This window comes from Vagococcus sp. AM17-17 (genome assembly GCF_003471765.1).
Classification (GTDB): Bacteria; Bacillota; Bacilli; order Lactobacillales; family Vagococcaceae; genus Vagococcus; species Vagococcus teuberi.
The window spans coordinates 461,372-576,714 of record NZ_QRJY01000001.1 but is presented as its reverse complement, the minus strand read 5'-3'; the positions used below and the strand labels follow the sequence as shown (position 1 = coordinate 576,714).

Genomic DNA, 115,343 nt, shown 5'->3' with positions numbered 1-115,343 from the left:
AATTAAAAAAGGATCACAACCAGTTTAGGAAGGGGAAATAAATATGTTATTTTTGAAAAAAGAAGATATTGAAAAATGTTTTGATATGAGAGCGGCAATGGATGCGTCTTTAGAAGCGTTGAAAATTTATTCAGAAGGTCGCGCTACTATTCCATTAAGAACGAATATTCCAGTACCAAAATCGGAAGGTCAAAGTCTTTATATGCCAGGATATGTTGAATGTGATAATGGCAAAGACGCTTTGGGAGTCAAAATTGTATCTGTTTACCCAAAAAATATTGAGAAAAATATTCCAAGTGTTCCAGCCACAATGGTAGTGTTGGATGCAGAAACAGGTATTGTGAATGCCATGATTGATGGCACCTACTTAACCCAATTAAGAACAGGCGCTGTCCAAGGAGCCGCCACAGAACTTTTAGCAAGAAAAGACGCTAAAATTGGCGCATTGATTGGAACGGGTGGTCAAGCAGAAGGTCAACTATGGGCTATGCTAACTGCTAGAGATTTAACAGAAGTTCGCATCTTTGATATTGATTTTGAGAGAGCTTCAGCGTTTGCTAAAGAGATGTCAGATAAATATGATGTCAATATGATTCCTACAAAAACAGCGCAAGACTGTGTTGAAGGAGCAGATATCATTACAAGTGTGACAACATCTAAACAACCAACATTTTCTAGTGAATGGGTGAAAAAAGGAGCTCATATAAATGGTGTAGGGGCTTATACACATGATATGTGTGAAATTCCAAGAGAAATCATTAAAGAAGCAGATGTGGTTATTTTTGACACGATGGATGGGGTCTTACAAGAAGCCGGAGATTTCATGCAACCATTAGAAGATGGTTATGTATCAAAAGAAAAATATAAAGGTGAGCTTGGTGAACTTGGTTTAGGTAAATTAACTGGTAGAAAACATGATGAAGATATTACGATTTTCAAAACAGTTGGCTCAGCAGTGTTAGATGTTTATGTCGCTCAAAAAATGGTGGAACAAGCCAAAGAAAAAAATATTGGTTTAACTGTTTAATAATAAAAAATCAATCGCTTATGTGGTTGATTTTTTTATTGGACAAAAATAGTTATAAAACTATCATATTTACTTATTAATTTAATGATTCAATTAGTATGGCTAGCTAGAAGAAAGGAGACAATATGAAAAAATTAATCAAGGTCTTTTTTGTTATTGGAATTATCTTGTTGCTCCTTGTTATATGGTATGCATACAACCATCAATTGTGCCAAAATCCACCACAATTAAAACAGTTTATTCATCGCTTTGGGTGGTATGCACCGGTAGTTTTTACCATGATTCAAATCATACAGCCTATTTTACCTATTATCCCTGGGGGAATGAGTGATGTGGTTGGAGTTGTCGTTTTTGGCAAAATAATTGGAGTGTTGTACGCGTCTGTTGGCCTGATAATAGGGGAAGTCATACTATTTATACTAGTTCGTCATTATGGTCGTTCATTTGTTTTATCGATTTTGTCGGAAAAAAATTTACCTCGTTTAGATAAATTGATTCAACTAGGGAATAAACATACCATCTGGATGTTAATTATTGTCTTTTTGATGCCTTTTGGTCCCGATGATTTAGCTTGTTTAGCAGCAGGATTTACGAATATATCATTTAAAGATTATCTAAGAACCATTATTTTGTTTAAACCATTGTCTGTTGCGATTCATTGTTATTTATTATTAGATGTTTTTAAAATGGTGAAAATTAATTAATTAATTATGCTAGTAATTTAAGTAAAACATGTTACACTAATTAAGCTAAAATAAACAAATAGGCAAAAGCTTATTTGATGAAGGATGTTTACATGACAAAAAATAAATTTAATCTTTTCGGAATCGATGAGTCAATTATTAATGCACTTGACGTTTTAGGCTATACCTCACCAACTGAGGTGCAAAAAGAAGTGGTTCCTTTGTTACTTGAAAAAAAAGATATCGTGGTTCAATCTCAGACTGGTAGTGGAAAAACAGCGGCATTTGGTATTCCTGTATGTGATACTGTGGAATGGGAAGAACGCTACCCACAAGTATTGATACTGACACCAACTAGAGAACTTGCGACACAAATCCAAGATGAATTATTCAATATTGGTCGATATAAACGTTTAAAAGTAGTGAGTTTATTTGGTAAAAGTTCTTATCAAATGCAAGTCAAACAACTTAAGCAACGAACTCATATTGTTGTAGCAACGCCTGGTAGGTTGTATGATCATATCATGCAAAAAACGATCAACCTAAGTAAAATCAATCAAGTGATAATTGACGAGGCAGATGAGATGTTTGCGATGGGATTTATCGAGCAACTTGATCAGATTATGCCGAGATTACCAAAGAAAAGAACGACCGCACTGTTTTCAGCAACCATGCCTGATGCGGTGAAACGATTATCTAAAAAGTACCTACATAATCCAGTGTATGTTGAAATTAAAAAAACTGATGACCAGAAGAAACGTATTTCACAATACTATCAATGGACAGCTGATGATGAAAAAATCGCACAGTTTAAAGATACATTGATTGTTGAAAATCCTGAGACAAGTATTATTTTTTGTAATACAAAGATTATGGTTGAAGAGTTAACGAAGCAACTAAAAAATCTAGGTGTTAATTGTGAAATGTTACATGGTGGGATGGAACAACGAGATAGAACACGAGTGATTAAAGATTACAAACGTGGATACATTCATTGTTTAGTTGCAACAGATGTCGCAGCTAGAGGGATTGACGTATCAGACATTAAGCTAGTTGTGAATTATGATATTCCTGATAAAGTTGAAACCTATACGCACCGAATCGGTCGTACAGCTCGTTTTGAAAAAAGTGGGAAAGCTATATCATTTGTCAATTCGAAAGATAAATCTTCTTTTAAAGCTATTATGGCAAAAGAAGGCGATAGTCTTGAAGAAATGCGTCGTCCAAATCAAGAGTTAGTAAAAGAGATGAAACGTCCATTTTTAGATAGACAATTAGAATCTCCAAAATTACGCAAAGAAAAAGGACTATCATTTAAAGAAGACATCATGAAAATCCATATTAATGCTGGAAAAAAACAAAAAATGCGCGCTGGTGATATTGTAGGAGCTTTGTGCCAAATTGATGGTATGACTGCTGATGATATTGGCGTGATTGATCTATTAGATATTTCAACTTTTGTTGACATATTAAATGGTAAAGGTGATCTAGTTTTAAAAACGTTACAAACAAAACCTATTAAAGGTCGTTTACGAAAAGTTAATCAATCAAATATCACAAAATATGAGCAAGATTTACAAAAATATCAACGTTAAAAGAGTCTTTTTAAGGCTCTTTTTCCTTTTTTACGAATATAGTATTAAAGGAAGGTGTGACTTATATGTTGAATGGTTATATTTTATTATTTTTCCTTGGAGGCAGTTTGGCTTCTTTTTTTGTTTTAGTTGGTCAACGCACAAGAAATGGTCAGTCAATTGTACTACCAAAATCACATTGCAGTATTTGCAAGCATGAACTGTCATGGTATGAACTGGTTCCTGTTTTTTCTTTTTTATTTTTAAGAGGAAAATGTTTGTTTTGTTTTTCAACAATTCCAAGGCAAAGTATGTATTTGGAAGTTGTTTCAGGATTATTATTTATTTTATTATATTGTTTGTTGGAAAGTTTGAGTCTATTTATTGGTTTAAATGTGTTATGGTTTATAAGTGTCATAGTGATTAATTACAAAATATAAAACGGAGCCCTTAATATAATCTTAGTGAAAAAATCCAATAATAATAGTAAAAAAACAGTCGATTTGATGATTTTTTTCGAAAATTACAGTATACTATCATAGGATAAACTAAGGAGAGTATGATGAAATGGCTCAATTATTTTTTAAATACGGTGCAATGAATAGTGGGAAAACGATTGAAATTTTAAAAGTCGCTCACAATTATGAAGAACAAAATAAACCAGTCGTGTTGATGACAAGTGGACTAGATACAAGAGATGAAATAGGTATCGTTTCAAGTCGTATAGGATTACGTCGTGAGGCTATCCCCATTTTTCATGATACAAATATTTATGACACAGTGAGTGAGATGGCTAACAAACCATACTGTATATTGGTTGATGAATCACAATTTCTTGAACAAGCTCATGTGGTACAATTTGCTAGAATTGTGGATGAACTTGATATTCCTGTGATGGCATTTGGCTTAAAAAATGATTTTAAAAATGAGTTATTCGAAGGCTCTAAATATTTATTATTATATGCAGATAAAATTGAGGAATTAAAAACGATTTGTTGGTTTTGTCATAAAAAAGCTACAATGAATCTAAGAATGGATAATAATAAACCTGTTTATACAGGTGAACAAATTCAAATAGGTGGCAATGAAGCTTACTACCCAGTTTGTCGTAAGCATTATGTGAATCCACCACTGTCAAATCGAAAGGATGAAGAAAATGTTTGATCAATTACAAGCGATAGAAGACCGTTATGAAGAATTAGCGGAATTACTAAGTGACCCAGATGTCGTAAGTGACACGAAGCGTTTTATGGAGCTATCAAAAGAAGAAGCAGGAACACGTGAAACAGTTGACGTGTACCGTCGATACAAAGAAGTCACTCAAGGCATTTCAGATACGGAAGAGTTATTAGGTGAAAAACTTGATGATGAGATGCAAGAGATGGCTAAAGAAGAGTTATCTGAATTAAAAACTGAAAAAGAAGAATTAGAAGAACGTATTAAAATTCTTTTATTACCTAAAGACCCGAATGATGATAAAAATATTATCTTGGAGATCCGTGGTGCAGCAGGTGGAGACGAAGCCGCATTATTTGCTGGCGATTTATTTGAGATGTATCAAAGTTATTCACAAAATCAAGGTTGGACGTTTGAAGTCATGGATGCCAACATCACTGATATTGGTGGATATAAAGAAGTCACTGTGATGATTACAGGAGACAGTGTCTTTTCAAAACTAAAATATGAAAGTGGCGCGCATCGTGTGCAACGTGTTCCATCAACTGAATCTCAAGGTCGTGTTCACACTTCAACAGCAACAGTCGTTGTCTTACCTGAAGCAGAAGAAGTTGAGTTAGAATTAGAAGACAAAGACATTCGTGTGGATATTTATCATGCAAGTGGAGCCGGTGGACAGCACGTCAATAAAACTGCCTCTGCCGTTCGTTTGACACATATTCCAACAGGGATTGTTGTAGCCATGCAGGATGAGCGTTCTCAGTTGAAAAATAGAGAAAAAGCGATGAAAGTGTTGCGTGCTAGAGTATATGATCAATTGCAACAAGAAAGCCGTAATGAATACGATGCTAACCGTAAGTCAGCTGTTGGTACGGGAGATCGTTCTGAGCGTATTCGTACATATAACTTCCCACAAAATCGTGTGACGGATCATAGAATTGGTTTGACCATTCAAAAATTAGACCAAATCTTAGCCGGAAAATTAGATGAAATTGTGGATGCATTGATTATTTATGATCAAACAGCTCAATTGGAGAAATTAAATGGATAAACCTGTTACATATTTTGAAGTCCTGAAATGGGCTTCTTCTTTTTTAGAAGAGCATAATAAAGAAACGGCGATTGCTGAATACCTATTGTTAGAATATAATAACTGGAATAAGACAAACCTCTTACTGCATTTTAATAAAGAAGTACCTAGAGAGATAGTTAATCGATTAAAAACTGATTTAGTTAAGGTGAGTGAAAATTATCCGCCACAATACTTAATTGGCTCTTGTGAATTCTATGGTGAACGTTTTGTTGTGTCAGAAGATACGTTGATTCCAAGACCTGAAACAGAAGAACTTGTTGAACTGTGTTTAACAGAAAATGATTTAACTAAAAAATCAGTTGTTGATATTGGTACTGGTACAGGTGTTATTGCGGTTTCTCTGAAAAAAAATCGTCCTAATTGGGATGTATCAGCCGTTGATTTATCATCAAGTGCTTTAGAAATTGCAAAGGAAAACGCGTTACAACTAGATACATCAATTGATTTTTATTTAGGGGATGCTTTAGAACCAGTCATGGATGAAACGTTTGATATTATCATCTCAAATCCACCTTATATAGGAGAAGAAGAGTGGCCAGAGATGGACGAATCTGTTAGAATCCATGAACCTAAAATGGCCTTATTTGCTGATAATAAAGGATTAGCGATTTATGAAAAAATAGCTAAGGAAGCAACAAAGGTATTAAATGAAAAGGGCAAGATTTATTTAGAAATTGGCTACACACAAGGAATGAATGTTGTACGTATTTTCGAAGAATACTTTCCACAAAAAGTCGTAGAAGTAGTAAAAGATATGTCTGGTCATGATCGAATGATTAAAGTTTATTAAAAGGAAGTGTAGGGATGAAGACAAAAATCTATCATCAAGAAGACATTAAACAAGCAGCACGCGTCATAAAACAAGGTGGTTTAGTGTCGTTTCCAACAGAAACAGTATATGGTTTGGGGGCAGATGCGACAAATAGTGAAGCGGTAAAAAAAGTCTATGAAGCAAAGGGCCGTCCTAGCGATAACCCATTAATCGTCCATGTTGCTTCAAAAGAAATGGTTACACAATTTGTGAGTGGCATTTCTGAGAAGGCAAATCAATTGATGGAAACTTTTTGGCCAGGACCTTTAACACTTATCCTACCGTTAGCTGAGGAAGCAAATCTGTCGATTAGTATGACAGACCAATTGGAAACAGCAGCATTTAGAATGCCAAATAATTCTTTAACATTATCATTAATTCGTGAATCTAATCTGCCACTTGTTGGTCCAAGTGCTAATACATCAGGCAAACCATCCCCTACAACAGCTACACATGTGTTCAATGATTTAAATGGAAAAATTGAAGCCATATTAGATGACGGAGAATGTGAAGTAGGGATTGAATCAACAGTTATAGACATGAGTCAGCCAGATAAACCAACGATATTAAGACCTGGAGCTATCACAAAAGAAGAGATTGAAAAAATAATCGGAGCAGTATTTATTGATACGCATCTTGTAGATGATAAACAAGCACCAAAATCTCCCGGAATGAAGTATAAGCACTATTCACCTGACGCTGAGGTAATTATTCTTGATGGATCAATTAATGACTGGAGACACGCGATTAACTACTATAAAACGCAACAAAAAAAAGTGGCGATTTTGTCAAGTCAAGCTATCTATGATGAATTAGATGATTATTCGGTATTTGCTCATTATATTTTATCTGAAAATAAAGACGTGAAATCAGCTATGCATCATTTGTTTAGCGGGTTAAGACAGTTAGATACTGATTTGTTGGGACATAATGGTGTTATTCTAGCTGAAGGATATGATGAAACAAGCGAAAATATGGGATACATGAATCGGTTAAAAAAAGCAGCAAATCAAACATTTTTTAGAAAATAAATAGTAATTATAAAGAAATATGGTACAATGGTATAAAAAATCGGGAGTGTGTTTGCATATGGATTATAAAAAAGAAGATGCTGTTTTATGGGATGCAATTGCTAATGAAAAACAAAGACAACAAGAAACAATTGAATTAATTGCTTCAGAGAATTTTGTATCAGAAGCTGTTATGGCAGCTCAAGGAAGTGTGTTAACAAACAAATATGCTGAAGGGTATCCTGGACGCAGATATTATGGTGGCTGTGAGTTTGTTGATGTAGTAGAAAATTTAGCAATTGATCGTGCGAAAGATTTATTCCAAGCAGATTTTGCTAACGTTCAAGCTCATTCAGGCTCACAAGCTAATACGGCAGCTTATTTATCATTAGTTGAAGAAGGCGACACAGTGATGGGGATGGACCTAACAGCAGGTGGCCATTTAACTCATGGGTCTCCAGTAAACTTTAGTGGTAAAACATATAACTTTGTGTCATATGGCGTAGACCCAGTGACAGAAGTCATTGATTACGAAGTTGTAAATATACTTGCAAGAAAACATCAGCCAAAATTAATAGTGGCCGGAGCGAGTGCTTATTCACGTGATATTGATTTCAAGAAATTTAGAGAAATCGCTGATGGTGTTGGAGCAAAATTAATGGTCGATATGGCTCATATAGCAGGTCTTGTGGCAACAGGTTTACACCAAAATCCAGTTCCGTATGCAGATGTTGTAACATCGACAACACACAAAACATTACGTGGGCCAAGAGGTGGTCTTATTTTAACAAACTCACCTGAATTGGCTAAAAAAATCAATAGTGCTATTTTCCCTGGTATTCAAGGGGGACCTTTAGAGCATGTGATTGCAGCCAAAGCTGTGGCTTTTAGAGAAGCATTATTACCTGAATTTAAAGACTATAGTAAACAAGTACTAGCAAACGCTAAAGCAATGGCTAGAGTAATCAATCGAACACCAGGATCTCGATTAATTAGTGGTGATACAGATAATCATTTATTATTAATTGATGTAACTGGTTTTGGATTGACTGGTAAAGAAGCAGAAGCTATTTTAGATAGTGTTCACATCACTGTCAATAAAAATACGATTCCATTTGAAAGCCAAAGTCCATTTGTGACAAGTGGTATTCGTATTGGAACACCAGCGATTACAACACGTGGATTTAAAGAAGATGATGCAACAAAAGTCGCTGAATTAATTGTTGAAGCACTAACATATCACGAAGAAGAAAGTGTTTTAGAAAAAGTCAGAAAAGAAGTAGTAGAGCTATTAAAGAGCCATCCACTTTATAAATAAAATTTTTAGGTAATTGACTAGTCAATTACCTTTTTTTCGGCTACAATAGATAAGAATAAAATTTAAAGGAGAATCGTATTATGGGAAAATTTCAAGTGATAGATCATCCGTTAATTCAACACAAATTAACAATTATCAGAGAGAAAAATTGTGGAACAAAGGTTTTTAGAGAAGTTGTTGATGAGATTGCTATGCTAATGGCTTACGAGGTATCTCGCGATATGCCTTTAGAAGATATTGAAATTGAAACACCAATGGGAACGTCAGTACAAAAAACGTTAACAGGTAAGAAAGTAGCGATTATCCCAATATTAAGAGCAGGAATTGGTATGGTTGATGGTATGTTAGAATTAATACCTGCAGCAAAAGTTGGACACGTTGGTTTGTATCGTGACCATGATACACTAGAACCAGTTGAATATTTTGTAAAATTACCAGCAGATATTGCTGATAGACAATTATTTGTAGTTGATCCAATGTTAGCAACAGGTGGGTCAGCAATTATGGCAATAGACTTATTAAAACGTCGCGGCGCAACAAACATTAAATTTGTATGTTTAGTAGCTGCTCCTGAAGGGGTAAAAGCTTTACAAGAAGCTCATCCTGATGTAGATATCTACACAGCAGGTTTAGATGAAAAATTAAATGACGAAGGTTATATCGTACCTGGGTTAGGTGACGCTGGTGACCGTTTATTTGGAACAAAATAATAAGATTCAAAAGAGATCAGACTACATATTCTGGTCTCTTTCTTTGTGAAAAAATCTCTTTTTTCGATTGTCAATAGGAAAAACCTATTAAAATAACTATTAGATTCCATAATATTCTATAACTTTTAATCGGTTGGTAGCGTCAAGAATTTTGTGTAAACGGAAAATCCATTCTATTATTTTAAATTAAAATATTAATTCTAACGTATCTTGAATTTCCTTAAATTTTTTACGGACTCTACCTGAAAATTTTTGGGTATATTCAATGAACTGAGAAACTAGGAATCTTTTCAGAGATTCCTTATTAGGGACTTGTTCTTTTCTCTTTGTATATTTTTAATTGCTTATTAAATTCCTCAATTAAACTAGTTGAGTAGATGGTCTTTCTGAATTTATAAAAAGTTAATAATAGAAGGATTTATGAATAATTTAGTGACTTGTAGATACTGTTTTTTTCATTTTTAGCTCTTTATCAAGATTTGGCGAAACAATTGGATTAAGTTTATTATTCCTTTTTGGTGCAGTTGCTTGTTTCTTTTTTATCTATGCTGGAAATGTCCAAAGTAGTTATAATTTTTTATTAGATAATGTTTTAGAAGTACATGTGCCATATGAAGAGTACAAACGTTATCAATTTTTCCAAAAATTTGAGTCTTTCTATTGGATGATTATTCTATTAATCTTTTTTGGATGGGGAATTTTCTTCGATGGATGGGATATCTGTTGGAAAGTGTTTCTAATTGGTGGAGTTTTGCAAGACACATTAAGTAAACGATCATAAAAAAGGTAGGATCACAATGTAGTGATTCTACCTTTTTTTTAAAATTGTTTTGCTAATTCTTTTGTTTCTTCCATAATTCCTTGAAGAATCTCATCTGCTTTTTCTGGTTGATAATCAAGACCTTCAATAATAATCGTATCTGTTTCTTCAACCCCTATAAAGTTGAAAATTTCTTTAACAAATTTTGATGAAGTATCTTCACCAGCATGAATGCCACCACTAGCTTGGATGTGTAACATTTTTTTACCTGGAGCTAAAGGCATTTTACCATTTTCGGTGTATTTAAATGTTTTTCCAGCGACAACAATCGTATCAATCCATGCTTTTAGTCTTGTTGGGATATTTAGATTCCATAAAGGATTAGCAATGATAATTTTATCAGAGTTCAGAAATTGTTCAGTCAGTTCAGAAAATCGTTCGATTTTTTTTGCTTGAACCTTATTAATTTCTTTACCATCTTTTAAATTAGCCCAACCTGTTAAAATATCTTTATCGATTTCAGGAATATGATTTTCATACACATCTAATACTTCGACTGTGTCATTTGGATGACTTTCTTCATAAGATGTTAAGAAGGCATCAAGTACAGTAAGAGTACGTGATTCATTTTTTGTTAGTGGATGAGCTTTAATAACTAATACGTTTGACATAATTTTTCCTCTATTCATTTATATTTTACTTATTATTTATCAGTAATTATTAATATAAAGGATTTTGTGAAAAATATCAAAGTTTTTTAAAAGAAGTATAAGTAAATGTCACACACCTATTATTTAAAGTTATAGGAGACTTAAGAAAAAGTTGTTTGAAATCGTTATCAATAACGAGTACTATTAATTTAAGTAAAAGACTCACAAACTATTTGAGTAGAAAGAGGATAGATATGACATTAATTAATGAGTTATTAGGAATAAAGTATCCACTGATTCAGGGTGCTATGGCAAAAATATCGACATCAGAGCTAGTTAGTGCGGTTTCAGAAGCTGGTGGTTTAGGTGTTATAGCTTCAGGTGGTATGACAACAGATCAAGTAAGAGATGAGATTCGCAAAACAAAACAATTCACAGATAAACCTTTTGCGGTGAATGTGATGTTGATGATGGAAAATCGTGATGAGATTATTGATGTTGTTATTGAAGAAGGTGTTAAAATTATTACGTCAGGAGCAGGAACGCCAAAACCTTATATGAAACGTCTAAAAGAAAATGATGTGATTGTAATGCCGGTTGTTCCTAATGTCAAAATAGCATTAAAAATGCAAGATTTAGGAGCAGATGCAGTGATTGTTGAAGGGATGGAAGCAGGAGGACATATTGGTGAAGTTTGTACGATGCCATTAGTAGCCGCTGCAACTAAGGCTTTAAGTATTCCAGTCATTGCTGCAGGTGGATTATCAGATGGTCGTTCATTAGCCGCAGCATTAGCTTTAGGCGCAAAAGGGGTACAGATGGGGACAGTGTACCTGTCTACTGAAGAATGTCCAGTGTCGGCTCCTTATAAACAAGAAATTATTAATGGAAATGAAACATCAACTGTTGTAACAGGACGTAATAATGGGGCACCTGTTAGAAATATTAGAAACGTAATGACAACTAAGTATTTGGAATTAGAGCGACAAGATGTCTCAAGAGAAGAACTTGAAGAGCTGACGATTGGCTCATTATGTCGAGCGGTAAAAGAGGGAGACATGGTTAATGGTTCAGTTATGGCTGGTCAAATCATTGGAACAATCAATGAGATAAAAACAGTTCAACAGCTTCATGATGAAATTATCCAACAATACAGAGTGTTGACATTGCCCAAAATTTAAAAAAGACAGCGTGCTATCGTTGTCTTTTTTTCTTGATTTGAAGTATACGTTTATTTAGTATGAGATGCTTTAAATAATGAATGCATATATTTGTAAGTTTAATCACTTCTATATAGCTTGCAAGAATCGTTTTAGATATGAGCCAGTGTTCTGTTTTTTTATTTATATTTTGTTATACTTTATAAGAAGGGGTGAGAAAATGATACCACTAAATATTTATTTGCAAAATGGCACAACATCAGTATCTAATTTACTATTTAGATACTATAAAAAGATTGGAATGACAGATACTGAATTAGTTTTTTACTTACAATTATTACAGTATCAAGATTCAGGAGATTATTTTCCAGATATGGATATGATTACTAAACGTATGGATATGTCTTTAGATGGTGGATACCATATTATTCAAGAACTTATGACAAAAGGTATTTTATCCATTGAAACAAAACGAAATAAGTTTGGTAAAACAGAAGATAAATATGATCTAACACGTGTTTACCAGAAAATTGAATTGGTACTTGAACAAGAACAAGAGATAAAAATGGAACAATTAGAAGAAAATAAACGAGTTGAGTTATTTAATAAATTTGAACAAGAGTTTGGCCGTTCTTTATCACCAATTGAATTTGAAACGGTTCAACAGTGGTTAGATAATGATAACTATTCAATAGACTTAATTGAACTAGCTTTACGTGAAGCTATTTTAAACCAAGCTTATAGTTTAAAATATATGGATAGAATATTGCTTAATTGGGAGAGAAAGAATTTAACATCCAAGCAAGCTATTCAAAGTGACCAAAAGCAACGTCTTAAAGAAATAGATGATAAAAATATAATTGACACGGAAGAAACATTACCAAAAGTACCAATGTATAATTGGCTAAATCCTGGTGATAAATAGGAGAGCTTATGTTATCAAAAAAACGGACGATAGAAGCAATTGATCTAATGAAAGAACTGTATCCTAATGCTAGAGGTGAGTTGAATTATGATACTCCATTTCAATATTTAATTGCGGTTATATTGAGTGCACAAGCGACAGATATCTCGGTTAATAAGGCAACACCATTATTATTTGAAGCTTATCCAACTGCTGAAAAATTAGCCCAAGCTTCTTTAGAAGACGTGATGATGCGGATTAAGACGATAGGATTGTATAAAACAAAAGCAAAGAACATTATTAAAGCGTCTCAAATGCTAGTTGAAACCTTTAATGGCGAAGTGCCAAAAACAAAAAAAGAACTAGAAAGCTTACCAGGTGTGGGAAGAAAAACGGCGAATGTTGTAGCAGGAGATTTGTTTAATGTTCCATCAATTGCTGTAGACACACATGTAGAGCGAGTGAGCAAAAGGCTTAGAATATGTAAACAATCAGCTACTGTCACTGAAGTAGAAGATACGCTTATGAAGAAAATACCAGAAGAACGATGGGTCGATACGCATCACACGATGATATTATTTGGAAGGTATCAATGTACGGCTCGCAACCCCAAATGTGAGGGATGCTTATTACTTGATCTGTGTGCTGAAGGTCAAAAAAATATCAATATAAAAAAGAAAAACAAGGAATGACGAAATGTCTTTCCTTGTTTCTTTAATTTAATCTTTTTTTGTATCATTATTGCGAGGTTTGTTCTCTTGTGTTGGAGAGTTATTATTTCCTTGATTTGTTTGGTTATTACTGTTATTCCCAAGGTTTGTTTGCTCGTTATTATTACTACTTTGATTTGTTTGACTATTATTTGTGTCAGGTTTTTTTTCTTCAACCGATGTTTCTTTTGAAGTTTCTGTATGAGTGTCTTCTTTTGTTTCTTCTTTGCTTTCAGAATGAGGAGTAACTGTTTGTTTTTCTGTTTCATAATAATACGTTGTGTTATCCGATTTAGGGCTATTGTATAAAGATTGTGTTTGCTTAGTATGCCCTTTTATGTAGACTTCATTTCCAACACGAACGACATTAGATGGTTGTTTCCAATCAGTGGGCTCAATATTTTGGTAGAGATACATCATAAACGACCGATAAATATCCATGGCGAGTTGCTGATTGTACAATGTAATTGGTTGGAAATAGTCATCGTAACCTGTCCAAACAGCTAAAGAATACTTAGGAGTATACCCAACAAATGTAATATCCGGGCTTCCTTCTCCTTTAACTTTACCTAAAACATCATCGTCATAATTACTAGTACCAGTTTTACCAGCTTGAACAATACCATCAATTTGAGCCTGATTTCCAGTTCCTCGATTAATTACATCTTTTAGCATATCTGTTACAATAAATGCGGTTGATTCTTTCATCGCTCGTTTTCCTTGTGATTCAAAGCTTTCCTCTGTCCCGTCAGAATAAACGACTTTATTAACATAACTTGGTTCATAATAGATTCCACCATTAGCGAACGCTGCATATGCTGCAGCTAATTTTTCAGAAGAAGATTCAAATCCGATTGCAGTTCCCTCATAGACATTATTATCTAAACCAAGTTTTGAAATAAACTCTTTTGATTTATCATCTCCGATTTCTTTTAGAGCTTTTAATGCAGGAATATTTCTAGAGTCAACTAACGACTCACGCATTGTCAAGTTCCCACGATAAGATCGATCATAGTCGTAAACGGGAGTTCCATCTTCATACTTATATGGCATGTCTGCGTATATTTGTCCGGAACCATAGTTTAAGTCTTCTATGGTTGGAGCATATGCAACTAATGGCTTGGCAGTTGATCCAATATTTCGTTTAGCTGTCACGGCTTTATTATCATTCATTGCACCGTCACCAACATTACGACCACCTATCTGAGCACGGACATCGCCATTTTTTACATCAATTAATGTTGCAGTTGCTTGGAATTTTTCATCTGGAAAAGCAATAGAAGAGTTTTCGCTATTAATAAGATTATATAAGTATGTTTGTGCTGCCAAATCCATGTTAGTATAGATATCTAAACCATCTGTATAAACATTTTTCTTCGTTTTCTTTTGTACTTCATCAATAACTTGCTTCACATAATTATCTGTTACAACTTGTGTGGTTGAGTCTTCTTTTAATGAAATTAAGCCATCTTCAATTTTTGTATTTTTCGCTTCATCGTAATCTTTTTTTGAAATCACTTTGTCTTTATACATCTCACTAAGAACAAGATTTCTTCTTGTAGTGGCTAAATCAGGGTGAGTATATGGATCATAATCAATTGGAGCTTGTGGCATACCAGCTAATAGCGCATATTGAGCTAAAGAGAGATCACCTAGATTTTTACCAAAGTAAGTTTCGGCAGCTGTTTGCATACCATATATACCGTTTGCCATGTAAACACGATTTATATAATATGTAAGGATTTCGTCTTTTGATTTTTTACGCTCCAGTTCAACTGATAACCAAGCTTCTTGAGCTTTACGCTTAATGGTTTGATCTTCTTTTTTAGTCGAGAAAAATGATAATTTTATTAACTGCTGAGTTAAGGTACTACCACCTTGTCTACTCGTTCCTTTAATATTTGAAATAGCTGCTCCAACAATACGTATCGGATCAATACCAGCATGCTTTTCAAATCGTTTATCTTCAATTGAGATGATTGCTTGTTTTAGCGTTGGTGGAATTTGATTAGGTTCAATGGTTTCACGCTTCTTTTCCCCAATTTCTAAAATCATTTCCCCATTTGAGGCATAAATTTTCGACGAGCGAGTATCCTCTAATTTTTTATAATCAAGTGTTGGAGCATCTTTTGCGTAATAAAAGAAAAGACCAGCTCCACCAATTAAAGGTATTATGATTAGTGAGAGAATGACAGTTAGGGTAATTAACACCACTTTTTTTGTATTATGTTTTTTTTGTTTTGATGATTTATTAGGGTGTTTTGTCCCAATCGAACTATTTTTCATAAACAGAATCTCCTTTTAATATATAATGATCAATAACTGTCAGGTATGGAATAATAGGAGCGATTCCTAATTCTAATTCATACCCAACCTTTTCTATCACTTTCAATGGAATAGATTTTCGTTTGTTCTCTTTGCTTTCCCAGTATTCAATGACATGTTTAGCTGGGAGAAAAAAACACCTTTGTAAAGTGGAAAACCATATTAGTACAAAGACAACTCCCTGCTGGTTAAGACATTGTTTCATATGTTTTATTTGATGATCATGAAAATTATGAAGTGGAAAAGACGTTTTATTCTTTGTTTCTTTCGCTTCAAAGTCGATGTAGTGACCCTTATAAAGGCCATTATAATCAGTTGTAGAAGCTTCTCTAAAGTAAGCTTCAGTTATAACAGCAGCACTCCTTTTTGGATAATTAACATGAACAATTTGAACAGGGGTTGGTTTCTTATGAACAATGGCCATTTCTTTAGATAGGTAATACTCGTTACTTTGATTGATGTAATCTTCAAAAGACATCCCACGATTTGAAAAAGATGGTTGTTTTGTTTTAGTAACGAATTCTTTTTTTAAATGTTTAGACATACCATTAGGGTAATTAATAGTCAAAATACCACACTCCTTCTTTTATTATATCAAACCTTGAAATACAATGAAAAGAAAAAAAGAATAAACTTAAGCTAATGTATAGGAAATTACTAAAAATTTTAATTTTTTCATTAAAAGTGTTGTGTTATAGTAGAAAACTGATTATAGTATAATATGCAGTGTAGCGTATTTTCTAAGAAGTTTATCAGATTGATGTTACATATAGTACTTAAAAGATAACATGTTTAAAAATAATGAAATTTATAATGAGGTGTAATAATTGACTAAATTAAATTTATCAGCAAGAGATATTTTACAAAAAGAATTTAAATCAAAAGTACGTGGCTATGATCCAGTGGAAGTAGATGAGTTTTTAGATACCATTATTAAAGATTATGAAACATATAATCAAGAATTATTAGCTTTAAGAGAAGAAAATCATCGATTAGTTAATAAAGTGGATCAATTAACTCAAAGTCAAGCGACTCTTTCTCGTATGAAACAAGAAGTACCTAATCCAACTTCTGTGACTAACTTTGATATATTAAAACGTTTATCAAACTTAGAAAAAGAAGTCTTTGGTAAAAAATTAGAGGAATCATCGGGTTCTGTAAAAATTGATGTAAGTGAAAAAGCTCGTGCATCATTGTCTTCAGCAGCTGAAAAAGTATTAAATAATGATGATTTGGGAGCGACTCGTCGTTTTTAATTAAATATTTAATTTGTAATTTTCGGATAATCGCAGTTTACGTTAAGTAAGGTGAGGAAAGTCCATGCTCGCACAAACTGAGATGTTTGTAGTGTTCGTGCTTAATGAAACCATAAATTAAGGTACTTCTTTTTTAGAGGTAACGGCAGGAAAAATAGCTAAGGCTTTTGCTATGTTAGAGTATCCTTGAAAGTGCCACAGTGACGAAGTGATTTTAGAAATAAAATCAGTGGAACGGGTAAACCCCTCGAGCGAGCAACCCAAACAATGGTAGGGGCACCTGTCCCAAGGAAATGAACTTAGGGATGGGACAGAAAAATTTCTGTAGACAGATGATTATCGTTGATTAGTGTTACCTGGCAGTAATCAATACAGAACATGGCTTATAGAAGATTACAACATCAGGTTGCCTTCCAGTTTGATGGAAGGCTTTTTTTCTAAAATAAAGTTAATTGGGGTTACAAACATGACAGAATATAAATTAATAGCAACAGCAGCTAGTGGTATTGAAGCACTTGTTGGACGAGAACTAAGAGATATGGGAATTGAATGTGAAGTAGAAAATGGTAAAGCTATTTTTTATGGAGATATTGAAACCATTGGACGAGCTAACTTATGGCTTAGAACAGCAGATAGAATCAAAATAGTTGTTGGTGAATTTGAAGCAAAAACGTTTGAATCGTTATTTGATAAAGTTAAAGCATTGCCTTGGGAAGATTTTTTACCAATGGATGCTAACTTTCCAGTATCAGGAAAATCAATTAAATCAACGTTATTTAGTGTGTCTGATTGCCAAGCTTTGACAAAAAAAGCAATTGTTAATCGTTTGAGTGAATACTATTCAAGATATGGTCGCTTACCAGAAACAGGCGCACAATTTCCAATTGAAGTGGCATTGTTAAAAGATAAAGTAACGTTAACAATTGATACAACAGGACCAAGTTTATTTAAGAGAGGGTACCGTTTGGAAAAAGGTGGCGCACCTTTAAAAGAAAATATGGCAGCAGCTATTATTTCTTTAACAACGTGGCGTAAAGATAGACCTTTCTATGATCCAGTTTGTGGGTCTGGAACCTTTTGTATTGAAGCTGCGTTGATTGGTCGAAACATGGCACCAGGATTTAATCGTGAGTTTTTATTTGAATCATGGCCTTGGGTTAATGATTCAGTGATGGAAACATTACGAGCTGAAGCTGACGCTCAAGTTGATTATGAAACAGAGTTAGATATTTTGGGAACAGATATTGACCCTAAGATGATTGAAATTGCAAAGAAAAATGCAGAAGAAATTGGTTTAGGAGAAGATATTACATTTAAACAAATGCAATTAAGTGACTTTACGACGGATAAAGAGTACGGTGTGATTGTCGCTAATCCACCATATGGTGAACGTTTAGGTGAAGAAGGTGCTGTAAGAGAATTATATAAACAAATGGGGGATGTTTATCGTCCACTTAAGACTTGGAGTAAATATATCTTAACAAGTGATTTACAATTTGAAAGTTTTTACGGAGCAAAAGCGACGAAGAAACGTAAATTGTATAACGGGGCACTTAGAACAGATTTATTCCAGTATTGGGGAACTCGTCCACCAAGAAAGCCAAAAACTGAAGGAGCAAACTAATATGAGTCAAGAACAAGAATTTTTAGCTTATTTGAAAGAAATTGCACTATTAAATGAAGCAGTCGGCCTAGCTGAATGGGATAGTCAAACTGGTATGCCAGAAAAGGGTGCTGAATATAGAGCTGAAATGTCTAGTTATTTAGCTGGTATAGCCTTTGATAAATCGACAAATGAAACAATGAGAAAATATATGGAATATTTTTCAGATCATCCAGAAGAATTATCTGACTTTGGGAAACAAGTATTTAAGAAAACTAAAGAAAACTATGATTTAAACAACAATATTCCAGCTGATCGCTTTCAAGAGTTTTCTCGCTTATTATCCAATGCTCATAGTGTATGGGTAACAGCTCGTGAGAAACAAGATTTTTCAATTTTCGAGCCAATTTTAACCGACATTGTAGCCATGACGAAAGAATTCATTCCATTGTGGCGTAAAAATGAAGCCACAGACTACGATGTTTTACTAAATCAATACGAACCTGGTATTACAGTTGAAGTGTTAGATAATGTTTTTGATCAAGTAAAAGAAGGTATCATGTCTATTCGCAAAGAATTAGAAGAAAAAGGGACAGCACCTAATACGGATTTTATTAACCGTACCGTACCAAAAGAAATTCAAAAAGAGTTTGTGACACAAGTTGTGGAACAATTAGGCTATGATTTTTCTAGAGGTCGTTTAGATGATACTGTTCACCCCTTTATGTTAAACCTGAACCGTAATGATGCACGTATTACAACACGTTGGGATGACAATGACTTTATTATGGCAACTTTAGGTGTGATACATGAAGCAGGTCATGGGATGTATGAACAAAATGTTGATGCCAAATTTGACTACACACCACTTGCAGGTGGAACCTCGATGGGAATTCATGAGTCACAATCATTGTTTAATGAGATCATCGTTGGGGGAAGCCAAGCATTTTGGTACAAACAATTTGAGTTATTAAAACAATTAACAGGTGACACATTTGCTGATATTTCAACAGAAGATTTTTACAAAGGATTGAAATTAACGCAACCAAGTTTAGTGAGAATTGAGTCAGATTCACTCACTTACCCACTTCATATTATTATTCGCTATGAAATTGAAAAAATGCTTTTCAATGGCGACTTAGAAGTGAAAGATTTGCCAAAAGTTTGGAATGATAAATACGAAGAGTATTTAGGTATTCGTCCTGAAAATGATACAGAAGGTGTGTTACAAGATGTTCATTGGTCAGGTGGTAGTTTTGGTTACTTCCCATCATATGCTCTAGGTTACATGTATGCAGCTCAATTGTATCATGCAATGAACCAAGATTTTAATGTGGAAGAAGTTTTAGCAAGTGATGATTATTCATCAATTAGAGAGTGGTTAACTGAACGTATCCATCAATATGGTAGTTCTAAAAAACCAAACGAATTAATCGTTGGTGCAACAGGTGAAGAATTAAATCCTCAATATTTAATTGATTACATGCGTGATTTATACTTTAATGTATATGATGTAAAAGCTTAAATTATAAAAAGTTACAGATGATTCTGTAACTTTTTTTGTTGAGAAAGTATATGGCAAAGGGTACAATAGGGCAATATTGAATAGATAGTTAGAGGAGAAAAAGAGATGGAAGATCAAAAAAGAGGATTGAAGCGGTTTAATACGGTTCAATTTATTACCTTGATGTTTTTAATCATTATTTTTATTGGATCATTTTTATTATTTTTACCGATTAGTCATCAAGCGGGTAAACAGTTGAGCTATATTGATGCTTTATTTGTTGCCACTTCATCAGTATGTGTCACAGGGCTAACGCCTATAAATATTTCACACGTTTTAAGTCCATTTGGTCATGTGATTATGATGACTTTAATTGAAATTGGTGGACTTGGTTTTATGTCCATAGCCTTAATTGTGGCAATGATGTTTCGAAAAAGAGTGTCACTTCAGTCACGTCTTGTCATTAAAGAGATGCTTAACATGAATAATCAAGGTGGAGTCGTAAAACTTCTTAAATTTGTGGTACGATTTTCGGTGAGTGTGCAAGCTCTAGGTGCGTTGCTTTTGAGTTTTCAATTAATTCCCCAATATGGATTAGGGAAAGGACTATTTTATAGTGTATTCCATTCAATTTCAGCTTTTTGTAATGCCGGTTTTGATTTATTTGGTGATAGTCTGCTTAGTTATCAACAAAAACCATACATGTTACTTGTGATTTCTGGCTTAATCATCGCTGGGGGATTTGGTTTTATAGTATGGTATGATTTGATTCATTTAAAAGAGCATAAACGATTATCACTCCATACGAAGATAGCTTTAACTGTGACACTTAGTTTGTTAATTGGAGGCACTGTTTTATTTGCTTTTACGGATAAATTTTATGACATGTCTTTCTTTAAACAAGTTACAAATACATTTTTCTTAAGCGTCACACCACGTACGGCAGGATTTGCTTCCATTGATTATGGTTCAATGAGTTATGCTGGACTAATATTAACCATCGTTTTAATGTTTATTGGTGGAACATCTGGCTCTACAGCTGGTGGTATTAAAACGACAACGTTAGGCGTATTATTAATTCAGTTATTTAGTACATTAAGAGGTCGAGATGAAGCGGAGTGGCAAGGGCGTTCAATTCCTCGTAATATTGTGATGAAATCTTTTGTGCTATTCTTTTTTGCGAGTTTATTGTGTTTGTTAAGTGCGCTGATTTTATCAATGACTGAGTATAGTCCACCACATTCAGGTATTGAATACGTGTTATTTGAAGTCGTGTCCGCATTTGCAACAGTTGGATTAACAATGGGCTTAACCCCTCATTTGACTATATTTGGAAAATTGCTTATTATGTGTTTAATGTTTATTGGTCGTGTTGGTTTATATACAGTCATGTATGCTTTGTTGAGAAAAGAATTGAATGATATGGGTAATAAGTTTAATTATCCAAAAGAAACAGTGTTAATTGGTTAGACAATCTGGTATTTTTTTAATGAAATTATTTTTGAAAATTTTCAAATTTTAATTTAAATTTTGATGTGTTATGTATTATAATGAGCATATTAAAAATAAAGGAGAATGTGACATGCTAGATGAAAAAACATTGACTATGGTAAAAACACATCCTGGATTTATTGCAGCGATGGATCAGGGTGATTTAAGTACGCCAGGTGCCTTAAGACAGTATGGTGTGCCAGATGAAACATATCAAACATCTGAAGAGATGCATAACATCATTCATGATATGCGTACGCGTATGATTATTAGTGATGAGTTTTCATCAAAATATGTATTAGGCGTTATTTTATACAAAGATGCGTTAGAGAGAACCATCTTTTCAGAGCCTATGCCTGACTATCTTTGGAATAAAAAAGGAATGTTACCTTTTTTAAAAATCGATCAAGGATTAGCTCCTTTAGTTGATGGTGTGCAGCAAATGGCAGAGTTAACAGAATTTGATACATTAGTGGAAAAAGCAAAAGATTTTCCATTTATCGGATTTAAGTTTCGCTCATTAGTTTGTGCGGCAAATGAAGAAGGCATTAAACAACTAGTGAAACAACAATTTGATTTAGCAAAAAAGGTGTATTCACTAGGTTATTTACCAATGTTAGAACCTGATATTGATTTGCATATTATTGACAAAAAACAAGCTGAAATATATTTAAAAGAAGCTTTAATAAAAGAATTAAATGATTTAGATTCTGATATGAAAATTATGCTAAAATTAACGTTACCATCAGAATCAGACTTTTATCATGATTTACTTGATTTTCCACAAGTCGTAAGAATGTTGGCCTCTTCAAGTGGTTTAAGACAAACTGAAGCAGATAAGAAATTAAGTGAAAACCATGATATGATAGCAAGTTTTTCGCGAGCATTAACAGAAGGATTAAGTTATCAAGAAAGTGACATGGAATTTGATTTCCATTTAAGACAAACGTTGCATGCAATTTTTGATGCATCAAATACATAACCAAGTGGCCATCTGAAAAACAGATGGTCTTTTTATTGAAAAGTTGAAATTAGGAGAATTGGTATGAAAACATTAGTTGTTATTGCGCATCCAAATTCACATGAATCTGGTGTGCAATCATTTTTAAAAGAGAGTTGCGCCTCTCTGACAGATGTCACGATTTACGATATTCAAGAAGAGCTATCTTCTTTTGATTTGAAAAAAACACAAGAATTACTAGCATCGCATCAGCGAATTATTTTTCAATTTCCAATGTATTGGTATGCAGCTCCTGATATGCTATATAATTGGTTAGAAAAAGTATTGACCAAATCATTGTACCAATCTGGATTGAAAGGAAAAGAACTAGGTATTGTGATGAGTATGGGACAAAAACTATCAGCATTTCAAGCAGGTGGCACAGAACATTTTACTATTTCAGAACTGTTAAGGCCGTTTCAAGCATTGGCTTATAAATGTCTTATGACTTATTTACCACCATTTCCTATTTCATTATTCCCATATCTAAAAGAAAAAGAAAAGCATCAATTACTCATTAGCTACCAACAGTATTTAACAAAAGAAAATGATCATCGTTTTGTGACAAGTGAGAAATGGGTGATTAATCGTTTGAAAGAATTATCTGATAAAGGATTAATCAATGACTCAGACAATCGACTGTCATTTATCCAAGATACATTGGAGAATAACCGTATGGAGCTTGATAGTTTACTAGCAACACTTGAAGAAATGAGGGTGGACTAATTGGAAGAAAAAGAGTGGATATTATCCGAATTGTCTTTATTACAACAAGAAGAACAGTCATATGAAGTTCAAGCATTTTTAAGTGAATTAGCGTTTATTTTAAAAGAGCAATACAAACGAATTGAACAAGCTGAAGGAGAGATTGATGGCTTACTTTGGAGCCCCAAAGAGTGGTAGTTATTTATCTTTTAGTCAAAATTTGTTATAGTAAAGAAAAATAGATTTGATAGGAGATCCAATGAAGTATGCAAACTATTTAATATTACTTTTTCTTTTGGTTGGCTTAAGTGGTTGTGGCGAAAAGAAAACACAAACACAAGAAACAACAGAAAGTACAACTGGAATGGTTGTAAAAGATAAAAAAAGGAAGCGTAGTACGGTTGTTAATAACATGTTGGTAGGTCACTCAAAAATTAGTTTTAATAATGAAAAATATGACATATTGTCTGAAGGAAAGTTTACGCAAGAAACTCTCTGGGGAACGTTTCAACAAGAAAATAATCAAAAAACATATATCCAAATAGATGCTTTTGATAATACACAAAAGATGTATGGTGATATTGAGGGGTATGTATTAGATGGCGTGCAATGGGATGAGGCAGAACCAGTTCAGTATCTAGGTGTGATGGAAGAAGCACTTCAACCATCTAAAGATAAAAAAGTATTGATGTATAAAGCTAGAACAGGTGATGTCATTTTTTCAGTAACAATGTTTGGTAAAGAGAAACTAACCAATAAAGATATTTTAAACCTAAAAGAGATTGCGAAAAGTATCAAAGTAGAATATGTCGCAGATCAAATGATTTCCGCAGGCGGTGAGTAACTTCATCGCTTTTTTATATTTTTTTGGAAAAAATTCAAATTTAATCTTATTAAATAAAACGTAAGTTTGGTAAACTGTATAGCGTAGTATATAAAATGACTTTTTAGGAGGAAATAGGCATGGATACATTAGTAAATTTTCGAGATTTAGGAAATATTGTAACCTTAGATAATAAAAAAGTGGTGCCACACCAATTTTTAAGAAGTGGTGAAGTTGTTAACATTTCAGAAAAAGATAAAGAAACATTAACTAAAATTTATGGTTTAAAAAAAATTATTGATTTTAGAGGAGATACTGAGGCTAGTCAAAGTCCAGATGATACATTAGTTGGAGTGATATACGAACACATTGATATTTTGGGTGAGTCAGCCAATCAAGGTGCCAGTTTGGAAGAATTATTGAGCCCTAAATACGATCCTAAAAAAGCCATGATGACAATTTATGAAGAATTAGTTTTATCAGAAAATGCACAAAAAGGGTATTCAAAATTTTTAAGTGATTTCATTAATCAGCCAAATGAAACAACTCTTTTCCACTGTTTTGCTGGGAAAGATCGAACAGGATTTGGTGCAGCGTTGATTTTACATAGTTTAAACGTCTCTAGAAAAGCGATTGAAGAAGATTATTTAAAAACGAATGAATCGCGTAAACCAGCTAATCAAGCTATTTTAGCAGAAATGAAAGAAAAAGGAGCAAGCGAAAAACAAATGTCAAATATGCTTATCATGTTGAATGTTGATAAAGCTTACTTAGATTATGCGTTTGAATTGATTGAAACACACTATAACAGTGTTGAAAATTATTTTACGACTGTTTTAAACTTACCTGAAACATTTTCAGAAGACATGAAAAAACTATACACTATATAAAAGGAAATCAATTTTGATTTCCTTTTTCTAATGCTAAAAGAGATTGTTTAATGGATAAACCAAATTCAGATGAACCAAAGTAACCTATTAGTTTTCCTGACTGACTAATCACACGATGGCATGGAATAATAATGGGAATGGGATTTTTTTTACATGCTTGGCCGATAGCTTGATAAGCACGAGGATGATTTGTTTTTTCAGCAATATTTTTATATGAATAGGTTACACCATATGGAATATCACGTAGAGCAAGCCACACATCTTTTTGGAAAGGAGTCCCTTTTTGTAAGTCAATCGGAACACTAAATTGTGTGATTTGTTTTGAGAGGAATTGTGTGATTTCTTGTATGCATTGTTGAGTAATTGGATTGTCTGAATAATCGTAAATTTTTTCTGACGTATGTTCTAAAAAACAGATGTTAGTAACACCATACTGACTGGCTTTAATATCTAATAAAAAATGACCAACTTTATATGCCATTTTATCTCACTCCTTTGTTTATCATAATACCCAATTTTAGTGAGATATGATAGTATAAAAGGTATGAGAAGGGACGTTAATCATGAAAGAAATCATTCACTTATTGCATACAAACGATATGCATTCACACATAGAAAGATGGCCTAAAATAAGACGATGGCTAAACGACACAAAACGACTTTACACAGAAGAAAAAGAAACGGTTTTTACTTTTGATGTTGGCGACTTTTTAGACCGTGTCCACCCTTTAACTGAAGCAACAGATGGATTAGCCAATGTCGAGTTGATGAATCAAGTTCATTATGATGCGGTGACGATTGGAAATAATGAAGGAATTACGAATAGTAAACAAGTTTTAAATGACTTATACAAAGAGGCCAACTTTCCAGTTGTGTTAAGTAATCTAAAGGATTTAGATACCCATGATTATCCAGATTGGTCAAAGCCTTATATTATTACGAAGACTAAAGAGAATACAAAAATTGGTGTGTTTGGCTTAACAGCGCCAATGGAATTAAGTTATTATCCATTTGGTTGGCAAGTGATTGACCCATACATTTCAGCTCAAGAAATGGTTGAAGAGTTAAGAGAAAAAGTTGATGTGATTGTATTGTTATCCCATTTAGGCATTATAGATGACAAAAAAATGGCCCAACGTTATCCTGAAATTGATGTTATCTTAGGCTCTCATACGCATCATTTATTACCTGAAGGGCTAATGGAAAATGGTGTCCTTTTATGTGCGGCGGGACGTTTTGGTGAACATGTAGGAGATGTCACGTTAGAATTAACAGATAGAATCATCACAAAAAAATCTGCTAGAACTACTAGTTCAGATAGTTTATGGGCTGATAGTCATGATAAACAAGAAAGTGAAGAATTTTATCGTTATGGGAATTTTTTATTAGAAGAAAAGTCGGTGGCTAATTTAGGAGATGCATTAGACAAGGAAACGACTCTAATAATTGCCACATTAGAAGCAATGAAAGAAGCCAGTGGATGTGATGTGGCAATGGTAAATTCAGGATTATTTTTAACGGATATTGGCCCTGGATTAGTGAACGAGAAACAGCTCCATACAAGCTTGCCACACCCGATGAATTTGATTAAGGTCACCTTAAAGGGTAAAGAGATGATTCGACTAGCCAAAGAAGTAGTCAAAAATCGAGACTTTTTAAGAAGATTTCCAATTATTGGGATGAAATTTAGAGGGAAATACTTTGGTGAAGTATGGTATGATGGCTTTAATTATGATGAAACAACAAACGAAGGTTTTTGGTTAAATGAACCAATTGAAGATGAAGCAGAATATAGTTTTGTAACGGTCGACCATATAGCATTTGTACCGTTTTTCCCGACAATTGAGATTGCAGGCAAAATTGAAATACTTGGCCCAAGTTTTTTGAGAAATCATCTGGCGACTTATTTAAGTAAATTAAACATTAAAAGATAGAGGTAAACAGTATGTCGAGAAAGAATAAACAAGTAATAGAAGAACTAGAAAATATCGACACTCAACCAGAGGAAGTTGATGACGTTCTCTTGGAAATGTTAGCAAATTATAATCCGGAGTCTTTTCCACTAGCAAATGGGACTTATCGATTAGTAAAAGATTATCGTGATGGGTTTGATTATGAAGCTTTAATTAAACGATATAACGATGTGTTGGCAAAATATGACTATATCGTTGGTGATTGGGGATATGATCAGTTGCGTTTACGTGGTTTTTTTAAAGATGACTTTAAGAGTGCCCCGCTTGATGCAAAAATCAACACGTTAAATGATTATTTATATGAGTTTTGTAATTTTGGATGTGCTTATTTTGTGATTGAACAAATTGGTGAGTTTAAACGAAAAGGTCGTTCATCAACATTTAAGTCATCAAAAAATAAAAACCAAGCTCATATTAATGAGAAAAAATATGACAGTAGAAATAATAAAAAGCCTAAGTATAAGGGGAATAATAAGCAACAACAAAAGAATAATCAATCAACTAACAAGGAAACTAATAAATCAACACAAAATAATACCAATGTAATAAAAGAGCGTCACTTTAAGATAAAGAAAAAAGAAGGTTAGGAGAAAAAAATGACTTATAAAGGGTATTTGATAGATTTAGATGGCACTATTTATTTAGGAAACCAACCAATCGATGCAGGGAAACGATTCGTTGATCGATTAAAAGAAAAGAATATTCCTTTTTTATTCGTAACCAATAATACGACTAAAACACCTGAAGCAGTAAAAAATAGATTACATGATTCATTTGATATTGATGTATCTGACGAGACGATTTATACAGCCAGTTTAGCAACAGTTGACTACATGAAAGACAAAGGTCTTGGAAATAGAGTTTATGTTATTGGTGAAGAAGGACTTAAAGAAGCGATTTTTTCATCAGGTTTTATTCTAGATGAAGAGAATCCTGACTATGTTGTAGTGGCTCTAGATACAGATTTAACATATGAAAAATTAGCGGTTGCGACTTTAGCGATTCAAAAAGGGGCGCATTTTATTGGTACAAACCCAGACAAAAATATCCCGACAGATAGAGGATTAATGCCTGGGGCTGGAAGTTTAATTGCGTCTATTGAGACGTCTACCCAAACAAGTGCTGCTTATATTGGAAAACCAGAAGCTGTTATGATGGAAAAAGCGTTGGATAGATTGAAACTTAGTAAAAATGATGTCATGATGGTTGGCGATAATTATGAGACAGATATTCGAGCAGGTATTGATAATGATATTGATACGTTGTTAGTTTTAACTGGATTTACTAAAAAAGAGGATGTCCCAACGTTACCTATTTCTCCGACACAGGTGATTAACTCTTTAGATGAGTGGCAGGTATAACTCGTGGTAAAAGCAAAAGAGTATTTAAAAAGAATTGTATTAATTTTATTTTTATTGAGTCTAGCCATTACGTTAACGATTAATGCAAGATGGTTGTATCAATTTGATATCAATTATTTAGGCATTACAGAATACACGGATTACACCAAACAAACTATTATGTCTAATTATGACGACTTGATGCGATACTTGAATTTTTTCTGGATAAAAACTCTTTCGATGAAAGATTTCCCAACATCAGCTGAAGGCGCATTTCATTTTGTTGAAGTGAAGCAATTATTTCAGTTAAATTATGCCGTGTTTTTTATCACGTTAATTCCAAGTGTGATGTATCTATATCGTTTATTTAAAACAAAAATGGTGTGGACATTGTCACATATGATACAAGTTATTTTGATGGGACTAGCAACACTGTCTTTTTTTATGATTGTGGCGTTTGACCAATTTTTTGTGTTGTTCCACGAGGTTTTTTTTAATAACGATGCGTGGATGTTTTATCCTGAGACAGATCCTATTATTTTAGTCTTGCCTCAAGACTATTTTTTCCATTGTTTTACTTTGTTTTTTGTTTTATTTATTTTATTTTTAATTGTATTACTTATTAAAGGAAAAAAAGAATTAAAAAAAACCAGTGATGCGTAAAGTATCACTGGTTTTCGTTTAGTCGGTCGGGTTCAGAGTGAGCTAGACGACTTGCTGCAGCGGCTGCAATAGCTCCGACAATATCATCTAAAAAGGTATGAACTTGATTGCCATCATGTGAATTCAATTTTTCTAAAATACCTGGTTTGACTTTATCTATATAACCATAGTTAGTAAAACCAATGGAACCATATATATTAACAATAGATAATGCTAATATTTCATCAATTCCATATAAACCTTCATCTGTTTCAAGAATTTCTTGTAAAGGTTCTAGCACTTGATGATTTTCTGCAGCGATATCAAGTTGAATCCCTGTCAAAATAGCATTTTGAACTTCTCTTTTATTTAAAACAGCCTCAACGTTTTCTAAACACATATCAAGAGTTAAATCTTGTACGTATTTTTCTTGTAGAAAGTAAACTAGTTCTGCTATGTCCTTAATTGTTACACCACGATCTAATAATAATTGTCGAGACATTTTTTTAAGTGTTTCTTTTTTTATTGTCATTATGTCACCTTCTTAATTAGTATTGTTAACTAGTATAACCTAGTGTCAGACTTGTAACAAGTATGAGCTATTGGTCAAATAAACTAGTGCTATGCATCGGTTGAACACGTTCTTTAGGATTTATGTGGTTTACTGCGTGATTAACGGCAATCGGTGCTTCACCAAATCCAGTTGCGATAAGTTCAACTTTCCCATCATACGTTGAAATATCTCCAATCGCAAAAATACCGTCAACAGATGTTCTAGTAGCAGAATCCGTTACAATTGATTGACGCGTTAATTCTATTGGCCAATTCTTTATTGGCCCTAGTGAAGAAGAAAAACCGTAATTAACGAGTAAATCAGATACGTCAATTGTTTTTGAGTCATCTGTTTTTGGGTTAAATAAGGTAACACCTGTTAAATGTTCTCCATCTCCATGTAATTCTTGAATAACAAAAGGCGTTTCGATTTCGACACTTGATTGTTCTAATAAGCTGATACTATGTTCATGCGCTCTGAACGTTGGACGACGGTGAACTAGTTTGACAGATTTAGCAACATCTTCAAGCATCAATGCCCAATCAACCGCAGAATCACCACCACCACAAATTATGATATCTTTTCCTCTAAATTGTTCCATATCAGTCACAAAATAGTGTAATCCTTTTCCTTCATAATGCTCATGACCTTCAGTTGTTAATCGTTTTGGTTGAAACGCGCCATTACCGGCAGCGATGATTACTGTTTTGGAATAGTGTGTGCCTTTTTTGGTAATAAGTTTAAACATGGCACCTTCTTTTTCAATTTGCAACACTTCTTCATCTAAACAAATGGTTTGATCAAACGGTTTAATTTGTTCAACTAATTGATCGACTAATTGTTGTGCTTTTATATTTGGAAATCCTGCTACATCGTAAATGAGCTTTTCCGGATAAAGTAAACTAAGTTGTCCTCCAAGTTGTGGTAGAGATTCAATAATTTTAGTTTTAGCTTGTCTCATTCCAGCGTAAAAAGCAGCGAAAATCCCAGCAGGTCCACCACCAATAATTGTAATATCATATATTTCTTTTGTCATGTGAAACTCCTTTACTAAATCAATACACAAAGTATAAATGACATTTTTAGATAAAGAAACTATTTTGAATTTTGAAGTGTTTTTAATTGATTTGTGACACAGCGTCATATATAATGACACCATGTCATAAATCAGTTAGGAGGTAAATTTATGCCAAGTCCCACATTTTTTCGTTTAGAAGAAGAAAAACAGCAAAAAATTATTGCAGCATGTGAAAAAGAATTTTCTGATGTTCCAATCCACCAAGCATCAATTGCCAATATTGTGAAGTATGCAGGTATTCCAAGAGGGAGTTTTTATCAGTATTTTGAAGATAAAGATGATGTGTTTTACTATATTTGCGATAATTTAGTAAAAGAACCTGAAACAACATTCATGGCATTATTTAAAGAAAATAAAGGAAATTTATTTTTAACCATGCAAGAATTTTTTGATTATTTTATTCATTTGGTTTTAAAAAGTAAGCATGCAAAGTTATTAAAAAACATCTTTATGTATATGGATTACAAACGTTCAAGTGAAATTTTTGATGAGTTAGGTGTTGAAAAAAGAACACAAAAACAAATAATGGGTCGAAAAAAACAACGATATCATCAGTATGAAGAATTAGTAAAAAATGTTGATTATTCATACCTAAAGATATCTGATGTGACAGAGTTAAAAGTATTATTAAGATTATTGTTTTATACGATGCACGCATCAATTAATGAAATTTATCGTTCAGAACAAATGGGAAAAAAAATAAACATTGAAAAAGCGAAGGCGGAGTTTAATATGAAGCTAGATTGGATTGCCTACGGGGTAATTGAAGATAAATAGGAGGATAGAAACATGTTAAGAATCATAAAACGAATGTCTCTACCAGCAGTTTTAGGGGCTATTTTATTCATCGTAATTCAAATTACGAGCGATTTGTATTTACCAACACTCACGTCAAATATTATTGACAAAGGCGTTACTAAGGGAGATATCTCATACATTTGGCGCGTTGGCTTTGTGATGATAGGTATTTCATTTGTCGGAATATTAGCATCTATTGCTAATACATTTATTGCCACAAGACAAGCGCAAAAACTAGGTAAAAAATTGCGTTCTGAGATTTATGAAAAAGTAGAATATTCATCTCAACGTGAATTTGACAAGATTGGAACAGCGTCTTTAATTACCAGAACAACCAATGATGTTAATCAAATTCAAATGGTTAGTCAGATGTTCTTAAGAATCATGATTAATGCACCAATCACATTAATAGGTGCAAGTGTTTTGGCTTTTTATCGTGACAGAGAACTGACAAAAATATTTTTATATGTCATTCCAATGATTATATTAGTTGTAGGTGTCACAATGTATTTTGCGATTCCATTATTTAAAAGTTTACAAGAAAAAACAGATAGACTGAACTTAGTATTTCGTGAAGGACTAACAGGTGTACGGGTTATCCGTGCATTTAATCAAACAAAATTTGAAGAGTATCGTTTTGATGATGCCAATAAAGACTACACGAATACTGCCATAAAGGTAAATACACTGATGTCATTCTTATTACCTGTGATTACGTTCATTATTAGTGTGACAAATGTATCTATTATTTGGTTTGGAGGTCATAATATCGCGGAAGGAACGCTTGAAGTAGGAAATATGATGGCGTTTATGACGTATGCTATGCAAATTTTAATGAGTTTTGTGATGATGGCGATGATTTTTGTGTTTGTACCCCGTGCTCAAGCATCAGCTGTTCGTATTAACGAAGTACTTGACATGAAAGACGATATTAAAAATCCAGATTCACCAAAAGCATTTAATTCAGATAGTTCATTAACATTTAATGAAGTTAGTTATAGCTATAGTGGTGCTGAAAAACCTGCTTTATCTGATGTTGATTTTACCGCAAAAAAAGGTGACACGGTTGCGATTATTGGGGGGACTGGTTCAGGTAAATCGACGTTGGTCAATTTAATTCCACGTTTCTTTGATACAACAGAAGGTGAGATATTAGTTGATGAATGCAATGTAAAAGATGTCTTGCAACATGAACTAAGAGAAAAAGTCAGTTTTGTACCACAAAAAGCAGTGCTATTTACCGGAACAATCCGATCAAATATGCAATATGGGAAAGAGAATGCAACAGACGACGAGATTTGGCAAGCTTTAGAAACAGCACAAGCAAAATCATTTGTTTCTGAATTACCAGATGGTTTGGATAGTAAAGTTGAACAAGGTGGAACAAACTTCTCAGGTGGACAGCGTCAACGTCTATGTATAGCTAGAGCACTTATAAAAGACGCATCACTCTACGTGTTTGATGACTCCTTCTCAGCACTTGATTTTAAAACAGATGCTGCTCTTAGAAAAGCATTGAAAGAGTCGATTACTGAAGCAGTAGTCGTCATAGTAGCGCAAAGAATTAGTACCGTGGTGGATGCTGATACGATTCTTGTATTAGATGATGGTGTCATGGTAGGTCGTGGCGACCACCAAACGCTAAAAGCAACAAATGATACCTATCAAGAAATTATTTCATCACAGTTGAGTAAGGAGGAAATAGCATGAGACAACATGGACCTGGTGGAGTAAAAGGAAAAAAAGCAAAGCCAAAGAATTTTTGGAAAACAACCAAACGTTTGATGTCATATATGATGAAGCGTTGGTATTTAATTGCTTTAGTGTTTGTTTTAGCAACAGCCTCTACTATATTTCAAATTCGAACTCCTAAAATATTAGGGGAAGCAACAACTGAAATTTTTTCTGGACTGATGAAAGCAAAAGAAGCCATGATGAATGGTGCTAAAGTAAGTAAAATAGATATAAACTTTGATAAAATTGGTAGCATATTAATGATTGTATTAGCAATGTACGTTGCATCAGCTATTTTCAGTTTTATGCAGCAATTTATTATGACACGTATTTCTCAACGAACAGTGTATCAATTAAGAAAAGAATTTAAAGAAAAAATGGGTCGTGTTCCTGTTTCTTACTATGACACACATTCAAACGGTGATATTATGTCTCGTGCGATTAACGACATGGATAATATTGCCACAACCCTTCAACAAACGTTAACCCAGTTTGTAACAAGTATTTTAATGTTTTTCGGGGTACTTTGGATGATGTTAACAATCAGCTGGAAATTAACAATTGTTGCAGCGTTGACAGTGCCACTAAGTTTAATTATCACAATGATTATTGCACCAAAATCTCAACGTTATTTTGGAAAACAACAAGCGAGTTTAGGTTTATTAAACAATCAGATTGAAGAAAGCTATAGTGGACATGCTGTTGTTAAAAGTTTTAATCATGAAAAAGACAATATAGATGTATTTGAAATTCAAAATCAACATTTATATGAATCTGGTTGGAAATCGCAATTTATTTCAGCGATTATTATGCCATTGATGAACTTTGTAAAAAATATTAGTTATGTCTTTATAGCTATATTAGGTGGGATTCAAGTAGCAAATGGATATATGCCTTTAGGGGACGTACAAGCTTTTATGCAATACACTAACCAATTTGCTCAACCTCTAAGTCAAATGGCGAATCTGTTAAATACAATTCAATCAACAATTGCTTCGGCTGAACGTATTTTTGATGTATTAGATGAAATGGAAATGAGTAATACAACAGTTGATAATTCACTTGCTACACCAACAGACGCGGTTGTGTCATTCCAACATATGGCATTTGGTTATGATGATAGTGAATTATTGATGAAAGACTTTAATTTAGATGTATTTAAGGGACAAAAAGTTGCCATTGTAGGACCAACTGGTGCCGGTAAAACAACGATTATCAATTTACTGGAACGCTTTTATGATGTCTCAGGTGGTGCGATTTTGTATCAAGGAAAAGATACTCGTAATATTAAACGTGAAACATTACGCTCACATTTTTCAATGGTACTACAAGATACATGGTTATTTACTGGCTCAATTTATGACAATATTCGTTATGGGAATATGGATGCTAGTGAAGAAGATGTTATCCGTGCAGCCAAAGCAGCACGTGTTGACGAATTTGTTCGTCGTTTGCCAGAAGGATATGATACTGTGTTAAACGAGGACGCATCAAATATTTCTCAAGGACAAAGACAATTAATCACAATTGCACGTGCCTTTTTAGTTAATCCAGATGTTTTAATCTTGGATGAAGCAACTTCTAGTGTTGATACAAGAACTGAAATATTGATACAAGAAGCAATGGATAGATTATTAGAAGGTCGTACAAGTTTTGTTGTGGCTCATAGATTATCAACGATTCGTGATGCAGATAACATTATTGTGATGGATCAAGGGGACATCGTTGAAACAGGAAATCATGATCAATTACTTGAAAAAGCCGGTTTCTATGCTGAATTGTATAATAGTCAATTTTCAACAGGGGTAAGTATTTAATAATTAAAATGATATTCATCTAATTTTTCGAATATAATAATGGAATTTCTTGGATAAAAGGTGTTACAATGTAAAGTGACGTTAAGGGAAAAGACATTGATTTTTAAAATTTAGGGGGAAATGAATATTATGGTTAACTTTTCATTAAATCCAAACACCAAATTGACTTCTGTTGCTATCAAAGTAAAAGATTTTGACAGAATGTTAAGTTTCTACCAACAAGTTGTTGGGTTTGATTTGATTAATGAAGAAAATGATATGGCTATTTTAGGTATTGGTAGTCAGAAAAGAAAATTGCTGGGATTGATTTCGACACCAGATGGCGTTGAAGGTTCAAATACTCAGACTGGATTAAACCATACATCGTTTGTTTTTCCAACTAGAGACGACCTCGCTCGTTTTATCAAACATCTCATGTTAATTAATTATCCAATTGAAGGCGAAAGTGACCATGGATTTTGTGAATCTGTTTATATCAGTGATCCTGAGAATAATCGTTTAGAGTTCAGTTGGGATAAGCCAAGAGATGAATGGCCAATGGTAGATGGTAAAATAGATGGTGTAACCAAAGAATTGAACATTCAGAAACGTTTAAATCGAGTAGAAGGAGAATATACATCTGTTCCAGAAGAAACCAAAGTGGGACATGTCCACTTGTCTGTTTCTGATTTAGAAGAAGTATACAAGTTCTATGCTGAAAAATTAGGCTTTAAAATTAAAGATGATGATTTTAGCTCAACTCATTTGCTTTCTGTGAATGACTATCATCACCAATTAGCAATTAATGAAGCTCAATCAAATGGAGTGTCTCCAGTTATCCATGAGACGGATTTGGGAGTAGACCATGTGACATTTGATATACCAACAATGGATGATTTACTTTTATTAAAAGAAAATCTAGAATCACTCGGGTGTGATTTTTATTATAATAAAGGAAAACGAATCATTGGATTGTACGATCCTAGTGGTATTCATTTATGGTTCATCGTTTTTAAAAAAGAAAATAAAAAATAAATAAAAGCTGATAATAGTTGCTAGTATTTGACTAGCTATTATCAGCTTTTTTCTTAAATAAGGAGACATTATGTTTGAAAAAACTATCGCTACTATTGAGTTGATGCATCAAGATAAGATCATACCAGGAGCCAATTATCTTTTTTTAAAACAAGGTGATATACAAAAAGGAGTCATTGGTTTTAAAGAAGTGATGCCAGAAGAGATAAGTGCAACTCATGACACACTTTACGATATGGCTTCTCTTACGAAAGTCATGATGACTAATACACTTGTTTTGCAATTAATCGAAAAAAATGTTTTAGACATTGATGCCCCATTTAAAACCTATTTACCATCATGGCATGAAGAACGTGTGACATTACGACATTTATTGACACACACGTCAGCCGTTTATGGATACATTGAAAAGAGAGATGAGTTATCAGGAGAAGAACTTAAACAATCAATTTTACGCTTACCGGTTAATAAATCAATTATAGGAAAGAAAAAAGTGTATACTGATACAGGCACATTATTGATAGGATTTATGTTGGAAGACTATTATAAGCAAAACTTACATGATTTGTTTACTGAAAAAGTTTTGCATCCACTAGGAATGACTTCAAGTGGCTTTACAAACATTGATAAAACGAAATGTGCACCTACTCAGGTTACTAAAACAAGAGGAGTCATAAAAGGTGAGGTTCATGATCCAAAAGCCTACCAACTAAAAGAACACTGTGGTAGTGCGGGTTTATTTAGTACAATTGATGATAGCTTTAAGTTTGTTCAAATGATGTTGAATAAAGGGGCATTACCATCTGACGATAAGATGCTTTTACCCGAAACAATAGAAAGTTTATTACAAGACTACACGCCAACAGCTACTCTGTCTCGTTCTTTAGGGTGGGATTTAAGGTATCATTTAGAAAAAAAACATCCAATATTATATCATACAGGTTATACGGGTACTTTTATGTTGATAGATATTATAGAACAAGAGGCTTTTATTTTTTTATCAAATAGAGTTCATCCTTATGATAATAGACAAGATTACATAAGAAAACGTGATGAATTAATCGAGGTTTTTCAAAATGAACAGACGAATTAGATAAGAAATGATATACTATTTTTATCAATAAAGATGAGGTGAAGGGAAAAGATGACAAAGCCATTATTTTTAAAACCAGTATTCCAAGAAAAAATTTGGGGTGGAGAAAAATTATCGACAGAATTTGGTTATGAATTAACTAGTAAAACGATTGGTGAATGTTGGGCAATTAGTGCGCATCCTCATGGTGTTTGTACGATTGAAAATGGGGAATTCAGTGGAGAAAAGTTAGATGATTTATGGAAAAAACATCCAGAATTATTCGGTCATCCAAAGGAAAAAGTTTTCCCATTATTGACTAAAATTTTAGATGCAGAAGATGATTTATCTGTACAAGTTCATCCAGATGATTTTTACGGATTAAGTCACGAAGGAGAGCTTGGAAAAACTGAGTGTTGGTATGTTATAAGTGCTGAACCAGGATCTGAGATTATTTATGGTCATCATGCTAAAACAAAGGATGAATTAAAACGAATGATTGATTCTGGTGAATGGGATGATTTGTTGAGACGTATTCCTGTCAAAAAGGGAGATTTCTTCTATGTGCCAAGTGGAACAATTCATGCGATAGGTAGTGGGATTATGATTTTGGAAACTCAACAAAGTAGTGATACCACATATCGCGTGTATGATTACGATAGAGAAGATGATAATGGCATTACTCGTGAATTACATATCCAACAATCACTTGAAGTAACAACAGTTCCTCATGTTGATCCTAAAATAGCTGTTACACAACTGAATGAAAATAAATCAAGTATTACTACCTTTATAGAATCTGATTACTTTAATGTATATGAGTGGAATGTTAATGGTATTTTGGATATTCAGTCTCATGCGCCTTATACACTAGTTAGTGTGATAGATGGATTCGGTTATTTAAAATTTGATGAGCAATCATATGAGATTTCTAAGGGTATGCACTTTATTTTACCAAATGGAGTAGATACATGGTCATTAGAAGGAGATTTAGATATCATTGCTTCAGAACCTGGAAAGAAAAATAGATAGTATCAAAAAAGAGGTTGGCCTAAAAGTAACTTTTTAAATGAGAATCACTCAAAAAACAGAAGTACCATGAAATCAGTGTTTTAAGAAAGTGATTTCATGGTATTTTTTTTAAGACTTTTGGGTCAGGCCCTGTTGCTTGTTATAATAGGTTTGTTACTGGTTTGTACTCTGATAAACGATTTTGATCTTTGGCCACTTCTTTAGAAGTTAATACACCGTTATATGTATTGAAACCATTTAATAAGGCTATATCTGTTTTTATAATATCTGTCAAGGGCTTGTTTGCTAATTTAACAATATAAGGTAAAGTGTTGTTAGTTAAAGCAAGTGTTGATGTACGAGCTACTGCACCAGGCATATTGGCAACAGCGTAGTGAACAACACCATGTTTAATATATGTTGGATCATCATGGTTTGTTACATGGTCAGTTGTTTCAAATATACCACCTTGGTCAATGGCAATATCAATAATCACTGAACCAGGCTTCATTTGTCTAACCATATCCTCAGTTACTAAACGTGGAGCTTTTCGTCCAGGAATTAAAACAGCACCAATTACTAAATCAGCTATTTTAACTGATTTTTCAATGTTATGTGAATTTGAAATAACCGTTTCAATAGTATTACCAAAAATATCCTCTAATTCTGCTAATCGTTTTGGATTAATATCTAAAACACGGACTTTTGCACCTAATCCAACTGCAATTTTTGCAGCATTTGTACCAGCGACCCCACCACCTATAATGACGATTTGACCTTTTTCAACCCCGGGAACAGATGATAGTAAGACACCAGATCCTTGGTTGATTGATTCTAGGAAGTAAGCACCCGTTTGAGGAGCCATACGTCCTGCAATTTCCGACATTGGTGTTAGTAATGGTAAAGATCCATCAGGTAAACGAACTGATTCATACGCTATCGCTGTTACTTTATTTGCCAATAAAGCATCAGTTAACTCTTTATTAGGTGCTAAATGTAGATAAGTGAATAAGATTTGATTAGGTTTGAATAAATGATATTCAGATGCCAACGGTTCTTTAACTTTTAAAACCATGTCTACATCCCATACATCTTCTTGATTTTGAACGATGGTTGCACCCATTTCCTCATAAGCACTGTCTTCAAATCCAGCACCTGCACCTGCTTGAGTTTGTATGAAGACTTCATGCGAGTTCTCCACTAAAATTTTTACAAATGGAGGAGTCAATGCAACACGATTTTCATTGTTCTTAATTTCTTTTGGTACGCCAATTTTCAATTTTTTTCACTCCTATTCTTTCATAACTTATTAAAGTTATAACAATACTCATTATATATATAATGTCAAAAAAATGCTAATAAAATGGTATTTATATCAAAGAGAATACAAAAAGTGTTGGCTCTATAATTTAAAGGACTGATGAATCAAAATTCGATTCATCAGCCCTTTTTAGTTTATTTTATTTAAAAATATGTCGTCTATCTAGTAAAATTTAAGTACCAAACAAAAACATTAGGTAGAAAGGGCGACATGTCATGAATAATCATATCAAAAAATGCTAAGAATAACAGATAATCATTTGAATTTAACTAGTACAGAAGAAGCTAACATTAATGGAAGGAACACTTTAATTATTAAAGGGACTTATTTCCCTGTGCCTTCGGCTTGTAAAAATTGCCACTCAGCCGTTGTTGATAGTGATGGAAAGACAAATGTCGTGAGAAACGGGAAAAAAGAAGTCACTATTCGTCTATTACCTTATCAAAACCTACCTACTATTTTAAAGCTAAAGAAACAACGTTTCCATTGTAAAAATTGTAACCATAATTGGACTGCTCAATGCTCAATAGTTGAAAAAAATTGTCATATTAGTAAGTTTATTACTTTGCAAATCTTAGAACTTTTAACTGAAAAAATATCTATGACGTTAATCGCTAAATTATGCCAAGTCTCCTTAACGACTGTTATAAGGGTTCTTAAATCTGTTGAAACTCAATTACCACATCAACTTAAACCCCAGTGATTTCCTGACGTTCTGATGGTAGACGAATTCAAGTCGCATGCTAGTAGAGAAGTTAAGATGAGCTTTATTTGTGCCGATGGAAAAACAGGAGAATTAGTTGATATACTACCTAGTCGGACATTAAATAAACTCACTGTTTATTTTAATCGTACGCCTTTGGAGGAACGAAAAAAAGTAAAGTTTTTAGTCACTGATATGAATGCTGCTTTTAATGAATTTAGGGTACGAGAAATGAAAGTATTGATTCGCCAAAAGAAAAAATCAGAGGCTAATAAACTGAAATCAAATTGGAAATTCCTTTTAAAAAATCAACAAAATATCTCTATTTCTGAATTTAAAACCTGGAGAAGTTTCCCTTCTCCAAAGTACCCTCTTTTAACGGAATCAATGATGATCGATCGACTACTCTCATTCTTTGCGAATCTAAAAGAGGCTTATGATATTTTCCAACTACTAACGTATCATTTTAGACATAAAGACGGTCAATCTTTTTTTAACCTGTTAAAAAACTTACCTAATAACTTAGATAAGCTATTTAAAGACAAATAAGAGAACTTACTTACCTATGAAACAGGTATTCGTAATGCCCTTCTTTATGATTTTTCCAATGGAAAAATTGAAGCCAAGAATACTCATATAAAAACACTAAAACGAGTGTCATACTGATTTAAATCATTTCACAATATGAGAATAAGGATTTTCTTGATAAACGTCCTTATAAAAATAAAATAACTAAAAAAGATGATGATTGTGAGGTTACTCTCACAATCATCATCTTACCAATTTAACTTATCAGTCCTATTTGACAAAGAGCCAGTATTTTATGCTCTAATTTAACTCTTTCAGTTTAAAGGTTTTTTCGTATTTTGTTTTCATAGCCATATTTAGTAATCTAAGTGCAAGTTGTTTATTTTTGGCTAATAAAGGTCCGTGAAAATATGACCCAATGACATTTTTATAAATAACCCCTTCAGTTTTGTCTTTCCCATTGTTTCCATACCCTTTTACAACTTCTCCAAGAGGTTTTTCACCTTCTCCTAAAAAAGTCATACCATTATGATTTTCAAAGCCGTAATATGTTTCGTCAAATTCTTTATTATAAATTTCAATATCACCGATAAAACGGTTATTATCCTGGCTAAGAGTATAGTGGGGAAGAGCGGAGATTCCTTCAATTTTTTCACCGTGAGCGCCGATGTAATACTCACCTAATAATTGGAACCCTCCACAAATAGCAAGCATCACACCATCGTTTTCAATGTAACGAGTGATAGCGTCTTTTTTTGTTTGTATGTCTTCAGAAACGATTTTTTGTTCATAATCTTGACCTCCACCGAAAAAGACAAAATCATATTTCGTCTCATCAAAATCTTCAAACACGCTGATGATTTCAATATCAATTGTAATACCTAATTTTTTTGCATAGTAGTTTAACAAAAGTAGGTTACCATTGTCACCATATGTATTCAATAAATTTCCATATAGGTGACAAAATGTTAAATGATAGTTTGTCATACTAGGCTTCCTCCTTGATAAACCCTTGTTGGATTAATTCTTTTCTTAAGCCTAATACTGCAGTGTACGTGGCTAAAATATAAACATGTTCAGTTGGTGCTGATTTTATTTCTTCGATGACTTGTGTAAGTGACGATGTTTCAACTAAATTTTCTTCGTTAATGCCAGCTACTTTTAATCGAAGTGACATATCAGTCTGACGTTCTCCACCTGAGATGACTTTAGGAATATCTAATTCACCTAATTCTTCTAATTGACTGTCCCAAATCCAGCTGACATCAATTCCGTCAGCATAGTTTGCATTCAGTAGTGCAGCTAGTGAAAATGGGTAAGGAGATAATTTCATCGTATCAATCACTTGATTTAGCCCAACTGGGTTTTTAACTAAAACAAGAGTGCATTTTTTATCTCCAATCTCAATGACTTCTTGACGGCCAAATACTTTTTCGTCGTACGCTAAACCTTTTCTGATTTTTTCTGATGAAATATTATAATGTTTCGCTACAGCAGTTGCTGCTAGAGCATTATAAATATTGTACATGCCACCCACTTCAATTTGGTAGTCATGCTCATCAATCGTAAAGGTAGAAGAGACATTAGTCATGTGTTTAATGTCAGTTAAGGCGACATTAAGTTCAGGGCGTTTGAAATCACAATTAGGGCAATAATAATCTCCTAAGTTACTATATGTAATCATTTTATAGTGAAGGATGTGATGACAGTGAGGACAAAGGACACCATCAGTATTGTAGTGAGCCATTTGTTCTTCGTCATCTTTATGGCTAAAACCATAATATTCACGTGGATTAACTGTATCAATCGCATTAAATATCGGTAAATCACCATTCATTAATATTGGTGCTTTTGGTGCTTTTTTCGCCCCATCAACAATTAATTGATAAGTCGTGTAAATTTCACCATAGCGATCCATTTGATCACGAAAAATATTGGTAAATAAGAATAACTCAGGTGTTAAAAATTCGGTCACTTTATTTAAACTGGCTTCGTCGATTTCTAAAACAGCGACGTTTTTGCCATGTTTGTTTTTCTTTCCTTGAAGGAATGTAGAAACAATTCCTTGTAGCATATTAGCACCTGTTGTATTTGTAACAACAGAATCGAATTCCTCTTTTAATATATTAACCGTTAACGCAGTTGTTAACGTTTTTCCATTTGTTCCAGTCACAACAATCACATCATAGTCTTTTGCTAGACTTGAAAGAATTGTTGGATCTATTTTTAAAGCCAATTTTCCAGGCAAGCTACTGCCACCTTTGAAAAACGTTTTTAATAGCCATTGTGAAGATTTACCAACAGTTGTCGCTAATCCATTTTTAAAACTCATATACATTCCTCCTGTGTATACATTAACCTAATCATAATACCATAAAAAAAGAATGGATAGATTAAAAAAATCCATAAGATTCTATTAATTAAGATAACAAAAAAACCTCAGAACATAAAACTATCTGTTCTAAGGTTTGAATTAACCAATAATAATTTTTTCAGCTGGATAAACATATCCGCGGTCATGTTTTTCTTTTGGAATGAAAATCATCAATGTGTAAAGCATGCCAATACGTCCGACAAACATTAAAATGGCTATGACAACTTTACCAACAGGTGACAAATCCGAAGTAATACCAAGGGATAGTCCTGTCGTTCCAAAGGCTGATGCGACTTCCACAATTAAGGCAATCATGGATTCATTTTCTGTAATGGTCAAAATAAGAATTGATAAAAAGCACATAAAAGCAGATAAGTTAAATACAACAATGGCTTTTTTGATATCTGTTTTGTCAATTCGGCGATTAAAAACCGTCACGTTTTCTTGCCCTTTGATAAAACTATACATGTATAAGCCCAGAATTGCGACAGTAGTTGTTCTGACTCCCCCACCAACTGAGCTTGGACTGCATCCAATAAACATCAACATAGAAAAAAGTAGAAGAGTTGGGGTTTGAAAGTCATTTAGATTATTCAGCTGCAACCCAGCATTTCTAGTGGTAGTTGAGTAAAACATGGAGGTTAGCCATTTTTGCGACTCTGTCATGTCGATAAACAGATGATTTTTTTCAAGTAAATAAATTAAAACAGTTCCAACAACAAATAAAATCAAGTAAATACTAATCGCTAAACGACTAAAAAGAGAAAAACGAAAAGGTAATCCGTGTTTTTTTCGTTTGTAAAAAAACCATTCCTTCACTTCCATTAACACTGGAAAGCCAATTCCACCAATCATAATTAAAATCATTAAAATAGGTAAAAAAAAGAAATCATTTTTATATGGAGTGACTGATTCACCCGTTACGTCAAATCCAGAATTCGTGACAGCTGAGATTGATTGATAAAAACCGTGGAACAGTGATTCAATGACATTTAAATGGTGCTCTGCAAAATAAAAGTGAGTAGCAAAAACAATCCCGAAAACTAGTTGGATAACTAATAATGTCAACATAGTATTTTTAATTAATCTGATACTACCGCTCAATTTTGGTGAGTTCATATCAGTCATAATGAGCTGTCTACGTTTTAGGGATATTTTTTTCTTTGAGAGGATAAAGAAGAAGGTTGATACCATCATAATCCCGAATCCACCGATTTGAAATAGAATTTCAAGTAAAATAATCCCACGTTCATTAAATATCTCGTTAATATTAAACGTACTTAACCCTGTCACACTGATAGTACTGATTGCCATAAACACCATATCAAAGGTCGAGTATGATGCATTATCTTGATGAAAATAGGGTATATTCAATAGAAAATAAGCGGCGGCTGTCATCAAAACATAATAGATAAAAATGATTTGAATACTTGATAGGTGCCGATTGATATAACGAGTTCCATAATATTTTAGTTTCATATAAGAAAATTCTAAACGAGGCAAGTCATCTCCTCCTAATCTAGTTATGTTTCACTAGTATAACAACTTCTGTATTATTAAACCAGTCTTTACAAATAAGTCACGAAATTTATTCTATCAGTTAATAAAAAAATTTGTATACTTGACCATTTTGATAAAACAAAAAAGCCATAAGAGATATCTATAAATCCTCTCTTATGACTTAAACTTACATTATAGGTGAAAATAGTCTAGCTGTTTTTTGTTTGAATTTTAACCAAATAGACATATCATCAATCATTTGTTGTGTCATTTGCGTAGACTGTTTTAAATCTTTATCGAAGTAATGTGCTAACTCTGTGTTGATTGATTTATCATACATTACAGCACTTGCTTCAAAGTTTAGTTTATAGCTTCTTATATCTTGGTTTGCCGAGCCAACGATACTGACATCATCATCCATAATGAGTACTTTTGAATGAAGAAAGCCACCGTCGTATATAAAGACATCTACATCATACTTCATTACGACTTGTGCAAAGTATTGTGTTGCACGGTATATAAAAGGGTGATCTGGTTTGTTTGGAATCATGATTTTTACATCAACACCAGATTGTTTGGCGATTTTTAATGCGTCCAAAATCGTGTCATCAGGAATGAGGTACGGTGTTTGAATCCAAACACGTTTTTTAGCACTTGTAATGAGCTTTGTGAATGCTAATTTTATTTGTTGTTTTTCATCATGAGGTCCACTCGCAACGATTTGGATGTCTGTGTAAACAGACTCATTTGGTTTTTCATGATAGAGATAGTCTAGTTTGCCTGATAATTTTTCATTTTCAGGAACTGAAACATTCCAATCAGATAAAAAACGTAATTCTAAAATAGAGGTAGCAGGGCCATTTATTCTAAGATGAGTATCGCGCCAATAACCAAATTTTTTAGTGATTTCAACATATTGGTCAGCAATATTAAATCCTCCAATGTAACTAACTTTTCCATCGATGATAACAATCTTTCGGTGGTCATGGTAGTTGACACGGAATTTTAAAATAGCTTTCTTACTTGTAACGAAAGTTTGAATTTTTCCTCCAGCTTCTATTAATTTAGCAAATTTGCTTTTTTGGACACCTTTTGATCCTAACTCATCATAAAGTAAGCAAATTTCGACTCCTTCTTTTGCTTTTTCTGTTAATAAATCGACTACTTTCATACCAGTTTCATCTGTCACAAAAGCATAATATTCAATGTGAATAAATTTCTGTGCCTTTTTTATGTCATGAAGTAAGGATTCTAATTTCTTTTTCCCATCGACTAAAACCTTGACTTCGTTGTGGTGTGTTAGTGGTGTGTGATTTAAGTTCGACATAAAGTAGGCTAGTTGTTTGAACTTACTATCACTTGGAATATCGTCATAGAGTTGCAACGTTGAATCATATATATTATCTAACGACTCAAAATCAAGTGATATTTGATTTTTAATATTATAGCGTTCTTTTTTACTTAGACCTAAACCAAAGAATAAATATAAAATAAATCCTAAAAACGGAATAAACATAAAGACTAATAACCAAGCCCATGTCACGCTGGTATCACGTTCTCTGTAGAAGATTAAAAACAGAGCGAACAATAGGTTGATTAAGTAAAGAATAATTAAAAGGATACTCACATTTTATCCTCCTTTCTGTGATACCTTATTTTAACAAAAAATAACCAATATACCTAGATATTTTTTGTGTGTTAATTGGCTTATTTCTTTTTCTTTAACTCTTTTTTCAATGCTTGTCTAGCATGATGATCAGCCATTTTATTTTGTGATTCTGGAATCCACTCAATAGCTAACTCCTCAAAATGACGACTTAATGTAAGAAGTTGCTCCAAAAGGGGAGAGAAGTCGTCGTTTTTTACGTATTTTTTATTAAAAGATTTTACGACAATATTACTATCAGAGTATATCAAAACCAATTGTTTTTCTAATTGATGTTCTAAGCAGTATTCAAGGACTTTAACCATCGTTTGAAATTCAGCTGTATGATTATCTGTTGCTTCTAAAGGAAATGTCTCAATTATAGCGTCTGCTTCACTTTTTATAATAAAGCATCCAACACTTTTTTTATGTTTTGGGTGAGTAGATGCATCAGTGTAAATTTTTATCATAAAATTCCTCATTTCATTTTTTTATTCGTTTATATTGTGTTAGTATTATATCTTAGAATAGAGTAAGTAACGGAGGGAAGTAATGAGCGAGAATAAGATTCATATATATAGATATCAACCAATCTTAGCAGATACGGTGATTTATTGGTCTCTGACATTTGTCTTATTTTTTGCAAGTATGATCGGTTTACTAGAAGAACAAGGGCGAATCAATCTGTTTAGTATTGTGACATTTTTGTTATTCTTGTTTTTTTTCTATTTAGGAACAAGACGAAAATTAATTTTGACTCAGGATCAGATTAAAATAAATGCCGTTCTTAAAAAGAATGAGTATACAATTGATATTAATAAAATTAAAAAAGTACTTGTGGGTAAATATGGTTTTACATTAGTTACCAAGCAACATGAACGTTCTTATTTGATGTTACCCTCATCCAAGTCGAATTTTATCACTCATTTGGAACAATCAAGTCATTTAAATTGTGGTATAAATGGGTATAAAAAAGGAGTTGATAATTAATCAACTCTTTTTTCTTCATCTATAACTGATACATTTGAGGCTTGTAAGCCTCTAGCGCCTTCTTTAATATCAAATGTTACTTGTTGCCCTTCAAATAAGGTTTTAAACCCATCCTGATTTATTGCCGTAAAATGAACGAAGATTTCCTCATCTTGATCGTAAATAATGAATCCATATCCTTTCTTTACATCAAACCATTTAACTAAACCTTGCTTCATTTCACATTCCTCCAGGTTTTTTAGTATTACATCACTTATTATACGTTTCCAACGAACATTCGTCAAATAACAAAATTAACTTAAAATTGTCTATAAATAAAGTTTGTTCTTTCATAAAAATGTATTATACTGTACTTACTGCTTTAGACAAAACACATAGATTTATATTAATGAGGGAGACAAATCGATGATTCTTTATTTGCTGATTATTATAGGAAGTATAGTACTAGATCAACTGACAAAAATAATGGTCGTACAACATTTAGATTTATATGAAACAACAATAAAAAATCCTATCCTTTCAATTACGCATATCCGTAATGAGGGAGGGGCTTGGAGTATTTTTGAAGGACATATGTGGTTTTTCCTATTAGTAGGTGTCATTGCATTATGTATTTTTTCTTATTTACTATATAAAAATAGATACAATAATAAGTGGTTGACTGTGGGATTAAGTTTTGTCATAGGTGGAACGGTCGGGAATTTTATCGATCGTTTTAGACAAGGTTATGTAGTGGATATGTTTCAAACTGAATTTATGAAGTTCCCGATTTTTAATGTTGCGGATATTTGTTTAGTGATTGGAGTAATTTGTATCTTTATTTACATTTTATTTTTTGATGAAGAAACTAACAATAAATAAGAATCTTGCGAAAAATTATAAAGAGTAGTAGAATGGAATTAATATAAATAGTGAGGATGATGCTATATGTCAAAAAATCACTTAGTTGACGAAGCAATTGAAAAATTAAAAGCAGCTGATATTAGAATAACACCACAACGATACGCTATTTTAGAGTATCTTATTGAGAGTCACACGCATCCAACTGCTGATGACATTTATAAAGAATTGGAAAGTCGTTTTCCAAATATGAGTGTCGCAACTGTATATAATAATTTACGATTGTTTACAGAAATCGGCTTTGTCGTTGAGATGGCATATGGTGATTCTTCAAGTCGATTTGATTTTGCTACGGATAAACATTATCATGCCATTTGCGAGAAATGTAAAAAAGTAGTCGATGTTAACTATCCGGGATTAGGGGACGTTGAAGCAGCGACAGAAAAACTAACAGGCTTTAAGATAAATGACCATCGTTTAGAAATGTATGGTATTTGTCCAGATTGTCAAAAATTAGAAGAAGATTTAATCTAAAGTAAAACACCCAAATTACGTTGTTTACAGAACAAGTGATTCGGGTGTTTTTTCTTATTTACTTCCTGACATTTCTAGTAATTTGTTTTTCAAATCTTCTTCCATCATAGACAATTCTAATTCAGCATTACGGCGTTTTTCTTTACCTTCTTGTTGAATTTTGAGTGTTTCTTGGATAGTTTCAATTAAGTCATTTTGTGTTTTTTGTAATGTTTCGATATCGACAATGCCACGTTCATTTTCTTTAGCTGTTTCAATAGCAGAAATTTTTAGCATTTCTGAGTTTTTAGCTAATAAATCATTGGTTGTCTCAGACACCTGACGTTGAGCAGTAACGGCGTCTTTTTGTCGTAACAATGTTAAGGCGATTGCCACTTGATTTTTCCATAAAGGAATCGCTGTGTTGATAGATGCTTGGATTTTTTCAGCTAAAGCCTGATTTGTATTTTGAATCAAACGAATTTGTGGAGCTTGTTGAATCGTAATCTGTCTCGCTAGTTTTAAGTCGTATGTTCTTTTTTCAAGACGATCAACAAATTGGTTTAAGTCATTCACAATTTGTGTATCCATTTGGTCACCAGTTTTTTCAGCTAAAGCCATTGCTTCAGGAATTGTTTTAGTTTGAAGTTCTTCGATTTTCAATTCACCAGCAGCAATATAAATATTTAATGCATCAAAATAGTCTTTATTTTTATGGTATAGTTGTTCAAGCATCGCATTATCTTCTAATAAACCATTTTTTTCATGGTCTAATTTGACCGCTATTTTATCAATTTGAGCCCCAATTTTTTGATATTTGGCTGTGATTTCATAAATTGATTGTTTCACTTTTCCAAACATGCGTTTAAATAGATTGCCATCTCTTGCTTCCAATTCACTTGGACTAGCTTCGTTTAAACGATACATCAATTCAGTTAAAGAATCTCCCATTGGCCCAATATCTTGAGTTTGCACATGGTTTAACATAGTGTGTGAGAATTCACTTAATTTTTGTTGAGCAGCCACTCCATAACTTAAGATGGATTGACTGTCATTTGTATCGATTTGATTCGCAAGTTCTTGTGCTTGTTGTTTTCTTTCATCAGATAACTTGTCAATGACTTTTGTTGAAGTTTGAGCTTTAGTCACTTGTTGTTTTTTTTCTGCTTGAGTGAGTAAATCAGTTTGTTCAATCTCAGAAAAAGGGTTGCTAAGTAAATCATCTAATGTGTTGTCAACAGGTTTTACTTCTTTTAATTCATCAGACATTAGTTTTCCTCCTGATCTTCAGATACATCTTTCTTTTGTTTGTCTCGGTTTGCATTTTGTTTTGCAATAGATATTTCAACTTCTAAATCTTCAATATCATCGCTGACAAAATTTTCATAATCTTTAATAATGAGTTGAGCCACATCTTCAATAGCAACAATGCTTTCATTTAATGTATCATAAGTTGCTTTACTTTTAATTTCATGATCTGAAATTTCAACGTATTTGTTGGTTAATTCCACTACATTAGGCAAATGGTTGTATAAGAATTTATCAGCTAGATGCAGCTTTTTTGGTTCTTTGACAAGCTCTTTAAACATCGCTTGAGATACTTTTAATGTATCGTATCTTAAATTTATCGCCTTTAGTTTTGGAACAGCTTTGAAGTTTTGCTCTAGTTGGTTGATTTGTCCTTTGGCTTCAGCTAAAGTGTTTCTAAAAAACTCAATCTCTTTGTCAGACATACCTGCTTCATAGTAATGTTCTTGTTTTTCTTTAGATAATCCTGGAACAACGTCTTTTTTATTTCGTTTGGAAAATTTTCGATAAACAAACCAAACGATCGCAATGATAAGCACTATTGGAATGAAATCTTCGTCAATCTCCGACAAAATACCTATTCCTATCAAGAAACCAATTATAGTAATGATTCTGTATTTCTTGTTTTTCATTTGTGTCACTCCTTCTATTTCTTGAATTTTTTGTATAGTACTAGTTTATCACAAGGAAGTAAAAACATTATCAGTCCCAAGTTTGATTTATAAATACGTATAAGGTTACATTAAGAGCTGTTGAAATAACATCTCTTTAAAGGTATCATAAACATAAATGACTCAAAATACAAGGAGCATACCAAGATGAAAGATAAATTTAATGAAGAGACTCTTGAGAGAAAAGAAATCTATAATGGCGCTATTATAGATGTGTGTGTAGACAGTGTTGAATTACCAAATGGTAAAACAGCCAAACGTGAACTAGTTTTTCATAATGGTGCAGTAGGGATTTTAGCCATAACACCAATGAATCGCATTGTACTCGTAAGACAATACAGAAAAGCAATTGAAAAAAGTATCTTGGAAATACCAGCAGGAAAAATAGAAAAAAATGAAACAGATCCATTAGAAACAGCCAAACGTGAGTTAGAAGAAGAAACTTATTACCAGTGTAATCGTATGGAACAAGTGGCTGATTTTGTAACGTCACCAGGTTTTTGTAATGAGCGTATGGTATTATTTCAAGCACACGGACTAAAACGAGTGGCTAATCCACTACCACGTGATGAAGATGAGTTTTTAGATATCGTAGAGCTATCATTAGAAGAAGCAAAAGAGCATATTCGTCTTGGTGACATTTGTGATGCAAAAACATTATATGCTATTCTATTATGGAAATTTCAAATGAAATAAGGAGTAAAGTATGTCAAAAGAAAAACCAAAAAAAACAGACACAACCTCACAACAAATTTTAACAAGAAGCCGCGTAAGAGAGGCAAATAAAAATGAAAAACGCAATGCTTGGTTAAACCGTGCGATTGTCATTATTGTCATTTTATTAGTCATTACACTATACGCTATCTTTAAACTATAAGGAGTATTTATATGAAAATTGGAATTATTGGGGCAATGGAACAAGAAGTTAGTTTATTAAAAAATCAACTTAAAAATAAAAAAGAGTGGCACGAAGCGGGTGTATCGTTTTACTCAGGAACGATTGGAAATCATGAAGTAGTTGTGACCCAATCAGGTATCGGAAAAGTATTAGCAGGACTAACAGCCACGCTATTGATTAGTCATTATGATGTGGAGTGTTTAATCAACACAGGATCTGCCGGTGGAATTGGTGCCGGATTAGCGATTGGTGATTTAGTTATTTCCGAAAAGTTAGCCTACTTTGATGCTGATGTTACAGCGTTTGGCTACAGTTATGGTCAAATGCCTCAGATGCCACTGTTTTATGAAGCAAGTGTCAAGCTGATAACTGCAGCACAACAAGCAGCTAAAGATAATCAACTAAACACACACAATGGGTTGATTGTATCAGGAGATACCTTTGTTCACAGTAAAGAGCAAATCAAACAAATTAAAGAGTATTTTCCAGATGTGTTAGCCAATGAAATGGAAGGCGCGGCGATTGCTCAAGTTGCTCATCAATATAAGTGTCCGTTTGTCGTGATTCGTGCAATTAGTGATGTCGGAGACGAGAATGCAAGTGTTAACTTTGATGAATTTATTATAGAAGCTGGCAAAAAATCTGCTGAAATGGTCATTCAATTAATTAAACAAATAAATTAAGGAGTGAGATGATGGAAGCTTTAATATCAATAGATTATACAAATGATTTTGTTGCAACTGATGGAAATTTAACGACCGGAGAGTTTGGTCAAGCAATAGAAACTGAGATGGTACGATTAACCAATCAATTTATCGACGAAGGGAATTATGTTGTTTTTGCTATTGATTGTCATGATTCACAAGATAAGTATCATCCTGAAAATAAATTATTCCCATCCCATAACTTAGTAGGCACAAGTGGTCGTGATTTATACAAGGGACTAAATGATGTGTATCAAAATAATAAAGACAAAGAGACGGTGTATTGGATTGACAAACGTCACTATTCAGCATTTAGTGGAACAGATTTGGATATCCGTTTGAGAGAAAGAAACATCCGTACAGTTCATCTTGTTGGTGTTTGTACAGATATTTGCGTGTTACATACGGCAATTGATGCTTATAATTTAGGTTATAATATCGTGATACATGAAAAAGCTGTCCAAAGTTTCGACCAAATAGGGCATAATTGGGCCTTAGGACATTTAAAAAACACACTAGGTGCGACAGTTGTTTAAACGAAAAGAGGCTGACCCAAAAGTCACTTTTTAAATAAAGATCACCCAACTAACAAAATAGAATTCCCATGAAATAAACGTTATAATTAACGGATTTCATGGGTTTTTTTCTATTTTAAGACTTTTGGGTCAGCCTCTTTTTATATTGATAACAATTTGATTAAACTAATCGCGACTATTGTTTGAATCAATCCAACACTACCGGCATAGGCTAAGAATCTTGGTCCTTCTTTTAAAAATTCTCTTGCATTGATACGTAAACCAATCGCAGCTAGTGCTGTAATTTCAAACCATCCACTAATAGAGTGTGTCGTTTGACTAAGAAGAGTAGGAAAGTGAATCACACTATTTAATACACAACACACAATGAATCCAATAATATACCATGGAAGTGGAAATTTTTTCTTTTTGTTTGCTACTTGTATGTTAGTTTCTGCAGTGTCGTTATTTTGTTGAGCTACTTTTCCAAAGACAAATACCACAACCACTAAAAACATGATACGTAAAATTTTAAATAAAGTTGCCATTTCCACGACGTCTGGACTGACCATGTTAGCACTGGCAATCACTTGCCCAACAGATTGAAGTGTTCCTCCAATTAAAGCACTTTTTGCCATGACACTTTCTGAGAAAAAAGCTCCACCAACAAGTGGTAATGTTAACATCATGACTGTTCCAAGTAGATTAACCAGAGTGATGATTTGCCCTTTTTCTTTGTCCTTTGCACCAATTTCTGGAGCAATCGCCCCTATTGCTGACGAGCCACATACGGCATTTCCTCCAGCCATCATAAGAGACATCGTTTGACTAAATTTTAATTTTTTTCCAATAAAGTAAGCCGCTAGTATGGTAATCGTCATCTGCAACATAATAAAAATTACCCCAGAACCACCAATTTGAGCAATGGTTTGAAACGTAACAGTTGTTCCGAGTAGGACGATAGAAAGTTCTAATAATGTTTTTTCAGAGAACTTAGTTCCTTTTTGCCAGATAGGGTGATTGAAAAAAATATTTCCTAATAAAATTCCTAATAAAATGGCAATTGTTCCTGCACCTAATGACGGTAACCATATTGCAATTATTTTTGATAAACAAGCAATCCCCAAAGATAGAAGAAGGCCAGGTAAAAATGTCTGATTAAATTGTCTCATGTTCATTCCTCCAAAGTTAACTTTACTTAATTAAATTATACTTGTTTCATTTACATTTTAAAAATAAATAGTTAGAATATTAACTATCAGAAAAATAAATAGTAGGTGTAAAAATGTTTAAATTGTTTGTAACATTTAAAGAAGCATATGAAACTAGAAACTTTACTAAAGCAGCTGAAAATCTGTATATTTCTCAACCATCTGTTTCTAGTCAGATAAAATTATTAGAAGAAGAATTAAACTGCAGATTATTTGTCAGAAAATCGAAACAAGAGATGTCGCCAACTAAGGAGGCAACTATTTTGTATAATCGACTATTAAATTTGGAAGACGATTGGTTAGAAACCAAGCGTTTGATTCGGAATGTTGGAAAGGATTCAGTGAAGTGTGTGATTAGCGCATCAAATACTTTTTCCATCTACTATTTACCAGATTTAATGAGTGTGTTGGTAGAAAAATTCCCAGATGTCTATTTCGAACTTGAAATGCATAATTCAGAAGAAGTATTAGAAAATGTGCAACAACATCGTGCTCATTTTGGCTTTATTGAAAAGCCATTAGAAACTGGATCAGTGTATCGGCAAGCGTTTTTATCGGATGAACTGGTTATCGCTGGTGATTTAACAAGTGAGTTATGGCTGTGTCGCGAGGATATATCAGGAGTTTATCATTATACAAAACGCTATTTCTTACAGGAAAATATTCAACCAAAACGTTTATGTGTTAAGAATAATGAGATGATTATTAGATTACTAGAAAAAGGAATCGGTAAAAGCATTATTTCTCGAGTATCTGTTCCTGAAAAAATGCCTTTTAAAGAGTTAGGCTCAAACTATAGACGTTTGTTTTATTTTCTTAAAAAGGATTATTTAACACATCCAGTTTTATTAGAAATTGAAAAAACAATTGAACAATATTCTAAAAAAAAGGACGGAGAATAACTTATTCTTCGCCCTTTTTATAATGCTTCTTTTTAAGAATTATATCTACTTTTTGTAGAAAAGTTAAATTTAATGGGAACTTAACCATGATGATTGGTGTACGTGTGTATAGAGATTGTTCGAAAGTTTCATGAAAAGGAGTAAGTACGATGTCTGTATCCCCTTCCATGTAGACAAGATCATAATTAATTTGGTTGTTAAAGTATAGATTTAAATAGTCTTTGATTTGTTGCTGATGTAATTTATCAAAAGCAGGTTCGATATATATTGATAAGTTTTTGTATAGATGTTTTGAATCGACAAAATACAGAAATCTAAAAAAATATTGCTGCAGAAGCGTTTCTAATTGATTTTGAGGGATAAATCCTGTAGCGATTAACCTTTTTTCAATAATGTTAGAAAAAATAGATGTAATGATGGGGTATTGTTTTAGATTATAGTGAACAGTTACACCATACTTATATTCAAAGACTAATTGGTTAAAAATCATGGTGACAAAACTTGTATAAAAAATATCACGTTTGATCAGATAGGATTCTTCATCGCTTAATGGACGAAATAAATGAAATAAATCATTAAAAATTAAATCAGTAGTGGTCATTAGATCTAATTGATACTTATCGAAAAAATTATAAACTAAGTTGGTATCTTGCATCCGATTTAATTCTTCATCAAGGGTCATGATATAAAAAAAGTAAGCAATTTCTTTTTTATTAAATACGTAATAATGATTAAACAGCTCCTCAACGTATGGGAAAATAGGATGCATAATGAGTTCACGACTAAATTTATCATGAATCGAAATAAAATGGTTAAATCCAATGCGTTGTAGATGTATTAAAAAGATATTTAAGGTTTTTTGCTTTTTAACTGCAGATACAGTCATATTTGCCTTTTTAAAAAAGGTATCGAATTGTTTATTTAATTCTTGATAGTTAATTCCTTCCAGTGAAAAATAAGTTTCGCGACTTACCATCGTATCAAATAGTGCGATGAAATAGCGAATTTTTCGCTCATCTCCTACTAATTTTAAATGCATTAAATCGATACCATAATTTTGACAAGCTTCTTTAATTCGTTTTATATTTTTCCGGACCGTGGTCTCGCTTAGAAAATGTTTTTGACAATAGTTTGTAACCGAAATAATTTGCTGATTGATGATGTCATTAAGAAGGATTATAGTTTGACTTTGTTGAATCACAAACTTTTTAAAATCTTCAAAGTCATTGGAGTAATCAGTGATTTTAATTCCTTTAATCTTTAGATATTCAATAGTTAATTGATCATTGTTGATCAGATCGTACTGTTTTTTTAATTCCATAATATCTTTTAAGTAATGTTGCACTGTTCGTTCTGAGATATCTAATTCTTTAGAAAGATAGGATGTTTGAGTCCAATCATAATGATTATAGATGACGTTGATAATAGAAATGGTCATTTTTATTTTTGGTTCAAGCAATAAATTAATCAACTATTTCATTCCTTTCAAACAAATAAACTAGATATACTAGCATGTAAATTATAATCTGTTTTATTAAAAAAAACAATTTGTATAAAAAAGATTTTAAATCAATAAAATCAAAGTTTATTAGTTTTTTTTTCATTATGTGTTCCAAGTTAAATATGAATTAAGCGTTATACTATCGTTGCGCTAAAAGTTGTGGGCAATGTCAGTTAACTCTTTGATGATTTTATCATGCTATAGCATTTTAATAGATATGTAAAAAATGAATTTATTTTTGGATGTATTAGAGAGGATTTAAATCATGCAGAATACAAAAAAATTATCTTTATTCAGTTTTTTTGCCATGACGGCTTCGTTATTTATCACAGTCTATGAGTACCCAACGTTTGCTGAATCGGGGAAGACACTTATTTTCTTATCATTAGTATGTGGTCTATTCTGGTTTTTACCAGTTGCCTTATGTGCAGCAGAAATTGGTACTGTAGAGACATTTGATGGAGGGGGGATTTTTGGATGGGTAGGTAAAACGTTAGGAGAAAAATTTGGTTTTGCTGCCATTTTTTTCCAGTGGTTTCAAATTACAGTCGGATTTGTCACAATGAGTTATTTTATCATTGGTGCGTTATCATATGCATTAAAATGTCCAGAGATGAATGACAATAAGCTCATCAAATTTTTGGTTGTGGTTCTTATTTTTTGGTTGCTCACGTTTTTGCAGTTCAAAGGAACAAACACAACCTCACAAATTGCAAAAGCAGGCTTTGTAATTGGGATTATCATTCCAGTAACTGTTCTACTGATTTTTACCATTAAATATGTGATGAGTGGACATACTATTACTCACTCTTTTATGGATAAATCATTTTTCCCAAATAAGCAAACTTTCTCATCGTTGGTGACTTTTATTTTAGCTTATGTTGGAGTGGAAGCATCTGCCGCACATATTAAATCACTAGATAACCCACAAAAGAATTATCCCTTGATGATGATTTATTTGGTTATTACGGGCATTGTACTAAGCACGATTGGAGGAACCACCGTCTCAATGGTCGTACCAGCGAAAGATCTATCATTAAATAGTGGGGTGATTCAAGCATTTGAAACATTGATTTTGAAAGGTAATCCTCATCTATCATGGTTAGTCGAAATCCTTGCGATTATGTTGGCATTTGGTGTGCTAGCTCAAGTTAGTTCATGGATTGTCAGTCCAACAGAAGGCTTGCGTTATGTTGCCGATCAAGGATTGATCCCTAAAAGCTGTCAAAAAATTAATAAAAATGGAGTGCCAACTTCTTTACTAATCATACAAGGTGTTATCGTGACCATTTGGGCTGCCGTTTTAACTTTTGGTGGTGGAGGGAATGCTGTGTCATTTTTAACCGCTATTTCATTGACCGTTGTGATTTATTTGTGTGGGTATTTACTATTTTTTATTGGGTATTTTGTTTTAATTTTTAAGAAATCAAATCAACAATTAAAACGAGCTTATGAAGTACCAGGAGGAAGAAAGGTTAAAGCGTTGTTAGCAAGTTTGGGTATGGTGATGTCTTTATTAGCATTAGTTTCTTCCTTTATTGCGCCAAGTGAATTAAAAGCAAACGAAGCGAAAATCTACTTAATAACACTAGCTTCTAGTTCTGTTATAACCGTATTGCTACCGTTTGTGTTTTATCACATATATGTAAAAAAACATTCGATTAATTTAAACAATGAAGAAAGAAAGTGATTAACGTGCAAATGATTAAACAGGAATTTAAACAGTTATTTCATAATAAAATACTACTAATATCTGTGATAGCTATCTGTTTTATTCCGATACTATATTCGAGTGTATTTGATAAATCTGTTTGGGATCCATATAACCGCTCGAGTCATTTACCTGTTGCCGTGGTAAATGCAGATCAACCTGTTGAAATGTTGGGTCAAAAAATTGATGTTGGGAAAAGTGTCATTGATGAGTTGAAGCATAACAAACAACTTAAATGGGAATTTGTTGATGCAAAGCAAGCAATGGATGGCATGAAAGGCTTAAAATATTACATGATTGTGACCATTCCAAAGAATTTCTCAAAAAATGCGGCGAGTCTTTTAAATCCTTCACCTAATCAAATGGAAATTCAGTATACAACAAATGGGTCACTGAATTATATTGGATTAGATATGGCACAAATTGGAGCAAAAGAGTTGGAAGCGAAAGTGCGAGAAAGTGTCACCGCAGCTTATGTTAAAACGGCTTTAGCACTTGGTCAAAAAGGAAAACAAGATTTAATAAAATTAACTAATGGCTCAAAAGAACTTGCAACAGGTAGTAAAAAACTTGATAACGGTTTGGGCGCATACACGAATGGTGTGTCTACTGCAGCTAATGGCTCAAACACATTAGCAAATGGTGTAAATGAGTTAGCGTCTAATGTTTCACCGTTAAAACAAGGAGTAACAGAATTACAAAATGGTGCGACACAATTATCTAATGGCCTCAATGAAGTGAATGACAAACTTCAACCACTTTCAGGGAAATTAAATGAAGTTGGAATTGGTGTGACAGATTTATTAAACGGCACAAAAGAGTTAGAAGCCAGTTTAAGAAATGTGGAAAGTAGTTTGTCAGGATCTTCAGCTAGCCTGTTAAAACAAGATATTGAAAAGATTAACGAACAAGTTGAATCAGTTTTAAATGACTCAAAAGAGTTGAGTGAAGTTTCTAGTGTATCGATTGCTTTGTCAACTGATCTAGTTGGATTAAGTAATCAATTATCAGGGTTTAGCCAAGTGATTGGAAATATCAATCAGACAGTCTCTCGGGACACACAACAATTTGAACAAGTGTTAAAAGGAATCATTCAACAAAATAGTCGAATAAGTGATGACATTAAACAAGAGTTAATCGCACAACTATCACAGCAAGTTACTAGCTTCTCAACACAATTAGTGACAGATATTAAAAGTTCTTCAGCTGATATTGATAGTATTGTGGGTCAAGTTCAAACAGGGCTAAATGATGCAAGTCAGCAAGCAAAATCATTATCACAACAAGCAACGATGATGAGCCAATTAGCCAAAGGATTGTCAGAGAACACTGGAGGAATGAAAGAATCCATTTCAAATATAAAAGCAGGGACCACCGATTTGTTGGAAAGCTTTGGTAACAATGTCAACTTAGCCAACACACAAAATGTGTTACATGAATTAGAAACAGGATTATCCCAAGTAGATAACCTAGTGAATGAAGCGCCTGTTGCGTTAAATGGCATGAATCGTTTGTCTGTTGGAAGTGATGCCTTAACAAATGGACTAAATACGATGTCAAGTAAAATGCCAGAGCTAATATCAGGCGTCACACATTTAGATGGTGGGGCCAATGAATTAAGCCAAGGACTTACAAAATTAACCGATAATACACCGAAATTAATGAGTGGTGCCAATCAACTAACAGTAGGTGCAACAACGATGGCAAGTGCTTTAACACAAGCAGATAAACTCGTTAGTCGTATAACATTTAATAATAAAAACGTCAAAATGTTTGCAGCACCAACAGGATTAAAAAATATTGAATACAGTAAAGTAAAAAATTATGGTCAAGCATTAGCACCATATATTATGTCACTTGCGTTATTTGTTGGCTGTATTGTATTCAACTTTATCTTCCCAATCAGACGCGTTTCAATGGAAGGGCAATCCAGTCGTGATTGGTGGTTAAGTAAAGTTGCGATGGGGTTTGTTGTTTCAACCATTATGGCGATTATTGAAGCGACTATTATGTTGTTACTAAAATTACCTGTCGATCAAGTTGGAAAACTTTATCTAGTGGGAATAGTGACTGCATGGAGTTATATGTTCCTAATCATGTTTTTAGCCATGACATTTGATAATCCAGGTCGATTTGTTGCGATGATTTTATTGGTGTTACAACTTGGTGGAGCTGGAGGAACCTTCCCGTTACCATTACAAAATAGTTTCTTTAATACCATCCATCCTTATTTACCAATGACCTATTCGGTTTATGGATTTAGAGAAGCCATTTCAAGAGGGATTGGGGCACCAATGTTTAATCGTAGTATCATAACGTTATTATGTATTTTTATTTTCTTTGTTATCCTTTTAAGATTTTCAATGGATTATTTGCAAAGAAACCATTTAGAAAATATCTCTGTTTTAAATGATAATCAAAAATTACAAGCTTTAGAAAAATGATATTGTTTAAATGAGATACCTATTCCATTTTATATAATTTAAAATTTTTAGGAGGTCTAGTTATGACTAGCGAAAAAAATCAATCAGTCGTACCTATATTTGGCTCAAATGCATCAGAAGAAGCAGTAATGTTGGACAAAATGAGAATGGATCCAATTAATCCCTCGATTGCTTATCGTTTAATAAAAGACGAATTAATCAATGAAGGAAATGCTCGTCAAAACTTGGCGACGTTTTGCCAAACTTATATGGAACCAGAAGCCACAGAGATTATGGCTGAGACAATGGAAAAAAATGCTATAGACAAATCGGAATACCCACAAACCACAGCTTTGGAACAAAAATGTGTGAAGATGATTGCTGACTTATGGCATGCACCAAACCGAGATCGTGTGATGGGGACTTCAACTGTTGGCTCAAGTGAAGCTTGTATGCTTGGTGGTATGGCGATGAAATTTAGATGGCGAGATCGTGCTCAGAAAAATGGATTAGATATCAATGTCAAACGCCCAAACTTAGTTATTTCATCTGCTTATCAAGTATGTTGGGAAAAATTCTGTGTGTATTGGGATATTGAAATGCGTGAAGTTCCAGTTGATAGTGAGCATTTAAGTATCAATACAGATACTGTCATGGATTATGTTGATGAGTATACGATTGGAATTGTCGGTATTTTAGGTATTACTTATACAGGGAAATTTGATGACATTAAAAAATTAGATGAGTTGGTTGAAGAATACAATCAAACACACAATCAAGATTTAGTGATTCATGTGGATGCAGCAAGCGGTGGTTTATTCGTACCATTTATCGAACCAGATTTATTATGGGATTTTAGATTAAAAAATGTGGTTTCTATCAACTCATCTGGTCATAAATATGGCTTAGTTTACCCAGGTGTTGGATGGGTACTGTGGAAAGATGAAGCGTATTTACCAAAAGAACTAGTTTTTGAAGTGAGTTACTTAGGTAGTGTCATGCCAACAATGGCAATTAATTTTTCTAGAAGTGCTAGCCAAATTATTGGTCAATACTATAATTTCTATCGTTTTGGATTTAATGGCTACAAAGAAATTCATGAGCGTACTAAACGTGTGGCAATGTCATTAGCTAAAACAGTAGAAGACACTGGTCTATTTAAAATGTTTAATACTGGCGAAAACTTACCAATTGTCTGCTTTACATTAAGAGAAGATGCTAATGTTGAGTGGTCACTATATGATTTATCAGATCGTTTGCAAATGCGTGGATGGCAAGTCCCTTCTTATCCGTTCCCTAAAGATATGCAAGACACGATTGTACAACGCTTTGTGTGTCGTGCTGATATGGGACAAAATGTGGCAAATGCTTTTGCAAAAGATTTTAATGAGGCAATAAAAGAATTAAATCATGCAAGAATTTTGTGTCATGACGAACCAAAAAAAACAACAGTTAGACCAGAACACTAAAAACATATTGAATAAAGTGTGAAATTGTATTTCTTAATGTATCAAAAAATAAGAAAATAATATTCATGAATTAGATAAAATTAAAAAATATAATACTTATATTGAATCAATTAAATAACTAATTATTATTAGACGTTAGTTAAAATCAGGAGGAACAATCATGAAAAAAACTGCATTATTAAGTGTCACTGTCGGAGCAACATTACTATTACTTTTAGGTGGCTGTGGATCAAAAGAAGAAGTAAAAGGAACAGTTGAAGCAGGTACTGTATCATCTACAACAGAAAAGTTAAAAGACGGTGAAAAAGTTGATGTTGAAAGTGTTAGCTTAAAAGATGATGGTTCATTTAAAGAAATTATCAAAGGGGATAATGATCCTAGAGTAAAATTAGAAGCGAAATACGATACTGACTGGCAAGATAAAAGCTGGGAAAACGTTGATTTTAAAATTGACAAAGTAAAAATTGCTGAAGTGGATAAATATAAAGACAAAGAAAATAATGAATACAAAGGCTTAATGTCTATGGACTTTACTTTAAAAAATGATGGAAAAGAAGATGTTAGCATCCATCCAAGTGATGCAGTATTAGTCTTAAAAGATGGAACTGAAATAAAAGGAAAACACTTCAGAGATTATTGGGAAGATATCTTTGCTAAAGACAAACAAAAAGACGGACATGTTTACTTTACATTTGATAAATTAGAACAAGCTGATCAAGTAAAAGAAATTAAGTTAACATTTGACGGACACAAAAAAAGTGATGACAGCGATAAAGTTGAACACACTTATGATGTGAAATTACCTCTAGAATTACAAAAATAAAGAATAGGACGTGCTAACAATGACAGACTATGAAAAAAAAGAAGAAAAATCAATCAACAAAATCTCTAATATTTTAACAAATTTAGATGAAACATTAGCTAAAATTGACGATGAAATGGAAAAAGGTCATGAAAAATCAGTGAAATGCTGGTTTGAAGAAAAAAAAGCCATTCATGAAATCAAAAGAATATTACATGAAATAGATAAATACGAAAACTATAATGAAAAAGAATTAGATAATCTTGTAGATGAATGGGATTAATAATTGTTTGACAGTTTAGTCGACATTTCTTTTGAACATATCTTTTAATCAAGCGGAGTAATGAAAATTATTCCGCTTGATTTAGTATTAACGCGAGGGCGTCCTAGTCGATTTTTTTGATAACTGTCATACAGATAGGAGTCATAGATATGGAAACAGATTTATTTATGTTATTAGATACCAATAGTCGAAATATTTTATCGATTCTATCAATCATATCCGAAAAAAATGAGTGGTATACTATCCATGAAATTAGTGAAAAACTGAATGTGGTAGAAAGAACTATCCAACGTTATATCATTCATTTAAAGGATTGTATTGATCAGTTTAATGAAGGAGAAGAAGAAAACGATAGGTTGTTTTTAAGTTATGAAAAATATAAAGGGGTTCATCTTGAAACACCAAAAGGTCATGGTCTTCACCGGTTTAAACAGTTAGTTTTAGAACAAGATGAAACGTTCATTATGTTAAGAGACATTTTCTTTGAAGAATTTCAGTCGGTCACAAAATATGCAATGGAACATTATATTAGTGAGAGCAAGGTCAGAAAAAGTGTAAAAAAAATTCGCTATTATTTAAAACGATATCATTTATCATTATCAAATATAAGTTTTAAAATTATTGGAGAGGAGAAACAAATTAGATTGCTTACCTACTATGTGGTATGGTATGGACTAAAAGGTCATGATTGGCCGTTTAGACAAGTAAGTCAAAATAAAGTATATGAAGTAATTGATAGCTTAGATGAGTCTTTATCTATGAAATTAACTCGTACTCAACGAAAGCAATTAGGTTATATGTTAGCCATTAATTTATTTCGAATGGGCAAAAATCATCCAATTGAACTTGAAGCTCATTGGCAAAACTATGTTGATATAAATCGAGTAATGGATGAGATGCCGTTTCTATCTTTAGTTTTTATCAAAAGGAGGCAGGAATTAACAGCTGAAATCTATTTTTATATGTTACTCATTCAACTGAGAATCAATGTTTACCAGTCTAAACCATTCATTAAACAGACGCTCGAGTATCATAAACTTAATGGATCTGATGTTTATGAGACTACTAACCATTTTGTTGAAAAATTTCATACAGAGTTACACCCAATTCCATCAGAGTTTTATCACTCTTTTTTTTTAACAACCTTTTGTACTCATTTATTTTGTAGAATGTTTCGTTACGTTATTTTAACCGATGATGGCTGTAATAATATAAGAGAGTGGCAAAATAAATACACTGTTTTAACATCTCAACTTCATCAAATCATAGACAAGCTTTATATTCAAACAAACAATGTCCTTTTTTTGCAACGCCCCTTTTTAATGCAAAAATACATGATGCTCTTTTCCATGATAAAACCTTTAACTCATTTTGAACCGACGATTAAAGTACTAATTGAAAGTGATTTGCCGTATTTAAAGAAGACGCTACTTGAAAATGATATAATAAAACGATATTCAGGTGATTATCATATTGAATTTATCAATACAAGTGACGTAACTATCGATATCATATTGACCAATGTCCCAAACGTTTTAAAAAATAAAGAGTATTCAAACTCTGTCATCCATTTTTTTGAGTACCCCATGATGTTGAGAGATATTGAGAAATTGGATAAAGTTATTCAAAAAATCTACACAAAAAATTATTTAGTTGAGACATAACATATGAAAAAAGACTTAGTTTCATTAAAAATAGATAAATTGTGAAAAAAATACTTATTTTTTTATTGTTAAATTAACGTGTTTAAGTTATTATTTTTTAAAGTATGTTAGTAATTTAACAATAAAAAAAGGGGATTAGACTTATGAAAACTAAACTATTCAAATCATTAACAATTAGTTTTGCGACGCTGATGCTATTGTCAGGTTGTGGGGGACAAAAATCTTCGGAAAAAACTGTAGAAAGTTCATCTACAAAAGCAAGTACGTCAGATGTCACTTCAGGGGCGTCAGAACAAAAATACACTGACCCTAAAGAGATGAAAGATGAGTACGATATTATTATTGTCGGAGCCGGTGGAGCAGGAATGTCAGCTGCTTTGCAAGCGAAAGAAGAAGGTAAAAACCCAGTTATTTTAGAGAAAATGCCTGTTGCTGGTGGAAACACATTGAAAGCCTCAAGTGGGATGAATGCTTCAGAAACAAAATTCCAAAAAGAAGCGGGGATTACAGACTCTAATGATAAGTTTTATGAAGAAACATTAAAAGGTGGACATAATACAAACGATAAAGAACTACTTCGTTATTATGTTGACAATTCAGCAAGTGCAATAGACTGGTTAGATTCAATGGGGATTAAGTTAAACAACTTAACAATCACAGGTGGAATGAGTGAAAAAAGAACGCATAGACCTGAAGATGGCTCAGCAGTTGGCGAATACTTAGTTCATGGATTATTAAACAATATACATGAAAAAGAAATTCCAATTTTTGTTAATGCTGATGTAACAGAGATTTTAGAAAAAGATTCAGTTGTTGATGGTGTTAAAGTAACTGTTGAAGGCAAAGAGAAAGAAGTACATGGTAAAGCCGTTGTTGTGACAACTGGTGGATATGGAGCTAATCCAGAAATGTTAGAAAAAGAAAAACCTGAACTTAAAGGTTATGTGACAACTAACCAAGAAGGTAGTACTGGTGACGGTATTAGAATGATTGAAAAATTAGGTGGTCAAACAGTTGATATGGATCAAATTCAAATTCACCCTACTGTTCAACAAGATAAAGGTATCTTAATTGGTGAAGCGGTTCGTGGTGAAGGAGCTATTTTGGTTAATCAAGATGGTAAACGATTCACAAATGAAATGGGAACACGTGATAATGTATCAGCTGCTATTACTGCATTACCTGATAAATCTGCTTATTTAATTTTTGATGCAGGTGTTAAAGAAAGAGTAAAAGCAATTAATTTTTATGAAAAACAAGGATTTGTAAAATCTGCTGATTCAATCGAAGCATTAGCTAAAGAAATCGACATGGATGGTAAAACATTAGACACGACTGTTCAAGATTGGAACAAAGCAGTTGAAGCGAAATCCGATACAGAATTTTCTCGTGAAACTGGTATGGACAATGCATTAAACAAAGGTCCATATTATGCGATTAAGATTGCCCCAGGTATTCATTACACAATGGGTGGTGTAAAAATCAACGATAAAACAGAAGTATTAAACAAAGACAACAAGCCAATTACTGGATTGTATGCTGCTGGAGAAGTGACTGGTGGGTTACATGGTAGCAACCGTATTGGTGGAAACTCAGTTGGTGATATCATCGTATTTGGTCGCCAAGCTGGTGAACAATCTGCAAAATTTGTAAAATAGTAGTATGAAGACTTCGTGTGAACGAGGTCTTTTTTATATTTTATATTTCCTAAAAGTAATACACTAGTATACAATAAAGATAGTGTATTGCTTTTAGGAGGTTAAAAATGAAACGAATTGATCAAGTATATAATTATGTTGTTGACCAAACTAAAAATTTGTCACCAAATGAGCTAAAAATGGACTCTGGTGTTACAACAAAGGAAGTAGCCGACTATTTAGGTATTCAACGATCAAATGCCAGTAAGGATTTGAATACACTTGTTCGAGAAGGGATAGTTGAAAAGTTAGATGGTCGACCTGTTAGATATGTAACAAAATCAATTTTTCAACACAAACCATTTTCAAAGTATGTTCCAAGTTATCAGGAGCAAAAAGAATCCATCTTTGTACCAGAAACGACTCGTTTTTATGAGAATGATGATATATTTAAACGAATTATCGGAATAAATGCCAGTATGAAAAATGCAATTATGCAAGCAAAAGCCGCGATTTTATACCCACCAAATGGATTAAATTGCTTAATTACAGGACCAACAGGGTCAGGAAAAACCTATTTTGCTCATACTATGTTTCAATATGCCAAGCAGCAACACGTTTTAGATGAGAAAAAAGAATTGATTGTTTTCAACTGTGCGGACTATGCGAGTAATCCAGAGTTATTGATGAGTCACTTGTTTGGTCATATTAAGGGTGCGTTTACTGGAGCAGACGAAGAAAAAGATGGGTTAATAAGCTTAGCCAATGATAGTTACCTATTTCTCGATGAAATTCATCGACTGCCCCCTGAAGGACAAGAAATGATTTTTTATTTTATGGATAATGGAAAGTATTCTAAGCTTGGTGAATCAACTAAAAATAGAGAAGCTAATGTTCGAATCATATGTGCGACAACGGAAGACCCTAGTTCAGCTTTACTAAATACGTTTGTTAGACGTATTCCTATTACGATTAAATTGCCAACGTTTAAAGAAAGAAGTGCTAAAGAAAAGGTTGAACTAGTAAAAAATATGATGATTATTGAAGCTAAACGAATTAATCGTCGTATCGTTCTAACAGAAGATGTGGTGAAAGCATTAATTGGGAGTGTCTCATATGGAAATGTGGGACAATTAAAGTCAAATATTCAACTCGTTACGGCACAATCATTTTTAAAACATATGGACCAATCCGATGTAACGATAACTATGGATGAGCTAAATGATGGCATTAAGGAAGGCTTAGTTCAATTAGCCACAGATCGCACAACATTGTCTGAGTTAACTCAAATTCTTGAGTCAAAGATGATCATTTCCCCAAATGAATCGTTTGATACATACGAGGGAGATAGTTACGAATTACCTTATAATTTATATGAAATTATTGGGGATAAAGCAGCTTTGCTAAAAGAAGATGGATTTAATCAAGAAGCCATCAATCATTTTATTACGACAGACATCAATGTGCATTTAAAATCATTTTATCGTAATCATGGCTTTAATTTTGATTCGGAAAATAAGTTAGGTGAAATTATAGATAGTAAAATAATCAAAACAACGCGTAAATTATATGAATATGCAACAGAACAAGTTGGCTATAAGTTTGAACAGAACTTTTTATATGCAATAGGTTTACATATTAGCTCTTTTTTAAATCGTTATAACGAGGGAATTAAAATTGAAACAGGTAATGACGAGAATATTATTAATATGATAGAAGATTATCCTAATGAACATCGTGTGGCTAAAGTATTTAAACAAATTATTGAAGCAGAACATCAAGTCATTCTTCCGCAATCAGAAATTAATTATCTAACAGTGTTACTTATTTCTTTAAACGAGTCCGTAAAGAAAGGGCGTATTGGGATTATTGTCGCTGCACATGGCAGAAGTACTGCCTCAAGTATGGTAGAAGTGGTCAGCCAATTATTGAAGATTAATAATATTCGGGCAGTGGACATGCCTTTAGATATGAAGCCAAATGAGGCTTTAGAAAAAGTAGTTCATGAAGTACGACAAGTTGATGAAGGCAGTGGTGTGTTGTTACTAGTTGATATGGGTTCTTTAACGACATTTACCGACGACATAAAAGAACGCACATCCATTGATGTCAAAATTATTGATATGGTAACCACAGCTTTGGTATTAGAAGCAGGGAGAAAATCAAGCTTGCTCGAAGGAGATTTGGTTGATTTGTATGAATCACTAAGTCATTTTCATGGCTATCATGCTAAGGAACTATCTGAATCAATTGAAGAGCTGGACAAGCCTAAGGCCATTTTAGCTATTTGTGCTTCTGGTAAGGGAACAGCACAACGAATGAAAGAGCTGATTAATGATTATTTAATGCTTTATATGGAAGAAGATATTGAAGTTATCACAATGTCAATAGCAGACTTAGATACACAAATAGATGACATTCAAGCACAATACCATCTTTTGGCTAGTACTGGAATCAAAAATCCTAATTTATCCATTCCATTTGTGACAATGGATCAACTTTTTTCTAAAGATGGACCAACCTATATCGGAAGTATTGTATCCAATACACTAGATTTAGATGATAGTGTCACTTTGAATGAAGTAACAGCTAGACAAACATGTTTAGACTATATGACGGAATACTTTACATTTATTAATCCAGTTAAATTAATTGATCCTCTGTGGCAACTCTCTCAACAGATTGATGAGGATATTCTGTGTAACCAACAAGATTACTCATTCTACATGTCTTTGAGTATGCACCTAGCCGGAATGGTAGAGAGAATTCTAAAAAATGATACACTAACAGCTAACCAAGAAGAACTAAATCAATTAGCTAATTGTCAGTACTTAGATACTTTAAAAAACAGTCTAGAATTATTAGAACACCTATTTCATCTTAATATTCCAAAAGATGAATTTGTGTATGTTATCAAAATTATCGACAATCAATTACCAACACTGTATTAATACACTAAAGATACACTTTTACTAGTGTATCTTTTTTTGTTTAAATCATTGATAATGGTATGTTTTGAAAAGTTGGCACAGTAATTGCTTATATATTTAATGGAATGTTTAGTGTGAAGAAGAAGGGGGCATCATATGGATATTCGTTTAGTTCGTATCGATGACAGGTTAATTCATGGACAGGTAGCTACAGTCTGGACAAAACATTCAAAAATAAATCGTATTCTAGTTGTCAGTGATGATGTAGCGCAGGATTCACTTAGAAAAACGTTGCTAATTCAAGCAGCTCCACCCAACATTGTTGTCAATGTTATACCAGTTGCAAAAATGATAGAAGTTTATCATGATCCGCGGTTTAATGATTCGATTAAAGCGATGCTATTATTTACTAATCCAACAGACGTTAAACGAGTGGTAGAAGCTGGTGTCATTATTGATAGTGTGAATGTTGGCGGCATGAGTTATCAAAAAGGAAAATACATGTTAACTAATGCTGTAGCTGTTGATGAGGTTGATGAGGATGCTTTTTGTTATCTAGATGACAGAGGCGTGTCAATCGAGATTAGGAAAGTTGTTTCTGATAGTCCTGTGGGTTTGATTCAATTACTTAAAAAGAATCAAACAAAAAACGACAAAAAGAAAGCGATACAATAGGAGGTCAAAAGTATGGTTGGAATTATTTTAGCAAGTCATGGTGAGTTTGCTAAAGGAATCTTACAATCTGGTTCAATGATTTTTGGCGAACAAGAAAATGTTAAAGCTGTTACATTAATGCCAAGTGAAGGTCCAGAAGATGTTAAGAAAAAAATTGTTGAGGCAATTGAGACGTTTGATCAACAAGATGAGGTTCTTTTCCTAGTTGATTTATGGGGAGGCACACCTTTCAATCAAGCAAACACACTGTTTGAAGAGCACAAAGACAATTGGGCTATTGTTAGTGGATTAAACTTACCAATGTTGATTGAAGCGTACGCAATGAGATTATCTGAAGAAAGTGCTCATAAAATTGCGTCACAAATTGTCACAACTGGTAAAGATGGAATCAAAGTTCGTCCAGAAGAACTTGAACCAGAAGAAGAGAAAAAAGAAGTAGCACAACCTGAAGCACAGATGGGTTCAATCCCCCCAGGAACAGTGATAGGTGATGGGAAAATTAAATTTGTGTTAGCTCGTATTGACTCTCGTTTATTACATGGTCAAGTGGCAACAGCCTGGACAAAAGCAACTAATCCAACACGTATCATCGTTGTGTCAGATTCAGTAGCAAAAGATGACTTACGTAAGAAATTAATTGAGCAAGCAGCTCCTCCAGGGGTTAAGGCTAACGTTATTCCAGTAAGCAAAATGATAGAAATCGCAAAAGACCCTCGTTTTGGTGGGACACGTGCGTTATTATTATTTGAAAATCCAGCAGACGTTGTTCGTGTGATTGATGGTGGTGTGAAGATTGATGAAGTAAACGTTGGATCTTTAGCTCACTCTGTTGGAAAAGTTGTTGTGAATAAAGTTCTTTCAATGGGACAAGAAGACGTAGAAGCGTTTGAACAGTTAAAAGCAGATGGTGTGAAGTTTGACGTACGTAAAGTACCAAATGATTCAAAAGCAAATATGGATGAGTTGCTTAAAAAAGCTAAAACAGATTTAGCTAAATAAATTATAGGAGGGATATCATGTCTGTATTATCAATTATTTTAATTATTATAGTAGCCTTTTTTGCAGGAATGGAAGGGATTTTAGATGAGTTTCAATTTCACCAACCATTAATTGCCTGTACGTTAATCGGATTAGTATCAGGACACTTAGAAGCTGGGATTCTTTTAGGAGGATCACTACAAATGATCGCTCTAGGTTGGGCAAACATTGGGGCAGCAGTAGCACCAGACGCGGCTCTAGCTTCAGTAGCATCAGCAATTATTTTAGTTAAAGCTTTAGGAGCACAATCAATTTCAGTTAAAGATGCTGTATCATCCTCAATCGCAGTAGCTATTCCATTAGCAGTTGCTGGCTTATTCTTAACAATGATTGTTCGTACACTTGCTGTACCAATCGTTCATATGATGGATAGCGCAGCTGAAGAAGGAAATATGGGTAAAATTGAGCGTTTACACATTATGGCTGTTTGCATGCAAGGGATTCGTATTGCCATTCCAGCAGCAGCACTTTTATTTATTCCAGCTGAAACAGTACAACATTTTTTAGAATCAATGCCAGCTTGGTTAACAGAAGGTATGGCAATTGGTGGGGGAATGGTAGTAGCTGTTGGGTATGCAATGGTTATTAACATGATGGCAACAAAAGAAGTATGGCCATTCTTTGCAATGGGATTTGTGATTGCCGCTATTTCAGATATCACATTAATGGGATTAGGAGCATTAGGTGTTGCCTTTGCATTAATCTACATTAACTTGTCTAAAATGGGTGGTTCATCAAATTCTGGTGGTGGAAGCAACACAGGTGATCCACTAGGCGATATTTTAAACGATTACTAATATAGGAGGAAAGAAAAAATGGCAGAAAAGATAGAATTATCGAAAAAAGATCGTATGACCGTTGCGTGGCGTTCAACATTTATCCAAGGCTCTTGGAACTATGAACGTATGCAAAATGGTGGTTGGGTATTCTCAATGATTCCAGCTATTAAAAAATTATACAAAACAAAAGAAGAGCAATCTGAAGCGTTAAAACGTCACTTGGAATTCTTTAATACACATCCATACATTGCTTCTCCTATTTTAGGAGTAACACTTGCCTTAGAAGAAGAGCGTGCCAATGGTTCGGATATTGATGATGTGGCTATCCAAGGGGTTAAAGTTGGGATGATGGGACCTCTTGCCGGTGTTGGAGATCCAGTATTCTGGTTTACCTTACGTCCTATGTTAGGAGCACTTGGAGCTTCTCTAGCAATGGGTGGAAGTATTTTAGGGCCAATTATTTTCTTCGTAGCATGGAACCTTATTCGTTGGGGATTCATGTGGTACACACAAGAATTTGGTTACCGTGCAGGATCTAAAATCACTGATGATTTATCAGGTGGGTTATTGCAAGACGTGACAAAAGGTGCTTCTATTTTAGGGATGTTTGTTCTGGCAGCACTGGTGGAAAGATGGGTATCCATTGATTTTAAACCAATTGTTTCCAAAGTACCATTAGATAAAGGAGCCTATGTTGACTGGGCAAATCTTCCAAATGGTATGGCTGGTGTGAAACAAGCGTTTGAAGAAGTTGCTTCTGGTCGTGCGTTAAGTGATGTTAAAGTCACAACATTACAAAATAACTTGGATCAATTAATCCCAGGTTTAGCACCATTATTATTAACATTCTTCTGTATGTGGTTGCTTAAGAAAAAAGTTAGTCCAATTGTTATCATCATCGGTTTATTCATCGTTGGTATTTTAGGACACGTCATCGGCTTACTATAAAAGGCAGAGGTCAACTTTTGACCTCTCTTTTTATTTAGAGATTTCTTCTTTGGATTAAAAATGATATGATAGTAAAAAGGACGTGAGAATGTGGTACAGTCTTTAAACACAAAAATTGATTTAGTAATTGATGCAACTGCTTATACAGGATTAACAGATTACGGTGAAATTATGATAGGTGATAAAGGGTTCGAGTTTTATCATGGTCGCGATCCAAGAAAATTTATCCAAATACCTTGGGAAGAAGTCGACTATGTTGTGGCTTCGGTTATGTTTAAAGGGAAATGGATTCCGCGATATGCTATTCAAACGAAGAAAAATGGCACGTATACCTTTTCATCAAAAAAACCAAAAGTTGTATTACGAGCTGTAAGAGAGTATGTTGATCCTGAAAAAATGGTCCATTCATTAAGTTTTATGGATGTCGTAAAACGTGGAATAAAATCAACATTTAAAAAGAATAAATGACAAACTTTCGAAAAAATGAGTATCAACTCGTTTCCTCGAAAGTTTTTTTATTTCCCAAACTATTGATTTAAACGTATTTTTTAAGGTTAATTCAACAAAAATCAATCCTTTTATGAAAATAAATTTGAAATATGATTGATTTTATCATCTCAATCATATATTATATTCATTATATTATTAGATTATTCTAATTTATTTCTAATTAAAAGGAGGAGCATTAAATGAAAAAGAAAATAAAGTATTTACTGATGTCTGCAACAGTATTAACGCTTGTAGCCTGTGGTAATAATACAGCAAAAAATGATCCTAGTAGTAAAAACACTTCAGGAGGTACAGAAGAATTAGCAGATGAACAAGTTTTTACGGTTAACGTGCCACAAGAAATGCCAACAGCTGATTTATCATTAAGTACGGATGTTATTAGTTCCGTTGCGTTAAATAACGTATATGAAGGGATTTACCGTTTAAATGATAAACAAGAACTTGAACCAGCTGGTGCAAAAGAAAAAGTGGAAATCAGTGAAGATGGTCTAACATATAAAGTAAAATTACGTGAAGAGTCTAAATGGTCTGATGGCGAGCCTGTTACGGCGAAAGATTATGTTTATGGTTGGCAACGTACAGTTGATCCCAAAACACAGTCTGAATATGCTTACCTTCATGGTGCAGTGAAAAATGCTGAAGCGATCACTGCTGGTAAAAAGGATAAAAGTGAATTAGGAATTAAAGCGGTTGGTGATTATGAGCTGGAGGTTACCTTGGAAAAACCAACACCTTATTTCGAAAAACTATTATCATTTTCAACATTCTTGCCACAACGTCAAGATATTGTAGAAAAATATGGGGATAAATACGCAGCAACTAGTGAAAATGCTGTATATAATGGGCCGTTTGTTTTAGCTGAGTTTGATGGACCTGGTACTGATACAGAGTGGGCATACGAAAAAAATGATACTTATTGGGATAAAGACAACGTGAAATTAGATAAGATTAAAGTAAGTGTTGTTAAATCTGATGCAACCAGTCTAAGTCTTTATGAAGATGGACAAGTTGAAGATATTAAACTAAATGGTGAATTAGCACAACAAATGGCAAACAGCGAAGATTTTGTTACTGATAAAGAAGCAGGTGTTCGTTATTTAGAATTAAATCAAGCTGACAAAGACTCACCATTTAGAAATGAGAACTTTAGAAAAGCTGTTGCTTACTCAATTAATCGTGAGGCATTAGCGACACAAATTTTATCAGATGGTTCTGTTGCCGCTACAGGTTTAGTTCCAACAGGTGTTGCTGAGGGACCAAGTAGTAAAAAAGACTTCTCTGAAGAAACAAAAAATAAAGTGGGCTATGATGCAACAAAAGCCAAAGATTATTGGGAAAAAGCGAAAAAAGAATTAGGTAAAGATAAATTTGAAATCAACATCTTATCTTCTGATGATGATTCAACTAAAAAAGCAACTGAATTTATTAAGGGGTCACTTGAAGATGAGTTAGATGGTCTAACAGTTGAATTAAGTCCAGTACCATTTGCTGTTCGTTTAGAACGTTCAAACAGTGGTGACTTTAGTACAGTATATGGTGGTTGGGTAGCAGATTATGCTGATCCAAGTAGTTTCGTTGATTTGTTTGTTACAGGAAGTTCATATAATAGAGGGAAATACTCAAACGCTGAATATGATAAAAAAATCGAGTCTGCAAGTGTAACAAATGTTTCTGACCCTGAAAAACGTTGGCAAGATATGGTTGATGCAGAAAATATCATCATGGAAGATATGGGAATGATTCCATTAATCCAATCTGCAGAAGCTCATTTAAGATCACCAAAAATTAAAAATGTCGTGGTTCATCCAGCTGGAGCTCGTTATGACTATAAATGGGCTTATAAAGTAAAATAGCTTAATGATTTATATCATTAAGCTAAGTTAGTTAGATGATTATTAGTAGTAAGCTACTAGCTACTAGGATGACACCTACTATTAACCAGTAAACTGGAGAAAATGAAAATGTCGTAGAAAAGGGAGTGAACTCTTCCTTTTCTCTATTTTTTCTACGATGGAATAACTGATGCATTTGTTCTTGGAATCGGTCGAAAAAGCCAGATGAGAAGACAATAATAATTCCAGCAACAATCAAAAAGCCTAAAGAGAGTATAAAATACCCGTTAGATAAGGCTATTTTTGTAATAGGTTGGCCAGTAATAAGATTAAAAACTGGAACAATAAGGTAACAAATAAGTAAACTGATAATCATTTTTTTAGACATAATGACCACTTTCTTGAAAAGGTATAATAAATATTATTTTAAGTGAAGTTAAAAGTAAAAGTCAATGTGTTTTTAATTACTTATAGGAGGAAACTAAATGGGGAATTTTGCTAAGTACTTTCTTAAGCGGGTAGGATACATGCTATTAACATTATGGTTAATTATTACCATTACATTCTTTTTAATGAAATTATTACCAGGATCACCATATGCTAATCAAGAAAAACTATCCCCTGAACAAAAAGAAATATTGGATAAACAAGCTGGTTTAGATAAACCAGTCATTGAACAGTACGGTATTTATATGACAAATGTAGTTAAAGGCGATTTTGGAACGTCATTTCAATTTAAAAACCAACCTGTTTCAAAACTGTTGAAAGAACGTGTGGGACCATCTGTTCAGCTTGGTGCTCAAGCGATTATTTTCGGGACGTTAGTTGGGATTCTACTAGGAGCAATTGCTGCGATGCGGCAAAACACGTGGGTGGATACTATCGCCACCTTGATAGCAATACTCGGCCGATCGATACCGAACTTCGTCTTTGCCGTGTTATTACAATACGTGTTTGCAATTAAACTTGGCGTGTTACCAATTGCTAAATGGGATCAGGGATTTGCCTCTACGATTTTACCGACACTCGCCTTAGCGATGTCGCCACTGGCTGACTCGGCAAGATTTATCAGAACAGAGATGGTAGAAGTATTAAGCAGTGATTACATTGAATTAGCAAAAGCTAAAGGATTAAGTCGTATGCAAGTAGTGTTTAGACATGGATTAAGAAATAGTTTAATTCCATTAATCACACTCTTAGGGCCATTAGCCGTTTCACTAATGACAGGATCACTAGTAGTTGAGAATATTTTTGCGATACCAGGAATTGGTGAGCAGTTTGTAAAATCAATTATGACAAATGACTACCCAACAATCATGGCTGTAACGATTCTATTTTCGACAATGTTAGTCGTAGTGATCTTAATTGTCGACTTATTATATGGTGTTGTTGACCCAAGAATTCGAGTATCAGAAGGAGGAAAAGACTAATGGAAAAAATAAATGTTAAAGATATACCAAAAGACTTGTTTAAACCATTACCCCCTTCAAAAGATTTAGAAAGAGAAAAAATTAGTGCACCGTCACTAAACTTCATGCAGGATTCATGGAGACGATTAAAGAAAAATAAAGCGGCGGTTGTGTCGATGATTTTATTAGTGATTGTCGCAATTGTAGCGTTTGGGTCAATCTGGATTACGCCACACAATCCAACTAAACAAAACCCACAATACATTAACTTGCCACCAAAAATTCCTGGGGTATCAATTAATGGATTTAATGGAACAGCTATTGTAGGTGGTAATAGAGTAGATAAATACGAACAAGCTAAAGTACCAGAAGGTGAGTATTTTATTTTAGGGACAGATGGTTTAGGACGAGATGAATTATCTCGTTTATTGATGGGAACACGCATGTCTTTAATTATTGCCTTAACTGCTGCCTTTCTTGATTTAACGTTCGGTGTTATTTACGGACTGATATCGGGGATGAAGGGCGGACGAGTCGATACCGTCATGCAGCGTATATTAGAGATTTTATCTGGTATACCAAACTTAGTTGTGATGATTTTAATGCTAATGATTTTTAAACCAGGGATGTTATCCATTATTTTAGCAATGATTATAACAGGTTGGATTACAATGGCTCGTATTGTCAGAGCTCAGACACTTAAAATCAAAGACCAAGAATATGTTTTGGCAGCGACAACTTTAGGAGAAAAACAATCTAAAATTGCGTTTAAACACGTGTTACCAAATATTTCCGGGGTAATTATTGTTCAGATGATGTTTAGTATCCCGTCAGCGATTTTCTTTGAAGCCTTTTTAAGTTTTATCGGGTTAGGTTTAACACCACCGACAGCTTCTTTAGGAACGTTACTTAACGAAGGATACAAAACATTTAGATTTTTACCTCATTTAATGTGGGCGCCAGCAATCACACTATCTGTTATCATGATTTGTTTTAATCTGTTAGCAGATGGGTTACGTGATGCGTTTGATCCGAAAATGAACGACTAACAGGAGGAATCATAATGACAGTAGAAAAAATATTAGAAGTAAAAGATTTAAATATTTCATTTGATACTTTTGCTGGTGAAGTTCATGCGATTCGTGGGGTTAACTTTGATTTACATAAAGGCGAAACACTTGCTATTGTTGGTGAGTCTGGTTCTGGTAAATCAGTTACATCAAGAGCGATTATGCGATTATTGGCGAATAACGCCAACATCACTAAAGGAGATATTTTATTTAAAGGTGAAAACTTGTTAAATAAAACGGAAAAAGAGATGCAATCTATTCGAGGAAAAGATATTGCGATGATTTTTCAGGATCCGATGACATCTCTTGACCCAACAATGAATATAGGAAATCAAGTAGCAGAGTCACTTAGAAAACATAAAAAAATTAGTAAAAAAGAAGCATTGGATCGAGCACTAGATTTACTTAAATTAGTTGGTATTCCGAACGCTGAGAAACGTTTAAAGAATTATCCTCACCAATTTTCAGGAGGGCAACGACAACGTATCGTTATTGCAATTGCCTTGATATGTTATCCAGAAATTCTGATAGCTGATGAGCCAACAACGGCTTTAGATGTTACCATTCAAGCTCAGATTATTGAATTGATGAAAGACATTCAAAATAAAATTCAAACATCTATCATTTTTATTACCCATGATTTAGGCGTAGTGGCAAATGTTGCCGATAGAGTCGCGGTTATGTACGGAGGACGAATTGTGGAGATTGGGACTTCAGATGAAGTGTTCTATAATCCACAACATCCTTATACGTGGGGGTTACTAAGTTCGATGCCAACACTTGAAACAAAAGAAGAAAAACTATATGCCATCCCAGGCTCTCCACCAGATTTATTGGATCCACCAACAGGGGATGCTTTCTATCCTAGAAATAAATATGCAATGGAAATTGATAAACTTGAAGCTCCACCATTTTTTGAAGTGTCGCCAACTCATTATGCAGCAACTTGGTTACTTACACCAGGCGCACCAAAAGTGACACCTCCATTAGAGATTGTTAAACGACAAGAAGAATACAAAAAAGGTTTGCGTAAGGAGGATACTATATGACAGTAGCGAATAAAACGAGACTTTTAGAAGTAAAAAATCTAAAACAATACTTTAATGTCGGTCGTCCTGACGAAGTAAAAGCAGTAAATGATATTAGTTTCTACATTAACGAAGGCGAAACATTTGGCTTAGTAGGTGAGTCTGGTTGTGGGAAATCTACAACAGGAAGAAGTATCATCCGTTTGTATAATCCAACAGGTGGCGAAATTATTTTCGATGGTGAAGATATTACGACAATAAAGGGTCGTGATCGAATGAATAAATTCCGTCGTGACGTTCAGATGATTTACCAAGATCCTTATGCCTCTTTAAATCCTCGTATGAAAGTACGAGATATTATTGCTGAGGGAATTGACATTCATAAACTAGCTAAAAACGATGAAGAACGAAATAAACGAGTCAATGAATTATTAAAACTAGTTGGTCTTGATCCAAGTCATGGCACACGTTATCCTCATGAGTTTTCAGGAGGACAACGTCAGCGTATTGGTATCGCACGTGCCCTTGCAGTGGAACCAAAATTTATTATTTGTGATGAGCCGATTTCAGCTCTTGATGTATCAATTCAAGCGCAAGTTGTTAATCTTTTACAGGAATTACAAGAACAACAAAAATTGACATACTTATTTATCGCCCATGATTTATCAATGGTAAAATACATTAGCGATAGAATAGGTGTGATGTATTTTGGAAAATTAGTAGAAGTGGGTAGCGCGGAAGAAATTTATAAATATGGTTTACATCCATATACTGAAAGTTTACTCTCAGCTATCCCATTACCAGATCCAGAATATGAGCGTCATAGAGTAAGAACAACATATCATCCAACAGATACTGAGGCGACTGATTTAGAATTACGAGAAATTGTACCAGGGCATTATGTCTATTGTAGTGCGTCTGACGTAACAACCTATCAAGAGAAATTAAGAAAACTAAAAAAATAAAATATAGCAAAGTGACAGCTGAGAGTAGCTTAAAAAATTATACTTTTAGCTGTCACTTTGCTATATTTTATAAATATTATGAATTTGTTGTAGTAAATATAGTTTTAAAAACCCTTGTATAAGTGAGCAATATTTAATAATAATGTAATCCTTCTTTTTAATTTATTTAGATACAATTGAGAATTCTTTTATTTTTTATTCTTATTTTAAAAGAGTAAATAAAAAACGAAATGTGTGTCAAGGTTTTAATTATGTAAAAAAAAATTTTTTCTATTTATAAATTGCATATATATATGAATTTTTTGAGGTTTTTAAATAACAAAATATGCTATTTTTATGAATTTTCATTTAAAGATGATTAATTATCAGATTTTACGTATTGTTAGGAAAAGTTTGATATGGCGGGTTTTTTAAAAAAGAGATATAGTATGAACATAGCCAAGAAATAAAATAGAATTAAATTTTTACAAGAAAAAATAACAGGGGGTAGGAGCTATGAAAAAAATAGGATATGTTTATGCTTCTAGTGAGGAAAATTACGTAAAGGAACAAATTGATGGATTAAACAGTTTAAATATTGAAACTGTTTCTATTGAAAAAGAAACAAATGAAGAAATTACACAAAGTGACACAGTTTTGAATGAAATAGTGGAAAATCTTGGATCAGGTGATCAATTAGTCGTTTATGAATTGAGATGTTTAGGGAAATCTGTGATTCAGTTGGCTGAGTTTTTGGGTCAATTAAAAGACAAAGGAATAGGATTAGTTGTTGTTAAAAAAGGTGAGGCATATAGTGATATTGATGATGCTGCCTACTTAGAAATGGTATTAAAAATTGCTGAGATGGAAAAGTTAATTATTAGAGAAAGAACAACTAAAGGTTTACAAGAAGCTCGTCGTAAAGGTCGTGTGGGTGGACGTCCAAAGATTTCTCAAGAAACAATCGATCAAATCAGATTCTTATACAATAATAATCGCTACACATTAAGACAAATCGCTGAAGAATGTAATATTTCTTTGGGAACAGCCTATAAATACGTGCAAGAAAGATAAATCAAAAGACTAGCTAACGAAAAATTAGCTAGTCTTTCTTTTATTTTAATTGAGATAAATCGTTAAAGTATTGTTTATATGATAAGTAGCTGGCTATCATCGTTGAAAAACCAGTTGTTGCAATCAACATGAACATGACAACAATTTGATATCTAATCGCTGTTGTTGGATCAATACCAGCAAACATTAAACCAGACATCATACCGGGTAAACTAACAAGACCAACTGTTTTTGCTCTGTCTATACTCGGAGACATCGCGGCTTTAATACTTTCTCTAACAATAGGTAAAGTTGATTGTTTCTCTGTGGCTCCTAAAGCTAATTTTTCCTGTACTTGTTGACGTTGATCTTCGAATTTGGTTGCCATTGAACGATACCCAACCCCGACAGCCGTCATCGCATTACTCGCAATCATTCCGGTGATGGGAACAATTTGTGAAGGCGTCCATTTTAAAGTGCCAGATAAGAAAAGAATGGCTAAAGATAAAATCGTTCCAAATCCGATGGAGATTAAAGAAATTTGAAATGCTTTGTCTAAATGAGTCGCACGTTTTCCAGCATGGTGTGCCGCATTTAAAATGATAAAAGCTACCATAACTAAGGTTAAAAGAATATTGTCTAATTGAAACACAAAACCTAATACATATCCGATAATAAATAATTGCACGACGGTTCTAAAAGCTGAAATAAAAATATCCTTTCCAAGTCCGAGTTTTTCTTTGTAATCAATCACTAAAGCAATCACGATTAACAAACTCGCTAACAATAGTGACGTATTTGAAATATTTAAGTCTGTCATCTATTTCTCCTCCAAAATTCCATCAACAATACTTAGCTGACGTTTTCCAAGTTTAAATTCGCCATTATCATGAGTCACCCATATAATGGTTTTTCCTTTTAAATCTTCTGTGATGAACTGTTGAATGATTTCTTTATTTTCATCATCAAGTGCACTTGTCACTTCATCTAATAATAAAACGTCAGGTTCAAACACTAAGTTTCTAACAAAAGCAATTCGTTGTTTTTCTCCTCCTGAAAGGTCGATAATCTTTTTATCAAGGTAAGATTCGTTAAGTTTGAATCTCTTAAGCAGTTTTGTTACTCTTGATTTATCAAATTCGGCTTGTCTGATATCAAAAGGAAATTTCAAATTATCCATAACGGTTTCATCAAACAGTGTTGGTTGTTGAAAAAAATAGGAAACTTCTTTTCTGTAATCTGTGATCTGTTCTTTTTTTAGAGTTTCTCCTTTATAGGTTAAGCTTCCAGATGTTGGAGTAATCATTGATGCAAGTATTTTAAGTAATGTACTTTTCCCGCTACCAGAAGGTCCACTAATTGTGATAAAATCTCCAGCTTCAATAGTTAGATTGATATTGTTGAGGATGATTTGATTTGGTACGGAATAAAAAATATTTTTCAAGTTAAATAAAGTTGTCATAATAATCTCCTTTTTCATTTTCTTTATTATAGTATAACATTATAATTATTACTATTTAATATAAATAAGTATATGATAATTAATTCATTTTGTTTTTATTATTTTCTTTCTGTTGAAATCGTTTCGCTTATAGAGTAGGATATCAAAGAAGGAATAAAAAACGAGCGGGGGATATTAATGACAGCAACAAAAGGTAGACCAATTGTCATAGGTGTAACTGGTGGGTCTGGAAGTGGTAAAACAAGTGTCAGTCGTGCAATATTAAAAGCATTACCAAATCATTCTATATTATTATTTGAGCAAGATTCTTACTATAAAGATCAAAGCCATTTGTCATTTGAAGAACGACTAAATACTAACTATGATCATCCATTTGCTTTTGATACTGATTTGTTAATCGAACATTTAAAAGATTTGATGGAATACAAAGCCATTGAAAAACCAGTTTATGACTATGAGGCACATACTCGTAGTAAAGAAGTAATCTACCAAGAACCAAAAGAAGTTATCATACTTGAAGGTATTTTAATTTTAGAGGATGAACGTTTAAGGGACTTGATGGACATTAAAGTCTATGTTGATACAGAAGACGATATTCGTATTATTCGTCGTATTAAACGTGATATGCATGATAGAGGACGGTCACTTGATTCAGTCATCGGACAATACTTAAGTGTTGTTAAACCAATGCATCAACAGTTTATTGAACCAACAAAAAAATATGCTGATATTATTGTTCCAGAAGGCGGAAAAAATCAAGTTGCAATTGACTTGTTAACAACAAAAGTAAGAAGTATACTTGATAAATAGAAATATTAGGAGGAATTAACATGACAACATTTCCACAATTAGATTTAGAAAATGCTAAAGTAACAGCAACAATTAAAACAAATAGAGGTGATATCAAAGTCGCTTTATTCCCAGAACAAGCCCCTAAAACAGTTAAGAACTTTATTGAATTAAGTAAAAAAGGATATTATAATGGTGTAATTTTCCATCGTGTTATTCCTGATTTTATGATTCAAGGTGGGGACCCAACAGGAACTGGTATGGGTGGCGAAAGCATCTACGGTGAAAAATTTGAAGATGAGTTCTCTAAAGATGTATTCAACTTAAGAGGAGCTTTATCAATGGCAAATGCAGGCCCAAACACAAATGGTAGCCAATTCTTTATCGTTCAAAATAAAAACGTTCCATCTAATATGTTATCTCAATTAGAAGGTGCTGGCTTTCCAGAAGAAATTATTGAAGCATACAATAATGGTGGTACACCTTGGTTAGATTTCAGACATACTGTATTCGGACATGTAATTGAGGGTATGGATGTTGTAGATGAAATAGCTGGTGTTAGCCGCGACTCACAAGATAGACCGATGCACGATGTAACGGTTGATGAAGTCTTAATAGAAGAATAAAAATTTAAGTCCACTTAATTTAGGCTCTTTGTCAAATACGACTGATGAGTGAAATTTGTAAGATGATGAATGTGAGAGTAATCTCACATTTATCATCTTTTTTAGTTATTTTATTTTTGTAAGGCTGTTTATCCAGAAAAATTTTAATCTCATATTGTGAAATGATTTGAATCCGTATGACACTCTTTTAAGTTTTTTTATATGGGTGTCTTAAGTTCAATTTTTCCGGTCGACTTGTTTAAGTCATGATTATTATGTCATTTTAAATCCAAATATGATCATATATTTTTCTCTAAACTTATATAAACTATTATTCTATTAGGATGATAACAGTATTTAACTATGTTATGATATGAAGTAACAATACGAAAATAGGAGGTTTATTATGCGAGATAATATATCATTGGAACCTGTAGAGGAGTTAGTCGTCGAAAGAAATTTGATACCAGTTGCACTAACAGATGAAACCATGAATGAACGTCTTGAAAAAGTAATCAGTCGAATGATAGAGGAAAACTTGGACTCATTAGTCATTTATTGTGATTTAGAACATGGTGGTAATTTTGAATACTTAACAGGCTTTGTTACACGTTTTGAAGAAGGATTGCTCGTTTTACATAAAAATAAAGATGCCTACTTAATATTAGGTAATGAAAATTTAAATAAAGCACCTAAATCACGTATTAAAGCTAAGGGAATCCATATGCCGCATTTGTCATTAGCAAATCAACCAATGGATGATGATAAACCAGTTGTAAATTACTTTAACGAAGCTGGACTAACCAGTGATATGCAAGTTGGTGTAGTTGGGTGGAAATTATTTACTAGTCAATATGGTAATGACAAAACTTATTTTGATTTACCTAATTTTTTAGTTGATGGCCTAAAAGAAGTTGTTGGAGAAAAAAATCTATCGAACCAAACAGATCTTTTTATTAATAGTGACACTGGAGCAAGAGTGACGAATAACAGCAATGAAGTCGCTCATTATGAATTTTGGGCACAATTATCTAGTCAAAGTATGTCTAAAGGATTGCAAAAATTTGATGTTGATGTATCAGAAATGGAAATTGGAGATGTTATGCAAGAAAAAGGTCAGCCAAGAAGTGTCGTGACCATTACAGCAACAGGCGAACGTTTTGTCAAAGCAAACATGTATCCAACAGATAAAAAAGTGACATTGGGTGATCCAGTATCAATGACGGTTGGCTATAAAGGTGGACTAACGTCAAGAGCAGGATATGCTGTTGAAAAAGCCAGTCAACTTCCAAAAGGGCAAGAGGATTATTTAGATGCTTTAGCTAAACCTTATTTTAATGCTATTGCGACTTGGCTTGAGACAATAAAAATTGGGATGACCGGTCGAGAAATGTATGACGTAATAGAAAAAGTGTTACCGCAAGAAACATACGGATGGCATCTAAATCCAGGTCATCTATTTGCGGATGAGGAATGGCTATCTTCACCAATTTATCCTAACTCCAATATTCAGCTAAAAAGCGGGATGATGTTTCAAACAGATATTATTCCTTCTCTTTCAGGTTATGCTGGGACAAGTTGTGAGAGTGGGATTTTATTAGCCAATAAAGAATTACAAAAAGAGATAAAAGAAAACTATCCAGAAATGTATGATAATTTTATGAAACGAAGAGAATTTATTAAAACACAACTAAATATTGATATTAGTGAAGATGTATTGCCTATGACAGATACAGTGGCTTATTATCGACCATTTTTCTTAGATAAAAAGCAGGCATTAAAACGAAACAAATAAAAAATCATTATTTATTCCTATTATATTTTTATAATAGGAATTTTTTTTTGTTATAGTGGTACAGGTATCTTGTTTGAAAGAAGGAACGAATCATGGATTCACAAACTAACTTTGATGATATCGTGCAACTCTGTCTGCTTTATGGCAAAATTTTACAAGAGAGTAATGCAACGAGTGATATGATAAATGGAAATATACAAAAAATTATTAACCATCTAAACGTAGAAAATGATGAAATATCAACATTTAATGCTGAAACGAGCTTTGTTATTATTAATCGTCATGATAATACGGTAAAAATGATTCCAGTTGAACATTCTGGATATAATTTTGAAAAAATACTTCGAGTAGAAAGGGTACTAGATGATTTTTTGGCTAATAAATTAGATACCCAATCTTTTCTAAATGAATTAAGAATGATTAATAATAAAACTTATTCTTTCCCAAAGCGCATAAGAGTCATTAGTGCAGCTCTTGTTTGTGGTGGAATGAATGTCATTATGAATGGCTTGAATTGGAGTTTTTTGACGACGTTTTTCTTAGGTATTATTGGTTACTGGTTGTATTTAAAAATTAAAGAAACAACAAAAATTAATATCTTTGCGATTTTGTCTTATTCAACCATTATTTGCTTTTTGATTGTTGGTTTAGTCAAGCTTAATATTGTTGTAGAGCCGTATTCAATTTTATTTAGTTGTATAATGCCATTATTACCAGGCACGACATTTGTCAATGCGATTCGTGCCATGATGGATGGTAATTATTTAACAGGCATAATTCAGTCGATGGATGCTTTTAGTACGGCATTAATGTTAGGGTTACCTGTAGCAATTATTTTTTCAAGTGTGTTGTAAGGAGATGACTGAATGCTGATTAAATTATTTTTTAGTTTTGTCGCCGGATGCGCGATTGCGATTCTTTATAATATAGAAAAAGATTACACACTGTTATGTGGATTGTCGGGGATGCTTACGTGGTTCATCTATTATATTTGTACAAAATTGTCCTTTAGTGAGGCGATGTCTTCCTTGATTGCCTTACTATCGTTAATCTTTTTTTCTCATCTTTTAAGTAAATGGAAAAACGTCTCTAGTTTGGTTTTTAATATGCCAGGAATTATGCCGATAGTTCCTGGGGGATTATTATTTAAAACGTTTAACAATTTAACTGAGAAACATTATGAAGTAGCACTACATTATGGGTTTCAAGCTTGTTTAGTGGGAGGAGCGATTGCGATAGGGTTTATTATTAATGAAGCGGTATCTAAAATTTTATTGGCAGCTAAAGTTAAAATAGAGGAAGAGCCATTTATTAACAAAAAAAATAAATCATCTTAAAATGTAAAACGGTATCAAATGATAGTCACCTGTAACTTTAAATGTTAGAATGGATAAGATGAGTATTTAAAGTAAGGAAGTGAAAAAATGGTTCAAGTTAAAGATATTGTTAATCAACTTCACTTAGATGTTTATTCAGGAGAGGATTTTTTAAATCATACTGTTACTTCTAGTGAAATATCAAGACCAGGATTGGAATTGACAGGTTACTTTAATTATTATCCATATGACCGAATCCAAGTCCTAGGGATGAAAGAAATTACCTTTATAGAAAAAATGACATCTGCTGAAAAATCAATGATTTTTAAAAAATTATGCAATGAAGACACACCTTGTTTTGTTATTGCACGAGGTCTGGGTATACCAGAAGAATTAGTTAATGCGGCAAATAAAAAAGAAATACCGATTATACAGTCAACAATCTCTACCTCACGTTTGTCTGGGATGATTTCAAATTTCTTAGAAAGTCAATTAGCAGAACGTGTGTCGATTCATGGCGTGCTTGTTGAAGTCTATGGATTAGGGGTATTAATTCAAGGAAGCAGTGGTATTGGAAAAAGTGAAACAGGTCTTGAGTTAATTAAAAAAGGACATCGCTTGATTGCAGATGATCGTGTCGATATTTACCGTCAAGACGAACGAACAGTCATAGGTGAGTCACCAAAAATTTTAGAGCATTTAATGGAAATTCGTGGTGTTGGTATTATTGATGTGATGAATTTGTTTGGGGCAAGTGCTGTGAGAAATCATGCCCATATCTCACTAGTTGTCAACTTACAAGACTGGAGTGTCGACAATACGTTCGACAGATTAGGTTCTGGTACAGAATCAATTGATTTAGCTCATGTTCCAGTACCCAAAATTACGATTCCGGTTTCCAATGGACGTAACGTTGCAACCATTATTGAAGTCGCTGCGATGAACTTTAGGGCTAAAACAATGGGGTATGATGCGACGAAAAAATTTGAAAATAATTTAGCACAATTAATTGCTGAAAATTCTGAGAGTGATAAGGAGTTTGATAAATGATTGCAACGATAAATCCGACAGCTTTTCATATTTTTGGTATAGGCATTCAGTGGTATGCGATTATCATCGTGTCAGGAATAGTCCTTGTATCATGGTTGGCAACCAAAGAGGCTGTTCGAGTTGGATTAAAAGAAGATGATGTTATTGATATGATGTTATGGGCGTTACCCATTTCGATTATTGGAGCAAGGCTGTACTATGTTATATTTGAGTGGCAATATTACTCACAGAATCCTATCGAAATTTTTGCGATACGAAATGGTGGGCTCGCAATATATGGTGGATTAATTGCCGGTGGACTGGTACTGTATTTTTACACACGACATCATTTCATTAATACATGGACATTTTTAGATGTTGCAGCACCGAGTGTGTTGTTAGCACAAGCAATCGGGAGATGGGGGAACTTCATGAATCATGAAGCCTTTGGAGAAATTACAACCAAAGCGTTCCTTATGAAACTTCATCTACCTAATTTTATTATTGAAAACATGTATATTGATGGGGCGTATAGACAGCCAACGTTTCTATACGAAAGTTCATGGAATGTGTTAGGGTTTATCATTATAATTTTACTAAGACGAAAAGAACATTTCTTTAAGCAAGGTGAAATAGCTTTAACATATGTTTTATGGTATTCATTTGGACGTTTCTTCATTGAAGGAATGAGAACAGACAGTTTGATGTTCTTTGGAGGATTGAGAGTATCACAGTTACTTTCTGTCGTTTTATTTATTGGAGCAATTATTCTAATAGTAATTCGACGTCGGAATAAAGAGTTACCATACTATAACCGTTCGTATAGTATTAAATAAGAAGTAAGATGTGAGGCGTTTCGTCTCTTATCTTACTTCTTTTACTAACCTATGATAAAATAAGGTTACCAATGTTTTTTTAAAGGAGACAATTAATTTTATGAAACAAAAAATTTCTGTTTTAGGAGCAGGCTCATGGGGCACAGCTCTAGCTATGGTTCTCGTAGAAAATGGTCATGATGTGACGATTTGGGGAAATAAAGAAACGCAAATAAATGAAATAAATGAGAAGCACACAAATACGCATTACTTAAAGGAAATGACGTTACCAACTGAATTAGTGGCAACAATTAATCTAGAAGAAGCGATTAAAGACGCTGATGCTGTATTATTTGTTGTGCCGACAAAAGCAATGCGAGATGTATCGAAACAATTTAATGAGGTTTGTCAAAATAAACCAATTGTCATCCATGCAAGTAAAGGCTTAGAGCAAGACACACATAAACGTATTACTGAAGTACTTGAAGAAGAAATTTCTCCAAGTCATCGTGAAGCGATTGTAGTATTGTCTGGGCCAAGTCATGCTGAAGAAGTGGCTGTAAAAGATGTGACAACAATTACGGCAGCATCAAGCTCAATGGAAGCTGCTGAATACGTTCAAAAGTTATTTTCAAATGATTATTTTAGAGTATATACCAACAGTGATGTGATTGGTGTCGAGATGGGAGCTGCGTTAAAAAATATTATTGCGCTTGGATCTGGTGCTTTAAAAGGGTTAGGTTATGGCGATAATGCACGTGCGGCTATTATGACACGTGGATTAGCTGAAATTAGTCGATTAGGTGTGGCAATGGGGGCGAACCCTTTAACATTTATTGGCTTAAGTGGTGTCGGTGATTTAGCTGTAACGTGTGCTAGTGAACACTCTCGTAACTTTAGAGCAGGATACTTGTTAGGAAAAGGCAACTCTTTAGATGATGTGCTAGATAATATGGGCATGATTGTTGAAGGGGTTTATACAACAAAAGCGGCATATGAACTAGCGCAAGAAAGACAAATTGAAATGCCAATTACTGAAGCGATTTATGATGTTATTTATAACCATAAAGATGTGTCATCAACAGTTAAAAATATTATGCTTAGAGAACATAAATCTGAGCAGGAATTATAAAGGAGATAGTAAACAATGGTTAAAGTTAAAAAGGCTGTTATTCCAGCAGCAGGGTTAGGAACGCGTTTTTTACCAGCAACAAAAGCAATGGCAAAAGAGATGTTACCAATTGTTGATAAACCAACGATTCAATTTATCGTAGAAGAAGCACTTGCTTCAGGGATTGAAGATATTTTAATCGTCACAGGCAAAGCAAAACGCCCAATCGAAGATCATTTTGATTCAAACTTAGAACTTGAAACAAACTTAAAAGAAAAGGGTAAATTAGAGTTATTAGAGCTTGTTGAAGAAACAACTGGTCTAAACTTACACTTTATTCGTCAATCACATCCTTTAGGGTTAGGTCATGCTGTCTTGCAAGCAAAATCATTTGTAGGAAATGAGCCATTTGTCGTGATGCTAGGTGATGATATTATGGAAGATGATATTCCTTTAACAAAACAATTAATCAATGACTATGATGCGACTCACGCTTCGACACTTGCTGTGATGGAGGTGCCAAAAGAAGATGTGTCAAAATATGGCATTATTAACCCAGGTGGTGAAGTAGCTAAAAACTTGTTCAATGTCAAAAACTTTGTAGAAAAACCACCAGTAGAAAAAGCACCAAGTAATATGGCGATTATCGGTCGCTACCTATTAACACCAGAAATTTTCCAAGTTCTTGAAGAACAGGAACCAGGAGCTGGAGGAGAAATCCAATTAACAGATGCGATTGATACATTAAATAAAACACAACGTGTATTTGCACATAACTTTACTGGAATTCGTTATGATGTTGGTGACAAATTTGGCTATATGAAAACAAGTATTGAATATGGTTTGAAACATCCTCAAATTAAAGATGATTTAGCCCAACTTATTTTAGATTTGAGTGAAGACATCAAAAAAGAAAAAGGCATCACAACAAAAAAAACTGAGAGTAAAAAAACTGAGAAGGAATAATTCCCTTCTCTTTTTCTTGTTTAAAGGAGATTATCATGGAAATAAATAAAGCGATTTTGCACATTATTGATAAAGATTCAGGTCAATTGATTTGTTCACAAGCTGAACTCGACTTACGAGAATTTCATGTGAGTCAGTATATGGAAACTGTTTTAAAAAGACTTGATAAAGGGGAATACAAACATGGTATATTGTCTGAAGACAATGAGATTGTTCCTTTTATTAAAGAAGTGGAAACAGATTTTATTAAGGCAACACAAGATATTGCGCAATCGATGTTTGATGTGTTAGCTATTAGTGAGGATGCACCAAGTGGGGATGTGTTGTTTTTAGATATGCAAGATTTAGAGGAAAATCACTCGTTAGTGGTGATTAAATTTAACTATAAGCCACAGTTCACTCATCACGTAACTTATGTAGATGACGTGATGCAAAACAACATCATTTTAAATCGAACAGTGTTTCCTTCAGTGACTCAAAAAATAGATGAGTGTTTTATCGTTAATTTGAATGACTTAGCCACACGAGTGATTGAAAAACGCTACATGTTTGAAGGTGAGAAACGCTTCTACTTTACAGAACGATTACTACAGCTTGATCCACTTCCAACTGTTAGTGAGAAGTTAAAAATTGTTAAAAAGGCAGTTAAACAAGTCGCAAAACGATACAACGAAGAAGAATATGTCAGTATGAGCCAAGCACAACAAGCTATTTTTGAAAGTATCGAATCTGATGGAATCATTGACACACAAAAAGTGGCAGATGTTGTGTTTAAAGACAATATTTCTGCCAAAGAAGAGTATCAAGAGATTATTGAGAAAACCAAATTCACAGAAGACATTCCAGAAAATATTGTGAAATATGAAAAAAAATACAGTAAACAAAAGTTTAAATTAGCAAATGGGATTGAATTATCTATCCCAAGTGATGTGTTTAACGACCCAAACATGGTTGAATTTATTAATAATCCTGATGGCACCGTATCAGTAATGATAAAAAATATTGAAGAAATCATTAGTAAGTTTTAGTGTGTAAAATGTTTGTCTAAAAACGTCGCCATTGTTTTCATCGTGTCTATTGTTAGAATATGGGGTTCATCAACCCCTGTGTCAAAGACCATTTGTTGTCCAAAAGGTTTATGTCGATAGGTTTCAAAAAAATCGTGACTTGCACGGTATGGGATTTTTTCATCTTTTGTTCCATGCCAAAAATAGATTGGGCGGTCTGAAATCTTTTCTGGTTGAGCGTTTAAATCATAGTGTTTTGTCCATGATAAACTATCTTCTAAATCTTGTGGCAATTGGAAATTTCTTTGCTTACTGTAAAACACTAATCGGTCAATAAATCCTTGATAATTAGGTGTTCCCATTAAGATTGCAGCAGAGGTGATATCGGGATGCTTGGTTAGTAATCCAGCACTTGTCATACCGCCCATGGAAAAACCAGCAACAGAAATTTGGTTGTTTAGAACGAATTGTTTTTTATATAAATAATCTTTAATTAGATTAAACTCAATTAAATTATGTTGAATGCTAGACCAAAAAGCAAATGATGGAATTTTTGAACGATTTTCAACACGTCTTGAACCGTGATACATTGCATCAGGTACAATTACCCGATTATTTAGTTGTGCAAGTTTCCTCGCAGGAGTTAAAGCAAGTTCTTTTGAGGTTTGCCAACCGTGATAAAATACGATGCACGGAAGTTCGTCATATTGATAATCCTCAGGAACTACTTCAAGAACTGGAATATGTTCTATCATTCTCTCTTTCGTAATAGTTTTCATAAACATCACTCCTTTTTATTAAGGGTATCTGTATTTTAGGTAGAATGCAATTTATAGAACTGACAAAAAATAAGGACCAAGTATATAAACTACTTCGTCCTTATTTTTTAAAAACTACCGCTACCTCCGCCGTGACTTGTTCCACTGCCACCCATGTGAGTACTTGACCCACTACTTGGTGGTGGTTTTGGTATATGTCTTGTTGTGGTAACATCAAATACTTTGTTAGTACGTGATTCTGTCAATTCTAGCTGACTCATTTCATAATACGGATAACGATATGTTGCTTTTTTTAGTAGATAGTTTCTAGAAATATAAAAATAAAACCCAAGAGCTGACGCAATACCAGCAATACTAGCGATAATAATGGTCACAAACGTAAAAGAAGATTTATCACGAGAAACACGATGTGAATTAGCAGCAGGACCTTGTTGCACGTAGCTTTCTGATTTAGCTAAAACATTTTTTATGGCGTCGTAGTAACGACCATCTGCCATATCACTTGTAGAACTCTCAATAATGTTATCAATACGATTGTCATTTAGTATATCAATCATACTTCCTGTAGTGGAGATGTGAAATTTACGATGTTCCATATCGATTAAAAATAGCATGCCACTTTTATCATCGCCAACCCCAAATCCATTATCATCATAGTAATCATCAGCATATTCTTCCCATGTTTTACCCTTAGTATCATTTGTTGAAACGAAAACAAAATCTTGGTTAGTTTGTTCTTTAAAAGACGCAATCGCTTGTTCAAGCGAATTTTTTTCATCAGAAGATAGTAACCCAGCGTCATCAAATACACGAGAGCTTGCTTCGGCAAAAACAGTCAGAGATGAAAAAGACAGTCCCAAAAGAATAAATGTGAAGAGGTATAGTAAGGTAACTTGTTTCTTTAAAATAGTAAATACCCCCCAACTAAAATAAGTAAAGTAACCAAAACACCAATTGAAATAGAAGTGCCGATTAATTTAGGTTTATTTAAAGGTAATTTTCCACTAGTTTTACCTGTCACGCCATTCATCGCATAATAAAATGGTTCATCGCTCGTTTCTGATTGATATGTCACTACCCAAACAGGTAAAAGTAGGTATTTATTTGATTGATTGATGATTTGACTATCATGGTAAGTAGTAGAAATGGTCGTAAATCCTTGCATTTCATTTTCTAAAATATTTTGTGTATAGTGTGATAACTCACCCGTTAAAGAAGGCTCGATGTCAGAAAACTCAAGATCACGTTTTTCAGCCTGAAAACCAGATAGATATTTTGAATCAAAATTTGTCACATCAGTGAGTGGAAAAGGTTGAACAGACTCAATCATCAGTTGCTTAGTATTCTTTTGTAACGCATTTTTGATTAAATCTCTAAATTCGATTTTTCCACCGCGTGTTAGTTTATATTTTCTTGTACGAGTGTATTCTGTTTCACCAACACGCCAAACAGTGATTTTTGTTCCAGTTGCATCGACACGTCCTTTTGTAGTGGCATCTGTTTTCCAGTAAGGGAAATAAATACCAGTGATTTTTTCAATTTGAGACTCATCAAAGAAATCTTTTGGAATGAATTTTTTTGATTTTGCCCAAGATAAAAATTGCCCTTTAGCTTCATCTTCTGAAATTTTAAAAGGTAGAATATTGTTTGGTAAAAATTCACCACTAACTCTATCTTTCAAGACAACAGGATTATGACAATAATAACAAAATGTCGCAGCGGTTGTATCATCGGTGACTATTTCAGCTCCACAAGAAGGGCAATCATATAGATTAAATAGCTCGCTACTTGTGTGAGTTAAATTTTCAGCTGATTCTTTTTGTTCTGTAGCACCTAAATCTTGCTCATTAAAAACACTTAAACAATATTCACAATGGAATGTTTGATTGGTTGGGTCAAATAAAAGAGGACCATCGCAATTTGGACATTTATGAGATATTACATCAGACATAAGCTAACCTCATTTCTTATTATAAAGGCAAGCCTTGGAAAGGAGCCCCACATTCTGGACAGAATTTTGGCATTTGAGTTGTGATTGTCACAACATTATGGCAGTTAGCACACTTCATTTGAATGCCTGAAGATGCTTGTTCAACTGGTTTAGCTTGCCCGCATTCAGAGCAGAATTTTCCAGTGTTTTCTGTTTGATCGTTTGGACACGACCAAGTGTCATTATTTGTTTGTTTGGCCTGTTGCTGTTGCATTTGTTCTTGATTTCCTTTAGAACTTTGGCTTAAATAATCACCCGTTGCATTCATTCCCATGCCGACACCCATAAAACCATTGACGCTGCCGTTAGGATTACTACCAGCATCTTGTAAACCTTGTGCCACTGAGCCTTGAACAAACCCTTCGCGAATAGATGCATCAGATAACATGGCACCTTTGTTTCTCATATTGATTAATTCTTGTGAGTCGTCTGTATAAGAAATACTTGCGACACCTACACTGACAACTTCCATTCCACGAAGTTTAGTCCAATCTTCATCAAGGGCAGACGCCATGAATTTACTTAGTTCCATACTTTTTGATGGGACATAAGATATTCTTTCGCCCATCTGTGACATTTGGTTAATAGATGTTTGTAGGGCAGATAAGAATTCAGATAAAAATTGATCATTGATATCAGAAATGGATACATGATTTTTATTCTTAGGTAACACATTTTTATAGAATAAAATAGGGTCAACCACTTTGACAGAATAAGTTCCATGAGCACGTAAAAATAGTTCTGCATTATAAAAATTATCAAAATAATTTAAAGGACTAGGCGTGCCAAATTTGATGCCTTTAATTTCTTGTAGATTAATATAAATAACTTGTTGTGTTTGAGGTGGTAGGCCGCCAAACTTGAAACGACTAAAAGATTCTTCAATTGCTCCTTTTAAATTACCAGTAAACATTGAGGGAGCACTAGCATTATTCACTGTGTAGTAGCCTTCCTCAGCGGTAAAATCGATAATTTTTCCACCATCAACTAACAGCATCATAGTGTTTGGGTATACATAGACCACAGAACCATCTGTAATAAATCCATCTGTCCCTTTTTTATTTCCTTGACGTTTACTATCTTTTCTAACTGGAACACCTGTTGTCATAACAGTGTCATCACTTAAATTATATGGTTCAATGACTTCTAACCATTGATCAGCTAAGCCACCGCCAACAGAGCTTACTGCCGCTTTTATTAATCCCATAATTGTCCCTACTTTCGTTTAAAATACTTGATTTAGATAAGTTTACCATAGTTAGAAATCAGCGACAATCGGCCGAAAGAATGATTTATATATTTGCGGTCGCCTATTTAAGACATAGCTAGAAATTTTTGTGATTTTAACTTATAATAGAGAAGATTGAAATTAGAGGGGAGTGTTTATGTGGCATATCAAGCATTGTATCGTGAGTGGCGACCACAGACATTTGATGCCTTAGTTGGTCAAGGAATTATCACACAAACGTTAAAACATGCCATTATGCAACAAAAAGTGTCACATGCGTACCTCTTTACTGGCCCAAGAGGAACAGGGAAAACTAGTGCGGCAAAAATTTTTGCAAAAGCAATTAACTGTCAGCATTCAGTTAATGGTGAACCGTGTAATGAGTGTGACAATTGTATCGGGATTACAAATGGTCGAATCAATGATGTATTAGAAATTGATGCGGCGAGTAATAACGGGGTAGAAGAAATTCGTGATATAAGAGATAAAGTAAAATATGCCCCAACACAAGTTCCGTATAAAATCTACATCATAGATGAGGTGCATATGTTATCTACGGGTGCATTCAATGCGTTACTAAAAACACTTGAAGAACCACCTGAGCACGTTATTTTTATATTAGCGACAACTGAGCCTCACAAAATACCTGCGACCATTATCTCAAGAACACAACGATTTGATTTTAAACGAATTAATACGAGAGATATTGAAAATAGATTAGCTTTTATTTTAAAAGAAAAAGAAATCAATTTTGACGAACAGGTCTTAAAAATAGTCGCACGTTCTGCTGAAGGTGGTATGAGGGATGCGTTAAGTATTTTGGATCAGCTTATTTCATTTAGTGATGGAACATTGAATGTGGCAGATGCGTTAGAAGTTACTGGTAGTTTAACTAGTCAAATGATGGATGATTACTTTTTTGCTTGTTTTAATCACGATACACAAAAAGCATTAGAGTTAGTAGATGATATGTTAAATGAAGGAAAAGAGAGCAATCGGATTGTTGAGAATTTATTAATACATTGCCGTGACGTCTTAATGTATCAACAAGCACCTAACGTTGTTGAAGCTCAGTTACCAACTATTAGCGAGTCATTTAAACAGTTGAGTCAAGATATTGATAGTAGTGTATTGTATAGTTGGATTGAAGAATTAAACGATATACAAAAAAATATGAAGTTTACCTCTCAACCATCGATTTATTTAGAAGTGTTAACAATTAAACTATCTGAAACTTCTGCTAAAAAAGAGATACATCGACCAGCCGTAGAGACTCGTGATGAGGTAAGTATATCAGGTGAGGTATCTGCCGATTATCAAGAACTGATTCAAAAAGTTCAACTATTAGAACAAAAAATTGAACGGTTACAAGAAAATGGTGGTCAGGTACAAGAGAAGAATCAAAAAAGTAGTACGTCTCGTAATAAACAACCATTATACAAAGTACCAACTGAAAGAGTTTACCAAGTGTTAGAAAAAGCAACGAAAGAGCATTTGGTAAGTGTACGTGATGTTTGGGTGGATTTATTGCAATTACTATCTGTAACACAGCGCGCAATGCTTAAAGCTTGTGAACCTGTCGCTGCAAGCGAAACAGGATTAGTCATAGCTTTTGAGTATGATATTTTATGTCAAAAAGCGAGTAATGATGAAGAATTGCAAGTGGCAGTGTATAATAGTCTTAATAAACTAATTGGTTATACACCAAGTTTAATTAGTATCCCTAAAGATAACTGGAAAGAACTAAGACAGCAATTTATTTCACAGACAGATGTGACAAAACCAGAAACTAAAGAGGATACGCCTGATGAGGATGTACTCATTAGTGAAGCAAAAAAAATGTTCGGTGAACAAGCAATTGAAGTAGTAGAAGATTAAAATAATAGAAACGGAGACGATAATTATGATGCGTGGAATGGGAAATATGCAAGGAATGATGAAACAAGTTCAAAAAATGCAAAAAGAGATGGCTGAGGCAAAAGAAACATTAGATGCACAAGTATTTGAAGCTGAAGCAGGAAATGGTTTAGTAAAAATCACCATGACTGGTGAGAAAAAAGTAACAAATATCGAAATTAAACCAGATGTTTTAGACCCAGAAGATCCAGAGATGGTTCAAGATTTAGTCTTAGATGCAACAAATAAAGTAATCGAGAAGATTGATGGTGAAACAGAACGAGTAATGGGGAAATATGCAAAAGCCATTCCAGGATTATAATAATTAAAAGAAAACAGGGAGGAAACTTCCTGTTTTTTGACAGAAAAAGGAGGGTTTTGCATGCAATATCCAGCGCCAATTGCAAAGTTAATTGATAGTTATATGAAATTACCTGGTATAGGGGCAAAGACTGCAACGCGTCTAGCTTTTTATACGTTAAATATGAAAGAAGAAGATGTAACCGATTTTGCCAAAGCATTGATTAGTGTGAAAAGAGATTTACATTTTTGCGAGATTTGTGGCAATATAACAGAAGAAAAGTCGTGTGATATATGTCGAAATCCTAATCGTGACCAATCAACCATTTTAGTTGTTGAAGAAACGAAAGATGTCATGTCTTTAGAAAAGGTTAGAGAATATAAAGGACTTTATCATGTATTACATGGTGTGTTGTCTCCAATGGATGGAACAGGCCCCGATGACTTAAACATCGCGAGTTTAATCAAACGTTTACACAATAATGAAGTAAAAGAAGTTATTATTGCAACGAATGCAACGACTGATGGTGAAGCAACTGCTATGTATCTTTCACGATTAATCAAACCATCTGGTATTAAAGTGACTCGTCTAGCTCATGGTTTATCTGTGGGTAGTGACATTGAATATGCTGATGAGATTACATTATTAAAAGCAGTTGAAGGACGTACTGAGTTATAACGGAGGAGAAAACATGGCAGAAAAAGGATTATTTATTACGATTGAAGGGCCAGATGGTGCTGGAAAATCAACCGTTATAAAAAAACTAGTTGAAACATTATCAAGAGAATTCTCTCAACCAATAGTCACTACAAGAGAACCAGGTGGCATTCCCATTTCTGAAAAGATTCGGGAAGTCATTTTAAATCCAACACATACTATGATGGATGAGCGAACAGAAGCATTGCTTTATGCTGCAGCTAGACGGCAACATTTAATTGAAAAAATACTTCCGGCATTAGACTCTGGAAATATGGTATTGTGCGACCGCTTTATTGACAGCTCGATTGCGTATCAAGGTGCTGCTAGAGAAATTGGCGTGAAAGAAGTTCGTCAAATTAATGATTTTGCGATTGAAGGTCATTATCCAGATTTGACTCTTTATTTAGATGTAGAAGCATCAGTTGGTTTAAGTCGTATCAACAAAGGACGTAAAAAAGAAGAGTTAGACCGATTAGATAAAGAATCTTTAGCATTTCATGAGAAAGTAAGAGCAGCGTATTTAGATCTTTTAGAAGAAGAACCAAATAGGATCAAAAAAATCAATGCGAGTGAATCAATAGAAAACGTAGTAAATAATTGTTATACTTTAATCAAAGAAACATATCCAATGCTATTTACTAAATAATAAAAAGGGTGATCACAATGAAATTACTACTAGCAATTATCCAAGATAAAGACAGCTCTCGCTTGCAAAATAAGTTTAATAAAGAAAATGTCCGCGCAACGAAACTATCAACAACAGGTGGATTTTTAAAATCAGGTAATACAACGTTTATTATTGGGATTGAAGATGAGCGAGTGGAAGAGGTTTTATCCATCATAAAATCTGTTTGTCATTCTAGAGAACAATACATGACACCACCAATTTCTTTAGATATTGCAATGGACGCTCATTCAACTCATCCAATCGAAATACAAGTTGGCGGTGCAACGGTGTTTGTTCTTCCAGTTGAAGGGTTTTATCATTTCTAATGAGTACCATAAAAGAAACGGTTAAACTGCACCAACCATTACTTTTTGAAAAACTAAGTAAAGTATTTCATGAGAAATCGTTAAGTCATGCTTATATCATTCAAGGAAGTAATACTGAAGAAGAAAAAAGTGTTGCGTTGTTCATGAGTCAAGGTTTATTTTGTGACTCGCCTAGTGATGATGGTAGTCCTTGTGGTGAGTGTCGTTCTTGTCTAAGGATAGAGCAAGATGAACATGCCGATATAGCCAGTATTGAGCCAGATGGTCAGACGATAAAAGTAGATCAAATCAGACAAACAAAATCATTTTTTACAAGTAGTGGTGTTGAATCACGACGAAAAGTATTGATTATCTGTGAATCTGAAAAAATGACCGTCCAATCTGCCAACAGTTTATTGAAGTTTATCGAAGAACCAGATGGAGAGCTATATATTTTCTTTTTGACGGATAATGCGATGGCATTGTTACCAACTATTCAGTCAAGATGCCAGTTGATTGTCTTGAAAAAAATAGCAAAAGATTACTTAAAAGAACAATTAAGTGAGTTGTCTTCTGGAAATACTGAGTTGTTAGTAGAGTTAACAAATTCAGTTGAAGAGGCAATAGAACTGAATGAAGACGAGTGGTTTAATGAGACGAAATCGCTGTTAAATAGATGGTTAGAGTATTTAGAAAAAAAGGACTCTCGTTCGTTTATTTTTGTCCAACAATACTTAGTGAAACATGCACAAGATAAAAATCAACAGAAGGATTTGTTGGATATGTTGATTGCGATGATGAAACTAAAGATGAGAAAACAGATAGATACACAGTTTTCTAATAGTGTCGACTATGTTAGAATGATTATGATTGCTACTGAAGCAAAACAAAAACTAACATCAAATGTTAGTTTTCAGAATACATGTGAACAACTAGCTTTGAGAATTATGACATCTCATTAGGAGGAATGCACTGTGGTAGAAGTAGTTGGCGTACGATTTAAACAATCTGGACGAATTTATTATTATTTACCTAAAAAAGGTGAACAATATAGCTATAGAGAAAAAGTCGTTGTTGAGTCTCAAAAAGTGAAAAATGTGGCAGAGGTTGCCCTTCCCAATAAAGAGGTTGAAAAACAAGATTTACCAAAAGATTTAAACACGATTATGCAAATTGCAACTGATAAACAACTAGAACAAGTTGAGAAAAATAAACAAGACGCATTAGTTGCTTTTGATATAGCGAAAGAAAAAATCACAGAACATGGACTAGATATGAAGTTAGTAGATGTAGAATATACACTCGATAGAAGTAAAATGATGTTTAGTTTTACAGCTGACGGACGAATTGATTTTCGTGAGTTAGTAAGAGACTTAGCATCAATGTTTAAAACGCGTATTGAGTTGAAACAAATTGGTGTAAGAGATGAAGCAAAAAAACTTGGAGGAATCGGCCCATGTGGACGTCCATTATGTTGTAGCACATTCTTAGGAGATTTTGTTCCAGTGTCCATTAAAATGGCTAAAGACCAAAACTTATCATTGAACCCAGCTAAAATTTCTGGCCTGTGTGGTCGTTTAATGTGTTGTTTAAACTATGAAAATGATGAGTATGTCAGATTAAGAAAAATGATGCCCGATTTTGGCGAGAGAATTGAAACTCCTGATGGAACAGGGAAGGTTATTGGTTTAAATTTACTCAGTGAAGTGATTAAAGTTAAACTAACTTCAAGAGAAACACCAGTTGAATATCAATATGATGAATTAGTAATGAGTCAAACAGAAAATGGTTAAAGAGGAAGAATAGCATGGATAAAATAAAATTATATGATGAGTTAGTCAATATAGAGCGTCAATTAGAAACCATGTTATATCAAGTGAAAGAGATGAAGCCTGTTTTAGACGATTTAATCGAAGAGAACTTAAATCTGAAACTAGAAAACCAACATCTGCATGATAAGTTAGATAAATTAGAAAAACAAGAAGTAGCAGAGGATGGCAGACAAGAATTATCTAAATCAAGACTAAACTTAGAAAAATTATATGAGCAAGGATTTCATGTTTGTAAAGACTTTTATGGTTCTAGACGTGAAAATCAAGAAGAATGTGTTTTTTGTTCAAGTATGATTTATGGTAAATAAGCTGGTAGGATTACTCCTCCCGGCTTTTTTTAAGGAGAGAAAATAATGAACAAACAAAAGAGTTTTTCTACACAAGAATATGGTAAATTATATCTCGTTCCAACGCCAATTGGAAACTTAGAAGACATCACATTTCGTGCTGTTCGATTGTTAAAAGAAGTTGATTTAATCGCAAGTGAAGACACTAGAAATACTCAGAAGTTGTTAAATCATTTTGAGATAAAAACAAAACAAATTAGTTTACATGAACATAACTCACATGAAAGGATCCCTTCTTTAATCGAGACGTTAAAATCTGGGCAGGATATTGCACAGGTAAGTGATGCGGGGATGCCTTCAATCAGCGACCCAGGACATGATTTAGTTTTGGCTTGTATCCAACAGCATATTTCTGTAGTGTCGATACCTGGTGCAACAGCTGGTATGACGGCTTTAATTGCGAGTGGTTTATCACCGCAACCATTTTATTTTTATGGGTTTTTACCAAGGAAAAAGAAAGAACAACTTGAAACGTTGCAAGAATTGAATAAGATAAGTGGTACGATTATATTTTATGAGTCACCCTATCGTGTATTAAAAACAATAGAAAATATTGGAACAGCATTCACCACAGAAACTAACATTGTTCTGTGCCGTGAATTGACAAAACTGCATGAAGAGTATATTCGTGGAAGCGTAGAAGAAGTAGTTGCATATTTATCAGAAAATACGATTAAAGGAGAATGTTGTTTACTCGTTGAAAATATACAAGCAACGTCACAAGAAGAAGGGTTTGATTCTGACTTATCTATAATAGAACACGTAAATCTAGTTGTTGACCAAGAAGAAATATCTGTGAAAGATGCGATTAAAGAGGTTGCTAAAATTAGAGGATTAAAAAAACAAGAAGTATATAAAGAATATCATGGCTAAATTGAGATAAAGTGATGTTTTCAAGACCAAAGAGATATACCGAAAAATCTTGCATAATAATGACTGTATGATATAATTTTATTATATATGTACAATTTTTATAATCAACTTTTTATTCTTAAATATAGAATTAAATACAAAAGACGATAGGTAAATATAGTGAGATAAAAGTTGGTTGTTTAATAGATGGCTAAGAAGACAAGACTTATGAGGAATAATTAGTGGAAAAAAGTGAGAAGCCTATTATTTCTGAAAATGATAGGATTAAAGAAGACGAGGATGATTATATGATGAATCCAATCAAATTTACACAGGATTTTCATTTACAAGTAATACCATTACTCCAGCGAATGAGCATCTATCTGTAGATATCAATATTAGTAATCAATTGTTAATTGAAAAAGATGGTTACGTAAAAGAAACTGCTGAATCGGAAAAAATAAAAGAGCATAATGAATTGTTACGTAGTCAAATTGCAGGGTATGAGACGATTCTTGATGAAAAACAACAACTGGAAAGAAAGCTATTAGAGATTAATCATACAAAAGAAGAAAATAGTATATTAAAAGATGAAAATGGTAAATTAAAAGCTATTTTAGAAGAAAAAGATCAACAATTATCATCCGTTGAATTAGAAGTTAAGAACAAAGATGAAGAAATTATTGATCAGGTCAATGAACTAGAATTGGCAAATAGTAAATTAAAAGAAATAACAGACTCAGAATCAACAAGAGTTAGCAAAATTGAAGAATTATGAATCTGAAAGTGCCTTTTCTGAGATATTAAGAAAATTGGAATCAATTGGGGATATTGACACATTTAGTAAAGAGAAGGGGAGAAATATATATGAAAAAGAATAAAAAAAATACGTCAGCTAAAATTTTGATAAACACTGCTTTAGGCGTTAGTTTATCTGTTTTGTCGATTTGTACACCAGTATTAGAAGTGATAGCTGTAACAAAATCAGATAATTCTCCCTTAAATCCAAAATCATTGCTTAGTTTAGATGTAAATGAGAATAATTTGAAAAATACGGTAAAAGAGACTAGTAGTACCATTAAGTCATCACAACCAGAGGATCATGAATTATCATCGAGTCATTCATCGGATGAATCATCTAGTGACAATCAAGAATCAAGTGAGTCAACGAGTCACCAGAATACGGATCAAGATTCATCTGACGGGCATACTGATAGTTCAACATCTGGCACTTCCTCTTCTAGTGGGAATAATTCAGAGACTAAACCATCCTTAAGTGATAATCAAACATCTAGTAGTTCTAGTAGTAAAAAGCCTGGTAATTCTAGTAGTAAGCCAAATTCATCTTTAAAACCTGAAAGTAATGGAGGGGGAAATACGTCATTATCATCACCTGGTGAAACAAAAAAAGATACATCATCTATTACCTATGTTCGCAATCGAACCACAGGCGAATTTGTAGAAGAGATTGGTGAAGATGCTAGAGAAATTGCGCAAAATAAAAATTTATATGCTTCTGTTATGATTGCTCAAGCAATTCTTGAAAGTGGATCAGGTAATAGTAGTTTGGCTAGAACGCCAAATTATAATTTATTTGGAATTAAAGGTTCTTATAAAGGAGAATCTGTTGAGATGTCAACTCTTGAAGATAGTGGAGACGGCGGGCTATACACAGTTAATGCAAAATTTAGAAAGTATCCTAGCTACAAAGAGTCATTAGAGGATTATGCTATGTTAATGTCTGGAGGAGTTTCTGGTCGTTCTACTTTTTATCAAGGAGCATGGAAATCAAATACTCAAGATTATAAAGAGGCAACTAAATATTTAACCGGTAGATATGCATCAGATTCTCGCTATAATGAGAAATTAAATGGATTGATTGAAACATATGACTTAACACAATACGACTCAGTCAAACCTAAAAAAGAAAAAGCAAAGGAAACAGAGGCTTTTATTAAAGAAATTGCGCCTAAGATTGAAGATGTAGCAGATAAAAATGATTTATATGCTTCAGTTTTGATAGCGGAAGCTGTGATTAAGAGTAATTCTGGATTAAATGAGTTGTCTGAGCATTTTAATATATATCAGGTTACAGGAAAAAATAACAATAAATCGGTTAAATTTGATACATTAATCACTGATGCTAAATCTGGAAAAACTAAGTTAGATACTAAAGAGTATAAGGTATATTCAACTATGGATGAAGCAATTGACGACTATATTGCCGAATTAAAAAAAGATGAAACGATCTATCATGAAATGACACGCTCTAAAAAAGATACTTCAAGAAAAGTAACAGCTTATTTAACAGCTCAAAATAAAGAAGATAGACGTTATCATAAACGTCTCAATGGATTGATTGATACTTATAATTTAACACAATATGATAAGTTGCCGAAAGAAACCAAAAAAGAAGATAATAAGAGTAAACCATCAGATATGGTTAATGAGTTAGGAATTAATATGGTGACGCAACTGGCTGAGAGTTTTTCACCAACTAAATTAACGTCACTAACAACTAAAAAATAAACACTTATATATGACTTTAATAAGGAAAGTCGTTTCTACCTGATACCGTAAATATCAGTCTATAAGTAAATGAAGGATAGCTCCCTTTTTTACTTAATTGTAAAATGGGAGCTATTATTTAATTGGAGGAATAAAATTGGATGAATTGAAGCAAATGATTCTTAAACAAGGTAAAGTATTGGATGAAAATATTTTGAAAGTTGATAGTTTTTTAACTCATCAAATCGATCCAAAATTAATGGATAAAATAGGTAGACATGTGGCAAATACATACAAAAATAAGGGAGTTACAAAGATTGTTACAATTGAATCGTCAGGTATAGCACCTGCCGCATTTATTGGATTACATATGGATTTACCTGTTGTGTTTGCAAGAAAACAAAAAAGTTTAACTATGAATAGTGAATTATTGATGTCTGAAGTCTACTCTTTCACAAAACAGGTTACAAATACAATTGCTATCTCTAATAAATATCTGCAAGAGGGCGACAATGTACTTGTAGTAGATGATTTTCTTGCTAATGGTCAAGCTGCTTTAGGCTTGATTGAATTATGTAAACAAGCCGGTGCATCGATAGAAGCGATTTCAATTGTAATAGAAAAATCTTTTCAAGAAGGTAGAAAACTACTGGAAGATAAAGGTTATAAGGTAGATTCATTGGCTCGTGTTGGCTCACTAAAAAACAATCAGATACAGTTTATAGATTAATTGAATGTCTAACCAATTTTTATCAATTAGGTGTAATATGTTATTTATATATCAATTTTATCAGGTTAATGATTATTTAATCTAATAAAGAAGATAAAATAAATGATTATAAAATAAAATATTCTATCAAAAGCAAGTGAGAGTGTCATCTATCCTTGCTTTTTATTGTTTAAACCTTTACACATTAACAATAGATTGATACTATTAAGGTGTTTTAAAAGAAAATGTTGAAGGTAGTGAAGGATTTGTCGGAAAAAATTTTACCTGGTAGTACAATAGGTATAATTGGCGGAGGAGTTGTATCCTATCAATTAGTAGTGTCCGCAAAAAAAATGGGATATAAAGTAGTTGTACTGTCCGAATCAAAAAATTGTATAGCCGGAAAAGCTGCCGACATGCATTATATAAGTGATATAAATGATGCAGTTTATTTACTTAAATTATCAGAAATATCAGATGTTGTCACTGTTGTCACTGAAAAATTAGATAAAGAAACATATAGATATTTAGCAGAAAAAACATTATTTGCCCAAAATATGTATTCGCATTCTATTATAAAAAATCGTTATCTACAGAAACAGTTTTTAGATGCTCATTCGATTAATATTACACCATATGAATCGGCTGTTGTGGTATCAGATATTTATGATGCGGCTGAAAGAATTGGGTACCCATGTATTATAAAGCAAGAGAACCGTCGTCATTACAATGAGGACAGTAGTTTAGTTATTCATAGTGCTTATGAGATAAATAAGGCAGTTCCTTTAATTCAACAAGGGCTCTGTATAGTTGAGTCATACATAGAAGTTGAGAGCGAATGGGAAGTGACTTTGTGTGTTAATGACGAAGGATATTATACTATCTTCCCATTTATGAGAATGGAAAAGACAAATGTCAATGATCTGTTTTATATTCAATCATTTGATGAATGGGATGATTTGAAAAAAGAAAGTACAAATCAAATGGAACTAATTACTAAAGTCATTGCTTCAGAGTTAGGTGTTTCAGGTACAGTAAAAGTGACTTTTTTTTTAACAAAAGAAGGGAACCTTTATGTCAATAATATTTCTATTTTTCCAGAAGAATACGATATCTTAACGATGACATCATGTAATTTATCAATTTTTGATATGCATATTAAAAGCATTTGTAATTTTATGATTCCACCAGTGACGCAATTATCGCCTACATATCTTTTACCAATCGGTGAAGAAAAAAAAGAGGATATTGCTAATCTAATGGATAAAAAGAATAAATGGCAGTTTTATATTTATGAAGGATTTCGATACGAAAATATTTATGCTTTTGCACAAGTATATCCAACTAATTTACAAGAAAGTTTACAAGAAATAAAATATACAGGGTTAATTAGTGATTCTGTAAATGTTCAGGATGGTCAGAGTGAAAAAAGGTAAAACACAAAAGAGAGTTTATGATTATATCAAACAGCAAATTGAGACAGATACATGGTTAAATGGCTATCATATTATTGAACAAGATTTGGCAAATAGTTTATCTGTTAGTCGCACACCGATTAGAGGAGCGATTGCACAGCTAATTCAGGAAAAATATTTAAAAAAAGAAACAAATAGAGGCGTCATTGTTAGTAAAAATAAAATTAGTAACAAAGAGTTTGTTGAAAGAACACAACTAATCGAACTTCTTTGTTCACACTATTTATTCCAGCTTCAAATTAAAGAATACATGGTTGATAGAGAAGCATTTCTATCATTAGTCGAGATAAATAAAAACAAACAATTAAATAAAGAAGAGTTTTATGACAAGTTTTGGCAATGTTTTTTAGTGCCATTGAGTAATGACTTAATGAAAAAAACTATCATGACGCAAGTTTCAGTCATAAAGCTTGTAAAATTTCCTAATGCATCGATTGATTTTTTATACAAAGAAACTGAGCAATTAGGTAAGAAGGTATCTCTATTGTTGCTAGATAGGAAATTTGAATTAGCTAGAAAAGAGCTGCGTGTTTACATTAATCGTTTAAATCTAGAGCTAATTGATCAACAAATATAAGGAGGAATTATGATGAAGTTATTACAAATTGGGACGTCTAATATCATGGCGTCACAACTTGCACTTGGGTGTATGAGAATGGCTGGTTTATCAAAAGAAAGAGCAAAAGAAGTAATAGAAACGTCTTTGGAATCAGGAATTAACTTTTTTGATCATGCTGATATTTATGGAGATGGAGAGTCTGAAGCAATTTTCTCTAAGGCAATAAAAGAAATAGATGTTAAACGTGAAGATATTTTTATTCAAACAAAGTGTGGAATTAGAAATAGTTTCTATGATTTTTCTAAAGAGCATATTATTCAATCTGCTGAAGGCAGTTTAACCCGTTTAGGAACAGATTACCTTGATGTATTAGCGTTACATCGTCCAGATGCTTTAATGGAACCTGAAGAGGTGTCAGAGGCTTTCTACCAATTAAAAAAAGCTGGTAAAGTTCGATATTTTGGTGTCAGTAATTTTGCACCAACCACAGTTGAATTATTGCAACAATCAATGTCAGATAAACTAATTGTTAATCAATTACAGTTTGGATTACAACATGCTGGCATGGTATCTAGTCAAATGAATGTAAATATGGAAAATGAATTGGGAATCAATCGAGATGGAGCAGTTTTAGACCATATGAAGTTAAAGAAAATGACTGTACAGGCATGGTCTCCTTATCAATTTGGTTATTTTGATGGAGTATTCATAGATCATCCTAACTTTAAAGAGTTAAATGAATGTTTAAATAACTTTGCAGAATCTTATGGAGTTACATCAACAGGAATTGCGACAGCTTGGATTAGTCGACATCCGGCTAATATTCAAACAATTATTGGCAGTATGAATCCAAGTAGAATTAGAGATATCACTCAAGCAAGTGATATCAGGTTAACAAGAAAAGAATGGTATGAATTATATCAAGCTTCAGGCTTTACATTATTATAAACAGTAAAGGATAGAAATATGGATATAAAAATAACAAAGTTAGAAAAAAAATATGGCTCATTACAAGTACTATCAATTGATGATTTAATCTTTGAAAAGGGAAAATCATATGGAGTGATTGGCCCAAATGGTGCAGGTAAAACTACTCTTTTTAAATGTATGACTAATATCATTACTGACTATCAAGGTGATGTTAAAATTAATAACGTGTCAGTTCGCGACGATAATAGCATTCTATTTAATCTAGGGATTGTGTTAGATGGAGCTTCTGTTTATAAAGAAAGAACAGGTTGGTTTAATATTGAGTATTTCTCTGGATTAAGAGGAGAATTTGATGTAAACAAAGCAGAAGCTCTTGCAAGAGAATTAAATATTTCAGAATTTTTAGGTAGAAAAGTAAAAACTTATTCCTACGGTACAATAAAAAAACTAATTTTATTAATCGCCTTATTACATGATCCTAAAATATTAATTCTCGATGAGCCATTTCGTGGGTTAGACGCTGAGACAGTAGATTGGTTTAAGTTTTATCTTAAAAAAATGACTTCAGAAGGAATGACGTTAATCATTTCATCTCACGTAAAAAGCGATATTGAAACATTATGCGAGGAAGTTGTGATCTTGAAAAATGGTGAAAAAGTGCAACAACTATCATTAGCTGAAATGGAAGATAAAAAAATTCGAGACATCGATACATCAAATCAAGAGGCTTTCTTGGTGATTTTAGAAGACATGAACTATTACTCCAAAGTATTATCAAACGGCTGTGTAAGACTAGATATTGAAGATGTGAGATGGTCTGAAGTAAAAGAGAGACTAAATGAGCAAGACATCGAGATATTAGAAATGAAAAAAGTCACACTCTTAGATAATCATTTGAATGGAGGCAACAACTAAATGACAGCAACTCAGATTTTTAAGATGGAACTATTTAAATATACAAAGGACAGAACGTATATTATCACAACGGGTATATTAGCCATTATCAACATTCTTCTAACAGTATATTTTATGAATGTTTTTGATAATATAAACCAGGTCAATAGACTTGAAAATGATTATTTATTTGGATTAATGATTATCCTCTTAGTTTTTACTATTTTTGCTAATATGATTTTTATGTTTGTTTATCCATTTCATTTAGTTTCAATGGATTATAAAAACAATGTCATGAGTATGTTGGTTTCTTCGGGAGTAAATAGAACACAACTATTTTTCGCTAAACTAGGTGCGATATTTTTATGGAATATTATATTAACGCTAATACTTGTATTCATTCCATCAGCACTTATTTTGTTCAGGTTCCAGCAAGTAGTTGATATCCAAACCATTTTATCAGGAATCTCAGCAGGATTTAATACCGTTGGTTTTTCATTTTTAGGAGTGATTGCCTCTAGTTTTATTTCATACATAAACAGTCTTGTGATAATTGCAACAGCTACTATTATGCTAAAAGGAAGTAATTTAACCATCTTCTTATTTATGGGATTATCTATGCTACAAGGAGTTATTACAAATACGTTATCTATTATTCCTACATCATTAGGATTTTCGATGACAGGGATTTTAATTATGAATAATTTGATTGTTGTAGTAATTACTTTAATTTTCGTTTTAATTTCATTACACTTTATGAAAACACAAAATCTTTAATGATTTTCAAGTAAACACGAACAATATTGGAAAAAAGTAAGAACTTTCATAAAAGTTCTTGCTTTTTTTTCTATAATGATGTAGATTATCATAGGAATAGGAAACATTATTTAAATAATTTTAAATAAATATTCGTCTTTTTATTCCCAATATCACGTTTTGACTCTCTAGGAGGATGGAAATGAAGATTTTTGATTATGAAGACGTTCAATTAGTACCAAACAAATGTATTGTATCTAGTCGTTCGGAATGCGATACAACAGTGACATTGGGTGGCAGATCATTTAAGATGCCTGTTGTACCAGCTAATATGCAGACGATTATAGATGAACCAATTGCTGAATATCTAGCATCAAATGGATACTTCTATATCATGCATCGTTTTAATGAACAAGCTAGAAAACAATTTATTACAGATATGCATGACAAAGGATTATTTGCTTCAATCAGTGTAGGTGTTAAGCCAACAGAATATGATTTTGTTAATGAACTAAAAGCTGAAAATTTAATCCCTGAATATGTTACCATTGACATTGCACATGGTCATTCTGATTCAGTGATTAATATGATTAAACATTTAAAGAAACAATTACCAGAAACATTTGTCATTGCTGGAAATGTTGGAACGCCTGAAGCAGTGAGGGAATTAGAAAATGCTGGAGCTGACGCAACAAAAGTTGGGATTGGGCCTGGTAAAGTATGTATCACGAAACTTAAAACAGGATTTGGTACTGGCGGTTGGCAACTTGCAGCACTTAGAAGATGTAGTAAAGCAGCAAGAAAACCCTTGATTGCTGATGGCGGTATCAGAACACATGGAGATATTGCAAAATCAATTCGTTTTGGTGCGACGATGGTCATGATTGGCTCATTGTTCGCTGGACACGAAGAATCTCCTGGTGAAATGAAAGAAGAAGATGGCGTATTGTACAAAGAGTATTTTGGTAGTGCTTCTGAATTTCAAAAAGGTGAACATAAAAACGTTGAAGGTAAAAAAATATGGACACCATTTAAAGGGAAACTAGAAGATACACTAAATGAAATGCAACAAGATTTACAATCTTCTATCTCTTACGCGGGCGGTAAAGATGTTGAAGCCATTCGTAAAGTTGATTATGTGATTGTTAAAAATTCCATTTTTAATGGTGATATTTTCTAAACAATAAAGTTTAGCTACTAAGTGTTAATTGCTTAGTAGTTTTTTGTTTCAAATATCATTAATAAAATGTGAGAGGTATAAAACATAATAGTAGAAGTTGTTTTTTTATTGATGTATCATAATCTCTGATAGTAAAAAGGAGGAAAAGAATGAGGATTTTAATAACAAAATTAAAAAAAAATAAGTCTTTAGTCAGTTTATCTTTGTTTATGACGGTTATCATGGTTGCTTCTCAGTTGTGGCAACCAAAATTATTACAAAAAATTATGAATTCAATCATGACTGAAAATCAATCTGAGTTGAAAAAAGTAGGCATCATGTTAATTGTAGTGGCATTATTTGGTTTAGTTGCAGGAATATTAAATACAATTTTTTCTGCGAAATTATCTCAAGAAGTCGCCTCAGATATTAGGTCAGATGGGTTCAAAAAGGTACAAGAGTTTTCGTTTGAAAATATCGAAACATTTTCGACAAGCAATCTTGTTATCCGTTTGACAAACGATATTACTCAAATTCAAAATGTCGTCATGATGATGTTTCAAAGTATCTTTAGAATTCCCATTATGTTTATTGGGAGCTTTATTCTAGCGATGATGACTTTACCAAAGTTATGGTGGATTATTATTTTATTAGTTGTTTTAGTTGTTCTAACAGTGATGATTGTTTTTAGTATGATGGGAAAACATTTCGCCAAAATTCAACACTACCTAGAGAAAAGTAATGGAATAGCAAAAGAAAACTTAGCCGGAATGAGAGTGGTAAAATCATTCGTTCAAGAAAAAAATCAAATTAATAAATTTTCTGCTGTATCTGAAAAACTAACAAGTCATACGATTTCGGTGGGGAACTTATTTTCAATTATGATTCCAACATTCATGTTAATCTCGAACTTAGCGATTGTCATGTCTATCTATTTTACAGCTAATTTAGCTAAGACAGATATTGAGGCCATTAGTGCGGTTGTATCATTTATGAATTACTTAATGCAGATTATGATGAGTATTATTATTGGTGGCATGATGCTGATGATGGCTTCACGTGGGATGGTTTCGATTAAACGTTTAAATGATATTCTTGAAACAAAACCAACATTGACTTATTTACCGGATAATGAATCAGAACCAATTAAAAATGGCGATGTATCATTTCACGATGTTAGTTTTACTTATGCTGGTGATGATACGCCAACTTTAGAAGATATTTCGTTTAAAGTTGATAATGGTATGTCAGTTGGGATAGTCGGAGCAACAGGGTCAGGTAAATCAACACTAGCGCAATTGATGGCCCGTATGTATGACCCAACTACTGGCTCAATAAAGGTTGGTGGTGCTGACCTAAAACATGTGAGCAAAGAAGAATTAAGAAACGCGATTGCGATTGTTTTACAGCGAGCAATTTTATTCTCTGGAACCATTGCAGACAATCTTCGCCATGGAGATGAGCATGCTGATGAAAAAGAATTGTATCGTGCGTCAAATATTGCGCAAGCGTATGAATTTATCGAGCGTCAAATGGATGGGTTTGAAAGCCGAGTAGAAGAACGAGGATCAAACTTTTCAGGTGGTCAAAAACAACGGTTATCCATTTCACGTGGGGTGATTGGTCATCCGAAAGTATTGATTTTAGATGATAGTACAAGTGCATTAGATGCTAAAAGTGAAAAATTAGTCAAAGAAGCTTTAGCCAAAGAATTATCTGATACCACTGTATTCATCATTGCACAAAAGATTTCTTCTGTGGTTCAGGCAGATACTATCTTAGTGCTGGATGAAGGTCATTTAGTTGCACAAGGAACACATCAAGAACTTTTACAAACAAGTGAGGTCTATAGAGAAATCTATGACACACAAAAATCAAAGGAGGTTGAGGAAATTGACTAAAAAAGAACCCAGTGTATTAAGATTCTTTTGGACCTATTTAAAAGTCTATAAAGTGAAGTTTTTTGTTATTATTGTCGCAATTATTTTCTCAACTTACCTACAAGTTAAGGCACCCCAATTTACTGGTAAAGCAATAGAAGAATTAGCGAAATATGCGGGCACTTATATGTCTGTAGGACACGCAGATAAATCACCGTTTACGAGTGTGATAAAATTATTAGTTGGTTTATATGTGTTAAATGCTATTTCAATGTTTATTCAAAATATATTAATGTCTCGTGTAACAGGCCAGTCAACGAATAGTATGAGAATTGGTTTATTTAAGAAGTTACAAACAATGACGATTCGTTTTTTCGATACACATCAACATGGTGATATTTTGAGCCGTTTTACCAGTGATTTAGATAATATATCAAATACAATGAATCAAGCACTGATTCAAGTATTGACTAATGTGTCGATGTTAATTGGTGTGACGTTCATGATGTTTAGAGAAAATGCTCAGATGACATGGATTACACTTGGTATGGCACCATTTGCAATTATTTTTGCAGTTGTCATCATCAAACAGGCTGAAAAGAAAGTTGGCATTCAGCAAGAAAGTGTCGGACGTTTGAATGGTTATATTGATGAAAAAATATCAGGTCAGAAAGTGATTATTACAAATGGTTTAGAAGACCAAACAATCGAGGGATTTGAAAAGGTAAATAATGAAGTAAAAGAAGCAACATTTAAAGGACAAGTATACTCAGGTCTATTATTTCCAACCATGCAAGGTATTTCCTTGTTAAATACTGCCATCGTGATTTTCGCTGGTGGTTGGTTAGTCAATAGTGGAAGTATTGAAAAAGCAGCAGGATTAGGTTTAATTGTGACGTTTATTCAATATTCACAACAGTTTTATATGCCACTCACTCAAATTTCTTCTCAGTTTAGTATGTTACAGTTGGCATTTACAGGAGCTAAGAGGTTGAATCAAGTGTTCATTCAGCCGGATGAACCAAATGACAGTCACCTAGAAGCATTGACAGGCCTACATAAAAATGTGACGTTATCACATGTTGACTTTTCATACGAAAAAGATCGTCCAATTTTAAAAGATATTTCGATAGAAGCTAAGAAAGGACAAATGGTGGCATTAGTTGGTCCGACTGGTTCAGGTAAAACAACTGTCATGAACTTATTAAATCGTTTCTATGACGTGGATTCTGGTAGTATTACGATAGATGGCCGTGATATTCGTGCTGTGACATTAGATAGTTTACGTTCACATATTGGGATTGTTCTACAGGATTCCATTCTTTTTTCTGGCACAATTAAAGATAATATCAAGTTTGGAAAACCAGATGCGTCAGATGAAGAAGTCATATTTGCTGCTAAACAAGCGAACATTCATGAATTCATTATATCACTTGAAGATGGTTACGATACCCTTGTTAGTGATGAAAATAGTGTCTTCAGTGTGGGACAGAAACAATTAATTAGTATTGCTCGTACAATTATCACGAATCCAGATTTATTAATATTAGATGAGGCGACAAGTAATGTTGATACCGTGACTGAAAGTCGGATTCAAAAAGCAATGGAAACTGTCATAAATGGTCGAACTAGTTTTGTCATTGCCCATAGGTTGAAGACAATACTAGATGCAGACTTTATTGTAGTATTGAATCAAGGTGAAATTATAGAAGTTGGTACGCATGATACTTTGATAAATAAAGATGGATTTTACGCGGAGTTGTATCATAATCAATTTGTCTTTGAATAGAAAACAAAAGAACAATCTGTTATAGGTTGTTCTTTTTAAAGAAAATCGTTCAATTAACATATCTTTTTAACTAAATAAAATAATGATAATAGGCATCTATCCTATAATATTATTGAGTTTATAAAAATTATGACATAATTATAATAGATTTTTAATCAAAATATCGTTATAATGAGTGAGACTATGAAGAAATATATAAGTATACGAGAAAGGCATGTGTGTTTATGTCAAATAGGATTTTGATAATTGAAGATGAAAAAAATTTAGCTCGCTTTGTGGAATTGGAGCTAAAGCATGAAAAATACGAAACAGAAGTTCATTATAATGGACGTACCGGTTTAGAAGCAGC

At 33.3% G+C, this 115,343-nt stretch carries 115 protein-coding genes, 1 other RNA gene, 3 pseudogenes and 1 riboswitch (2 of these 120 running past the window's edge); of the genes and pseudogenes, 93 read left to right on the top strand and 26 right to left on the bottom strand.

Features of this window, described 5'->3' with window-relative positions; translation table 11 throughout:
* From DW196_RS02780 to upp, 11 genes are all read left to right on the top strand, one after another.
* Nucleotides 1-28, top strand: partial view of a sulfite exporter TauE/SafE family protein gene (locus tag DW196_RS02780; protein ID WP_079347709.1) — the 3' end only. Its footprint begins 851 nt before the window's first position; the window shows 28 of its 879 coding nt (coding positions 852-879); the start codon falls outside the window, past its left edge; its stop codon occupies nucleotides 26-28.
* A gap of 15 nt (nucleotides 29-43) precedes the next feature.
* The gene (locus DW196_RS02775) at nucleotides 44-1,027 is read left to right on the top strand and encodes an ornithine cyclodeaminase family protein (protein WP_118249932.1); all 984 of its coding nucleotides are present in this window, start codon (nucleotides 44-46) and stop codon (nucleotides 1,025-1,027) included.
* Between the two features lie 125 nt (nucleotides 1,028-1,152).
* The gene (locus tag DW196_RS02770; RefSeq protein ID WP_118249930.1) at nucleotides 1,153-1,731 is read left to right on the top strand and encodes a TVP38/TMEM64 family protein; all 579 of its coding nucleotides are present in this window, start codon (nucleotides 1,153-1,155) and stop codon (nucleotides 1,729-1,731) included.
* A 92-nt stretch (nucleotides 1,732-1,823) separates the two neighbouring features.
* Entirely contained in the window at nucleotides 1,824-3,305 is a 1,482-nt protein-coding gene (locus tag DW196_RS02765) for a DEAD/DEAH box helicase (protein ID WP_118249928.1), read from the top strand.
* Between the two features lie 65 nt (nucleotides 3,306-3,370).
* Nucleotides 3,371-3,724: a prepilin peptidase gene (locus tag DW196_RS02760; RefSeq protein WP_118249926.1), complete on the top strand. Its 354-nt coding sequence runs from the start codon at nucleotides 3,371-3,373 to the stop codon at nucleotides 3,722-3,724.
* 127 nt (nucleotides 3,725-3,851) lie between these two features.
* Nucleotides 3,852-4,448, top strand: a complete 597-nt coding sequence (locus tag DW196_RS02755) for a thymidine kinase (RefSeq protein ID WP_118249924.1) — start codon at nucleotides 3,852-3,854, stop codon at nucleotides 4,446-4,448.
* The gene (prfA, locus tag DW196_RS02750; RefSeq protein ID WP_118249922.1) at nucleotides 4,441-5,511 is read left to right on the top strand and encodes a peptide chain release factor 1; all 1,071 of its coding nucleotides are present in this window, start codon (nucleotides 4,441-4,443) and stop codon (nucleotides 5,509-5,511) included. The genes DW196_RS02755 and prfA overlap by 8 nt, the downstream gene beginning before the upstream one ends.
* Nucleotides 5,504-6,343, top strand: coding sequence for a peptide chain release factor N(5)-glutamine methyltransferase (prmC, locus tag DW196_RS02745; protein ID WP_118249920.1), 840 nt, complete (start codon nucleotides 5,504-5,506; stop codon nucleotides 6,341-6,343). Before prfA ends, prmC begins: the two co-directional genes overlap by 8 nt.
* A 14-nt stretch (nucleotides 6,344-6,357) precedes the next feature.
* Nucleotides 6,358-7,395, top strand: a complete 1,038-nt coding sequence (locus tag DW196_RS02740) for an L-threonylcarbamoyladenylate synthase (protein ID WP_118249918.1) — start codon at nucleotides 6,358-6,360, stop codon at nucleotides 7,393-7,395.
* A 58-nt stretch (nucleotides 7,396-7,453) separates the two neighbouring features.
* The gene (gene glyA / locus DW196_RS02735) at nucleotides 7,454-8,692 is read left to right on the top strand and encodes a serine hydroxymethyltransferase (protein ID WP_071457219.1); all 1,239 of its coding nucleotides are present in this window, start codon (nucleotides 7,454-7,456) and stop codon (nucleotides 8,690-8,692) included.
* Between the two features lie 80 nt (nucleotides 8,693-8,772).
* Nucleotides 8,773-9,402: a uracil phosphoribosyltransferase gene (gene upp / locus DW196_RS02730; protein WP_071457218.1), complete on the top strand. Its 630-nt coding sequence runs from the start codon at nucleotides 8,773-8,775 to the stop codon at nucleotides 9,400-9,402.
* 186 nt (nucleotides 9,403-9,588) lie between these two features.
* On the opposite strand, the pseudogene DW196_RS02725 reads toward upp, so the two are convergent.
* Both DW196_RS02725 and DW196_RS02720 read right to left on the bottom strand, forming a co-directional pair.
* Nucleotides 9,589-9,857 (bottom strand): annotated as a pseudogene (locus tag DW196_RS02725) (transposase); the annotation flags it as partial.
* A 364-nt stretch (nucleotides 9,858-10,221) separates the two neighbouring features.
* Entirely contained in the window at nucleotides 10,222-10,833 is a 612-nt protein-coding gene (locus DW196_RS02720; RefSeq protein WP_118249916.1) for an FMN-dependent NADH-azoreductase, read from the bottom strand.
* Between the two features lie 233 nt (nucleotides 10,834-11,066).
* Here DW196_RS02720 and DW196_RS02715 point away from each other — a divergent pair, with 233 nt between their 5' ends.
* The 3 genes from DW196_RS02715 to nth all read left to right on the top strand — a co-directional run bounded on the left by DW196_RS02715 (nucleotide 11,067) and on the right by nth (nucleotide 13,568).
* Nucleotides 11,067-11,993 (top strand): nitronate monooxygenase, encoded by a 927-nt coding sequence (locus DW196_RS02715; protein ID WP_118249914.1) that lies wholly within the window; start codon nucleotides 11,067-11,069, stop codon nucleotides 11,991-11,993.
* 199 nt (nucleotides 11,994-12,192) lie between these two features.
* Entirely contained in the window at nucleotides 12,193-12,897 is a 705-nt protein-coding gene (locus DW196_RS02710; protein ID WP_071457214.1) for a DnaD domain protein, read from the top strand.
* 8 nt (nucleotides 12,898-12,905) lie between these two features.
* A complete protein-coding gene (gene nth / locus DW196_RS02705) occupies nucleotides 12,906-13,568 on the top strand; it encodes an endonuclease III (protein ID WP_118249912.1) in 663 nt (220 codons plus the stop codon).
* A gap of 27 nt (nucleotides 13,569-13,595) precedes the next feature.
* On the opposite strand, the gene DW196_RS02700 is transcribed toward nth, so the two are convergent.
* Nucleotides 13,596-15,872 carry a PBP1A family penicillin-binding protein gene (locus tag DW196_RS02700; protein WP_118249911.1) on the bottom strand — a complete coding sequence of 759 codons (2,277 nt, stop codon included), beginning with the start codon at nucleotides 15,870-15,872 and terminating at the stop codon, nucleotides 13,596-13,598.
* Nucleotides 15,862-16,479, bottom strand: coding sequence for a Holliday junction resolvase RecU (recU, locus tag DW196_RS02695; RefSeq protein WP_084657214.1), 618 nt, complete (start codon nucleotides 16,477-16,479; stop codon nucleotides 15,862-15,864). The genes DW196_RS02700 and recU overlap by 11 nt, the downstream gene beginning before the upstream one ends.
* 259 nt (nucleotides 16,480-16,738) lie before the next feature.
* Between recU and gpsB the strand changes: the two genes are divergently transcribed.
* The 10 genes from gpsB (at nucleotide 16,739) to DW196_RS02650 (ending at nucleotide 25,183) form a co-directional block, all read left to right on the top strand.
* Nucleotides 16,739-17,167, top strand: a complete 429-nt coding sequence (gene gpsB / locus DW196_RS02690) for a cell division regulator GpsB (RefSeq protein WP_071457211.1) — start codon at nucleotides 16,739-16,741, stop codon at nucleotides 17,165-17,167.
* Between the two features lie 18 nt (nucleotides 17,168-17,185).
* Nucleotides 17,186-17,558: RNase P RNA component class B (gene rnpB, locus DW196_RS02685), an RNA gene on the top strand.
* A gap of 75 nt (nucleotides 17,559-17,633) precedes the next feature.
* A complete protein-coding gene (locus DW196_RS02680; protein ID WP_118250208.1) occupies nucleotides 17,634-18,791 on the top strand; it encodes a class I SAM-dependent RNA methyltransferase in 1,158 nt (385 codons plus the stop codon).
* Nucleotide 18,792: 1 nt separating this feature from the next.
* Complete coding sequence (locus tag DW196_RS02675; protein ID WP_118249909.1) at nucleotides 18,793-20,295, top strand: carboxypeptidase M32; 1,503 nt, start codon at nucleotides 18,793-18,795, stop codon at nucleotides 20,293-20,295.
* A 105-nt stretch (nucleotides 20,296-20,400) separates the two neighbouring features.
* The gene (locus tag DW196_RS02670; protein ID WP_118249907.1) at nucleotides 20,401-21,744 is read left to right on the top strand and encodes a TrkH family potassium uptake protein; all 1,344 of its coding nucleotides are present in this window, start codon (nucleotides 20,401-20,403) and stop codon (nucleotides 21,742-21,744) included.
* A gap of 112 nt (nucleotides 21,745-21,856) precedes the next feature.
* Entirely contained in the window at nucleotides 21,857-22,747 is an 891-nt protein-coding gene (locus tag DW196_RS02665) for a class I fructose-bisphosphate aldolase (RefSeq protein ID WP_158563501.1), read from the top strand.
* A 63-nt stretch (nucleotides 22,748-22,810) separates the two neighbouring features.
* Nucleotides 22,811-23,491, top strand: coding sequence for an NAD(P)H-dependent oxidoreductase (locus tag DW196_RS02660; protein ID WP_118249903.1), 681 nt, complete (start codon nucleotides 22,811-22,813; stop codon nucleotides 23,489-23,491).
* Nucleotides 23,492-23,668 carry a hypothetical protein gene (locus DW196_RS11460; protein ID WP_169817674.1) on the top strand — a complete coding sequence of 59 codons (177 nt, stop codon included), beginning with the start codon at nucleotides 23,492-23,494 and terminating at the stop codon, nucleotides 23,666-23,668.
* Nucleotides 23,669-23,729: 61 nt separating this feature from the next.
* Nucleotides 23,730-24,314 carry a hypothetical protein gene (locus DW196_RS02655; RefSeq protein ID WP_118249901.1) on the top strand — a complete coding sequence of 195 codons (585 nt, stop codon included), beginning with the start codon at nucleotides 23,730-23,732 and terminating at the stop codon, nucleotides 24,312-24,314.
* Nucleotides 24,315-24,433: 119 nt separating this feature from the next.
* Complete coding sequence (locus DW196_RS02650) at nucleotides 24,434-25,183, top strand: tyrosine-protein phosphatase (RefSeq protein ID WP_118249899.1); 750 nt, start codon at nucleotides 24,434-24,436, stop codon at nucleotides 25,181-25,183.
* Between the two features lie 7 nt (nucleotides 25,184-25,190).
* Here DW196_RS02650 and DW196_RS02645 read toward each other — a convergent pair whose 3' ends face one another.
* Entirely contained in the window at nucleotides 25,191-25,664 is a 474-nt protein-coding gene (locus DW196_RS02645; RefSeq protein ID WP_118249897.1) for a methylated-DNA--[protein]-cysteine S-methyltransferase, read from the bottom strand.
* 82 nt (nucleotides 25,665-25,746) lie between these two features.
* Between DW196_RS02645 and DW196_RS02640 the strand changes: the two genes are divergently transcribed.
* The 4 genes from DW196_RS02640 to DW196_RS02625 are packed head-to-tail and all read left to right on the top strand — an operon-like array spanning nucleotide 25,747 to nucleotide 29,159.
* Complete coding sequence (locus DW196_RS02640) at nucleotides 25,747-27,117, top strand: bifunctional UDP-sugar hydrolase/5'-nucleotidase (protein WP_118249895.1); 1,371 nt, start codon at nucleotides 25,747-25,749, stop codon at nucleotides 27,115-27,117.
* A gap of 11 nt (nucleotides 27,118-27,128) precedes the next feature.
* Nucleotides 27,129-27,743: a YutD family protein gene (locus DW196_RS02635; RefSeq protein ID WP_118249893.1), complete on the top strand. Its 615-nt coding sequence runs from the start codon at nucleotides 27,129-27,131 to the stop codon at nucleotides 27,741-27,743.
* Nucleotides 27,744-27,752: 9 nt separating this feature from the next.
* Complete coding sequence (locus tag DW196_RS02630; RefSeq protein ID WP_118249891.1) at nucleotides 27,753-28,517, top strand: TIGR01457 family HAD-type hydrolase; 765 nt, start codon at nucleotides 27,753-27,755, stop codon at nucleotides 28,515-28,517.
* Between the two features lie 3 nt (nucleotides 28,518-28,520).
* On the top strand, nucleotides 28,521-29,159 hold the full coding sequence (locus DW196_RS02625) for a TIGR01906 family membrane protein (RefSeq protein WP_118249889.1): 639 nt from the start codon (nucleotides 28,521-28,523) through the stop codon (nucleotides 29,157-29,159).
* Between the two features lie 4 nt (nucleotides 29,160-29,163).
* Here the strand turns inward: DW196_RS02625 and DW196_RS02620 are convergent, their stop codons facing one another.
* Nucleotides 29,164-29,670 (bottom strand): phosphatidylglycerophosphatase A, encoded by a 507-nt coding sequence (locus tag DW196_RS02620; protein ID WP_118249887.1) that lies wholly within the window; start codon nucleotides 29,668-29,670, stop codon nucleotides 29,164-29,166.
* A 67-nt stretch (nucleotides 29,671-29,737) separates the two neighbouring features.
* The gene (locus DW196_RS02615; protein ID WP_118249885.1) at nucleotides 29,738-30,727 is read right to left on the bottom strand and encodes an NAD(P)/FAD-dependent oxidoreductase; all 990 of its coding nucleotides are present in this window, start codon (nucleotides 30,725-30,727) and stop codon (nucleotides 29,738-29,740) included.
* A gap of 150 nt (nucleotides 30,728-30,877) precedes the next feature.
* On the opposite strand from DW196_RS02615, the gene DW196_RS02610 reads away from it, so the two are divergent.
* From DW196_RS02610 to manA, 6 genes are all read left to right on the top strand, one after another.
* Nucleotides 30,878-31,546: a TetR/AcrR family transcriptional regulator gene (locus DW196_RS02610; protein ID WP_118249883.1), complete on the top strand. Its 669-nt coding sequence runs from the start codon at nucleotides 30,878-30,880 to the stop codon at nucleotides 31,544-31,546.
* A gap of 12 nt (nucleotides 31,547-31,558) precedes the next feature.
* Nucleotides 31,559-33,277: an ABC transporter ATP-binding protein gene (locus DW196_RS02605; protein ID WP_118249881.1), complete on the top strand. Its 1,719-nt coding sequence runs from the start codon at nucleotides 31,559-31,561 to the stop codon at nucleotides 33,275-33,277.
* On the top strand, nucleotides 33,274-35,118 hold the full coding sequence (locus tag DW196_RS02600; RefSeq protein WP_118249879.1) for an ABC transporter ATP-binding protein: 1,845 nt from the start codon (nucleotides 33,274-33,276) through the stop codon (nucleotides 35,116-35,118). The genes DW196_RS02605 and DW196_RS02600 overlap by 4 nt, the downstream gene beginning before the upstream one ends.
* Nucleotides 35,119-35,247: 129 nt before the next feature.
* A complete protein-coding gene (locus DW196_RS02595; protein ID WP_071457193.1) occupies nucleotides 35,248-36,132 on the top strand; it encodes a VOC family protein in 885 nt (294 codons plus the stop codon).
* A gap of 70 nt (nucleotides 36,133-36,202) precedes the next feature.
* The gene (locus tag DW196_RS02590) at nucleotides 36,203-37,225 is read left to right on the top strand and encodes a serine hydrolase (protein ID WP_118249877.1); all 1,023 of its coding nucleotides are present in this window, start codon (nucleotides 36,203-36,205) and stop codon (nucleotides 37,223-37,225) included.
* Between the two features lie 51 nt (nucleotides 37,226-37,276).
* The gene (manA, locus tag DW196_RS02585; RefSeq protein WP_118249875.1) at nucleotides 37,277-38,236 is read left to right on the top strand and encodes a mannose-6-phosphate isomerase, class I; all 960 of its coding nucleotides are present in this window, start codon (nucleotides 37,277-37,279) and stop codon (nucleotides 38,234-38,236) included.
* A 139-nt stretch (nucleotides 38,237-38,375) separates the two neighbouring features.
* Here manA and ald read toward each other — a convergent pair whose 3' ends face one another.
* Complete coding sequence (gene ald / locus DW196_RS02580) at nucleotides 38,376-39,494, bottom strand: alanine dehydrogenase (RefSeq protein ID WP_118249873.1); 1,119 nt, start codon at nucleotides 39,492-39,494, stop codon at nucleotides 38,376-38,378.
* 277 nt (nucleotides 39,495-39,771) lie between these two features.
* Here ald and DW196_RS02575 point away from each other — a divergent pair.
* Nucleotides 39,772-40,971 (top strand): annotated as a pseudogene (locus tag DW196_RS02575) (transposase).
* A 96-nt stretch (nucleotides 40,972-41,067) separates the two neighbouring features.
* On the opposite strand, the gene DW196_RS02570 reads toward DW196_RS02575, so the two are convergent.
* The 5 genes from DW196_RS02570 to DW196_RS02550 form a co-directional block, all read right to left on the bottom strand.
* Nucleotides 41,068-41,754: a type 1 glutamine amidotransferase gene (locus tag DW196_RS02570; protein ID WP_118249871.1), complete on the bottom strand. Its 687-nt coding sequence runs from the start codon at nucleotides 41,752-41,754 to the stop codon at nucleotides 41,068-41,070.
* Nucleotide 41,755: 1 nt separating this feature from the next.
* The gene (locus DW196_RS02565; protein WP_118249869.1) at nucleotides 41,756-43,099 is read right to left on the bottom strand and encodes a Mur ligase family protein; all 1,344 of its coding nucleotides are present in this window, start codon (nucleotides 43,097-43,099) and stop codon (nucleotides 41,756-41,758) included.
* A 141-nt stretch (nucleotides 43,100-43,240) separates the two neighbouring features.
* Nucleotides 43,241-44,620 carry a TrkH family potassium uptake protein gene (locus DW196_RS02560; protein ID WP_118250206.1) on the bottom strand — a complete coding sequence of 460 codons (1,380 nt, stop codon included), beginning with the start codon at nucleotides 44,618-44,620 and terminating at the stop codon, nucleotides 43,241-43,243.
* A 208-nt stretch (nucleotides 44,621-44,828) separates the two neighbouring features.
* On the bottom strand, nucleotides 44,829-46,268 hold the full coding sequence (cls, locus tag DW196_RS02555) for a cardiolipin synthase (RefSeq protein ID WP_118249867.1): 1,440 nt from the start codon (nucleotides 46,266-46,268) through the stop codon (nucleotides 44,829-44,831).
* 80 nt (nucleotides 46,269-46,348) lie between these two features.
* A complete protein-coding gene (locus DW196_RS02550; RefSeq protein ID WP_158563500.1) occupies nucleotides 46,349-46,756 on the bottom strand; it encodes a ribonuclease HI family protein in 408 nt (135 codons plus the stop codon).
* 82 nt (nucleotides 46,757-46,838) lie between these two features.
* On the opposite strand from DW196_RS02550, the gene DW196_RS02545 reads away from it, so the two are divergent.
* Entirely contained in the window at nucleotides 46,839-47,276 is a 438-nt protein-coding gene (locus DW196_RS02545; RefSeq protein ID WP_071457185.1) for an EbsA family protein, read from the top strand.
* On the opposite strand, the gene DW196_RS02540 is transcribed toward DW196_RS02545, so the two are convergent.
* Nucleotides 47,273-47,494, bottom strand: a complete 222-nt coding sequence (locus tag DW196_RS02540) for a cold shock domain-containing protein (RefSeq protein WP_071457184.1) — start codon at nucleotides 47,492-47,494, stop codon at nucleotides 47,273-47,275. The two genes, DW196_RS02545 and DW196_RS02540, sit on opposite strands and share 4 nt — an antisense overlap.
* A gap of 187 nt (nucleotides 47,495-47,681) precedes the next feature.
* Here DW196_RS02540 and lspA point away from each other — a divergent pair, with 187 nt between their 5' ends.
* Nucleotides 47,682-48,137: a signal peptidase II gene (gene lspA / locus DW196_RS02535; protein ID WP_118249863.1), complete on the top strand. Its 456-nt coding sequence runs from the start codon at nucleotides 47,682-47,684 to the stop codon at nucleotides 48,135-48,137.
* Between the two features lie 66 nt (nucleotides 48,138-48,203).
* Nucleotides 48,204-48,650, top strand: a complete 447-nt coding sequence (locus tag DW196_RS02530; RefSeq protein ID WP_071457182.1) for a Fur family transcriptional regulator — start codon at nucleotides 48,204-48,206, stop codon at nucleotides 48,648-48,650.
* Nucleotides 48,651-48,704: 54 nt separating this feature from the next.
* Here DW196_RS02530 and DW196_RS02525 read toward each other — a convergent pair whose 3' ends face one another.
* Together DW196_RS02525 and DW196_RS02520 are read right to left on the bottom strand one after the other, a co-directional pair.
* Complete coding sequence (locus DW196_RS02525) at nucleotides 48,705-49,898, bottom strand: toxic anion resistance protein (RefSeq protein WP_118249861.1); 1,194 nt, start codon at nucleotides 49,896-49,898, stop codon at nucleotides 48,705-48,707.
* On the bottom strand, nucleotides 49,898-50,569 hold the full coding sequence (locus tag DW196_RS02520) for a 5-bromo-4-chloroindolyl phosphate hydrolysis family protein (protein ID WP_118249859.1): 672 nt from the start codon (nucleotides 50,567-50,569) through the stop codon (nucleotides 49,898-49,900). The genes DW196_RS02525 and DW196_RS02520 overlap by 1 nt, the downstream gene beginning before the upstream one ends.
* 186 nt (nucleotides 50,570-50,755) lie before the next feature.
* Here DW196_RS02520 and DW196_RS02515 point away from each other — a divergent pair, with 186 nt between their 5' ends.
* From DW196_RS02515 to DW196_RS02505, 4 genes are read left to right on the top strand one after another with little or no spacing between them, the layout of a single operon-like run.
* Nucleotides 50,756-51,304: an NUDIX hydrolase gene (locus tag DW196_RS02515; RefSeq protein ID WP_071457179.1), complete on the top strand. Its 549-nt coding sequence runs from the start codon at nucleotides 50,756-50,758 to the stop codon at nucleotides 51,302-51,304.
* 10 nt (nucleotides 51,305-51,314) lie between these two features.
* A complete protein-coding gene (locus tag DW196_RS11310; RefSeq protein ID WP_157093645.1) occupies nucleotides 51,315-51,485 on the top strand; it encodes a hypothetical protein in 171 nt (56 codons plus the stop codon).
* Nucleotides 51,486-51,496: 11 nt separating this feature from the next.
* Nucleotides 51,497-52,189, top strand: a complete 693-nt coding sequence (locus DW196_RS02510) for a 5'-methylthioadenosine/adenosylhomocysteine nucleosidase (protein ID WP_071457178.1) — start codon at nucleotides 51,497-51,499, stop codon at nucleotides 52,187-52,189.
* A gap of 11 nt (nucleotides 52,190-52,200) precedes the next feature.
* Nucleotides 52,201-52,746 (top strand): cysteine hydrolase family protein, encoded by a 546-nt coding sequence (locus DW196_RS02505; RefSeq protein WP_071457177.1) that lies wholly within the window; start codon nucleotides 52,201-52,203, stop codon nucleotides 52,744-52,746.
* 140 nt (nucleotides 52,747-52,886) lie between these two features.
* On the opposite strand, the gene DW196_RS02500 is transcribed toward DW196_RS02505, so the two are convergent.
* Complete coding sequence (locus DW196_RS02500; protein ID WP_118249857.1) at nucleotides 52,887-53,903, bottom strand: YeiH family protein; 1,017 nt, start codon at nucleotides 53,901-53,903, stop codon at nucleotides 52,887-52,889.
* 107 nt (nucleotides 53,904-54,010) lie between these two features.
* Here DW196_RS02500 and DW196_RS02495 point away from each other — a divergent pair, with 107 nt between their 5' ends.
* Nucleotides 54,011-54,838, top strand: a complete 828-nt coding sequence (locus tag DW196_RS02495) for a LysR family transcriptional regulator (protein ID WP_118249855.1) — start codon at nucleotides 54,011-54,013, stop codon at nucleotides 54,836-54,838.
* A 1-nt stretch (nucleotide 54,839) separates the two neighbouring features.
* Here the strand turns inward: DW196_RS02495 and DW196_RS02490 are convergent, their stop codons facing one another.
* Nucleotides 54,840-56,309, bottom strand: a complete 1,470-nt coding sequence (locus DW196_RS02490) for a helix-turn-helix domain-containing protein (RefSeq protein WP_118249853.1) — start codon at nucleotides 56,307-56,309, stop codon at nucleotides 54,840-54,842.
* A 295-nt stretch (nucleotides 56,310-56,604) separates the two neighbouring features.
* Between DW196_RS02490 and DW196_RS02485 the strand changes: the two genes are divergently transcribed.
* The 14 genes from DW196_RS02485 to DW196_RS02420 all read left to right on the top strand — a co-directional run bounded on the left by DW196_RS02485 (nucleotide 56,605) and on the right by DW196_RS02420 (nucleotide 75,061).
* Entirely contained in the window at nucleotides 56,605-58,029 is a 1,425-nt protein-coding gene (locus tag DW196_RS02485; RefSeq protein ID WP_118249851.1) for an amino acid permease, read from the top strand.
* Nucleotides 58,026-60,494 carry a YhgE/Pip domain-containing protein gene (locus DW196_RS02480; protein WP_118249849.1) on the top strand — a complete coding sequence of 823 codons (2,469 nt, stop codon included), beginning with the start codon at nucleotides 58,026-58,028 and terminating at the stop codon, nucleotides 60,492-60,494. Before DW196_RS02485 ends, DW196_RS02480 begins: the two co-directional genes overlap by 4 nt.
* A gap of 62 nt (nucleotides 60,495-60,556) precedes the next feature.
* Nucleotides 60,557-61,942, top strand: a complete 1,386-nt coding sequence (locus tag DW196_RS02475; protein WP_118249846.1) for a glutamate decarboxylase — start codon at nucleotides 60,557-60,559, stop codon at nucleotides 61,940-61,942.
* A gap of 160 nt (nucleotides 61,943-62,102) precedes the next feature.
* Nucleotides 62,103-62,765, top strand: a complete 663-nt coding sequence (locus tag DW196_RS02470) for a hypothetical protein (protein WP_118249844.1) — start codon at nucleotides 62,103-62,105, stop codon at nucleotides 62,763-62,765.
* Between the two features lie 19 nt (nucleotides 62,766-62,784).
* A complete protein-coding gene (locus DW196_RS02465) occupies nucleotides 62,785-63,027 on the top strand; it encodes a hypothetical protein (RefSeq protein WP_118249842.1) in 243 nt (80 codons plus the stop codon).
* Between the two features lie 149 nt (nucleotides 63,028-63,176).
* A complete protein-coding gene (locus DW196_RS02460) occupies nucleotides 63,177-64,691 on the top strand; it encodes a helix-turn-helix domain-containing protein (RefSeq protein ID WP_118249840.1) in 1,515 nt (504 codons plus the stop codon).
* Between the two features lie 143 nt (nucleotides 64,692-64,834).
* The gene (locus tag DW196_RS02455) at nucleotides 64,835-66,349 is read left to right on the top strand and encodes a flavocytochrome c (protein ID WP_118249838.1); all 1,515 of its coding nucleotides are present in this window, start codon (nucleotides 64,835-64,837) and stop codon (nucleotides 66,347-66,349) included.
* Nucleotides 66,350-66,456: 107 nt separating this feature from the next.
* Complete coding sequence (locus DW196_RS02450) at nucleotides 66,457-69,279, top strand: sigma-54-dependent transcriptional regulator (RefSeq protein ID WP_118249836.1); 2,823 nt, start codon at nucleotides 66,457-66,459, stop codon at nucleotides 69,277-69,279.
* A 135-nt stretch (nucleotides 69,280-69,414) separates the two neighbouring features.
* Nucleotides 69,415-69,933, top strand: coding sequence for a mannose/fructose/sorbose PTS transporter subunit IIB (locus tag DW196_RS02445; protein ID WP_079347797.1), 519 nt, complete (start codon nucleotides 69,415-69,417; stop codon nucleotides 69,931-69,933).
* Between the two features lie 12 nt (nucleotides 69,934-69,945).
* On the top strand, nucleotides 69,946-70,932 hold the full coding sequence (locus tag DW196_RS02440) for a mannose/fructose/sorbose PTS transporter subunit IIA (RefSeq protein ID WP_071457166.1): 987 nt from the start codon (nucleotides 69,946-69,948) through the stop codon (nucleotides 70,930-70,932).
* A gap of 17 nt (nucleotides 70,933-70,949) precedes the next feature.
* The gene (locus DW196_RS02435; protein WP_071457165.1) at nucleotides 70,950-71,768 is read left to right on the top strand and encodes a PTS mannose/fructose/sorbose transporter subunit IIC; all 819 of its coding nucleotides are present in this window, start codon (nucleotides 70,950-70,952) and stop codon (nucleotides 71,766-71,768) included.
* An 18-nt stretch (nucleotides 71,769-71,786) separates the two neighbouring features.
* Nucleotides 71,787-72,698: a PTS system mannose/fructose/sorbose family transporter subunit IID gene (locus DW196_RS02430; protein ID WP_118249834.1), complete on the top strand. Its 912-nt coding sequence runs from the start codon at nucleotides 71,787-71,789 to the stop codon at nucleotides 72,696-72,698.
* A 90-nt stretch (nucleotides 72,699-72,788) separates the two neighbouring features.
* Complete coding sequence (locus DW196_RS02425; protein ID WP_071457163.1) at nucleotides 72,789-73,166, top strand: DUF956 family protein; 378 nt, start codon at nucleotides 72,789-72,791, stop codon at nucleotides 73,164-73,166.
* Nucleotides 73,167-73,387: 221 nt separating this feature from the next.
* Entirely contained in the window at nucleotides 73,388-75,061 is a 1,674-nt protein-coding gene (locus tag DW196_RS02420; RefSeq protein WP_118249832.1) for a peptide ABC transporter substrate-binding protein, read from the top strand.
* A 31-nt stretch (nucleotides 75,062-75,092) separates the two neighbouring features.
* Here the strand turns inward: DW196_RS02420 and DW196_RS02415 are convergent, their stop codons facing one another.
* Nucleotides 75,093-75,428, bottom strand: coding sequence for a DUF3899 domain-containing protein (locus DW196_RS02415; RefSeq protein ID WP_118249830.1), 336 nt, complete (start codon nucleotides 75,426-75,428; stop codon nucleotides 75,093-75,095).
* Nucleotides 75,429-75,525: 97 nt separating this feature from the next.
* On the opposite strand from DW196_RS02415, the gene opp3b reads away from it, so the two are divergent.
* The 5 genes from opp3b to DW196_RS02390 all read left to right on the top strand — a co-directional run bounded on the left by opp3b (nucleotide 75,526) and on the right by DW196_RS02390 (nucleotide 80,565).
* The gene (gene opp3b, locus DW196_RS02410; protein WP_071457160.1) at nucleotides 75,526-76,470 is read left to right on the top strand and encodes an oligopeptide ABC transporter permease; all 945 of its coding nucleotides are present in this window, start codon (nucleotides 75,526-75,528) and stop codon (nucleotides 76,468-76,470) included.
* Nucleotides 76,470-77,498 (top strand): oligopeptide ABC transporter permease, encoded by a 1,029-nt coding sequence (opp3C, locus tag DW196_RS02405; protein ID WP_071457159.1) that lies wholly within the window; start codon nucleotides 76,470-76,472, stop codon nucleotides 77,496-77,498. Before opp3b ends, opp3C begins: the two co-directional genes overlap by 1 nt.
* Nucleotides 77,499-77,512: 14 nt before the next feature.
* Nucleotides 77,513-78,568: an ABC transporter ATP-binding protein gene (locus DW196_RS02400; RefSeq protein ID WP_118249828.1), complete on the top strand. Its 1,056-nt coding sequence runs from the start codon at nucleotides 77,513-77,515 to the stop codon at nucleotides 78,566-78,568.
* Entirely contained in the window at nucleotides 78,565-79,512 is a 948-nt protein-coding gene (locus tag DW196_RS02395; RefSeq protein ID WP_118249826.1) for an ABC transporter ATP-binding protein, read from the top strand. The genes DW196_RS02400 and DW196_RS02395 overlap by 4 nt, the downstream gene beginning before the upstream one ends.
* Before the next feature lie 495 nt (nucleotides 79,513-80,007).
* Complete coding sequence (locus DW196_RS02390; RefSeq protein ID WP_071457156.1) at nucleotides 80,008-80,565, top strand: recombinase family protein; 558 nt, start codon at nucleotides 80,008-80,010, stop codon at nucleotides 80,563-80,565.
* Nucleotides 80,566-80,605: 40 nt separating this feature from the next.
* Here the strand turns inward: DW196_RS02390 and fetB are convergent, their stop codons facing one another.
* Together fetB and DW196_RS02380 are read right to left on the bottom strand one after the other, a co-directional pair.
* The gene (gene fetB / locus DW196_RS02385; protein ID WP_118249824.1) at nucleotides 80,606-81,364 is read right to left on the bottom strand and encodes an iron export ABC transporter permease subunit FetB; all 759 of its coding nucleotides are present in this window, start codon (nucleotides 81,362-81,364) and stop codon (nucleotides 80,606-80,608) included.
* A complete protein-coding gene (locus tag DW196_RS02380; protein ID WP_118249822.1) occupies nucleotides 81,365-82,006 on the bottom strand; it encodes an ATP-binding cassette domain-containing protein in 642 nt (213 codons plus the stop codon).
* 177 nt (nucleotides 82,007-82,183) lie between these two features.
* Here DW196_RS02380 and udk point away from each other — a divergent pair, with 177 nt between their 5' ends.
* Together udk and DW196_RS02370 are read left to right on the top strand one after the other, a co-directional pair.
* Nucleotides 82,184-82,816: a uridine kinase gene (gene udk / locus DW196_RS02375; RefSeq protein ID WP_079347821.1), complete on the top strand. Its 633-nt coding sequence runs from the start codon at nucleotides 82,184-82,186 to the stop codon at nucleotides 82,814-82,816.
* Nucleotides 82,817-82,836: 20 nt separating this feature from the next.
* On the top strand, nucleotides 82,837-83,421 hold the full coding sequence (locus DW196_RS02370; RefSeq protein ID WP_118249820.1) for a peptidylprolyl isomerase: 585 nt from the start codon (nucleotides 82,837-82,839) through the stop codon (nucleotides 83,419-83,421).
* 105 nt (nucleotides 83,422-83,526) lie between these two features.
* On the opposite strand, the pseudogene DW196_RS11740 reads toward DW196_RS02370, so the two are convergent.
* Nucleotides 83,527-83,654, bottom strand: a pseudogene (locus tag DW196_RS11740) (ISL3 family transposase); the annotation flags it as partial.
* 152 nt (nucleotides 83,655-83,806) lie between these two features.
* Between DW196_RS11740 and DW196_RS02365 the strand changes: the two are divergent.
* The 8 genes from DW196_RS02365 (at nucleotide 83,807) to DW196_RS02330 (ending at nucleotide 91,460) form a co-directional block, all read left to right on the top strand.
* The gene (locus DW196_RS02365) at nucleotides 83,807-85,195 is read left to right on the top strand and encodes a Xaa-Pro peptidase family protein (protein WP_118249818.1); all 1,389 of its coding nucleotides are present in this window, start codon (nucleotides 83,807-83,809) and stop codon (nucleotides 85,193-85,195) included.
* 92 nt (nucleotides 85,196-85,287) lie between these two features.
* Nucleotides 85,288-86,049 carry a threonine/serine exporter ThrE family protein gene (locus tag DW196_RS02360; protein ID WP_118249816.1) on the top strand — a complete coding sequence of 254 codons (762 nt, stop codon included), beginning with the start codon at nucleotides 85,288-85,290 and terminating at the stop codon, nucleotides 86,047-86,049.
* A gap of 12 nt (nucleotides 86,050-86,061) precedes the next feature.
* Nucleotides 86,062-86,532 carry a threonine/serine exporter family protein gene (locus DW196_RS02355; protein WP_071457150.1) on the top strand — a complete coding sequence of 157 codons (471 nt, stop codon included), beginning with the start codon at nucleotides 86,062-86,064 and terminating at the stop codon, nucleotides 86,530-86,532.
* 87 nt (nucleotides 86,533-86,619) lie between these two features.
* A complete protein-coding gene (hprK, locus tag DW196_RS02350; protein ID WP_118249814.1) occupies nucleotides 86,620-87,561 on the top strand; it encodes an HPr(Ser) kinase/phosphatase in 942 nt (313 codons plus the stop codon).
* Complete coding sequence (gene lgt / locus DW196_RS02345; protein WP_118249812.1) at nucleotides 87,558-88,376, top strand: prolipoprotein diacylglyceryl transferase; 819 nt, start codon at nucleotides 87,558-87,560, stop codon at nucleotides 88,374-88,376. Before hprK ends, lgt begins: the two co-directional genes overlap by 4 nt.
* Nucleotides 88,377-88,476: 100 nt before the next feature.
* A complete protein-coding gene (locus DW196_RS02340) occupies nucleotides 88,477-89,487 on the top strand; it encodes an NAD(P)H-dependent glycerol-3-phosphate dehydrogenase (RefSeq protein WP_118249810.1) in 1,011 nt (336 codons plus the stop codon).
* 15 nt (nucleotides 89,488-89,502) lie between these two features.
* Nucleotides 89,503-90,432, top strand: coding sequence for a UTP--glucose-1-phosphate uridylyltransferase GalU (galU, locus tag DW196_RS02335; protein ID WP_071457146.1), 930 nt, complete (start codon nucleotides 89,503-89,505; stop codon nucleotides 90,430-90,432).
* A gap of 35 nt (nucleotides 90,433-90,467) precedes the next feature.
* On the top strand, nucleotides 90,468-91,460 hold the full coding sequence (locus tag DW196_RS02330; RefSeq protein ID WP_118249808.1) for a nucleoid-associated protein: 993 nt from the start codon (nucleotides 90,468-90,470) through the stop codon (nucleotides 91,458-91,460).
* On the opposite strand, the gene DW196_RS02325 is transcribed toward DW196_RS02330, so the two are convergent.
* The 4 genes from DW196_RS02325 to DW196_RS02310 form a co-directional block, all read right to left on the bottom strand.
* Nucleotides 91,457-92,218: an alpha/beta fold hydrolase gene (locus DW196_RS02325; RefSeq protein WP_158563499.1), complete on the bottom strand. Its 762-nt coding sequence runs from the start codon at nucleotides 92,216-92,218 to the stop codon at nucleotides 91,457-91,459. The two genes, DW196_RS02330 and DW196_RS02325, sit on opposite strands and share 4 nt — an antisense overlap.
* A 107-nt stretch (nucleotides 92,219-92,325) precedes the next feature.
* Nucleotides 92,326-93,078 (bottom strand): TPM domain-containing protein, encoded by a 753-nt coding sequence (locus DW196_RS02320; RefSeq protein WP_158563498.1) that lies wholly within the window; start codon nucleotides 93,076-93,078, stop codon nucleotides 92,326-92,328.
* Between the two features lie 41 nt (nucleotides 93,079-93,119).
* Nucleotides 93,120-94,169, bottom strand: a complete 1,050-nt coding sequence (locus DW196_RS02315; RefSeq protein WP_118249802.1) for a TFIIB-type zinc ribbon-containing protein — start codon at nucleotides 94,167-94,169, stop codon at nucleotides 93,120-93,122.
* 19 nt (nucleotides 94,170-94,188) lie between these two features.
* Nucleotides 94,189-95,415 carry an SPFH domain-containing protein gene (locus DW196_RS02310; protein ID WP_118249800.1) on the bottom strand — a complete coding sequence of 409 codons (1,227 nt, stop codon included), beginning with the start codon at nucleotides 95,413-95,415 and terminating at the stop codon, nucleotides 94,189-94,191.
* Between the two features lie 180 nt (nucleotides 95,416-95,595).
* Here DW196_RS02310 and dnaX point away from each other — a divergent pair, with 180 nt between their 5' ends.
* The 21 genes from dnaX to DW196_RS02200 all read left to right on the top strand — a co-directional run.
* Nucleotides 95,596-97,314, top strand: coding sequence for a DNA polymerase III subunit gamma/tau (gene dnaX / locus DW196_RS02305; protein WP_118249798.1), 1,719 nt, complete (start codon nucleotides 95,596-95,598; stop codon nucleotides 97,312-97,314).
* Nucleotides 97,315-97,339: 25 nt separating this feature from the next.
* On the top strand, nucleotides 97,340-97,654 hold the full coding sequence (locus DW196_RS02300; RefSeq protein ID WP_118249796.1) for a YbaB/EbfC family nucleoid-associated protein: 315 nt from the start codon (nucleotides 97,340-97,342) through the stop codon (nucleotides 97,652-97,654).
* A gap of 60 nt (nucleotides 97,655-97,714) precedes the next feature.
* Nucleotides 97,715-98,311 (top strand): recombination mediator RecR, encoded by a 597-nt coding sequence (recR, locus tag DW196_RS02295; protein WP_118249794.1) that lies wholly within the window; start codon nucleotides 97,715-97,717, stop codon nucleotides 98,309-98,311.
* A 13-nt stretch (nucleotides 98,312-98,324) separates the two neighbouring features.
* Complete coding sequence (gene tmk, locus DW196_RS02290; protein WP_118249792.1) at nucleotides 98,325-98,978, top strand: dTMP kinase; 654 nt, start codon at nucleotides 98,325-98,327, stop codon at nucleotides 98,976-98,978.
* A gap of 17 nt (nucleotides 98,979-98,995) precedes the next feature.
* Nucleotides 98,996-99,325, top strand: a complete 330-nt coding sequence (locus DW196_RS02285; RefSeq protein ID WP_071457136.1) for a cyclic-di-AMP receptor — start codon at nucleotides 98,996-98,998, stop codon at nucleotides 99,323-99,325.
* On the top strand, nucleotides 99,325-100,266 hold the full coding sequence (locus DW196_RS02280; protein ID WP_118249790.1) for a DNA polymerase III subunit delta': 942 nt from the start codon (nucleotides 99,325-99,327) through the stop codon (nucleotides 100,264-100,266). The genes DW196_RS02285 and DW196_RS02280 overlap by 1 nt, the downstream gene beginning before the upstream one ends.
* A 12-nt stretch (nucleotides 100,267-100,278) precedes the next feature.
* A complete protein-coding gene (locus tag DW196_RS02275) occupies nucleotides 100,279-101,097 on the top strand; it encodes a stage 0 sporulation family protein (RefSeq protein WP_071457135.1) in 819 nt (272 codons plus the stop codon).
* A gap of 14 nt (nucleotides 101,098-101,111) precedes the next feature.
* A complete protein-coding gene (locus DW196_RS02270; protein WP_118249788.1) occupies nucleotides 101,112-101,444 on the top strand; it encodes a DNA replication initiation control protein YabA in 333 nt (110 codons plus the stop codon).
* Between the two features lie 45 nt (nucleotides 101,445-101,489).
* Nucleotides 101,490-102,356, top strand: coding sequence for a 16S rRNA (cytidine(1402)-2'-O)-methyltransferase (gene rsmI / locus DW196_RS02265; RefSeq protein ID WP_118249783.1), 867 nt, complete (start codon nucleotides 101,490-101,492; stop codon nucleotides 102,354-102,356).
* A 457-nt stretch (nucleotides 102,357-102,813) separates the two neighbouring features.
* A complete protein-coding gene (locus DW196_RS02260; RefSeq protein WP_147408663.1) occupies nucleotides 102,814-103,113 on the top strand; it encodes a hypothetical protein in 300 nt (99 codons plus the stop codon).
* Nucleotides 103,114-103,202: 89 nt separating this feature from the next.
* On the top strand, nucleotides 103,203-104,864 hold the full coding sequence (locus DW196_RS11305) for a glucosaminidase domain-containing protein (RefSeq protein WP_148507159.1): 1,662 nt from the start codon (nucleotides 103,203-103,205) through the stop codon (nucleotides 104,862-104,864).
* A riboswitch (purine riboswitch) is annotated at nucleotides 104,849-104,946 on the top strand. Its footprint overlaps the gene before it by 16 nt.
* A 54-nt stretch (nucleotides 104,947-105,000) precedes the next feature.
* On the top strand, nucleotides 105,001-105,573 hold the full coding sequence (locus tag DW196_RS02245) for a xanthine phosphoribosyltransferase (RefSeq protein ID WP_118249781.1): 573 nt from the start codon (nucleotides 105,001-105,003) through the stop codon (nucleotides 105,571-105,573).
* A gap of 245 nt (nucleotides 105,574-105,818) precedes the next feature.
* Nucleotides 105,819-106,988: an ATP-grasp domain-containing protein gene (locus DW196_RS02240; protein ID WP_158563497.1), complete on the top strand. Its 1,170-nt coding sequence runs from the start codon at nucleotides 105,819-105,821 to the stop codon at nucleotides 106,986-106,988.
* Entirely contained in the window at nucleotides 106,975-107,604 is a 630-nt protein-coding gene (locus tag DW196_RS02235) for a GntR family transcriptional regulator (RefSeq protein WP_158563496.1), read from the top strand. Before DW196_RS02240 ends, DW196_RS02235 begins: the two co-directional genes overlap by 14 nt.
* A gap of 12 nt (nucleotides 107,605-107,616) precedes the next feature.
* On the top strand, nucleotides 107,617-108,534 hold the full coding sequence (locus tag DW196_RS02230; RefSeq protein WP_118249778.1) for an aldo/keto reductase family oxidoreductase: 918 nt from the start codon (nucleotides 107,617-107,619) through the stop codon (nucleotides 108,532-108,534).
* Nucleotides 108,535-108,552: 18 nt separating this feature from the next.
* Complete coding sequence (locus DW196_RS02225) at nucleotides 108,553-109,431, top strand: ATP-binding cassette domain-containing protein (RefSeq protein ID WP_118249777.1); 879 nt, start codon at nucleotides 108,553-108,555, stop codon at nucleotides 109,429-109,431.
* Nucleotides 109,432-110,187 (top strand): ABC transporter permease, encoded by a 756-nt coding sequence (locus tag DW196_RS02220; protein WP_118249776.1) that lies wholly within the window; start codon nucleotides 109,432-109,434, stop codon nucleotides 110,185-110,187.
* A gap of 181 nt (nucleotides 110,188-110,368) precedes the next feature.
* The gene (guaC, locus tag DW196_RS02215; RefSeq protein WP_071457124.1) at nucleotides 110,369-111,346 is read left to right on the top strand and encodes a GMP reductase; all 978 of its coding nucleotides are present in this window, start codon (nucleotides 110,369-110,371) and stop codon (nucleotides 111,344-111,346) included.
* A gap of 149 nt (nucleotides 111,347-111,495) precedes the next feature.
* Nucleotides 111,496-113,226, top strand: a complete 1,731-nt coding sequence (locus DW196_RS02210) for an ABC transporter ATP-binding protein (RefSeq protein WP_118249775.1) — start codon at nucleotides 111,496-111,498, stop codon at nucleotides 113,224-113,226.
* The gene (locus DW196_RS02205) at nucleotides 113,219-114,994 is read left to right on the top strand and encodes an ABC transporter ATP-binding protein (protein WP_276528560.1); all 1,776 of its coding nucleotides are present in this window, start codon (nucleotides 113,219-113,221) and stop codon (nucleotides 114,992-114,994) included. Before DW196_RS02210 ends, DW196_RS02205 begins: the two co-directional genes overlap by 8 nt.
* Before the next feature lie 224 nt (nucleotides 114,995-115,218).
* Nucleotides 115,219-115,343, top strand: partial view of a response regulator transcription factor gene (locus tag DW196_RS02200; protein ID WP_071457857.1) — the 5' portion only. The gene runs 565 nt beyond the window's last position; the window shows 125 of its 690 coding nt (coding positions 1-125); it begins with the start codon at nucleotides 115,219-115,221; its stop codon lies beyond the right edge, outside the window.

Excerpts from the sequence above, each read along its gene's own strand:
- udk (WP_079347821.1), top strand. The coding sequence starts at position 82,184 with ATGACAGCAACAAAAGGTAGACCAATTGTCATAGGTGTAACTGGTGGG.
- DW196_RS02570 (WP_118249871.1), bottom strand. The coding sequence starts at position 41,754 with ATGACAAACTATCATTTAACATTTTGTCACCTATATGGAAATTTATTG.
- upp (WP_071457218.1), top strand. The coding sequence starts at position 8,773 with ATGGGAAAATTTCAAGTGATAGATCATCCGTTAATTCAACACAAATTA.
- DW196_RS02505 (WP_071457177.1), top strand. The coding sequence starts at position 52,201 with ATGGAAGCTTTAATATCAATAGATTATACAAATGATTTTGTTGCAACT.
- DW196_RS02615 (WP_118249885.1), bottom strand. The coding sequence starts at position 30,727 with ATGACAAAAGAAATATATGATATTACAATTATTGGTGGTGGACCTGCT.
- DW196_RS02635 (WP_118249893.1), top strand. The coding sequence starts at position 27,129 with ATGTCGAGAAAGAATAAACAAGTAATAGAAGAACTAGAAAATATCGAC.
- nth (WP_118249912.1), top strand. The coding sequence starts at position 12,906 with ATGTTATCAAAAAAACGGACGATAGAAGCAATTGATCTAATGAAAGAA.
- fetB (WP_118249824.1), bottom strand. The coding sequence starts at position 81,364 with ATGACAGACTTAAATATTTCAAATACGTCACTATTGTTAGCGAGTTTG.
- DW196_RS02500 (WP_118249857.1), bottom strand. The coding sequence starts at position 53,903 with ATGAACATGAGACAATTTAATCAGACATTTTTACCTGGCCTTCTTCTA.
- DW196_RS02645 (WP_118249897.1), bottom strand. The coding sequence starts at position 25,664 with ATGGCATATAAAGTTGGTCATTTTTTATTAGATATTAAAGCCAGTCAG.
- DW196_RS02770 (WP_118249930.1), top strand. The coding sequence starts at position 1,153 with ATGAAAAAATTAATCAAGGTCTTTTTTGTTATTGGAATTATCTTGTTG.
- recR (WP_118249794.1), top strand. The coding sequence starts at position 97,715 with ATGCAATATCCAGCGCCAATTGCAAAGTTAATTGATAGTTATATGAAA.
- glyA (WP_071457219.1), top strand. The coding sequence starts at position 7,454 with ATGGATTATAAAAAAGAAGATGCTGTTTTATGGGATGCAATTGCTAAT.
- DW196_RS02315 (WP_118249802.1), bottom strand. The coding sequence starts at position 94,169 with ATGTCTGATGTAATATCTCATAAATGTCCAAATTGCGATGGTCCTCTT.
- DW196_RS02610 (WP_118249883.1), top strand. The coding sequence starts at position 30,878 with ATGCCAAGTCCCACATTTTTTCGTTTAGAAGAAGAAAAACAGCAAAAA.
- DW196_RS02430 (WP_118249834.1), top strand. The coding sequence starts at position 71,787 with ATGGCAGAAAAGATAGAATTATCGAAAAAAGATCGTATGACCGTTGCG.
- DW196_RS02510 (WP_071457178.1), top strand. The coding sequence starts at position 51,497 with ATGAAAATTGGAATTATTGGGGCAATGGAACAAGAAGTTAGTTTATTA.
- DW196_RS02475 (WP_118249846.1), top strand. The coding sequence starts at position 60,557 with ATGACTAGCGAAAAAAATCAATCAGTCGTACCTATATTTGGCTCAAAT.
- DW196_RS02565 (WP_118249869.1), bottom strand. The coding sequence starts at position 43,099 with ATGAGTTTTAAAAATGGATTAGCGACAACTGTTGGTAAATCTTCACAA.
- DW196_RS02550 (WP_158563500.1), bottom strand. The coding sequence starts at position 46,756 with ATGATAAAAATTTACACTGATGCATCTACTCACCCAAAACATAAAAAA.
- rsmI (WP_118249783.1), top strand. The coding sequence starts at position 101,490 with ATGAACAAACAAAAGAGTTTTTCTACACAAGAATATGGTAAATTATAT.
- DW196_RS02755 (WP_118249924.1), top strand. The coding sequence starts at position 3,852 with ATGGCTCAATTATTTTTTAAATACGGTGCAATGAATAGTGGGAAAACG.
- DW196_RS02360 (WP_118249816.1), top strand. The coding sequence starts at position 85,288 with ATGGATTCACAAACTAACTTTGATGATATCGTGCAACTCTGTCTGCTT.
- DW196_RS02440 (WP_071457166.1), top strand. The coding sequence starts at position 69,946 with ATGGTTGGAATTATTTTAGCAAGTCATGGTGAGTTTGCTAAAGGAATC.
- DW196_RS02310 (WP_118249800.1), bottom strand. The coding sequence starts at position 95,415 with ATGGGATTAATAAAAGCGGCAGTAAGCTCTGTTGGCGGTGGCTTAGCT.
- DW196_RS02760 (WP_118249926.1), top strand. The coding sequence starts at position 3,371 with ATGTTGAATGGTTATATTTTATTATTTTTCCTTGGAGGCAGTTTGGCT.
- DW196_RS02595 (WP_071457193.1), top strand. The coding sequence starts at position 35,248 with ATGGTTAACTTTTCATTAAATCCAAACACCAAATTGACTTCTGTTGCT.
- DW196_RS02665 (WP_158563501.1), top strand. The coding sequence starts at position 21,857 with ATGCTAGATGAAAAAACATTGACTATGGTAAAAACACATCCTGGATTT.
- DW196_RS02230 (WP_118249778.1), top strand. The coding sequence starts at position 107,617 with ATGAAGTTATTACAAATTGGGACGTCTAATATCATGGCGTCACAACTT.
- DW196_RS02370 (WP_118249820.1), top strand. The coding sequence starts at position 82,837 with ATGACAACATTTCCACAATTAGATTTAGAAAATGCTAAAGTAACAGCA.
- DW196_RS02390 (WP_071457156.1), top strand. The coding sequence starts at position 80,008 with ATGAAAAAAATAGGATATGTTTATGCTTCTAGTGAGGAAAATTACGTA.
- DW196_RS02560 (WP_118250206.1), bottom strand. The coding sequence starts at position 44,620 with ATGAAACTAAAATATTATGGAACTCGTTATATCAATCGGCACCTATCA.
- opp3C (WP_071457159.1), top strand. The coding sequence starts at position 76,470 with ATGGAAAAAATAAATGTTAAAGATATACCAAAAGACTTGTTTAAACCA.
- DW196_RS02660 (WP_118249903.1), top strand. The coding sequence starts at position 22,811 with ATGAAAACATTAGTTGTTATTGCGCATCCAAATTCACATGAATCTGGT.
- DW196_RS02445 (WP_079347797.1), top strand. The coding sequence starts at position 69,415 with ATGGATATTCGTTTAGTTCGTATCGATGACAGGTTAATTCATGGACAG.
- DW196_RS02740 (WP_118249918.1), top strand. The coding sequence starts at position 6,358 with ATGAAGACAAAAATCTATCATCAAGAAGACATTAAACAAGCAGCACGC.
- DW196_RS02525 (WP_118249861.1), bottom strand. The coding sequence starts at position 49,898 with ATGTCTGATGAATTAAAAGAAGTAAAACCTGTTGACAACACATTAGAT.
- DW196_RS02325 (WP_158563499.1), bottom strand. The coding sequence starts at position 92,218 with ATGAAAACTATTACGAAAGAGAGAATGATAGAACATATTCCAGTTCTT.
- DW196_RS02605 (WP_118249881.1), top strand. The coding sequence starts at position 31,559 with ATGTTAAGAATCATAAAACGAATGTCTCTACCAGCAGTTTTAGGGGCT.
- DW196_RS02340 (WP_118249810.1), top strand. The coding sequence starts at position 88,477 with ATGAAACAAAAAATTTCTGTTTTAGGAGCAGGCTCATGGGGCACAGCT.
- DW196_RS02415 (WP_118249830.1), bottom strand. The coding sequence starts at position 75,428 with ATGTCTAAAAAAATGATTATCAGTTTACTTATTTGTTACCTTATTGTT.
- DW196_RS02455 (WP_118249838.1), top strand. The coding sequence starts at position 64,835 with ATGAAAACTAAACTATTCAAATCATTAACAATTAGTTTTGCGACGCTG.
- DW196_RS02420 (WP_118249832.1), top strand. The coding sequence starts at position 73,388 with ATGAAAAAGAAAATAAAGTATTTACTGATGTCTGCAACAGTATTAACG.
- DW196_RS02650 (WP_118249899.1), top strand. The coding sequence starts at position 24,434 with ATGGATACATTAGTAAATTTTCGAGATTTAGGAAATATTGTAACCTTA.
- galU (WP_071457146.1), top strand. The coding sequence starts at position 89,503 with ATGGTTAAAGTTAAAAAGGCTGTTATTCCAGCAGCAGGGTTAGGAACG.
- DW196_RS02485 (WP_118249851.1), top strand. The coding sequence starts at position 56,605 with ATGCAGAATACAAAAAAATTATCTTTATTCAGTTTTTTTGCCATGACG.
- DW196_RS02600 (WP_118249879.1), top strand. The coding sequence starts at position 33,274 with ATGAGACAACATGGACCTGGTGGAGTAAAAGGAAAAAAAGCAAAGCCA.
- DW196_RS02540 (WP_071457184.1), bottom strand. The coding sequence starts at position 47,494 with ATGAAGCAAGGTTTAGTTAAATGGTTTGATGTAAAGAAAGGATATGGA.
- DW196_RS02675 (WP_118249909.1), top strand. The coding sequence starts at position 18,793 with ATGAGTCAAGAACAAGAATTTTTAGCTTATTTGAAAGAAATTGCACTA.
- DW196_RS02270 (WP_118249788.1), top strand. The coding sequence starts at position 101,112 with ATGGATAAAATAAAATTATATGATGAGTTAGTCAATATAGAGCGTCAA.
- DW196_RS11305 (WP_148507159.1), top strand. The coding sequence starts at position 103,203 with ATGAAAAAGAATAAAAAAAATACGTCAGCTAAAATTTTGATAAACACT.
- DW196_RS02655 (WP_118249901.1), top strand. The coding sequence starts at position 23,730 with ATGAAGTATGCAAACTATTTAATATTACTTTTTCTTTTGGTTGGCTTA.
- DW196_RS02515 (WP_071457179.1), top strand. The coding sequence starts at position 50,756 with ATGAAAGATAAATTTAATGAAGAGACTCTTGAGAGAAAAGAAATCTAT.
- DW196_RS02225 (WP_118249777.1), top strand. The coding sequence starts at position 108,553 with ATGGATATAAAAATAACAAAGTTAGAAAAAAAATATGGCTCATTACAA.
- prmC (WP_118249920.1), top strand. The coding sequence starts at position 5,504 with ATGGATAAACCTGTTACATATTTTGAAGTCCTGAAATGGGCTTCTTCT.
- DW196_RS02495 (WP_118249855.1), top strand. The coding sequence starts at position 54,011 with ATGTTTAAATTGTTTGTAACATTTAAAGAAGCATATGAAACTAGAAAC.
- DW196_RS11310 (WP_157093645.1), top strand. The coding sequence starts at position 51,315 with ATGTCAAAAGAAAAACCAAAAAAAACAGACACAACCTCACAACAAATT.
- DW196_RS02520 (WP_118249859.1), bottom strand. The coding sequence starts at position 50,569 with ATGAAAAACAAGAAATACAGAATCATTACTATAATTGGTTTCTTGATA.
- DW196_RS02330 (WP_118249808.1), top strand. The coding sequence starts at position 90,468 with ATGGAAATAAATAAAGCGATTTTGCACATTATTGATAAAGATTCAGGT.
- DW196_RS02355 (WP_071457150.1), top strand. The coding sequence starts at position 86,062 with ATGCTGATTAAATTATTTTTTAGTTTTGTCGCCGGATGCGCGATTGCG.
- DW196_RS02680 (WP_118250208.1), top strand. The coding sequence starts at position 17,634 with ATGACAGAATATAAATTAATAGCAACAGCAGCTAGTGGTATTGAAGCA.
- DW196_RS02590 (WP_118249877.1), top strand. The coding sequence starts at position 36,203 with ATGTTTGAAAAAACTATCGCTACTATTGAGTTGATGCATCAAGATAAG.
- guaC (WP_071457124.1), top strand. The coding sequence starts at position 110,369 with ATGAAGATTTTTGATTATGAAGACGTTCAATTAGTACCAAACAAATGT.
- DW196_RS02545 (WP_071457185.1), top strand. The coding sequence starts at position 46,839 with ATGAGCGAGAATAAGATTCATATATATAGATATCAACCAATCTTAGCA.
- DW196_RS02720 (WP_118249916.1), bottom strand. The coding sequence starts at position 10,833 with ATGTCAAACGTATTAGTTATTAAAGCTCATCCACTAACAAAAAATGAA.
- manA (WP_118249875.1), top strand. The coding sequence starts at position 37,277 with ATGACAAAGCCATTATTTTTAAAACCAGTATTCCAAGAAAAAATTTGG.
- DW196_RS02640 (WP_118249895.1), top strand. The coding sequence starts at position 25,747 with ATGAAAGAAATCATTCACTTATTGCATACAAACGATATGCATTCACAC.
- DW196_RS02435 (WP_071457165.1), top strand. The coding sequence starts at position 70,950 with ATGTCTGTATTATCAATTATTTTAATTATTATAGTAGCCTTTTTTGCA.
- DW196_RS02395 (WP_118249826.1), top strand. The coding sequence starts at position 78,565 with ATGACAGTAGCGAATAAAACGAGACTTTTAGAAGTAAAAAATCTAAAA.
- DW196_RS02450 (WP_118249836.1), top strand. The coding sequence starts at position 66,457 with ATGAAACGAATTGATCAAGTATATAATTATGTTGTTGACCAAACTAAA.
- hprK (WP_118249814.1), top strand. The coding sequence starts at position 86,620 with ATGGTTCAAGTTAAAGATATTGTTAATCAACTTCACTTAGATGTTTAT.
- DW196_RS02400 (WP_118249828.1), top strand. The coding sequence starts at position 77,513 with ATGACAGTAGAAAAAATATTAGAAGTAAAAGATTTAAATATTTCATTT.
- DW196_RS02670 (WP_118249907.1), top strand. The coding sequence starts at position 20,401 with ATGGAAGATCAAAAAAGAGGATTGAAGCGGTTTAATACGGTTCAATTT.
- DW196_RS02765 (WP_118249928.1), top strand. The coding sequence starts at position 1,824 with ATGACAAAAAATAAATTTAATCTTTTCGGAATCGATGAGTCAATTATT.
- DW196_RS02715 (WP_118249914.1), top strand. The coding sequence starts at position 11,067 with ATGACATTAATTAATGAGTTATTAGGAATAAAGTATCCACTGATTCAG.
- opp3b (WP_071457160.1), top strand. The coding sequence starts at position 75,526 with ATGGGGAATTTTGCTAAGTACTTTCTTAAGCGGGTAGGATACATGCTA.
- DW196_RS02210 (WP_118249775.1), top strand. The coding sequence starts at position 111,496 with ATGAGGATTTTAATAACAAAATTAAAAAAAAATAAGTCTTTAGTCAGT.
- lgt (WP_118249812.1), top strand. The coding sequence starts at position 87,558 with ATGATTGCAACGATAAATCCGACAGCTTTTCATATTTTTGGTATAGGC.
- DW196_RS02530 (WP_071457182.1), top strand. The coding sequence starts at position 48,204 with ATGTCAAAAAATCACTTAGTTGACGAAGCAATTGAAAAATTAAAAGCA.
- DW196_RS02620 (WP_118249887.1), bottom strand. The coding sequence starts at position 29,670 with ATGACAATAAAAAAAGAAACACTTAAAAAAATGTCTCGACAATTATTA.
- DW196_RS02775 (WP_118249932.1), top strand. The coding sequence starts at position 44 with ATGTTATTTTTGAAAAAAGAAGATATTGAAAAATGTTTTGATATGAGA.
- lspA (WP_118249863.1), top strand. The coding sequence starts at position 47,682 with ATGATTCTTTATTTGCTGATTATTATAGGAAGTATAGTACTAGATCAA.
- DW196_RS02465 (WP_118249842.1), top strand. The coding sequence starts at position 62,785 with ATGACAGACTATGAAAAAAAAGAAGAAAAATCAATCAACAAAATCTCT.
- tmk (WP_118249792.1), top strand. The coding sequence starts at position 98,325 with ATGGCAGAAAAAGGATTATTTATTACGATTGAAGGGCCAGATGGTGCT.
- DW196_RS02285 (WP_071457136.1), top strand. The coding sequence starts at position 98,996 with ATGAAATTACTACTAGCAATTATCCAAGATAAAGACAGCTCTCGCTTG.
- DW196_RS02470 (WP_118249844.1), top strand. The coding sequence starts at position 62,103 with ATGAAAAAAACTGCATTATTAAGTGTCACTGTCGGAGCAACATTACTA.
- DW196_RS02300 (WP_118249796.1), top strand. The coding sequence starts at position 97,340 with ATGATGCGTGGAATGGGAAATATGCAAGGAATGATGAAACAAGTTCAA.
- prfA (WP_118249922.1), top strand. The coding sequence starts at position 4,441 with ATGTTTGATCAATTACAAGCGATAGAAGACCGTTATGAAGAATTAGCG.
- DW196_RS02220 (WP_118249776.1), top strand. The coding sequence starts at position 109,432 with ATGACAGCAACTCAGATTTTTAAGATGGAACTATTTAAATATACAAAG.
- DW196_RS02380 (WP_118249822.1), bottom strand. The coding sequence starts at position 82,006 with ATGACAACTTTATTTAACTTGAAAAATATTTTTTATTCCGTACCAAAT.
- DW196_RS02280 (WP_118249790.1), top strand. The coding sequence starts at position 99,325 with ATGAGTACCATAAAAGAAACGGTTAAACTGCACCAACCATTACTTTTT.
- DW196_RS02630 (WP_118249891.1), top strand. The coding sequence starts at position 27,753 with ATGACTTATAAAGGGTATTTGATAGATTTAGATGGCACTATTTATTTA.
- DW196_RS02365 (WP_118249818.1), top strand. The coding sequence starts at position 83,807 with ATGCGAGATAATATATCATTGGAACCTGTAGAGGAGTTAGTCGTCGAA.
- DW196_RS02710 (WP_071457214.1), top strand. The coding sequence starts at position 12,193 with ATGATACCACTAAATATTTATTTGCAAAATGGCACAACATCAGTATCT.
- DW196_RS02700 (WP_118249911.1), bottom strand. The coding sequence starts at position 15,872 with ATGAAAAATAGTTCGATTGGGACAAAACACCCTAATAAATCATCAAAA.
- DW196_RS02460 (WP_118249840.1), top strand. The coding sequence starts at position 63,177 with ATGGAAACAGATTTATTTATGTTATTAGATACCAATAGTCGAAATATT.